The organism is Streptomyces sp. NPDC048484, from assembly GCF_040651415.1.
Lineage (GTDB): Bacteria > Actinomycetota > Actinomycetes > Streptomycetales > Streptomycetaceae > Streptomyces.
In genome coordinates this window covers 1-112275 of the sequence record NZ_JBEZJY010000017.1, presented here as the reverse complement: position 1 = coordinate 112275, position 112275 = coordinate 1, and the positions used below count along the sequence as shown (strand labels likewise).

General features: G+C 69.8%; 101 protein-coding genes, 1 tRNA gene and 6 pseudogenes (1 of these 108 only partly in view). 58 read left to right on the top strand and 50 right to left on the bottom strand.

Annotation, left to right across the window (positions count from 1 at the left end):
* The 3 genes from AB0D14_RS18980 to AB0D14_RS18970 all read right to left on the bottom strand — a co-directional run.
* On the bottom strand, positions 1-1233 hold the 5' portion of the coding sequence (locus AB0D14_RS18980) for an enolase C-terminal domain-like protein (RefSeq protein WP_362780298.1). Its footprint begins 96 nt before the window's first position; only the first 1233 of its 1329 coding nucleotides appear in the window; its start codon is at positions 1231-1233; the stop codon falls past the left edge of the window.
* Between the two features lie 169 nt (positions 1234-1402).
* Positions 1403-2740, bottom strand: coding sequence for a gluconate:H+ symporter (locus AB0D14_RS18975; RefSeq protein ID WP_362780296.1), 1338 nt, complete (start codon positions 2738-2740; stop codon positions 1403-1405).
* A gap of 79 nt (positions 2741-2819) precedes the next feature.
* A complete protein-coding gene (locus AB0D14_RS18970) occupies positions 2820-3842 on the bottom strand; it encodes a 5-dehydro-4-deoxyglucarate dehydratase (protein WP_362780295.1) in 1023 nt (340 codons plus the stop codon).
* A gap of 123 nt (positions 3843-3965) precedes the next feature.
* Between AB0D14_RS18970 and AB0D14_RS18965 the strand changes: the two genes are divergently transcribed.
* The 3 genes and pseudogenes from AB0D14_RS18965 to AB0D14_RS18955 all read left to right on the top strand — a co-directional run.
* Entirely contained in the window at positions 3966-4754 is a 789-nt protein-coding gene (locus AB0D14_RS18965; protein ID WP_362780294.1) for an IclR family transcriptional regulator, read from the top strand.
* 77 nt (positions 4755-4831) lie between these two features.
* Positions 4832-5305 (top strand): hypothetical protein, encoded by a 474-nt coding sequence (locus AB0D14_RS18960; protein WP_362780292.1) that lies wholly within the window; start codon positions 4832-4834, stop codon positions 5303-5305.
* Positions 5302-5655 (top strand): annotated as a pseudogene (locus AB0D14_RS18955) (AAA family ATPase); the annotation flags it as partial. The gene AB0D14_RS18960 and the pseudogene AB0D14_RS18955, both read left to right, overlap by 4 nt.
* A 78-nt stretch (positions 5656-5733) precedes the next feature.
* Here AB0D14_RS18955 and AB0D14_RS18950 read toward each other — a convergent pair.
* Complete coding sequence (locus AB0D14_RS18950) at positions 5734-8289, bottom strand: ABC transporter permease (protein ID WP_362780291.1); 2556 nt, start codon at positions 8287-8289, stop codon at positions 5734-5736.
* Positions 8283-9020, bottom strand: a complete 738-nt coding sequence (locus AB0D14_RS18945) for an ABC transporter ATP-binding protein (protein WP_362780288.1) — start codon at positions 9018-9020, stop codon at positions 8283-8285. The genes AB0D14_RS18950 and AB0D14_RS18945 overlap by 7 nt, the downstream gene beginning before the upstream one ends.
* 358 nt (positions 9021-9378) lie before the next feature.
* Here AB0D14_RS18945 and AB0D14_RS18940 point away from each other — a divergent pair, with 358 nt between their 5' ends.
* The 3 genes from AB0D14_RS18940 to AB0D14_RS18930 all read left to right on the top strand — a co-directional run bounded on the left by AB0D14_RS18940 (position 9379) and on the right by AB0D14_RS18930 (position 11752).
* Entirely contained in the window at positions 9379-10677 is a 1299-nt protein-coding gene (locus AB0D14_RS18940; RefSeq protein WP_362780285.1) for a sensor domain-containing protein, read from the top strand.
* Positions 10677-11309, top strand: a complete 633-nt coding sequence (locus AB0D14_RS18935; RefSeq protein ID WP_362780284.1) for a response regulator transcription factor — start codon at positions 10677-10679, stop codon at positions 11307-11309. The genes AB0D14_RS18940 and AB0D14_RS18935 overlap by 1 nt, the downstream gene beginning before the upstream one ends.
* Positions 11310-11676: 367 nt before the next feature.
* A tRNA-Arg gene (locus AB0D14_RS18930) sits at positions 11677-11752 on the top strand.
* Positions 11753-11802: 50 nt separating this feature from the next.
* On the opposite strand, the gene AB0D14_RS18925 is transcribed toward AB0D14_RS18930, so the two are convergent.
* On the bottom strand, positions 11803-12126 hold the full coding sequence (locus tag AB0D14_RS18925) for a helix-turn-helix transcriptional regulator (protein WP_362780282.1): 324 nt from the start codon (positions 12124-12126) through the stop codon (positions 11803-11805).
* A complete protein-coding gene (locus tag AB0D14_RS18920; RefSeq protein WP_362780438.1) occupies positions 12126-12500 on the bottom strand; it encodes a type II toxin-antitoxin system RelE/ParE family toxin in 375 nt (124 codons plus the stop codon). Before AB0D14_RS18920 ends, AB0D14_RS18925 begins: the two co-directional genes overlap by 1 nt.
* On the opposite strand from AB0D14_RS18920, the gene AB0D14_RS18915 reads away from it, so the two are divergent.
* The 7 genes and pseudogenes from AB0D14_RS18915 to AB0D14_RS18885 form a co-directional block, all read left to right on the top strand.
* Positions 12486-12830, top strand: coding sequence for a hypothetical protein (locus AB0D14_RS18915; protein ID WP_362780436.1), 345 nt, complete (start codon positions 12486-12488; stop codon positions 12828-12830). The genes AB0D14_RS18920 and AB0D14_RS18915 overlap by 15 nt on opposite strands.
* A 159-nt stretch (positions 12831-12989) precedes the next feature.
* A complete protein-coding gene (locus AB0D14_RS18910; protein WP_362780280.1) occupies positions 12990-13556 on the top strand; it encodes a Uma2 family endonuclease in 567 nt (188 codons plus the stop codon).
* Positions 13557-13936: 380 nt separating this feature from the next.
* A complete protein-coding gene (locus AB0D14_RS18905; protein WP_362780278.1) occupies positions 13937-14203 on the top strand; it encodes a hypothetical protein in 267 nt (88 codons plus the stop codon).
* Complete coding sequence (locus tag AB0D14_RS18900; RefSeq protein WP_362780277.1) at positions 14200-14646, top strand: hypothetical protein; 447 nt, start codon at positions 14200-14202, stop codon at positions 14644-14646. The genes AB0D14_RS18905 and AB0D14_RS18900 overlap by 4 nt, the downstream gene beginning before the upstream one ends.
* 423 nt (positions 14647-15069) lie before the next feature.
* Complete coding sequence (locus AB0D14_RS18895) at positions 15070-15318, top strand: type II toxin-antitoxin system CcdA family antitoxin (protein WP_362780275.1); 249 nt, start codon at positions 15070-15072, stop codon at positions 15316-15318.
* Positions 15315-15716: a PIN domain-containing protein gene (locus AB0D14_RS18890; protein WP_362780272.1), complete on the top strand. Its 402-nt coding sequence runs from the start codon at positions 15315-15317 to the stop codon at positions 15714-15716. The genes AB0D14_RS18895 and AB0D14_RS18890 overlap by 4 nt, the downstream gene beginning before the upstream one ends.
* A 46-nt stretch (positions 15717-15762) precedes the next feature.
* Positions 15763-15930: pseudogene (locus tag AB0D14_RS18885) on the top strand (transposase family protein); the annotation flags it as partial.
* Between the two features lie 75 nt (positions 15931-16005).
* On the opposite strand, the gene AB0D14_RS18880 reads toward AB0D14_RS18885, so the two are convergent.
* From AB0D14_RS18880 to AB0D14_RS18860, 5 genes are all read right to left on the bottom strand, one after another.
* The gene (locus AB0D14_RS18880; RefSeq protein WP_362780271.1) at positions 16006-16701 is read right to left on the bottom strand and encodes a toxin glutamine deamidase domain-containing protein; all 696 of its coding nucleotides are present in this window, start codon (positions 16699-16701) and stop codon (positions 16006-16008) included.
* The gene (locus AB0D14_RS18875; protein ID WP_362780434.1) at positions 16701-17774 is read right to left on the bottom strand and encodes an ADP-ribosylglycohydrolase family protein; all 1074 of its coding nucleotides are present in this window, start codon (positions 17772-17774) and stop codon (positions 16701-16703) included. Before AB0D14_RS18875 ends, AB0D14_RS18880 begins: the two co-directional genes overlap by 1 nt.
* A gap of 453 nt (positions 17775-18227) precedes the next feature.
* Entirely contained in the window at positions 18228-20210 is a 1983-nt protein-coding gene (locus tag AB0D14_RS18870; protein ID WP_362780269.1) for a putative T7SS-secreted protein, read from the bottom strand.
* The gene (locus AB0D14_RS18865) at positions 20210-20890 is read right to left on the bottom strand and encodes a hypothetical protein (protein ID WP_362780268.1); all 681 of its coding nucleotides are present in this window, start codon (positions 20888-20890) and stop codon (positions 20210-20212) included. The genes AB0D14_RS18870 and AB0D14_RS18865 overlap by 1 nt, the downstream gene beginning before the upstream one ends.
* Positions 20887-21312, bottom strand: a complete 426-nt coding sequence (locus tag AB0D14_RS18860) for a hypothetical protein (protein WP_362780265.1) — start codon at positions 21310-21312, stop codon at positions 20887-20889. The genes AB0D14_RS18865 and AB0D14_RS18860 overlap by 4 nt, the downstream gene beginning before the upstream one ends.
* 1030 nt (positions 21313-22342) lie before the next feature.
* Here AB0D14_RS18860 and AB0D14_RS18855 point away from each other — a divergent pair.
* Positions 22343-22711, top strand: a pseudogene (locus AB0D14_RS18855) (hypothetical protein); the annotation flags it as partial.
* Positions 22712-22926: 215 nt separating this feature from the next.
* Here the strand turns inward: AB0D14_RS18855 and AB0D14_RS18850 are convergent.
* Positions 22927-24222 carry a phosphatase PAP2 family protein gene (locus tag AB0D14_RS18850; RefSeq protein WP_362780262.1) on the bottom strand — a complete coding sequence of 432 codons (1296 nt, stop codon included), beginning with the start codon at positions 24220-24222 and terminating at the stop codon, positions 22927-22929.
* Positions 24223-24467: 245 nt separating this feature from the next.
* Between AB0D14_RS18850 and AB0D14_RS18845 the strand changes: the two are divergent.
* Positions 24468-24695, top strand: a pseudogene (locus AB0D14_RS18845) (Uma2 family endonuclease); the annotation flags it as partial.
* A gap of 92 nt (positions 24696-24787) precedes the next feature.
* Positions 24788-25123, top strand: coding sequence for a deoxyxylulose-5-phosphate synthase (locus AB0D14_RS18840; protein ID WP_362780260.1), 336 nt, complete (start codon positions 24788-24790; stop codon positions 25121-25123).
* A 202-nt stretch (positions 25124-25325) separates the two neighbouring features.
* On the opposite strand, the gene AB0D14_RS18835 is transcribed toward AB0D14_RS18840, so the two are convergent.
* Positions 25326-25682, bottom strand: a complete 357-nt coding sequence (locus AB0D14_RS18835) for a MerR family transcriptional regulator (protein ID WP_362780258.1) — start codon at positions 25680-25682, stop codon at positions 25326-25328.
* Positions 25683-25873: 191 nt separating this feature from the next.
* Between AB0D14_RS18835 and AB0D14_RS18830 the strand changes: the two genes are divergently transcribed.
* Entirely contained in the window at positions 25874-26779 is a 906-nt protein-coding gene (locus AB0D14_RS18830) for an NADP-dependent oxidoreductase (protein ID WP_362780255.1), read from the top strand.
* Positions 26780-26947: 168 nt separating this feature from the next.
* On the opposite strand, the gene AB0D14_RS18825 is transcribed toward AB0D14_RS18830, so the two are convergent.
* Entirely contained in the window at positions 26948-28708 is a 1761-nt protein-coding gene (locus AB0D14_RS18825; RefSeq protein WP_362780252.1) for an NlpC/P60 family protein, read from the bottom strand.
* A 6-nt stretch (positions 28709-28714) separates the two neighbouring features.
* Between AB0D14_RS18825 and AB0D14_RS18820 the strand changes: the two genes are divergently transcribed.
* Positions 28715-28876 carry a hypothetical protein gene (locus tag AB0D14_RS18820; protein WP_362780249.1) on the top strand — a complete coding sequence of 54 codons (162 nt, stop codon included), beginning with the start codon at positions 28715-28717 and terminating at the stop codon, positions 28874-28876.
* Positions 28877-28965: 89 nt separating this feature from the next.
* Here the strand turns inward: AB0D14_RS18820 and AB0D14_RS18815 are convergent, their stop codons facing one another.
* Positions 28966-30288 (bottom strand): phosphatase PAP2 family protein, encoded by a 1323-nt coding sequence (locus AB0D14_RS18815; protein ID WP_362780246.1) that lies wholly within the window; start codon positions 30286-30288, stop codon positions 28966-28968.
* Positions 30289-30812: 524 nt separating this feature from the next.
* Here AB0D14_RS18815 and AB0D14_RS18810 point away from each other — a divergent pair.
* On the top strand, positions 30813-31178 hold the full coding sequence (locus AB0D14_RS18810; protein ID WP_362780243.1) for a PH domain-containing protein: 366 nt from the start codon (positions 30813-30815) through the stop codon (positions 31176-31178).
* 70 nt (positions 31179-31248) lie between these two features.
* Here AB0D14_RS18810 and AB0D14_RS18805 read toward each other — a convergent pair whose 3' ends face one another.
* On the bottom strand, positions 31249-32526 hold the full coding sequence (locus tag AB0D14_RS18805; RefSeq protein WP_362780242.1) for an MFS transporter: 1278 nt from the start codon (positions 32524-32526) through the stop codon (positions 31249-31251).
* Between the two features lie 120 nt (positions 32527-32646).
* Between AB0D14_RS18805 and AB0D14_RS18800 the strand changes: the two genes are divergently transcribed.
* Both AB0D14_RS18800 and AB0D14_RS18795 read left to right on the top strand, forming a co-directional pair.
* On the top strand, positions 32647-33732 hold the full coding sequence (locus AB0D14_RS18800) for an ArsR family transcriptional regulator (protein WP_362780240.1): 1086 nt from the start codon (positions 32647-32649) through the stop codon (positions 33730-33732).
* 9 nt (positions 33733-33741) lie between these two features.
* Positions 33742-34257, top strand: coding sequence for a glutathione peroxidase (locus tag AB0D14_RS18795; RefSeq protein ID WP_362780238.1), 516 nt, complete (start codon positions 33742-33744; stop codon positions 34255-34257).
* A gap of 190 nt (positions 34258-34447) precedes the next feature.
* Here the strand turns inward: AB0D14_RS18795 and AB0D14_RS18790 are convergent, their stop codons facing one another.
* The gene (locus tag AB0D14_RS18790; protein WP_362780431.1) at positions 34448-36280 is read right to left on the bottom strand and encodes an MFS transporter; all 1833 of its coding nucleotides are present in this window, start codon (positions 36278-36280) and stop codon (positions 34448-34450) included.
* 480 nt (positions 36281-36760) lie between these two features.
* Positions 36761-39355 (bottom strand): D-alanyl-D-alanine carboxypeptidase, encoded by a 2595-nt coding sequence (locus tag AB0D14_RS18785; protein ID WP_362780236.1) that lies wholly within the window; start codon positions 39353-39355, stop codon positions 36761-36763.
* 589 nt (positions 39356-39944) lie between these two features.
* Here AB0D14_RS18785 and AB0D14_RS18780 point away from each other — a divergent pair.
* The 4 genes from AB0D14_RS18780 to AB0D14_RS18765 all read left to right on the top strand — a co-directional run bounded on the left by AB0D14_RS18780 (position 39945) and on the right by AB0D14_RS18765 (position 44197).
* A complete protein-coding gene (locus tag AB0D14_RS18780) occupies positions 39945-40709 on the top strand; it encodes a GPP34 family phosphoprotein (RefSeq protein ID WP_362780234.1) in 765 nt (254 codons plus the stop codon).
* 525 nt (positions 40710-41234) lie between these two features.
* A complete protein-coding gene (locus tag AB0D14_RS18775) occupies positions 41235-42092 on the top strand; it encodes a helix-turn-helix transcriptional regulator (RefSeq protein ID WP_362780232.1) in 858 nt (285 codons plus the stop codon).
* Between the two features lie 260 nt (positions 42093-42352).
* A complete protein-coding gene (locus AB0D14_RS18770; RefSeq protein ID WP_362780230.1) occupies positions 42353-42553 on the top strand; it encodes a DUF397 domain-containing protein in 201 nt (66 codons plus the stop codon).
* A gap of 474 nt (positions 42554-43027) precedes the next feature.
* A complete protein-coding gene (locus AB0D14_RS18765; RefSeq protein WP_362780228.1) occupies positions 43028-44197 on the top strand; it encodes an ADP-ribosylglycohydrolase family protein in 1170 nt (389 codons plus the stop codon).
* Between the two features lie 225 nt (positions 44198-44422).
* Here AB0D14_RS18765 and AB0D14_RS18760 read toward each other — a convergent pair whose 3' ends face one another.
* Together AB0D14_RS18760 and AB0D14_RS18755 are read right to left on the bottom strand one after the other, a co-directional pair.
* Entirely contained in the window at positions 44423-45991 is a 1569-nt protein-coding gene (locus tag AB0D14_RS18760) for a sodium:solute symporter family protein (protein ID WP_362780225.1), read from the bottom strand.
* A gap of 163 nt (positions 45992-46154) precedes the next feature.
* A complete protein-coding gene (locus AB0D14_RS18755) occupies positions 46155-46940 on the bottom strand; it encodes an SDR family oxidoreductase (RefSeq protein ID WP_362780222.1) in 786 nt (261 codons plus the stop codon).
* Positions 46941-47180: 240 nt separating this feature from the next.
* On the opposite strand from AB0D14_RS18755, the gene AB0D14_RS18750 reads away from it, so the two are divergent.
* The 6 genes from AB0D14_RS18750 (at position 47181) to AB0D14_RS18725 (ending at position 55232) form a co-directional block, all read left to right on the top strand.
* Complete coding sequence (locus AB0D14_RS18750; RefSeq protein WP_362780219.1) at positions 47181-47648, top strand: GntR family transcriptional regulator; 468 nt, start codon at positions 47181-47183, stop codon at positions 47646-47648.
* Positions 47649-47652: 4 nt separating this feature from the next.
* A complete protein-coding gene (locus tag AB0D14_RS18745) occupies positions 47653-48591 on the top strand; it encodes an ABC transporter ATP-binding protein (protein ID WP_362780429.1) in 939 nt (312 codons plus the stop codon).
* The gene (locus tag AB0D14_RS18740) at positions 48588-49655 is read left to right on the top strand and encodes an ABC transporter permease subunit (protein ID WP_362780217.1); all 1068 of its coding nucleotides are present in this window, start codon (positions 48588-48590) and stop codon (positions 49653-49655) included. Before AB0D14_RS18745 ends, AB0D14_RS18740 begins: the two co-directional genes overlap by 4 nt.
* A 196-nt stretch (positions 49656-49851) precedes the next feature.
* Positions 49852-53178 (top strand): S8 family serine peptidase, encoded by a 3327-nt coding sequence (locus AB0D14_RS18735; RefSeq protein ID WP_362780215.1) that lies wholly within the window; start codon positions 49852-49854, stop codon positions 53176-53178.
* A gap of 530 nt (positions 53179-53708) precedes the next feature.
* Complete coding sequence (locus AB0D14_RS18730; protein ID WP_362780213.1) at positions 53709-54560, top strand: hypothetical protein; 852 nt, start codon at positions 53709-53711, stop codon at positions 54558-54560.
* Positions 54561-54716: 156 nt separating this feature from the next.
* Positions 54717-55232, top strand: coding sequence for a DUF2165 domain-containing protein (locus AB0D14_RS18725; RefSeq protein ID WP_362780211.1), 516 nt, complete (start codon positions 54717-54719; stop codon positions 55230-55232).
* 49 nt (positions 55233-55281) lie between these two features.
* On the opposite strand, the gene AB0D14_RS18720 is transcribed toward AB0D14_RS18725, so the two are convergent.
* The 3 genes and pseudogenes from AB0D14_RS18720 to AB0D14_RS18710 all read right to left on the bottom strand — a co-directional run bounded on the left by AB0D14_RS18720 (position 55282) and on the right by AB0D14_RS18710 (position 59384).
* Positions 55282-57786 carry a tetratricopeptide repeat protein gene (locus AB0D14_RS18720; RefSeq protein WP_362780208.1) on the bottom strand — a complete coding sequence of 835 codons (2505 nt, stop codon included), beginning with the start codon at positions 57784-57786 and terminating at the stop codon, positions 55282-55284.
* Positions 57787-57926: 140 nt separating this feature from the next.
* Positions 57927-58857 (bottom strand): annotated as a pseudogene (locus tag AB0D14_RS18715) (helix-turn-helix domain-containing protein).
* A gap of 287 nt (positions 58858-59144) precedes the next feature.
* Positions 59145-59384: a hypothetical protein gene (locus AB0D14_RS18710; protein WP_362780428.1), complete on the bottom strand. Its 240-nt coding sequence runs from the start codon at positions 59382-59384 to the stop codon at positions 59145-59147.
* A 59-nt stretch (positions 59385-59443) separates the two neighbouring features.
* Here AB0D14_RS18710 and AB0D14_RS18705 point away from each other — a divergent pair, with 59 nt between their 5' ends.
* Positions 59444-59572 (top strand): DUF397 domain-containing protein, encoded by a 129-nt coding sequence (locus AB0D14_RS18705; RefSeq protein ID WP_362780427.1) that lies wholly within the window; start codon positions 59444-59446, stop codon positions 59570-59572.
* 45 nt (positions 59573-59617) lie between these two features.
* On the opposite strand, the gene AB0D14_RS18700 is transcribed toward AB0D14_RS18705, so the two are convergent.
* Entirely contained in the window at positions 59618-60346 is a 729-nt protein-coding gene (locus tag AB0D14_RS18700) for a thioredoxin domain-containing protein (RefSeq protein WP_362780205.1), read from the bottom strand.
* Between the two features lie 273 nt (positions 60347-60619).
* On the opposite strand from AB0D14_RS18700, the gene AB0D14_RS18695 reads away from it, so the two are divergent.
* Together AB0D14_RS18695 and AB0D14_RS18690 are read left to right on the top strand one after the other, a co-directional pair.
* On the top strand, positions 60620-61072 hold the full coding sequence (locus AB0D14_RS18695; RefSeq protein WP_362780203.1) for a peptidoglycan-binding domain-containing protein: 453 nt from the start codon (positions 60620-60622) through the stop codon (positions 61070-61072).
* A 512-nt stretch (positions 61073-61584) separates the two neighbouring features.
* The gene (locus AB0D14_RS18690; protein ID WP_362780201.1) at positions 61585-62412 is read left to right on the top strand and encodes a winged helix-turn-helix domain-containing protein; all 828 of its coding nucleotides are present in this window, start codon (positions 61585-61587) and stop codon (positions 62410-62412) included.
* Positions 62413-62482: 70 nt separating this feature from the next.
* Here the strand turns inward: AB0D14_RS18690 and AB0D14_RS18685 are convergent, their stop codons facing one another.
* The 3 genes from AB0D14_RS18685 to AB0D14_RS18675 all read right to left on the bottom strand — a co-directional run bounded on the left by AB0D14_RS18685 (position 62483) and on the right by AB0D14_RS18675 (position 66785).
* Complete coding sequence (locus tag AB0D14_RS18685; RefSeq protein ID WP_362780199.1) at positions 62483-63049, bottom strand: hypothetical protein; 567 nt, start codon at positions 63047-63049, stop codon at positions 62483-62485.
* A 144-nt stretch (positions 63050-63193) separates the two neighbouring features.
* Complete coding sequence (locus AB0D14_RS18680; RefSeq protein ID WP_362780196.1) at positions 63194-65779, bottom strand: bifunctional FO biosynthesis protein CofGH; 2586 nt, start codon at positions 65777-65779, stop codon at positions 63194-63196.
* A gap of 160 nt (positions 65780-65939) precedes the next feature.
* Complete coding sequence (locus AB0D14_RS18675; RefSeq protein WP_362780193.1) at positions 65940-66785, bottom strand: LLM class F420-dependent oxidoreductase; 846 nt, start codon at positions 66783-66785, stop codon at positions 65940-65942.
* Between the two features lie 314 nt (positions 66786-67099).
* On the opposite strand from AB0D14_RS18675, the gene AB0D14_RS18670 reads away from it, so the two are divergent.
* A complete protein-coding gene (locus AB0D14_RS18670; RefSeq protein ID WP_362780191.1) occupies positions 67100-68704 on the top strand; it encodes a CehA/McbA family metallohydrolase in 1605 nt (534 codons plus the stop codon).
* A 125-nt stretch (positions 68705-68829) separates the two neighbouring features.
* On the opposite strand, the gene AB0D14_RS18665 is transcribed toward AB0D14_RS18670, so the two are convergent.
* Together AB0D14_RS18665 and AB0D14_RS18660 are read right to left on the bottom strand one after the other, a co-directional pair.
* On the bottom strand, positions 68830-70734 hold the full coding sequence (locus AB0D14_RS18665) for a protein kinase (protein ID WP_362780188.1): 1905 nt from the start codon (positions 70732-70734) through the stop codon (positions 68830-68832).
* A gap of 90 nt (positions 70735-70824) precedes the next feature.
* On the bottom strand, positions 70825-72369 hold the full coding sequence (locus AB0D14_RS18660) for an alpha/beta hydrolase (RefSeq protein ID WP_362780186.1): 1545 nt from the start codon (positions 72367-72369) through the stop codon (positions 70825-70827).
* A gap of 214 nt (positions 72370-72583) precedes the next feature.
* On the opposite strand from AB0D14_RS18660, the gene AB0D14_RS18655 reads away from it, so the two are divergent.
* The 4 genes from AB0D14_RS18655 (at position 72584) to AB0D14_RS18640 (ending at position 74983) form a co-directional block, all read left to right on the top strand.
* Positions 72584-73924, top strand: a complete 1341-nt coding sequence (locus AB0D14_RS18655) for a VCBS repeat-containing protein (RefSeq protein ID WP_362780184.1) — start codon at positions 72584-72586, stop codon at positions 73922-73924.
* Between the two features lie 132 nt (positions 73925-74056).
* A complete protein-coding gene (locus tag AB0D14_RS18650; RefSeq protein ID WP_362780182.1) occupies positions 74057-74383 on the top strand; it encodes a Scr1 family TA system antitoxin-like transcriptional regulator in 327 nt (108 codons plus the stop codon).
* Between the two features lie 11 nt (positions 74384-74394).
* Positions 74395-74586 carry a DUF397 domain-containing protein gene (locus AB0D14_RS18645; protein WP_362780179.1) on the top strand — a complete coding sequence of 64 codons (192 nt, stop codon included), beginning with the start codon at positions 74395-74397 and terminating at the stop codon, positions 74584-74586.
* Position 74587: 1 nt separating this feature from the next.
* The gene (locus tag AB0D14_RS18640; protein WP_362780176.1) at positions 74588-74983 is read left to right on the top strand and encodes a nitroreductase/quinone reductase family protein; all 396 of its coding nucleotides are present in this window, start codon (positions 74588-74590) and stop codon (positions 74981-74983) included.
* 83 nt (positions 74984-75066) lie between these two features.
* Here AB0D14_RS18640 and AB0D14_RS18635 read toward each other — a convergent pair whose 3' ends face one another.
* A complete protein-coding gene (locus tag AB0D14_RS18635; RefSeq protein ID WP_362780425.1) occupies positions 75067-75582 on the bottom strand; it encodes a helix-turn-helix domain-containing protein in 516 nt (171 codons plus the stop codon).
* Positions 75583-75907: 325 nt separating this feature from the next.
* On the opposite strand from AB0D14_RS18635, the gene AB0D14_RS18630 reads away from it, so the two are divergent.
* A complete protein-coding gene (locus AB0D14_RS18630; RefSeq protein ID WP_362780173.1) occupies positions 75908-76927 on the top strand; it encodes an aldo/keto reductase in 1020 nt (339 codons plus the stop codon).
* Between the two features lie 261 nt (positions 76928-77188).
* Here AB0D14_RS18630 and AB0D14_RS18625 read toward each other — a convergent pair whose 3' ends face one another.
* Complete coding sequence (locus tag AB0D14_RS18625) at positions 77189-78382, bottom strand: MFS transporter (protein ID WP_362780171.1); 1194 nt, start codon at positions 78380-78382, stop codon at positions 77189-77191.
* Positions 78383-78499: 117 nt separating this feature from the next.
* On the opposite strand from AB0D14_RS18625, the gene AB0D14_RS18620 reads away from it, so the two are divergent.
* Positions 78500-79138, top strand: a complete 639-nt coding sequence (locus AB0D14_RS18620) for a TetR/AcrR family transcriptional regulator (protein WP_362780168.1) — start codon at positions 78500-78502, stop codon at positions 79136-79138.
* 207 nt (positions 79139-79345) lie between these two features.
* Complete coding sequence (locus AB0D14_RS18615; protein WP_362780166.1) at positions 79346-80191, top strand: hypothetical protein; 846 nt, start codon at positions 79346-79348, stop codon at positions 80189-80191.
* Positions 80192-80228: 37 nt separating this feature from the next.
* Here the strand turns inward: AB0D14_RS18615 and AB0D14_RS18610 are convergent, their stop codons facing one another.
* From AB0D14_RS18610 to AB0D14_RS18580, 7 genes are all read right to left on the bottom strand, one after another.
* On the bottom strand, positions 80229-81680 hold the full coding sequence (locus AB0D14_RS18610; RefSeq protein ID WP_362780165.1) for an aldehyde dehydrogenase family protein: 1452 nt from the start codon (positions 81678-81680) through the stop codon (positions 80229-80231).
* Positions 81681-81705: 25 nt separating this feature from the next.
* Positions 81706-83436: a D-aminoacylase gene (locus tag AB0D14_RS18605; protein ID WP_362780162.1), complete on the bottom strand. Its 1731-nt coding sequence runs from the start codon at positions 83434-83436 to the stop codon at positions 81706-81708.
* Positions 83437-83531: 95 nt separating this feature from the next.
* Positions 83532-84650, bottom strand: coding sequence for an LLM class flavin-dependent oxidoreductase (locus AB0D14_RS18600; RefSeq protein ID WP_362780160.1), 1119 nt, complete (start codon positions 84648-84650; stop codon positions 83532-83534).
* Positions 84651-84771: 121 nt separating this feature from the next.
* Entirely contained in the window at positions 84772-85599 is an 828-nt protein-coding gene (locus tag AB0D14_RS18595) for an SDR family oxidoreductase (RefSeq protein ID WP_362780158.1), read from the bottom strand.
* 200 nt (positions 85600-85799) lie between these two features.
* Positions 85800-86996, bottom strand: coding sequence for an ATP-grasp peptide maturase system methyltransferase (tgmC, locus tag AB0D14_RS18590; RefSeq protein ID WP_362780155.1), 1197 nt, complete (start codon positions 86994-86996; stop codon positions 85800-85802).
* Entirely contained in the window at positions 86993-87967 is a 975-nt protein-coding gene (tgmB, locus tag AB0D14_RS18585; protein WP_362780152.1) for an ATP-grasp ribosomal peptide maturase, read from the bottom strand. Before tgmB ends, tgmC begins: the two co-directional genes overlap by 4 nt.
* The gene (locus AB0D14_RS18580) at positions 87967-88629 is read right to left on the bottom strand and encodes a DUF6415 family natural product biosynthesis protein (RefSeq protein ID WP_362780149.1); all 663 of its coding nucleotides are present in this window, start codon (positions 88627-88629) and stop codon (positions 87967-87969) included. Before AB0D14_RS18580 ends, tgmB begins: the two co-directional genes overlap by 1 nt.
* 228 nt (positions 88630-88857) lie before the next feature.
* Between AB0D14_RS18580 and AB0D14_RS18575 the strand changes: the two genes are divergently transcribed.
* The 3 genes from AB0D14_RS18575 to AB0D14_RS18565 are packed head-to-tail and all read left to right on the top strand — an operon-like array spanning position 88858 to position 90492.
* Positions 88858-89118, top strand: coding sequence for a hypothetical protein (locus tag AB0D14_RS18575; protein ID WP_362780146.1), 261 nt, complete (start codon positions 88858-88860; stop codon positions 89116-89118).
* A complete protein-coding gene (locus tag AB0D14_RS18570; protein WP_362780144.1) occupies positions 89090-89617 on the top strand; it encodes a DUF6879 family protein in 528 nt (175 codons plus the stop codon). The genes AB0D14_RS18575 and AB0D14_RS18570 overlap by 29 nt, the downstream gene beginning before the upstream one ends.
* A gap of 23 nt (positions 89618-89640) precedes the next feature.
* The gene (locus AB0D14_RS18565) at positions 89641-90492 is read left to right on the top strand and encodes a helix-turn-helix transcriptional regulator (RefSeq protein ID WP_362780141.1); all 852 of its coding nucleotides are present in this window, start codon (positions 89641-89643) and stop codon (positions 90490-90492) included.
* A 48-nt stretch (positions 90493-90540) separates the two neighbouring features.
* Here the strand turns inward: AB0D14_RS18565 and AB0D14_RS18560 are convergent, their stop codons facing one another.
* Complete coding sequence (locus AB0D14_RS18560) at positions 90541-90774, bottom strand: winged helix-turn-helix domain-containing protein (protein ID WP_362780139.1); 234 nt, start codon at positions 90772-90774, stop codon at positions 90541-90543.
* Positions 90775-90902: 128 nt separating this feature from the next.
* Between AB0D14_RS18560 and AB0D14_RS18555 the strand changes: the two genes are divergently transcribed.
* Both AB0D14_RS18555 and AB0D14_RS18550 read left to right on the top strand, forming a co-directional pair.
* Positions 90903-91250, top strand: coding sequence for a hypothetical protein (locus AB0D14_RS18555; protein ID WP_362780423.1), 348 nt, complete (start codon positions 90903-90905; stop codon positions 91248-91250).
* A complete protein-coding gene (locus AB0D14_RS18550; RefSeq protein ID WP_362780136.1) occupies positions 91244-91438 on the top strand; it encodes a hypothetical protein in 195 nt (64 codons plus the stop codon). Before AB0D14_RS18555 ends, AB0D14_RS18550 begins: the two co-directional genes overlap by 7 nt.
* A gap of 271 nt (positions 91439-91709) precedes the next feature.
* On the opposite strand, the gene AB0D14_RS18545 is transcribed toward AB0D14_RS18550, so the two are convergent.
* Positions 91710-92648 carry an LLM class F420-dependent oxidoreductase gene (locus tag AB0D14_RS18545; protein ID WP_362780133.1) on the bottom strand — a complete coding sequence of 313 codons (939 nt, stop codon included), beginning with the start codon at positions 92646-92648 and terminating at the stop codon, positions 91710-91712.
* Positions 92649-92838: 190 nt separating this feature from the next.
* On the bottom strand, positions 92839-93459 hold the full coding sequence (locus tag AB0D14_RS18540; protein WP_362780130.1) for a TetR/AcrR family transcriptional regulator: 621 nt from the start codon (positions 93457-93459) through the stop codon (positions 92839-92841).
* A gap of 112 nt (positions 93460-93571) precedes the next feature.
* On the opposite strand from AB0D14_RS18540, the gene AB0D14_RS18535 reads away from it, so the two are divergent.
* Positions 93572-94378 (top strand): siderophore-interacting protein, encoded by an 807-nt coding sequence (locus AB0D14_RS18535; RefSeq protein WP_362780128.1) that lies wholly within the window; start codon positions 93572-93574, stop codon positions 94376-94378.
* Positions 94379-94542: 164 nt separating this feature from the next.
* On the top strand, positions 94543-95688 hold the full coding sequence (locus AB0D14_RS18530; protein WP_362780125.1) for a pyridoxamine 5'-phosphate oxidase family protein: 1146 nt from the start codon (positions 94543-94545) through the stop codon (positions 95686-95688).
* Between the two features lie 32 nt (positions 95689-95720).
* Here AB0D14_RS18530 and AB0D14_RS18525 read toward each other — a convergent pair whose 3' ends face one another.
* The gene (locus AB0D14_RS18525; protein ID WP_362780123.1) at positions 95721-96947 is read right to left on the bottom strand and encodes an amidohydrolase family protein; all 1227 of its coding nucleotides are present in this window, start codon (positions 96945-96947) and stop codon (positions 95721-95723) included.
* 223 nt (positions 96948-97170) lie between these two features.
* Here AB0D14_RS18525 and AB0D14_RS18520 point away from each other — a divergent pair, with 223 nt between their 5' ends.
* Positions 97171-100152, top strand: a complete 2982-nt coding sequence (locus AB0D14_RS18520) for a BTAD domain-containing putative transcriptional regulator (RefSeq protein WP_362780121.1) — start codon at positions 97171-97173, stop codon at positions 100150-100152.
* Between the two features lie 206 nt (positions 100153-100358).
* The gene (locus AB0D14_RS18515; protein WP_362780119.1) at positions 100359-100613 is read left to right on the top strand and encodes a sigma-like protein; all 255 of its coding nucleotides are present in this window, start codon (positions 100359-100361) and stop codon (positions 100611-100613) included.
* 157 nt (positions 100614-100770) lie between these two features.
* On the opposite strand, the pseudogene AB0D14_RS18510 reads toward AB0D14_RS18515, so the two are convergent.
* Positions 100771-101144, bottom strand: a pseudogene (locus AB0D14_RS18510) (ATP-binding protein).
* Between the two features lie 92 nt (positions 101145-101236).
* Positions 101237-101590, bottom strand: coding sequence for a DUF6281 family protein (locus tag AB0D14_RS18505; RefSeq protein WP_362780420.1), 354 nt, complete (start codon positions 101588-101590; stop codon positions 101237-101239).
* A gap of 117 nt (positions 101591-101707) precedes the next feature.
* Here AB0D14_RS18505 and AB0D14_RS18500 point away from each other — a divergent pair, with 117 nt between their 5' ends.
* Positions 101708-101914 (top strand): hypothetical protein, encoded by a 207-nt coding sequence (locus AB0D14_RS18500; RefSeq protein WP_362780457.1) that lies wholly within the window; start codon positions 101708-101710, stop codon positions 101912-101914.
* Positions 101915-101999: 85 nt separating this feature from the next.
* Here AB0D14_RS18500 and AB0D14_RS18495 read toward each other — a convergent pair whose 3' ends face one another.
* Both AB0D14_RS18495 and AB0D14_RS18490 read right to left on the bottom strand, forming a co-directional pair.
* Positions 102000-102362 carry a hypothetical protein gene (locus tag AB0D14_RS18495; protein WP_362780117.1) on the bottom strand — a complete coding sequence of 121 codons (363 nt, stop codon included), beginning with the start codon at positions 102360-102362 and terminating at the stop codon, positions 102000-102002.
* Positions 102362-102784 (bottom strand): ATP-binding protein, encoded by a 423-nt coding sequence (locus tag AB0D14_RS18490; RefSeq protein ID WP_362780115.1) that lies wholly within the window; start codon positions 102782-102784, stop codon positions 102362-102364. Before AB0D14_RS18490 ends, AB0D14_RS18495 begins: the two co-directional genes overlap by 1 nt.
* Positions 102785-102913: 129 nt before the next feature.
* On the opposite strand from AB0D14_RS18490, the gene AB0D14_RS18485 reads away from it, so the two are divergent.
* Positions 102914-103789 carry a helix-turn-helix transcriptional regulator gene (locus tag AB0D14_RS18485; RefSeq protein WP_362780112.1) on the top strand — a complete coding sequence of 292 codons (876 nt, stop codon included), beginning with the start codon at positions 102914-102916 and terminating at the stop codon, positions 103787-103789.
* Positions 103746-103952, top strand: coding sequence for a DUF397 domain-containing protein (locus AB0D14_RS18480; protein WP_362780111.1), 207 nt, complete (start codon positions 103746-103748; stop codon positions 103950-103952). The genes AB0D14_RS18485 and AB0D14_RS18480 overlap by 44 nt, the downstream gene beginning before the upstream one ends.
* A gap of 80 nt (positions 103953-104032) precedes the next feature.
* On the opposite strand, the gene AB0D14_RS18475 is transcribed toward AB0D14_RS18480, so the two are convergent.
* The 3 genes from AB0D14_RS18475 to AB0D14_RS18465 form a co-directional block, all read right to left on the bottom strand.
* A complete protein-coding gene (locus AB0D14_RS18475; RefSeq protein ID WP_362780109.1) occupies positions 104033-105250 on the bottom strand; it encodes a serine hydrolase domain-containing protein in 1218 nt (405 codons plus the stop codon).
* 207 nt (positions 105251-105457) lie between these two features.
* Positions 105458-106117, bottom strand: coding sequence for a response regulator transcription factor (locus AB0D14_RS18470; RefSeq protein ID WP_362780106.1), 660 nt, complete (start codon positions 106115-106117; stop codon positions 105458-105460).
* Positions 106105-107391, bottom strand: coding sequence for a sensor domain-containing protein (locus tag AB0D14_RS18465; RefSeq protein WP_362780103.1), 1287 nt, complete (start codon positions 107389-107391; stop codon positions 106105-106107). The genes AB0D14_RS18470 and AB0D14_RS18465 overlap by 13 nt, the downstream gene beginning before the upstream one ends.
* A 235-nt stretch (positions 107392-107626) precedes the next feature.
* Between AB0D14_RS18465 and AB0D14_RS18460 the strand changes: the two genes are divergently transcribed.
* From AB0D14_RS18460 to AB0D14_RS18445, 4 genes are read left to right on the top strand one after another with little or no spacing between them, the layout of a single operon-like run.
* Complete coding sequence (locus AB0D14_RS18460; protein WP_362780100.1) at positions 107627-107899, top strand: hypothetical protein; 273 nt, start codon at positions 107627-107629, stop codon at positions 107897-107899.
* On the top strand, positions 107896-108660 hold the full coding sequence (locus AB0D14_RS18455; RefSeq protein ID WP_362780097.1) for an ABC transporter ATP-binding protein: 765 nt from the start codon (positions 107896-107898) through the stop codon (positions 108658-108660). Before AB0D14_RS18460 ends, AB0D14_RS18455 begins: the two co-directional genes overlap by 4 nt.
* A 4-nt stretch (positions 108661-108664) precedes the next feature.
* Positions 108665-111298 (top strand): FtsX-like permease family protein, encoded by a 2634-nt coding sequence (locus tag AB0D14_RS18450; protein WP_362780095.1) that lies wholly within the window; start codon positions 108665-108667, stop codon positions 111296-111298.
* A 51-nt stretch (positions 111299-111349) separates the two neighbouring features.
* The gene (locus tag AB0D14_RS18445) at positions 111350-111928 is read left to right on the top strand and encodes a hypothetical protein (RefSeq protein WP_362780093.1); all 579 of its coding nucleotides are present in this window, start codon (positions 111350-111352) and stop codon (positions 111926-111928) included.
* The last annotated feature ends 347 nt before the right edge of the window (positions 111929-112275 follow it).

Below are 112275 nucleotides of genomic sequence, written 5' to 3'. Positions count from 1 at the left end.
CAGATACAACTCGTGTGCGGCGAGCAGCCGCTCCATGTCCAGCTCCACACCCAGCCCGGGCGCATCCGGAACAGCGATCTCACCGTCGACGATGCGAGGCGGCCGAACAGTGAGCCGCTCCAGCCCCTCCTGCCAGATCCAGTGCGTGTCCAGGGCGTTGTACTCCCCCGGGGCCGCCGCACCGCAGTGCGTGACCATGGCAAGCGAGATGTCGAAGTGGTTGTTGGAGTGACATCCCCAGGTCAGCCCCATCGCGTTGCAGAGCTGCGCCACGCGCACCGAACCCTGCATCGTCCAGAAGTGCGGGTCGGCCAGTGGGATGGAGACCGACTGGAGCGCCAGGGCATGGGTCATCTGCCGCCAGTCGGTGGCGATCATGTTGGTGGCCGTCGGAAGACCGGTCGCGCGGCGGAACTCCGCCAGGATCTCGCGCCCGGAGTAACCGCCCTCCGCCCCGCAGGGGTCCTCGGCGTAGGCGAGCGTGCCGACCAGGGGCTTGCACAGCTCGACGGCCTCGCGCAGCGACCACGCCCCGTTCGGGTCCAGGGTGATCCGCGCCTCCGGGAAACGGTCCTTGATCGCCCGTACGGCCTCGACCTCCTCCTGGCCCGTCAGCACACCGCCCTTGAGCTTGAAGTCCCGGAAGCCGTACAGGTCGTACGCGGTCTCGGCCTGTCGGACGATCGCCTCGGGCGTCAACGCCTCCTCGTGCCGGACGCGGTACCAGTCGACGTCCGAGTCGAGCTCACGGACGTACTCCAGATCGGTGCGGCCGGTATCGCCGACGTAGAAGAGGTAGCCCAACACCCGTACAGAGTCCCGCTGTTGACCGTCGCCGAGGAGCGCCGCGACCGGTACGTCGAGGTGCTGGCCCAGGAGGTCGAGCAGCGCCGACTCGACGGCCGTGACGGCGTGCACGGTGGTGCGCAGATCGAAGGTCTGGGCCCCGCGGCCGCCCGAGTCACGGTCGGCGAAGCGATCCCCTATCGCGCGCAGGACACGCTTGTAGTCGCCCACCTTCGAGCCGACGACCAGGGATTCGGCGTCCCGGAGTGTTCCGGTGATCTTCTCGCCGCCGGGCACCTCCCCCAGTCCCGTACGTCCCTCGGAGTCCTTGAGGACCACGATGTTGCGGGTGAAGTAGGGGCCGTGGGCGCCGGAGAGGTTCAGCTCCATACAGTCGCGGCCGGCGACGGGATAGACGGCGAACTCGGTGACGGTCGGCTGGCTCATGCGTATCGAAGTCCTTGGCTGAGGAGATGTCGGAGTCGGGGGCCGGCGTGCACAGGCAGTACGGGCAGTACGGGCAGTACGTGCAACACAGGCACGGGCGCAAGCACGGGCATCGGCACGGGCGCGGGTGTAGGTGCAGGCGCAGGCGCAGGCGCAGGCAGCACGGACGTCACAGGCTGAGGATGTCGAGGACCCACTCCAGTGCCAGGACGCCGCCCAGGCCGAGGATCGCGAGCACCGTCGTATAGGTGGTACGGACCTTGATCGCTTCGATGACCGAGAGGTTGAAGTACTCCTTGAACAGCCAGAATCCGGGGTCGTTGACGTGGGAGAAGGCGATCGACCCGCAGGACACGGCGAGCACCATGATCTCGGGGTGGATCCCGCTGCCCGCGAGGAGCGGCAGCACCACGCCGGAGGCGGTGACGACGGCGACGGTCGCCGAGCCGAGCGCGACCCGCAGGATGACCGCGATGAGCCACGCCAGGATGATCGGCGAGATGGACCAGCTGTCGGTGGCGTCCGCGATGTAGTCGGAGATGCCGCCCTCGACGAGGACGTTCTTGAAGGCACCGCCCGCGCCGATCACCAGGAGGATCATCGCCATCGACTGGGCCGCGGAGGTGCAGGACGCGTTGACGTCCGCCAGGCTGCGGCCGATGCGCGGACCGAAGGCCCAGATCGCCAGGAGCAGCGTCAGCATGAGCGCGATCGGCGCCGAGCCGATGAAGGCGACGAAGTGCAGGAACGGGCTGTCGCCCGAGGCCGCCATGTCGATCACCGCGGCGCCCGCGATCAGTACGACCGGGAAGAGCGCCACGGACAGCGACCAGCCGAGGCCGGGCATCTCCTCGTCCTCGAATACGCGCTCGCTGACCAGGCCCTTGGGGATGGACGGGTTCATGGCCTTGATGAACGGCAGCCGCGGCCACAGCAGGGCGATGAACGCGCCCACCGGGACGGCGATGAACAGGCCGTAGAACAGGGTGTGTCCGACGGAGGCGTGGAAGGTCGCGGCCACCGCGGTGGGGCCGGGGTGCGGCGGCAGGAAGCTGTGCATCGTGGACAGCGCGATCGACATCGGCAGGCCGACCCAGAGCAGCTTCGCCCCGGTGACCCTGACGAGGGTGAACGCGATGGGCACGATGATGATGAACGCGACCTCGTAAAACATGGTCACGCCGATCAGCATGGACGTGACCACCATGGCGACCTGGACCCAGCGCGGTCCGAAGGCGTCCAGCAGCTTGTTCGCTATCCGCTGGGCGGCGCCGGAGTCCCCCATCACCCTGCCGACCATGGCGCCGAGCCCGATGGTGAGCATCGTGTCGCCGATCTGACCCCCGATGCCCTCCGCGAGGATGTCCGGGATGTCGGCCACCGGTATGCCCCGTACGAGGGCGACACCCACCGCCACGAGCAGGAGCGCGGCGAAGCCGTTGAGCTTCATCCGGGTCATCAGGAACAGCAGCACCAGAACGCTGATCCCGACTACGAGCAGAGGCATGCAGTTCCCCTTTGAACTGGCCGTGTGTCAGGCGGTGGGTCAGGCAGTACGTACGTCGGTCGGTGGGTCAGGCGGTACGTCAGGCGGTGGCGCGTCGGCGGGGCGCTCCGACCAGGGCGAGGCCGGCGTCGAGGATCGCCTCCAGTTCCGCGAGGTCGGCGGCGTCGGGGTCGGTGAGCGGGGCCCGTACGAGGCCGACCGGGAGACCGCGCAACCGGGCGGCGGCCTTGACGAGCGAGACGGCGTATCCCGGCACGCGATCACGCAACTCGACCAGCGGGACGTAGAAGTCGCGCAGCAGCCTGGTGAGCGTGGCCTCGTCGTTCGCGTGCAGGGCCGTGAAGAAGGCGCCGGCGATCTCGGGGGCGAAGGCGTGGACGGCCGACGAGTAGGCGGGGGCGCCGACGGTGGCGTACGCGCGAGCCTGGATCTCGGCGGTGGAGGCGCCGTTGAAGAAGAGGAAGCCGTCGGGGGCGGCGAGCGTGAGCCGTTGCAGCCGGTCGAGATCGCTGTGCCCGTCCTTGAGGCCGATGACCGTGGGGATCTCCGCGATGCGTCGCACACTGTCGGCGGTGAAGGCGACCTGCCCGCGCTGGTACGCGATGAGCGGCAGCCGGGTGCCGCCGGCGATCCGGCGCAGCTGCTCGACCAGGCCGTCCTGCGGGGCGCCGACCAGGTAGTGGGGCAGTACGAGCAGGGCGTCCGCGCCGGCCTCCTCCGCGATCCGGGCGAAGCGCAGCGCCTGCGCCCAGCCGTAGCCGATGCCCGCGACCACGGGCAGCCGGCCGTCGGCGATCTCGACCGTGGCCTCGACGACCGCGCGGTACTCGTCCTCGTCCAGCGAGAAGAACTCGCCGGTACCGCAGGCGGGGAAGACGGCGCCGGGGAGGGCGTCGCTGGGAACGACGGCGCCGGGGAGGGCGTCGCCAGGGGCGGGCGCGTCCGGCCCGGTGGCCAACTGAGCAGTCAGGTAAACCCGGTAGGACTCCAGGTCGAGACCGCCGTCCTCGCGGAAGCTGGTGAGGGGGAAGGACAACACTCCGCCCGCCATGCCGTCGCGCAGCCGCTGGGCCACTGCTTCGGTGTCCGCACTGAGCCGCATTTCTGATCTCATCTCTATATGCAGATGGCGTACATGTATGGGAACGGAGGTTAGGTCGATGAACCGGACGTGGTCAATGGGCACGACACCGTGGATTGCGGATTGCGGATCTACGATGGGGCCATGCCGGAGAGCAGCGGGGTCCGCGGAGTGAAGTCGGCGGCCCGCACGGTCGCACTGCTGGAACTGCTCGCCGCTCGCGGCGACCGCCCCGCCCGCCTGGACGAACTGGCCGAGGAACTGGGCGTACCGCGCAGCAGCATGTACCAGCTGCTGCAGACCCTCATCGACTGCGGCTGGGTGCGCTCCGACACGACGGGGTCCCTCTACGGCATCGGAATCCGCGCCCTGCACACGGGCACGAGCTACCTCGACAGCGACCCGCACGTCCAGGTGGTACGCCCCTACCTCGACGAGGCTTCGGACGCGCTCGGCGAGACGATCCACCTGGCGCGACTGGACGGCCCGAACGTGGTCTACCTCGCGACCCGCGAGTCCCACGAATACCTGCGGACCATCAGCAGGGTCGGCCGCCGGGTCCCTGCCCACGCGGGCGCGCTCGGCAAGGCACTGCTCGCCGAACGCCCGGACGACGAACTCCCGCTTCCCGACGACTCGTTGCCCGCCCTCACCGAGAACACGCACACCGCCCGCACGACCCTGCTCGCCGACCTGGCGGAAGTGCGCGCTCGCGGCTACTCGATCGACCGCGAGGAAACGGTGATCGGCATCACGGGCTTCGGCTTCGCCCTGCGCTACGACTCCCCCGCCACGGACGCCATTAGCTGCTCGGTCCCGGTGGCCCGGCTCAGCGAGCCGCACGAGGCCCGGGTGATCGCGGTCATGCGAGAGATGCGGGCAAAGATCGAGAGTGTGCTTCCGTCGGCGTCGAGAGCACCGGACTGGCGTTGAGGGCATGCATCGACCGCCACCCCCTACCACCGTAAGGATGCCTTGACGTCAAGGTGGCTTGATGGCACGGTGAAGGCATGGGTGAAGGCATGGGTACTCCTGATGAGCTTGAACGTCGGTACACGCTGATGTCCGCCGCAGCGCGTTTCGATGCGCTGCGCACACGCGACGCCCTCGCGCCATCCGCGGACGACGAGGACGAGGACGAGGACAACAAGGGCGGCACGGACGGCACGGACGAACCCTCCACGGTCGACGACGACGCGGCCCCTTTGCGACGCGACGAGGCCCTGGAACTCCTGGCCCTGGGCGAGGTACTCGCCCGCAAGGCCGCCTACGGCCGTCAGCTCTCCGTACGGTCCGCCCGCCGGGCCGGAGCATCCTGGTCGCAGATCGGCGCCGCCCTCGGCACCAGCAAGCAGGCAGCGTGGGAGGCCCACAACCGCTGGATCGACGAGCAGGCCAAACAGGACCGGGACGCCGGGCACTGGGGGTTGGACGACAAGGAAATCGACGCGGCCCGCACACTCGCCGGTGAACCCGACAACTAGCGCTGGACATGTCGGAGTTCAGTGAGAAGCACACGGTCTCGCGGCTGTTCGGCTCGCCTCCCGGCTATGTGGGCTACGAGGAGGGCGGGCAGCTGACCGAGAAGGTCCGCCGCAAGCCGTTCTCCGTCGTCCTGTTCGACGAGGTCGAGGACACCCTCTCGGAGAAGATCCTCTTCGGCGAACTGCGCCCCGGCCACATCGTGGTCGTCGATACCGAGGTCGAGGGTGAGGGCGAAAGCGAGACCAAGACCTTCACCTTCCGCGGCGAGGAGAAGTCCCCGCTCCCGGACGTTCCGCCGATCGAACAAGCCGCCGACGGAGACCGGCCAGGCTCGGGCCAGGGCTTCTGACCGAATACCGGGGCCGGGACCGGCCCCGGCCCCGGTCCCGCTCTCGATCCCAGTCCCAGTCCCAGTCCCGGTCTCGGGTCACTCCGGTACGCCCGCCAACTCCACCGCTCTACGGCGCAGGGACAGGCCTGCCGAGGCGACCGCCGAGACCACGGCGAGCACCACACAGGCGCCCACGGTCGCACCGAGCGTTGCCCACGGGAGCTCGACCGGCGTCCACACCGAGAGCAGGCCCAGCGCGACCCACATGCCCATCAGGTTGAGCCCGGCGACCAGTGTTCCCAGCACTCCACCGACCATGACCACCATCAGCGCCTCGGCGCCCACCAGCCGCAGCACCTGCCCTCTGGTGGCCCCGGCCAGCCGCAGCACAGCCAGGTCACGAGCCCGGTCGGAGGTCGCCATGACCATGGTGTTGGCCAGCGAGATGCCGGCATACAGCAGGGCGATGCCGAGGACCAGCAGGAAGCCCGTCCGGGTCGTCCGGTTGGTCTCGGGATACGTCGCCCGCACCCACTGCTTGTTGGTGCGCACCTCCCCGCCCGTCGCCCGCACCGCGTCCCGCAGTCCATCGGCCACGACGGCCAGGTCCGCCGCATCGGCCGTGTCGGCGCCGCGCACGAGACGTATGTCGACCCGGTCGACGGGCTCGTTCGGAGCGTTACGTGGCGTGACGTAAACACCGTTGCTGCCGGTGCCGATCGACATGACCACGGCGATCTTCAGGGACTTCTTCCTGCCGTCGCCGAGCCACACGTCCACGCTCTGCCCGACGGAGTGCCGCTCCCACTCCTCGTTGACGATGATCGAGTCGTCGTCCAGGTCGCTCACCTTCCCGGCGGCGAGCGGCAGACGGGCGGTGTCGGCCAACAGGCGGGGATCAGCAGCTCGGGCCTGCGACTTGATGAGCGCAACGCCCTCCTCCAGGGCGTACACGGCGCTCGACGAGGTCGCCGAGACCTCGGCGCCGGGCACGGCGCGCAGCTTCTCCAGCGTCGCGTCGTCGAAGCCGGCGTCGCCCGTGTCGCCCGCGTCACCCACGCCACCCGCGTCACCCGCAGGGGTGACCACGAAGTCGGCAGCCGTCTGCTCGCGGACCTCGGTGGCCTTCGCCTCGTTGATGATGGCGGTGGCGCCCAGCAGCGATCCCGCCAGCGCCACAGTGACCAGGACGGGCGCCGCGACGGCGGCCGTGCGCCGGACGCCGGCCGCGGCGTTCTCCCGCACCAACATGCCGGTGGCGCCGGGCAGTTGAGCAGGCAGCCAGGCGATCAGCCGGACCAGCGGACCCACCAGCACCGGCGCGAGCAGCGCCGTCGCGGTGATCAACAGCATCGGCCGGCTCACATAGGTCTTGCGATGGAGCAGGTCGCCCGGGTCGGAGGCCAGAGCCAGGACCAGCGTCACGACGGCGGTCAACAGCAGGGCCGCGCCGGACAGCGAGCGGCCCCACGTCATCGCCCGGGCGTCCACGGCCGCTTCGCGCAGCGCCTCGGTGGGGCTGGTGCGCCCTGCCCGCCAGGACGCGGCCAGCGCTCCGGACAACGCCACGAGCAGGCCCGTCCAGAAGGCCATGTGGTACGGCCAGGTGTAGTCGCCGATGGTGAACCACTGGGGCGCGAGGCTCTCGTCGGCCGCCCACCCGGCGAGCTTCGGCGCTCCGTGGGAGCCGAGCACGCAGCCGGTCGCCGAGGCGAGCACGCCGACCAGGAGGGCCTCGGAGACGACCATGCGGCGGATCTGCCCCGGGGTCGCCCCGGCCGTGCGCAGCAGCCCGAACTCGCGGCGGCGCTGTGCGACCGCGAACGCGAAGGTCGACGCCACCACGAACACCGACACGAACCCGGTGACACCGCCGGCCGTGCCGAACATGGCGTTCATCGCGGTGAGGGCCTTGCTGTCCCGGTCGGGATCAGCGTCGGCGTACCGGCGCGCGTCGCCGGTCAGGACCTGGACACCGTCGCTGCCGCGCACCGCCTCGCGTACGGCCGCCGCGTCCGCGTCGACGACGAGCTGGACGCTGCGCGGCGCCAGCTGGGCGGCGCGGGCGCCGGTGTGGAACACGGCGTTCTCGAAGCCGAGTCCGGCCACGGTGCCGACGACCCGTACGGTGCCGGTGTCGGTCCGCATCCGTGTGCCCGGCCGGGCCCAGTCGCCGCTGACGACGACCTCGTCCGCGGCTTTCGGCGCGCGTCCGGCATCGAGCCGGTACGGCGCGAAAGCGGCGGTGGACCATGGATGCCCCACCAGATCGCCGGGTCCACCCTGAGCCCGTACGCCGTCCAGGGCCCGTACGCCGTCCAGGACCCGTACGGGGAACGACCGGTCCTCGACGACGGTCCCGAGGTCCTCCAGCTTCGCGACGACGTCGGCGGGTACGGTGCGCGGTTGCGCGAGCTTCTGGGTCCGGTCGCCGTTCGGGGTGGGCACCCGCAGCGTGTCCATGCCCTTGACGACCACCGGGGCCGCAGCGAACCGCTCGGGCCCGCGGTCGGGTGCGTCCAGCGAGGACGCCAGGGCCAGCCCCATCACGGCGATCAGCGCCACGCCCAGCGAGAGAGCGACGAAACTGCCGACGAAGGTGACCCAGCGGGTGCGCAGGGCGTACAGGGCGTACAGGACGGTGCTCAGCACGGCACGGCCTCCAGCTTGGTCATGCGCGCGGCGATGTCCTCGGCACCGGCGCCGATCAGCTCGCCGTTGACACGGCCGTCGACGAGGAGGACGACGCGGTCGGCGTAGGAGGCGGCGACCGGGTCATGGGTGACCATGATGATCGTCTGGCCCTCGCGGTCGACCATGCCGCGCAGCAGGACGAGTACGTCGCGGCTGGTCTGCGAGTCGAGCGCGCCGGTCGGCTCATCGCCGAAGACCACCTCGGGGCGGGTGATCAGCGCGCGGGCCAGGGCGACGCGCTGCTGCTGGCCGCCGGACATCTCCGTCGGCCGGCGCCGGGCCCGCTCGCCGAGTCCGACCTGCTCCAGCGCCTCGCGGACCCGGGCCTTCGGGGGACGGCGGCCGGCCAGCCGCAGAGGCAGGGCCACGTTCTGCTCGGCGGTCAGCGAGGGCAGCAGGTTGAACGCCTGGAACACGAAGCCGATGCGTTTGCGGCGCAACAGGGTCAGCCTGGTGTCGCTCAGCTCGGTCAGCTCGGTCCCGCCGACGGTGACCGAGCCGGAGGTGGGCCGGTCGAGGCCCGCGGCGCACTGCAGCAGGGTCGACTTGCCTGAGCCGGAAGGCCCCATCACGGCGGTGAACGTCCCCTTCGGAAAGCCGAGCGATACCTGGTCGAGGGCGGTGACGGACGAGCCGCTTGAGCCGTACCGCCGGGTTACGGAGCGCAGTTGGATCGCATCATCGGTCATGTGTTCCCACTCATGTCGGTGTCGGTACTCCCCCGCACCTGGGCGGGACGGAACTTCGGGAAGCGGCGCCCTACACGTCGGGCACCGGCCGTTCCCGAGGCGACCGAGGCGGCCAGGGTCCCCGAGACGGTGTGGCAGATGACAGGCCGCAGGTCACAACCTGCAACCCTCGTCTCGGCCTCGGTCTCGGCCTCGGTTTCCGTCTCCGTCTCCGTCTCCGAGATGCCTCCACCAAACCGCGAGAGCCCCTCACGACGCAGTGCGGCAGGGACGAGACCTGAGGTAGGGCCAGGCCTACCCCGAGTCCACGCCCTGGACCGATGGCACCGAGCGGGTCCGCCCTCCTACGGTGATCCCCATGCACCCTCGGAACGTGTGGCAGGCCATGTCCCGGCCGGGCTTCCTGCTCTCGGCCTGGCCCTGGCGCTCTGTCGCGTACCTGTTCACCGGCGCGGTGACCGGCGTCGCCGCCCTGGTGGCGATCGTGACGGTCGCGGCGGTCTGCGGGGCGCTCGCCATCGTCGTGGTGGGGCTTCCCCTGCTCGTCGTGATCGCCCTCAGCGGGATTCCGGTGGCCTGGGTGGAACGGCGCAGGCTGCGCCTGATCGACCACGATCCGACGTCCGGCCAGCATCAGGAGCCGGCCGCGACGGGTCTGTGGGCCTGGTTGACCACCCGCCTGCGCGAGCAGGCGACCTGGCGGGAGCTCGGGTACACGCTGTTGTTCGCCGGGCTGCTGTGGCCGGTCGACGCTCTGGCGATCACGGTTGCCCTGCTCTTCCCGCTGTCCATGGTCGCCACCCCGTTGCTGATGGCCACGGTGGGCGGCGACGACGAGACGAAGGTGCTCAAGCAGTGGACGGTCACCACGTGGCCGGCCGCGTTCGGCGTCGCCGTGCTGGGCCTGCTCCTCATGGGCCTGTGCTGTTACGTGCTCGGTGTCGCGGCCGGCGCCCGCGCCCAGCTGACCCGGCTGCTGATCGCCTCCCGCGAGGGCGAACTCGACGCCAGGGTGGTCGAACTGGCCAGCTCCCGCTTCCGGTTGGTGGACGCCTTCGAGGCGGAGCGGCGCCGCATCGAGCGTGATCTGCACGACGGCGCCCAACAGCGGCTGGTGGCCCTGGCGATGATCCTCGGCCTGGCCCGGCTGGACGCACCGCCCGGCCCACTCGCCGACCAGCTCGCCAAGGCCCACGGGGAGGCAGGCAAGGCACTCGCGGAGCTGCGCGAACTCATCCAGGGCATCCACCCCAAGGTCCTCGAGGACTACGGCCTGCAGGCCGCGGTCGCCGACGCCGCGGACCGCTCCGTGGTGCCCGTCGACGTCGACCTCGAACTGCCGGGCCGGCTGCCCCGGGCGGTGGAGTCGGCGGCGTACTTCGTGGTCTGCGAAGCACTCGCCAACGTCGCCAAGCACAGCGGGGCCGGTCGCGCGGAGGTGAGCGGCGATCACCGTGACGGCCGCCTGCTCCTCCAGGTGCGCGACGACGGCCGCGGAGGTGCGGACACTTCGGCGGGCAGCGGGCTCACCGGCCTCGCGGACCGGGTGTCGGTTCTCGATGGCAGACTTGCCCTGTCCAGTCCGCCGGGCGGCCCGACCCTTCTGCTTGTGGAGTTTCCTTGCGAGTTGACCGAGGCAGCCGATCACTCCGCGTAGTGCTGGCCGAGGACAGCGTGCTGCTGCGGGAAGGACTCATCGGCCTGCTCAGCCGCTGCGGTCACGAGGTGGTGGCGGCCGTCGGGGATGCGGAGGCTCTGGTCGCCGCGGTCGAGGAGCACGCCCCCGACATCGTGGTGACGGACGTGCGCATGCCACCCGGCTTCCAGGACGAGGGGCTGCACGCCGCGGTGCGGCTGCGCGAGAAGCGGCCCACGCTGCCGGTCCTGGTCCTCAGCCAGTACGTGCAACGGACGTACGCCTCCGAACTCCTGGACTCCGGCGACGGATCCGGCGTCGGCTACCTGCTGAAGGACCGGGTCGGCCAGGTCGAGGAGTTCGTCGACGCACTGCGCGAGGTCGCGGACGGCGGGACGGTGATCGACCCCGAGGTGGTGCGCCAGTTGCTGCGCAGGCGCCGCGATCCGCTGCAGCGGCTCACGCCGCGCGAGCGCGAGGTGCTGACGCTGATCGCGGAGGGCAAGTCCAACGGGGCGATCGCAGACGAGCTGGTGGTCTCCGAGGCCGCGATCGGCAAGCACATCAGCAGCATCCTCACCAAGCTGGACCTGCCTCCGGCACACGAGACCCACCGCAGAGTGCTGGCCGTCCTCGCATACCTGCGAGCCTGACCGGCCGGGCGCCTCGGCCGCCGTGCAGCACGTGAGACGCCCTGGCCCCCCGGGCCCTGCCCCCCGCTCCGGCTTCGCGCAGAACTCGCCCAGCCACGCACCGTACGCCGTACGCCGTACGCCGAAGGAGGCTCATTGCTCAAGCCCACGACCTGACGCCTCCGCCCGGCCGCCAGGCACCGGCGCCCGTCTGAGCCCCGATCCGGTAGTCTGTGGGCCGAGCGCTCTTGGCGGGCGCTGCGGCGTGTCGCGCGGTATACCGCGTGCCTCGTCACCGCAGCGGCTCGATCCAGATCGCTCAGGGCTTGCCCGGGAGACCTGGCCACGACTCGCCATCGAGTCCCACGCAAGGTTTCACACAAGCCCCGCCTTCGTAGCTCAGGGGATAGAGCACCGCTCTCCTAAAGCGGGTGTCGCAGGTTCGAATCCTGCCGGGGGCACCAGGCAAAAGGACCCGGACCGATCATGGTCCGGGTCCTTCGGTGGTTCGGCTTCAGGCGGCATGCGGGGTGAAGGTGACGCGGGAGTCGCCCTCGTCGATGGCCAGGTTCAGGGTGCCGTCCAGCGCCTTGGCCAGGCGTCGCAGCAGCGGGAGCGTCGGCACGGTGTCGCCGCCCTCCATCCGGGACACCTGAGGCTGTGTCATCCCTGCCCGCTCGGCCAGCTCGGCCTGGGACAGGCCGAGTTCGATCCGACGGTCGTAGACCGCCTGCCCGAGATCGCCGGCCAGCCGCGCATCGACGTACTCCTGGTCGCACTCCACCGCCTCACCCGCAAGCTGCCGGGCCCGGCGCGTCCTCCACGTACTGTGACTCATCAACTCTCCTTGCGCCGATCGTAGGTGTGCTCGGCCCGGTCGTGCTCGGCCTCGCAGACCTTCAGGGCCTGAAGCGCCCGCTCGACTTCCGCCGCCTCACGCATCCTCGTCTTACGGAACACCGTCAACAGAACGATCCGCTGCCCGGGAGCAAGCCAGTACGGGATGCGCACGGCCTCGCCGTCTAGCTCGAAGCGCAGCTCACGCAGCTTGCCGCCCAGGTGACGCGAGTACGGCTCACCGAGCGTCGTCGGCCTGCCCAAGAGACGGTCCGTCTTGTCCTCCACCCGCCGGTAGAGGCGGAACGGAAGCAGCTCCAGCCAATCCCGCGCCTCGGGTTCGATCTCGAGCTGTGCAGGATGCCCGTGAAGGATGAGCTGGCCCGGCGCCGGTACGAGAAGTTGATCGATCGCCTTGAGTCGCTGATGCGGGCCGCCCTCAAGCCCGAGTACCAGGGCTACTACGGGCAGCTGATCCTGAGCGGCGACGATCTTGCCGAGATGGGCAAGCTCAGGGATGTCCGGGGTGCCGCTCGGGAGGCGGGGCGCCGTCTTGGCTGGAAGACGGCCACTCGTCTCGTCGGTGGCCGACTCTTCGTGCTCGACAAGCGGGAGGTACCCGAGGAGATCGAGCGGCTGGCCTGGGATGCGGCCGCTGCTGCGATTCACCGGGCCTGGCAGGAAGGCCGCCGACCGCGCGGCTGATCCGGAGCCGGGGAGACGCAAGGAGCCGCCCCACCGCGACAGTGCGATGGGGCGGCCCTCTCGTACGGCTCTCCGGCACCAAGCGTGCCGGACGGATGGCAGACACTACGCTGAGCCCAGCGGGATCTGGCCCGCAGCACAGTGTCCGGGAGGTGCTTCATGACGGCCGAGATGATGGCCCCGGCGTGGATGCATGAGCAGATCACGGCGGAGGAGTACGAGTCCTGGTCCGATGAGCAGTGCGCCGGTATCGAGATCGTGGACGGGATGGTCGTCGTGAGTCCGAGTGCGTCCAAACGGCACAACCGGCTGGCCCGGATTGTGGCGAACGCCCTGGATGCCGCCGCGGGCGCGGAGTGGAACGCCGACACGGACTTCGACGTCCGGCTTCAGGACGTCCCGCTCACCAATCGGCGACCGGACGTCGTCGTGTACCGCGCAGACACGATCGACATCACCCCCACCCGCCCTGAGCACGTGCTGCTGGTCGCGGAGGTGGTGTCGCCAGGCTCGGAGACCACCGACCGGATCGTGAAGGTCGACCAGTACGCCAAGGCAGGCATCGGCTTCTACTGGCGTATCGAGCAGGCCGCGACAGGCGTTCCTCTCGTGTACACCTACGTTCTCGACCCCGCGACGAAGACCTACCGGGACGGAGACGTATTCACCGGAGCCCTCAAGGTAGCGGCCCCCTTCCCCGTGGAGATCGGCCTCGGCCAGATCTGACCACGCGCTGCGCAGGAGCCAGCAGCGCGTGAGCGATGCGTGAGAGGACTGCCCGATACAGGGCGGCATGAGCCGGATCAAGTGGCTCGCCGTTGCGTTCTGACCAGGGGAAACAGGACCGCGCGGCAGCGCCAGGCACCACCCGGCAAGGAGTCGATCCCGCTCCTAAAGCGGGTGTCGCAGGTTCGAATCCTGCCGGGGGCACAACCTGCGTAACAGGTCAGAGGATTACAGGCCCCCTATTCCGTCTGGACGGGGGCCTGTTTCATGATCGAATGCCGCATAGATGCCAGACCTCCACGCGCACCCGAGACGCGTCTCTCGCAGACCTGCACGGTGTCCGCTGGGCCGCATCGGACAAAACCTGGCATACTTCAAGTATGGCAACTCGGAAGATCACTATCACCGTGCCGGAAGAGCTGGTGGAATCGATCAAGGAGCGCGTTGACGCGCGCGGGGTATCCGGCTACATCGCCGCAGCCGCAGCTCATCAGGACGCCATGGACCGACTGCGCGAGTTGGCCGAGCGTCTCGAAGAAGAGCACGGAACCGTGACGGACGACGAGCAGCAAGCAGCGCTGGACCGCATCGCCGCCATCGACGGCTGGCATGACGAGCAGCGATCGAGTTCGGACGAGGCCGCGTGAGCCGCACCGCACGAGCGAAGCTGCACCGCCCGCGACAGCGCGTCTTCGTGTTCGACTCCGAGGCTCTCTCCAAGGCGGTCCAGGGCGACCGGGAGGTGGTCGCCCTGATCAAGACGGCTCCGCGGCTCGACGTCCCGATCGTCACCTCGGCACTCACGACCCTGGAGGCATGGGACCCCCGCGAAACGTCGAGGCAGGCACTGTGGAACTGGACGCTGTCCCGGATCCGCATCGTGCACACTGACGACCAGGTGATCGCCATGGCGCGAGACATGCTGAAAACAGCCGGCCTGCATGGGCACAAGTACGCCATCGACGCCATTCTGGCGGCTGTGGCCGGGCGGGAAGCCGCGCAGGGAGCTCAGGCAACCGTCTTCACCTCGGACACCGACGACATGAATCAACTCCTCGCGGGACACTCCGTGCGAGTAGAGAAGGTGTGACGAGTCGCCCGCACCTCACTGCGGCCACTCGCCAGCTCCCCGAGCAACCCGTGCCTTCTTCGGACAACCTCCACCGGCACGCATGCAGCACACACGGGGACGGGAAGCACCGTGAACGCGTTAGAACCGCGGAGGAGCGTTTCCCAGGCCAGACACCCTGCGACCCACGTTTCCGCAAGTCAAAGCATCGCCCAGAGGAAACCCCTAAAGCGGGTGTCGCAGGTTCGAATCCTGCCGGGGCACAACGTCGATCAGGGGCTGGGCCCCCGGAACTGCCTGGTCAGGGCAGGCTCGGGGGCCCTTCTCTTGCCTCCCACTCCCGCGCTGCCTCCCTCGCTCCGGGAACGCGGACCGCCCTGACGCTCACCCGGGAGCGGCAATCACACGCAAGCCACTGTGCGCATACTCCAGCATGCTTCCCGCATGTCCTCAACGACTCGTATCACTGTCACCCTGCCCAGCGACCAGGTGGCAGAGCTTCGCAAGCTCACTGACAACGTCTCCGGCTACGTAGCGGAAGCAGTAGCCCGCCAGATCCGGCACCAGCTGCTGGGCGACGACCTACGACGCCATGAAGAGGACCACGGGAAGTTCAGCGACGAGGAGCGGGCGGAGGCCCGGTCGAAGATCCTTGGTGCCCTTGCCCCCTCCAAGAACGCGGACGCCGCATGAGCGAGCGCATCGAGACCGTTGTCCTGGACTCCGAGGGACTCTCGGCCTGGATCACGCAGGGCCGAAAGTTCCTCGCACTGGTGCCGGTGTTCCACAAGATGGGTGCCGACCTCGTCATCGGGGCGAATACCATCGTGGAGGTCAGCCACTCGCGTACCGACGTTCCGCGTCTCAGCTGGGCTCTGTCACGAATCAAGGTGGAACCGGTCACCGAGCAGGCGGCGAAGGCCGCTGCGGAGCTCCTCAAGGAAGCCGGACTGCACGGCCGCAAGTACGCCATCGACGCGACCGTGGCCGAAGTGGCACTGCGCCAGCCAAGGCCGGTCGCGCTGCTGACGTCCGACAGCGACGACATGACAAAACTCTGCGGCAAACACGTGCGGATCATCCCCCTCTGAATCGTCCGATGCTCCGCGGAGTGCACCTCGGCGCCTCTTCATCGAAATGGTCGTCGGCGTACAACAGTTGACGCAGCAACAGCACAGGCACGAGACCGGCCGCCTGCGCGCCCACCTCCAGCGCGTACCCGACCCGCGTTCGCGTCGCGGGCGGTGGTATCCCCTGGTCGGCCTGCTGCTGATCTACGCCTGCGCAGTCGTCTCCGGCGCCCGGACCGTCACCGAGAGACCTCGGGTACCGGGATTGCGGACAAGGCGCTTGTTCCGTCGTCTTCCGGGGATTCCGCGATCAGAGGGCAGCAAGATCCGTAGGCAGTGCCCGGATCAGAACCACGTCGTGTACCCACTGCTCATCAAGCCGGGCGACGGACGCGGTGAGTGGGTCGGCGAAGACCGTCCGGCCTTGGCCGTTATGGGCGTAGAGCAGGTTGCCGGTGGCCTCGCGGCCGCCGATCGCGCGGCGGATCCAGAGCACGCCGCGGGTGTCGGGACCCGGGGTCTGGATGGCTTCGAGTACGTCGTCCCAGCTGTGTACGGATACGTGTGCGAAGTGCGGGAAGTGGCGGCGGCGCAGCCTGGCCCACCAGCCTGGGGCTTCGTGGGCGGGCTGCCAGGGGGCGGCGGCCGACGGGTGACCGTCGATACCGGAGTGCACGGCGGCTACGCAGCCGCGGGCGTTGATCCTGCGGTTCTGCGCGGTGATCCGGCGGGCGGCCTCCTCCGGCGGCACCGATTCCATATCCGCAAGTGGTGCGCTCGATGTCGGATGGAACGGATAGCCGCCGATCTTGGGGACCACGACGGAGGCCGCCAGCATCGGGGTGCGTGGGAAGCCGGGCTGGGCCAGGGTGCGGCACGCCATCAGCCAGGCCGTGTCCGTCTCGTGCACGGGGTGCGGCACGGCGAGTTCGACGAGTCCGCCGTAGATCCCGTCGAGCCATGCCGCTGCCCTCTGGGCCGGGTCCTGTACGACGGGAGCCGTCATCAGGAAGCGTCGTCCCAGAGGGCGGCCAGTGAGACGATGCGGTCCTTGTACTCCAGGGGTTCGCGCCACTCCGGCACCCAGTACAGGATTCCGTGCTTGGCCCCGGCGAAGGCGCCCGCGAGGGCAGCGATCGAGTCCGAGTCGCCGGAGGAGTGGGCGGCGCGTGCCACGGCTCCTCGCGCGTCGCCGTCGACGACAAGGAAGCTGTACAGGGCCGTGGCCAGGGCCTCCTCAGCGACCCAGCCGGCACCGACGGCCTCGGACGGGTCGCGCTCCTGATCCTTGCTACGCAGTGCCGTGGCCGCGGTATCCAGGGCGCGTAGGCACTCGTCCCAGCCGAAGGCGATGAACGACTTCGGGTCCGGGGCGCCCGCCTTGTTCCACAGGTCACCGAGCCACTCGGCGTGGTAGGTGTGCCGGGACTCCTGCGCGTACGCGCGGAGCCGGGGAAGCAGGTCGTCGAGCTTGCAGCCGTACGCGAGCAGCCAGGTGGCGTGGGCTGTCAGGTCGCTGGCCGCGAGCGCGGTGGGGTGCCCGTGGGTGAGGGCCGCCTGCAACTGGGCGATGCCTGCTCGCTGTTCAGGACTCAGGCCGGGGATGAGGGCGACGGGGGTGACGCGCATGTTGGCACCGCAGCCCTTGGAACCGATGACGGTGGCGTCCTGCCAGCGGATGCCGCGTTCGAGGGCGACGCAGGCATTGAGGCAGGTCTGACCAGGCGCGCGGTTGTTGTCGGGGTCGTGCAGCCAGGCCACGAAGTGCTTGCGCAGGGCAGCCTCGACCGTGGCCGGAGTGAGCGCGGCGGCGGTCGGGCCCGCGCCGCGCGTCCTGCCGCGGGTGCCGGGTTCGCCCGCACCGGCCTCGACCAACGCTTCCCCGACCGCCAGCGCCATCTGGGTATCGTCGGTGACCCGGACGATGTCACCCTCGGAGAGCGGAAGACCCATCTCCCGCCACGAGCCGAACTTGGCCGCGATCTGGGCCATGTTGAGGAACTCAGTGGGGTAGCCCATGGCGTCACCGATGGCCAGACCGAAGAGGGAACCGGCGGCGGCGAACCGGACACGTTTCAGCGTGGAATGGCCGGCGAGCTCGCGCAGTGCATCCAGGCTGGGCGCTTCGGCGGGGGATCCTTGAACGATGTGCATGGATGCCACGGAGGCCCCCTGCTGGATCAGCTCGGTCACCGTCTGGGACGGTGCGAGGCCGCGAGCCTTGCCCGCGATCAACTGTTCCTTCCATGCAGTGCCCAGATTGACGGCCTCGCTGCCCCTCGAATGCACGGGGACCCAACTCGCGGCGTCGTCCGCATCGTTGAACCACAGGTAGCCGACCAGATCGTGCCCGGCGTCGGTCACGGCCACGTACCGCACGGGCCCACTGGTCCTGAACCTGTAGCGGGGCGGGCCTCCAGAGACGGTGATGCCTGCCCCATCGTCCTCCCAGATACGGGGGTTCGTCGTGCGCTTGACGAAGCGGGGTGCGGAGTCACGATCGCGGGTCATGGGAGCTTTCCTCTTCTATTTCTATTGCTTCGGCAGGACGTCGCCGTAGATGTGCCACTGGCCACCGTCCTCGAAAGCCCGTGTCACTTGGTATTCGGTGCCGCGCCCGAGGAGAAGCTCCCGCTCCCCCATACCGAATTTGCCGACATTCTCGATCCACATTGCCGGATGACCTTCAGGAACCCGAAGGTGCAGGATGGCCTTGCTGTCCTTGAAGGCAGCAACGGCCCCGTTGTCACCGAGCGAGGTCGACATGAAGCCTCTGTCGCCGAGCACCTGTCCGATCAGGTCGTCGGGTGCGTCAACCTTGAGGTGGTTGATGCCCTGGCCCCGGACCACCGTGATGTCCTCCGGCACCGGGCGGCCGGCCAGCGCCTTGTCAGCGTCCTCGATGTGCTGGAGAACGTCGGGAGTGCCCAGGTCGGCGTCGCCGCGAAGGTAGCCGTTCATCTCCTTGTACGTGGCGTAGTTCGAGTTCGCGGCTCCGCTGTGTTCGTCCGAGTAGTCCCAGAGCGCCTTCTTGCCCGATTCGGGCAGGTTGTCCGCGTAGTCGTTCCAAACTTCGCGTCCATAGGAGACCGCCTCACCCTCGTCCGCGAACTGCCGAGCCCCGCCACTGATTTCGCTGGACGCGAGGGCATGCTTCTCCTCGACGCCGAGCTGGGCGAACTCCTTCTGTGAGAGCTGCGAGGGCTGCGAGGGCTGCGAGGAGGACGAGAGACCGTCATCCGCATGCTTCGCCACCCCCGCATCGACGTCATCCAGCTTCCACGAATCCGGCAGATGCGGCCCCTTGCCGACCGCGGTCTCCGCCGACCGCACACCCCTGGCCGCCACATTCGTCGCCGCGGCCTCCGTGCCCTCTTTCACGGCCAGCCGCAGCCCTCCCTTGGCCAGGCCCGCGCCCTTGGTTCCGATGAGTTCGGGGATGAGGCGGCCGATGAACTCGGAGGGGTCCTTCTTGAAGCCGTCGACGGCGGCCTGGACCACGCGTTCGGGGTGGGTGGCGGTGGAGACCAGGCCGGACAGCGTCATATTGACGTTCTGGTAGTACGCGGCCGGGTGGGTGAGGTTGTAGGGGTCGGTGGGGTTGAGCCCGCGGGCGAAGTTGAGCAGGCCCGCGGTGCCCTTGAGCGCGCCACCGGCGACGTGGGTGAGCTCGGTGTAGTACGCCTGGTAGCCGTCGACGATGTCGTTGCCGATGCGGTCGAGGGGCGGCGGTTCGGCAGGTGCGTGGGCGAGGGCGGCTCTGATGGCGGCGGCCGCCTTGGCCGACGCCTCGTTACGTCCACGGCGGGCGTCCGCGAGGATGTCGGCGGCCTTGTCCATGTCGGCCTTGCCCGCGCCGTCGTCGAAGGGCTCGGGCTTCGGTCCTGGATCCTCACCTGACAGAGCCTTGACGTTGTACGCGTCGGCCTTCTTGTTGTACGCCTCGGCAGCCGCCTTGTAGGTCCGCTCGCCCTTCTTGTAGAGGTCGATGGCGTCCTGCGCCTTGTCCTGCGCCCACTTGACCGTGTCGGCGTACGAGTCCAGGACCCTGGCTGCGTCCTCGCAGGCGTCGGCGGCCTGCATCCACTTGGTGGGGTGCATCTCGAACTTCCGCCGGAAGGCGTCCCCGCCCTCGCCGGTCCAGCCCGACGAGCGCACCTTCTTCATGCCCTGCCCGACATGGTCGAAGGCGGTGTAGAAGTCCTTCAGATGCTTGGCGCTCTCCCGGACCTTGCCCGGGTTGCCGTGGACCAGCTCGGTCGGGTCCTCGGTGTGGCCAAGGCCCTGCTCGCTGGGGGTGGCTCCGAGCCCGGCCGCGACACGGTCACCCGCCTCGTGGACCCAGTCGCCGGCCTTGTCCAGGCCGACCTCGTCGAGCGCGTCGCCGGTCTTGTCGCTGACGTAGTCGACGCCCTCACCGAGCTTCTCCTTGCCCGCGTCGATCAGGTTCTCGCCGGCCTTCAGGCCGGTGTTGATGCCGCCCGTGATGCCGTCGACGACATCACCGAAGCCCATCAGCCCCCGCCCTGCTGCTCGGCGGCCTTGGCACGGGCCTCCGGCGAGGGACCGAACGTCTCGTCCAGCCACTGGTCGTACTCGGCGTCGGGCACACCGGCCGCGCCGTGCAGGTTCTCCGGGTTGAGGCCCAGCGGGCCCACCGTGCGCGAGGTCATGACGTCGCGGCCGGCGTCCTTCCAGCCCTGCTCCACATTGGCGTTGGCCTTGTCCCAGGACTCCTTGCTGTAGTCCACGCCGCCGAAGGCACCCGAGGTGGCGATGTCGCCCCACCCCTGCCTGGTGACCTCGTCCTCGGTCGCGTACGGATTGCCGATCGCCGCGTTCGTGACGACCTTGAAGGTCCCCTCGACGTACTGTTCGACCTCGTAGTACGTGCCCGCCGACAGGCCCACGTTCTGCGCGAACTCGTTCCCCTCGTTCACCAGCGTGCGTACGCCCCACTCCCAGCGCGTGCAGAACGAGTCGAACGCCTCGGTCACGTCGTCGGTTCCCAGCTCCAGGCCGGACAGAGCGAGGTCGCTGAAGCCACGCCCGGCCCCTGCCACGCCGGCCATGCCCAGCTCCTTGAGCTCACCGAGCGCCTCGGTAAGGCCCTTTGTGATCAGCTCCAGGCCCTGAGCCCTGAGATCCTTACCGCCCTCGGTGCCGCCGCCCCCGCCGCCCGCATCCGCCCTCATACCTTGTACTCCGTGAAGTGGTCATCACCATCGAGCGCGGCCTCGTCCGGCACGATCCCCCGCACCGGCGGGAACACCATCCCGTCCGGGCCGTCCGCGCAGTCCAGGGCCACCCCGCAGGGCACCCCCGCCGCGGGAACCGCCACGTCGAGCAAGCGGGCGCCGAGGATCGACTGGTACGCCCACTCGCGGGCGTACGCGCCACGCGCCTTGGCATAACGGGCCAGGGCCTGCTCGTCGGAGAAGGCGAGAATGAAGCGCATGCCGTTGAGATCAGCGGTCAGCAAGCCGCGTTCCTCTTCCGGGTCGTCCGGGGCGTCCCCGTCGCCGAGCGGCACCAGAACCGCCGTGCGGCGGAACTCTCCCAGCAGTTCCGCGAACGCCTGCTTGCGGGACGCTGCTTCGGGGTCCGCGTAGCTCATGGGCGCAGGCGCCTCAGGCGATGGATCGCTCTGCGGCGGCGTCGAGGTCTCGGCCGGCGCCCGCGTCTCATGCCACCTGGCCGGCTGGGCGGGCTGGGCGGAAGCGCCCGACGTCAGCCAGTCCGGCGCAGACGTTTTTGTGTCACTTGGTGCCGGTCCAGCCATGTCGGCGTAGTCCGTGAACGGCGACCGTCGCCCCTGCTCGGGCAGCGAGGCACTCCCGTTGTTGTCAGCCACGCCCAGCATCCTCACACCCCGACGTTCTCGATCGCAACGCAAGGTGCCCTTGGCCACATCCCGCACATGATCTCCACCGGCAGCTCGCCGGGAAGAACACCGTCGAACCCGATGGGCTGTCGGCGTCGCTTGAACCGTGGCTCTTCCAAGATTTCCGTGAAGCCGGTCATGCTTCCGTGCGCCAGTGACGTTCCGTCATGGATGGCGGGATGCTCGGTCAGTGTGCAGAGTTGCTGAAGACGGTGTTTCCGCACCTCGGCGGGGCGCTAGTGGAGCAAGTGGTGGCAGAGGGCGGTCTGTTACGGATCGTGGCGGTACAAGCCGGCCTGCGGCCTCGGTGATCGCCAAGTCCGCCTGGGCACAGGCTCACATACGTGTCGGCTGTGATGGTGATCGAGGAATGGCGGACACCCGGCCGCATAGGCCAGCGTTGCCGCGCCGTGGCGCAGTTCGTGAAGCAGGACCGGCGGGAGGCAATGCCCTCGCACACCTCGATGAACCGCCTGGTGACGCTGGCGAGGTGGATCAGTTCTCCGTTCCAGCGGGTGAAGAGCCCGCCATGACGTTCGGCAGCACGACCTCAGCAGGGCGACACAAGAGCGGCCCACCACGTGTATCAGGTGGGCCGCTCTCGCTCCCTCAGGCGGGACCGGGATCGAAGATCTCGCGTCCACCAATCCGGCGCCAGATAACGTGCGGCTCACCTTCGCGGAGTTCGTCTCCGTACTGCCAGGTGGCGCGCCCGTCAGGCGCCCAAGTCATTTCCATGATGGGACGCTCACCGTCAGGGAGCCTGAACGGGATCGATCCGTTCGACCTGGGCGCGCTGCTCACCGACCCGGCCCTGTACGCCATTCTCGTCGCCGGAATCGGAGGTATGTACCTGCACACCGTCGCGCTGCAGATCGGCTCCGTGAACGGGGCGACGGCGGCGCTGGTGGTCGGCGAGACCGTGCTGCCCGGCATGATCGGCGTCTGGTGGCTGGGGGACGCCTCACGCCCCGGCTTCGCCTGGCTGGCGGTGACCGGCTTCGTCCTGACGGTCTCGGGCGCGGTCGCGGTGGCCTGGTTCGGCGCGCCGGAGACCGCCGGGAAGGACGTCCCGGCCCCGACCGACACCCCTACCCAGAACCCTGCGCTTGCCCAAAACCGAGCCCGGTAGCGTCGGGGACCGGCACGGGGACTGCCGCTCCCCGGATGACACCACCGGCGGCAACCTTCGCGTAAGAGCATCTCCGCCTGCTCGACCTCGGCCGCCGTCCCTTCCTGGAAGACCACGACAGGGAAGAGGCCGGCGTGGTTCAGATCGGTGGCCGCTCTGGCCACACCCCTGGAGCTCACGACAACACGCTTTCAACCTCGGTGATGCAACGCGGCTCAGACTGGTTCGGGTTGCGGTTCCAGTTGCCGCAGTGGTGCGACCGTCGGTTCCCATAGTTTGACGGTCCGCCTGTAGGCGTAGACCACTGAAGTCATCGCCAGAACGAGAAGTGGCCCGAAAACCTCCGGATGTCTGGCCATCTCCATCGGCAGATAGCGGTACGACACCAAGAGCGCGGCAAAGACCGTAGCGCCGTAGATGACCAGCTGGATTCCTGGCCGCTCCCAGCCACGGTCGAGCGAGCGCAGCGCTGCCTCGATCGTGAGCGCGAACACCACGCCGACGACGAGATCCACGCCGTAGTGGTAGCCGAATCCCAGCGTCGCAGCGAGCGTGGCAATCAGCCAGAACGTGCCCGCGAACCGCAGCATCCGTGGGGCTCTGCGGGAGTGAATGAAGATCGCCGTAGCCCACGCTGTGTGCAGGCTGGGCATGCAGTTGCGGGGGGTGATCCCGTCGTACGACATCGGGTGCGGGGTGTTGATCGGCGGCGGCGTGTCCGGCCACAGGTCGGCCACCGCCCATTGCACGCCGCCTGTGCCGGAGGCACCCGGGCCGTAGGCGAAGACCGGTCCGACCACCGGGAAGATCATGTAGACGGCCGGCCCGAGAAGGCCGATCACCAGGAATGTGCGTATCAGATGATGGCCCGGGAAGCCGCGCTCGACCGCCACGTTGCGCAGCTGGTACAGCGCGACGACAAGCGCAGCCACCGCAAGCTGCGCGTAGACCAATTGGAGAACATGGGTGCTGATCGGGCCGGTGGCCTTGACGATCCGGCCCGCCAGCCACGACGGGTTGCCCAGCGCCTGATCGGCGGTTGCCACGTACTGGTCGAGCACCACCGAGCGGGTCTTCGCCGTGATCAGGAGCCAGGTATCGCCAATCTTGCGGCCGGCCACCAGCAGCAGGCCCAGCCCGACACCCTTCAGCAGCAGGACACGTTCCCGGCCGGTACGGCGCGTGACAGCGATGACCGCACAGCCCAACATCACCCACAACGCACCGTTTCCGAAGGAATGGCCGTCGGCCATCTTGGCGTCTGCTGCCCACCGCACCAGCAGGAAGACGATGTCGATACCGATCGCGGCACCAGCCGCGATGAACCGTTGCCGCCAGGTGAGCACCACCATCATCAACGCCATACCGCCGTACAGCGGCCCCGGTTTCGGGGCAAAGATCAGGGCCTCCACCTGGCTGGTGATCGGCCCCGGTTGACCGTAGCGGCGTGCAGCGATCTCCAGTGCGATGAGGAAGCCAAGAGCCACCACACCCGTCGTGACCCACAGCATCGCGCGCCAACGGTGCGACGCGACCAATGCAACTATGCCGCTTATCTGAAACAACGCCCGTGATGCTATGGATTTCAATCTTTTGGCCGATTTATTCGAATAGTTCGACAGATGAAACGCGATGGGCAGCCATCGCGAGTTCGAACATGCTATCGGGGTCAGGTTGCGGCTTCGCCGCATCGTGGGATGGCAGTACGCCGAATCCAGCGGGATCAGGCCCCAGGACAGTGTCCGGGAGGTGCTTCATGACGGCCGAGATGATGGCCCCGGCGTGGATGCATGAGCAGATCACGGCGGAGGAGTACGAGTCCTGGTCCGAGGAACAGTGCGACGGCATTGAGATCGTGGACGGGATGGTCGTCGTAAGTCCGAGTGCGTCCAAGCGGCACAACCGGCCGGCCCGGATTCCGGCGAACGCCCTGGATGCCGCCGCGGGCCCGGAGCGGAACGCCGACACTGCCTACCAAGTACGGTCGGCCGTCGACGCCCCACCTCGGCTGAAGAGCCCGTACAGCATGCCGGAAATCTGTCGAGCCCGACCCTGCGTCAGCTCTACCCTTGCCGCATGACCCATGGAAAGACCTCGTACGTTTGCCTGCCCTGCCGGGCCTCGTACAAGCAGCCCTACCCCGGCTACTACGACCACGACCGGGTCTGTCCACGCTGCGCCGAACCACTGATCCACGTCGGCTCCGCTTTCGCGGCCCCCAAGAGGCGGGACACCGCCGCCTGGCGCACCCTCTCCGTGCTGCTGCACGCCGGTGTGCGCTTCCACAAGAGCTGTTGCGGCGGCCCCGGTTACCGCCCGCACACCCTCAGCGAGGTGCGCGAGCGGATGGCCCACGCCCGGACCACCGGAGAACCGTTCGCTCAGGCGTTGGTCCGCCGCGACCTGCCCTAGCAGCCCGAAAACAGAGGTCTCTCCGCCGCGGCCTGCCCTGCCCACCGCTGCCCGGCGTGTGTCCGGGGTAGCGAGAGCGACGAAGGCTGTTTCGACGGCCTCCGGATACGCCTGGGGCTTCCCGTGGCCGGCCAGTGCCCGGTAGATGCCGGACAGGGTAGATGCCGGACAGGTCGGGGCCTCACCCCTCGCGACGGGTTGATCAGTCCTGCGCCACGTTCGCCGCGGTCACATTCTCGATCACGCGGCCGAGTTTGGTCTTGGCCCGGGTCAGGTCCTGGATGCGTGCGGCGATGCGGTCGCGTTCGATGACGAGCTGGTCGAGCATGGCGGGGGTCGCGACGCCGGTGCTCACGCACGGCAGGAGTTCGACGACGGTACGGCTGGAGAGGCCGGCCGCGAAGAGGTCCTGGATGAGCTGGACCCGCTCCATGGCTTCGTCGGGATAGTCACGCTGCCCACCGGACGTCCGCGTCGATTCCAGGAGCCGCTGTTCCTCGTAGTAGCGCAGGGCCCGCACACTGACCCCTGACCGCCTGGCGAGCTGTCCGATGCGCATGGCGCAGGTCACTCCCTTCCCGCTCGTACCTCACGTTGACGTCAAGTTCAGGTTAGCGATACCGGCTACGGGGCAACCCTTCTTCGGCCGGGCGGCAGTTGCGACTTGCACCTCACGTCAACGTCAGGTTTTAGAGTGACGGGCGTCGGATGAACACGTCATTCCGGCCCGTCAAAGTAAGGCAGACCATTATGCGCGCAGCCCGGTTCCACGAATACGGCGGAGCGGAGAGCCTGGTGATCGAGCAGGCCCCCGACCCTCACCCCGGCCCCGGTGAGATCCGTGTCCGCGTCGCGGCGGCCAGCGTCAATCCCATCGACTGGAAGCTGCGCGCCGGCGACCTGCACCAGCTGATTCCCGTGGAGCTGCCCGCCATTCCCGGGCGCGACGGCGCCGGTGTGGTCGACGAGATCGGCGACGGGGTGCAGGGGGTGAGCATCGGCGACCGTGTCTTCGGACTGGGCGGTGTCACCGGGGCGACCGCAGAGCTGTTCATCCTCTCGGCCTGGGCGCACACCCCCGCCACGTGGAACGACGAGCAGGCCGCTGGTGCCGGTCTCGCGTCAGTGACCGCGATGCGTGGGCTCGACGCGCTCGGCTCCCTCGCGGGGCGCACCCTTCTCGTCGAGGGCGCCGCCGGAGGCGTGGGCAGCGCGGCGGTCGAGATCGCGGTAGCGCAAGGTGCCACTGTGATCGGGACAGCCAGTGAACGCAACCACGAGTTCCTCACCGCACTCGGCGCCGTTCCCACCACCTACGGCCCCGGCCTCGCGCAGCGTCTGTCCGCCCTCGCCCCGCGCGGAGTCGACATCGTGCTCGACACCGCGGCCTCCGGATCGCTGGACGACCTCGTCGCGATCACAGGTGACCCGAAGCGCGTCGCGACGGTCGCCGACCATGCGGGCGGGCAGCGCCTGGGCACGCATGTGGTCAACGCGGAGAACGATTCCGCTCTCCTGTCCGCGGCGGCGGAACTGGGCGGGCAAGGCCGCTACACACCCCGTATCGAACAGGCCTACCCCCTGGAGCGGATCGCCGACGCCCACGCGCACGCCGCGGGTGGGCGCACCCGAGGAAAGATCGTGATCTGCATCTGAACAGGCCGGTCTGTGCCTGAACAGGCCGGTCTGTGTCTCAACAGGCCGATCTGTGTCTGAACAGGCCCACGAGGCAGGTAACTCGCGACGTGCGGGCCTGCGTGACCGTCGACGCGGTTCCCGTCACCCCACAACAGGGCAAACGGGCAAACGTTGCCTGCCGCGGCACTAAATGCGGTGCACCGTGTGCAGTCTCTGCGCGTAGGTTCCGGTGCCGTCCAGGAGTGAGGCACCGCCCAGGTCGGACATCGTGGGTCCGTTGACGGTCTTACGGCTGGAGAGGAACCGGCGTTTGCCCGCCGCGTCCTTGCCCAGGTAGATGCCCACGTGGTCGATTGTGACGGTCGGGTTGTCGTCGCCCGAGTCGGCGTTGAAGAGCACCAGGTCACCGGGCTGCAGCAGAACCGCGGCAGGCGGGGTCGTGCCGTCGGTCGTCTGGTCGATGCGCACGCCCGGCGCCTGCCCGACCATGTCCCGGGACTTGCGCGGGATACGGGTCTTGGACGTGTCCGCGCCTGCGGCCAGGGGGACGCCCATGTGGTAGCCGTAGACCATCCGCGTGTAGCCGGAGCAGTCGAGGTTGCCGACCTGCTTGCTGGACGGTCCGGTGTAGGCGCCGTCGGGGAAGGTCCAGCCCGCGTTCATGTACTCGTGGAAGTCGGCTCCCTCGTAGCGGTAGCCCTGCGGGTCCAGGTAGCCGTATCCCGACTCGCCCAGGACCTGCTTGTCCTTGGCCGGTCCAGCGCCACTGGTCACCGCCGGGGCGCCGGGGAGGAACATCGCCGCGTGGGCGAGGGCGTCCGGAGCTGTGGAGCCGGCCCAGCTGCGGATGGTCTGTTCCAGCGCCTGAGTCCAAGTACCGTCGAAGGGCTCCGGAAGCACGCGTACCCATTCGCCGTGTGTGACGCTCGGAGGCGAGGCCCAGTTGGCGGCGTCCACCTCGAAGCGACTGACGAGGAGCTTGACCGGGAGGTTGGTGCAGCCGTCGTTGGCGAGTGCGCGCAGACCGACGCGGCCCTTGCCGAAGGTGGAGTCGGTGACCTCCACCGTCCAGACGGACGGTTCTGTGGAGTCGGTGCGCCAGGCCCTGACCTGGATACGGGTGCCTTCGCGGCGTACCCGGATGGTCCAGTCGGTGCCTGCGGGAACTCCCGTGGCGAGGGTTGCGACTGTGGTCAGTTGGGTGATCGTATCTGCGACTTCCTTCTCGACCCTCAGCTCGACCGCGCCGGAGGTGAGGAAGGACAGGCGGGCGCGGTAGCTGTTGTGGGTGTCCTGGTAACCGAAGGACAGGGCGTATGAGCAGGCCTGGCCAGTGGGCACCTTGTCGAACCGGGCTACGGAGCGTACGTCGACGTCGGCGAGCTCGTCGTCGCGCAAGGTGGCGTGGCGGCTGGCGAAGTCGGTGGTGAGGGTGATGATGCCGGTGCCCGGCACGACCGAGTAGTCGGTCTCTGCGGGGCCGAGGGCGGACCAGCTGCCGCCGGCCGGCGAGGTGCCCCAGTACTGGCGGTCGGCGGTCGGCAGCGAGGTGTCCGGCAGGGTGCGCTGGAAGTCGTCGACGAAGGGCTTCTTGTTCTCGGTGAACGTACGCGTCGGGCCGGACAGGACAACCGTCCGGGCGCCCTGGGTCAGCAGGGCTATGCGCTTGCCGCCGGAGGTGACCTCGGTACGGGGCGGGCTCCCGGAGAGAACGGTGGTGGTGAGTGAGGTGTTGAGCGTGACCGGAGTGAAGTAGGACGCGTTCAGCGCAGGCAGCGTCACGGAGGAACGGGCCGCGGTCATGCCCACCGGGCCGGGGAAGGGATCGACAGGGGCCGGCGCCGGCCCGGCGGCCTGGGCCGGGGTAGCGACGAGACCGCTTAACGGAACGGTGGCAGCGGAGGCCGCGAAGAGGGCGAACAGGCTGCGCCGTGAAGTGTGAGACATGAGGTCATGATCCGTGCGGGTTCGGTAAAGAACATCATCCCCCCGGACGAACCCGCCCGGGGCGCGCCGGGGAACGGCTGGGACGGCACGCTGGTGTGGCACCGGCTCGCCACGGACGTCATCCAACGGCTGGGCCATGATGTTCTTCTCGTAACCGTGGCGCGGTGAACCGCCGGATGAGTCGCCTGTAGGAGTCACCTGCAGGAGTCGTCTGTAGGAGTCGTCTGGGCTGGTCAGAGACGTAGTACAGACACGGGTCACGCCAGTTCGGGTTGCGGTTCCGGTTGTCGCGCTGCTGCGGTCCGCGGTTCCCACAGTGCGATGGTCCTCGCGTAGCCGTAGATCACTGAGACCATCGCCAGTATGAGGAGGGGTCCGAACACCCACGGATGCCTGGCCATCTCCAACGGCAGATAGCGGTAGGAGACCAGGAGCGCAGCGAAGACGGTCACGCCGTAAGCGACCAGTTGGATCCCTGATCGATCCCAGCCGCGGTCGAACGAGCGCAGAGCCGCCTCGATCGTGAGCGTGAACACGACGCCGGCGATGAGATCGACGCCGTAGTGGTAGCCGAATCCCAGCGTTGCGGTGAGCGTGGCCAGCAGCCAGAACGTGCCTGCGAATCGCAGAATCCGTGGACCCTTCCGGGAATGAATGAAGATCGCGACAGCCCACGCCGTGTGCAGGCTGGGCATGCAGTTCCGTGGGGTGACCCCGTCGAATGGCATGTGCTGCGGGGCGCTGATCGGCGTCGGCGTCTCAGGCCACAGGTTGGCCACCGCCCAGGGCTCGCTGGGCGGCAGTTCCGACCACAGGCTGACCTCCGCCCAGTGTTCGACGCCGGCGCCGTAGGCGAAGACCGGTCCGACCACCGGGAAGATCATGTAGATGGCGGGCCCGAGGAGGCCGATCGTCAGAAACGTGCGCACCAGATGATGGACCGGGAAGCGGCGCTCGACCGCCACGTGACGCAGTTGATACAGCGCGACGACGACCGCGGCCACCGCGAGCTGACCGTAGACGATGTCGAGAAAATTGAAACCGATCGAGCCGGTGGCGGTGACTATCCGGCCCGCCAGCCACGACGGGTTGCCCAGCGCGTGATCGGCGGTTGCCACGTACTGGTCGAGCACCACCGGGCGGGTCTTGGAAGTGATGAGTAGCCAGGTGTCGCCGGTCTTGCGGCCGGCCACCAACAGCAGGCCCAGCCCGATGCCCTTCAGCAGCAGGACCCGTTCCTGACCGGTACGGCGAGTGACCGCTATGACCGCATAGCCCAGAATCACCCACAATGCACCATTGCCGAAGGGGTGCCCTTCGGTCACCTTGACGCCGGCCGCCCACCGGACCACCAAGAAGACGACGTCGATACCGATCGCGACACCAGCCGCGATGAACCGTTGCCGCCAGGTGAGCACCGTCGCCATCAAGGCCATACCGGCGTACAACAAGTAACCTGATTTAGGCGGAAATATCACCTCTCGCGCCTGCTCGGTAATCGGCCCGGGCAGGCCGTAGCGACGTGCGGCGATCTCCAACGCGATGAGGAATCCGAGGGCCGCGACCGCGACACCCGCCATGACCCAGAGTCTCGCCCGTGGTTGACGCCCCGTGGAGAACGTGATTCTGGGTTTTATTCGCGAAAAATCAAGTGCCGGTATATGTCTCAATTTTTAGCCTAGTTTATAGATTTGCTTACAAAGGTCAGAGTGGGTGTTGCTCGCCACCTCCCGTCGGGGCCACTTCCTCCCTCACGCTCCCTGACGCCTCACGGCCCCTCACGCTCCCTGACGCCTCACACTTCACGGCCCCTCACGGCTCACGCCCTCTCACGGCCCCCACCCCTCACCCCCCTCACGAAGAGCAGCCCGCCCGACGAGTGAAGACGGAAGTATCCCGGCCCGGGTTCCGGCCTCGGCCATGATAAGGACGGATCGACTCGGCGAACATACAGGTCATCGCGGTCGCAGACACTCGCCTCGTGGGGGTGCGTCACCGGTCGGTTGCACCCTCACGACGGTCGTGGAACAAGCGTTGCTCCCACCCGGGTGTGGTGCGAGGATCTTGGGACTTCACATACAACGGACCCAGTGGGGGGTTTGTCATGGCGCTGTTCGGAAACGCCCACACGGTCGACCCGGCGAAAGCCCAGCACGACTACGCGCGACTGCTCGGACAGAACGAGCAGGTGCACGCCGCTTTCCAGTTGATCCGCGACACCATCCTCTTCACCGACCGCCGTCTCATCCTGGTCGACAAGCAGGGCATCACCGGTAAGAAGACGGAGTACCACTCCGTTCCGTACCGCAGCATCACGCACTTCGCCGTCGAGACCGCCGGGACCTTCGATCTCGACGCCGAGCTGAAGATCTGGATCTCCGGCACGCCCACGCCCATCGAGAAGACCTTCACCAAGGGGGTCGACATCTACGAGGTCCAGGCGATTCTCACCCAGTTCGTGGCGCGATAAGTCGTACCTCAGGGGGAGAGCGGGGTGGACAGCTGTACGACTACGGCACGACACGGTCGCCGTACGGCTGTCACACCGTGTCCGGTGCCGCGCCTGATGCCGTCGAGCCTGATGCCATCGTGCCCGGTGCCGCGTCCGGTACCGAGGAGGACTGCCGTACTGGCCTGAGCCCCCGTGCCAGCGTCAGCGTGACGATGATCGATGCGGCCGCCGTCGCCGCCATCGCCGTTGCCGGTGAGGACAGTTGGGCCACCGCCCCCGCCAGCGCCGCGCCCACCCCTTGAGCCGTCAGCATTCCGGACGAGTGCAACCCCAGTGCGTGGCCCGCCAGTTCGGGCGGGGTGACGGCCATGAGGCGTTCCTGCTGAAGGAGGCTCGCGCCGAAGCCGACCGAGGCGAGGGCGGCGAGCGCCGCGGCAAGGGACGGGCCCGGGTGGAGAGCGAAGAGCAGGTACGGGGCCGCCAGGAGCAGGAGCAGGGGTACTCCGAGCCGGGGGCGCAGGGTGGGGCCGGCGAAGCGCGCCACTGCCACGTCGCCGGTCAGCATGCCCAGCGCCGCGCAGGCGAAGAGCAGGCCCGCGTGCTCGGGAGCGTACGAGACGTAGAGGGACTCGCAGCCGACGATCAGGCCGTTGGGGAGCCAGAGGGCCAGGTAGAGGTGGCGGCGCGGGCCCGAGGAGAGAAGGGTTCTGTTCGTGCTCCAGGTCGCGCGGATCGACGGGCGGCCCGTCGCTCTCGGCGGGCGGGAGGTCAGGCCGCATCGGGCGACCAGCGCGGCCGTCGCGTACAGGGCCGCCGCCGCCAGCAGGGTGCCGCGTGGGGACAGCAGCGCGATCAGGACGCCTCCGGTGGCGTACCCCGTGATCTGCGTGACGCCGTTCGCCATGTTGAAGACCGAACGGCCCAGGATGTAGCCGTCCTTGGGCAGGATCTCGTTCAGTAGGCCCCAGCGGACTCCCCCGCCCAGGGAGGCCACCAGGCCGAGGGTGAGGATGAGGGCGAAGACCGCCCAGAGGGGGGCGGGGAGCGCCAGGAGCGCCGTACCCGCCGCGAACGCCAGTGCGGTGCCCGTCATCGTGGCGCGGGGTGGCAGCCGGTCGGCCGCCGACAGGAGCGTGGTCGCGCCCAGAACCTGGGCGAGCGACGGGCCGAACATGCTCAGGGCCGCCAGGAGAGGCGAGTCCGTGGCCCGGTAGACCAGCGTGCCGAGCGCGAGGCCGCTCATCGTCTGGGCCGCCACGTGTGCCGAGGAGGCCAGGAAGAGGGGCGTGAACTCCGGTGTGCGGAAGAGGGATCGATACGTTGATGAGTTCGTCGATGGGTATGTCGATCGGAATGTCGTTCGCATGTCCTGGAGTCTTGGACCGGTGCCGGAGCGACCGTTAGTGTTTCGCGGCTGCGCGAAACGATCACGTTCTAGGTTCTAGGTTCTAGGTTCTAGGTTCTAGGTTCCGGGGAGGCTGCGCAGATGGGCTGGTGGCAGGTCAGTGCCGACACTCTCGCCGCCAGCCGCTTCGTGGTCTCGCCGCTCGCCGAGACCTTCGCCTGTCTGAAGATGCTGCACGCCGGGACAGCCGCGCATCCCGGCGAACGGGCCTGGCTGAACGCCCATCTGCCGGGCCACGTACGGCGATTGGCCGCCGACCCCTTCACTGCCACCCTCGTCCGGGCCGGGCTCGGCCCCGAGTGGATCGCCGACTTCCTCACGCCCACCCCACGCGGCGAGGAGGACTTCACCACGGAGATAGCCCGAGTGCGCGAGGCCTCCCCCGAAGCCGCCCGCGCCGATCTCGCCGTCGCCCTGCGCGGTCCGCTCCCCGCCATCCTCCGGGACCGCGACGACCTTCCCGAGCGCGCCGCCGACCTGCTCACCCACGTCTGGACCGAGGCCGTACGCCCCGACTGGCCCCGTCGCCGCCGCGTGCTCGAAGCGGATGTCGTCGCCCGTACCGCCCGGCTGAGCCAGGAGGGCTGGGCGTCCGCTCTCAGCGCCATGCGGCCGGGTATGCGCTGGCTCGGCGAGAACCGGCTGCAGGTCAATCTGCACGAGTACCCGCCCCGCGAGATCTCGGGCGCCCAGATCGTCTTCGTACCGGTGACTCCGCAGCGGCACGGGTGGGTGTCGTGGGACGAGCCCCACCGGTACGCGGTCGTGTACCCCTGCTCGGGCGTCCTGGCGCATGCCGAACCGCCGCCCACGCTCGCATCCGCATCCGCATCCGCATCTGCATCCGCATCGCTGTCTCTGTCCCTGCCTCTGTCCGCATCGGCATCGGCGTCCGCGTCCGCCGCTCCCGCGAGTCTCGCCCGGCTGCTCGGCAGCGCACGGGCCGGCGTGCTCGCCCTCCTCGACTCCCCCATGAGTACGAGCCAGTTGGTCGCCGTCACCGGCCAGGGGCTCGGCTCGGTCGGCCGCCATCTGAAGGTCCTGCTCGACGCCCGGCTGGTGCGACGGCGGCGCTCCGGACGGTCGGTGCTGTACTACCGGACGGCCGCGGGCCAGGTTCTCGTCGAGGCCCAGGGTGCCGCCACCACGACGGCGGACCGGAGTTAGCATCCGTTCATGACTACTGACAACGCCGGTACCCCTGGCGCCTCCGCTCTCGACGTCGACATCGATGCGCTGCAGGGCGGTTCCGCGGACCTCGGCCAGTACAAGGGCCAGGCCGTGCTCATCGTCAATGTGGCGTCCAAGTGCGGGCTCACCCCCCAGTACGCGGGCCTGGAGCGACTGCAGGAGCAGTACGCGGCCAAGGGCTTCACCGTGCTCGGGGCGCCCTGCAACCAGTTCATGGGCCAGGAGCCCGGCTCGTCCGAGGAGATCGCGGAGTTCTGCTCGGCGACGTACGGCGTGACCTTCCCGATGACCGAGAAGGTCGACGTGAACGGCGACGGGCGGCACGCCCTCTACGAGCGGCTCACCGGCTTCGCGGACGGCGAGGGGCACAGCGGCGACGTCCGCTGGAACTTCGAGAAGTTCCTGATCGGCCGGGACGGCGCGGTGGTGGCACGATTCGCGCCGAAGACCGACCCGGAGTCGGCCGAGGTCGTGTCGGCGATCGAGGCCCAGCTCGGCTGACCCCGACACGCTGACCGCCGGCACGCTGACCACCGACACGGTGTGCGTCCGGGGCCAGCCGGCCGGGAGAGCGGGTCGGGACAGCGGGTCGGGTCCTCTGGACAGGGGCGCCCAGGGGCGGGCCCTACGGCCCCACCCCTGGCTCCCGGCCCCACCCCTGGCTTGCCGGTCCTACCGATGGCTCCCGGTCCTACCCCTGGCTCCCGCGGACCTCTTCGCGCAGTTCCTCGGGGCATCCGGTGCCCCGGGGCAGCTGGTAGGGCGCCGCCAGGCGGTACGTGCCGGCGCGGGGCGCGAGCAGTTCCGTCCACTCGTCGCCCTGGGCGTCCTTCTCCGTCTCCATCAGGCAGCCGTTGACGTTGTCGTACGTCTTCGGCGCCTCGTCATCCCGCTTCTTAGACTCCTCGGTCTCCTGGGGAGGCTTCAAGCTCTTGCCCTCCGCGTCGACGAGGCCGAGCCACGGCGAGTACGGGATCCGGATGAGCACCCGCCCCGCCCGCTTCACCTCAAGCGTCAGCTCTCCCTGCTCGGCACGGTCGACGACGGCGGGCGGGTCGGCCATCGGCTTGGGGTCGGTGACCTCGAAGAGCTGCCAGTTGGCGTCGCCCCAGACCTGCTTCAGATACGGCATCCCGCGCCGCACCAGCTCCTGCTCGCGCGCGCCCCCGTCGCCGTCGGGCTCCCCCTTGGGGACGACGACGTAGTGGACGGCCCAGCGCTGGAGCCACTCGTGGTAGTTCGCGGAGTTGAGGGTGTCGTCGTAGAAGAGGGGGTTGCGCTCCATGTCCGCCTGGCGGTTCCAGCCGCGGGCGAGGTTGACGTACGGGGCGAGGGCGGACGCCTCCCGGTGGGAGCGGGCCGGTACGACCTCGACGCGGCCCTTCTCGGCGCCGGCCACCTGGAGCTGGTTGACGAGGGGGGCCAGTTCGCGGGCCCAGGACGCCGCGGGCGTCGTGTGCACGATGTCGTCCACGGCCTTGAAGGCGATCCAGCCGTTCACGGTCACGAAGGCCAGGACGATCGCGTACCACTTGCGTGAGCGCGGCACCGTGAAGGGCAGCGCGGCGATCAGCGCGACCCCACCGAGCAGCATCGGCAGACGACTGATGTTGGAGCCGATCTGCGAGCTGATCAGCCAGACGAGGACGACGGCCAGGCCGTACACCGCCGACGTGATCCGGACCGTCTTCCACTCCTTGGGGACGAGGAGGAAGACGCAGGCCGCGGACATGAACGGCAGCACGACCGACCCGAATATCATCGGCTGCGTACCGGAGAAGGGGAACATCCAGGCCGAGACGCCCACGACGGCGGCGGGCGCGAGGCCCAGCGCCCACGCGCCCGGGCGGCGCTTCTGCAGGAACAGCGCCACGGCGACGAAGCCCACGAAAAGCCCGGCCACGGGGGACGCGGCGGTCGCGAGCGCGGCGAGCGGGGCGGCGCACAGGGCCTTCGCCCAGCGCTTGTAGCGCCAGCGGTACGGCCAGCAGAAGACGACGGCGGCCGCTCCGAGCGCGAAGACCATGCCGAGGCCGAAGGTCACCCGGCCCGAGATCGCGTTGCACAGCAGCGCGAACACTCCGGCGAAGGCCGGCCCCGCGGGGTTCCGTACGGCCCGGCTGCGCATCAGTACCAGCATGAGCAGCCCGGCGGAGACCGTCCCCGCGATCATCATCGTCGTCCGCACGCCGAGCACGGCCATCAGATACGGCGACACAACGCTGTACGACACCGGGTGCATGCCGCCATACCAGGCCAGGTTGTACGCCGAACCGGGGTTGCGCCCCACGAACTCGGCCCACGCGTCCTGCGCCGCGAGGTCGCCCCCACTGTTTGCGAACGTGAAGAACCAGATGATGTGGAGCACACCGGCGAGGGCCGTGGCGAGGATCGCGGGGTGGTGCACGAAGCGGTGGAAGCGGGTGCCTTCACGACCACCGGCTGCGGTGCCGCCGCCTTCCGGGCTGCCCCCCGGGCTGCCTTCCGGGCTGCCTTCCGGACCGTCGTCCGAGCCACGGTCCAGCCCGCTCTCCGGTCCGCTCTCCGGTCCGCCGTGGCCCTCGTCCGCTCCGGTGTGTTCGTCGGCTCCGGTGTGTTCGGCAGCCGTGCCACGTTCGGGGGCCGTGCCGCGTTCGGGGTCCTCGGGACCCTCGTCGGCGTCACGGGATTCGGAGGTCTCGGGTGGCCCGGCTGTATCGGGTGGCCCAGCCGTATCAGGTGGCCCGGCTGTGGTGCCGGGGCTGTCGACCTGCCGTGTACTCACGCGTATTCGCGGGCCGGTCCCTCGGCCCCGCCCGGCGTCGTCGGCGTGCGTCGGCTCCACTGTCGCCACGTGCTGGCACTCCCGTGTCCCGTTGGTTCCGTTCTCGGCCGGGCCCCGCGGCGGACGGCCTGCCCCATCCTCGCGACGCTAACACGCACCCCGCCGGAGAGCTCCCGGATGGAGCTCCGTCGGCGGGGTGCGGTTGGTTGTTCAGCTGCACTTTGGGGGTGTACGCCCCCGTCAGCTCACCCGGGTCAGCTTGGCACCGTATCCCGGTTCGGTGAGATCCGACTGGAGCGCGACCGGAACCTCGACCGCGTCGCCCGCCGTACCGTCACCGACGCTCAGCGAGCCGACCTCGGTTCCCGCCTTCGCCTCGTGCGGGATGGCCGTGCCGTCCTCGCTCAGCTTCAGTTTGACGGTCTGTCCGGCCCAGCCCACCGCGGAGACGTTCTTGGTGGCGACGACCGGTGCCTGACCGCCCAGCCCGTCGTCCACGTACCCCACGACGTCACCCTTCTTCAGGATCTTCCGCGAGGTCAGCGCCTCCTGGGCGGCGACCATCGCGGTCTTGCTGACCGCGTTGACCGTGTCGATGATCGGCGGCGTGTGCTGGCCGAGGACCGCGCCGACGACGATGACGCTCTCGCCGCCGACCTCCTGGGTGGCGGCGAACAGCAGGTTGCCGCCGGCCTTGGTGGTGGAGCCGGTCTTGATGCCGATGGCGTTGTTGTACGGCACGAGGCGGTTGTAGTTGGCCCACTTCTTGCCGGACGGGTCCACCCAGGTCGGCAGCTTGGTGATGTCCACGAGCGCCTGCATCCGCACCAGTTCGTTGCCGAGCTTCACCTGGTCCTCGGCGGTGGAGACCGTGCTCTCCTTCAGACCCGAGGGGTCGGTGTACGTCGTGTCGCTCATCCCCAGGTCCTTGGCGGCGGCGTTCATCTTGTCGACGAACTTCGCCTCGGAACCGTTCGCGCCCCAACGGGCCAGCAACCGCGCGACGTTGTTCGCGGAAGGGATCATGATGGCCGCGATGGCGTCCTTCTCGGTGAGAATGTCGCCCTTCTTGATGGTGTTGAGCGTGGACTCGCCCTTGGCGTCGTAGCCGCCCTCCTTCTGCGCCTTCGCGTCGACGGGGATCTTCGCGCCGTCCGCGCCGGCCTTCAGCGGGTGCTCCTTGAGGATCACGTACGCCGTCATGGCCTTGGCGACCGAGCCGATCGCGACGGGCTTCTGTTCCCCGAACGAGTCGACCGTGCCGATGCCGTTGACGTCCATCCAGCCCTGGCCCTCCGCGGGCCACGGCAGGGAGACCTTCTTCCCGTCGAAGGCGTACGAAGGGTCGGCAGTCAGCGCGAGGGTGGGGGTCGGCAGCGGACGTACGGCCTGTACGACTGCAAACACCACGACCAGCAGGAGTACCAGCGGCGTCCAGATCTTGACCCGGCGCACGATCGTCCGCACCGGGGTCTCCCGGGGCGGCGGCGTGTTGGTCAGCTCCGCCAGCAGGTCCAGCGGGGGCCTCGGCGGGAGGGGCTGCTGAGTCGTCTGCTCGGGACCGACCTGCGGGATCGCGGTGGTCTCGGAAGCCACCGGCGCCGAGGGCGATCCGGACGGCATCGCCGGCGGGGCGGACGGCATCCCCGGCGGGGCGGACGGCGCTCCCGGCGGGGCGGCGGGCTTCGCCTTCGGCGGCGCGGGCTCGTCGAGCGGCTTAAGAGCCACGAACGTGCTGGTGCGCTCGGCCTCGGCTTCGGCCTTGACTTCGGCCTTGGGCTCGGCAGCCGACTTGCCACCGGACTTCGGCCCGGCAGCCTCGTCCGATTCGGCGGCCTTGTCCGATCCGGCGGCCGGCTCTGCCTCGGGCTCCCCAGCGGCCTTGTCGTCCCCGGGAGCCGACTTGGCGCCGCCGCCCAGCTTGAGCATGGTCGTGGGCTGATCCACGGTGGGCGGCCGCTTGAAGATGGCGGTGGCCTGGTCGACGGCAGGCTTGGGCTTGTCCTCGTCGGCGGGGCTCGGCTTCGCGGCGGGATCCGCGGCGGCGGAAGCTTGCGCCGCGGGCGCTGCTGCCTCTGTGTCGTCCGCCGTGCGATCGTCCGCCGTGCGGTCGTTCGCCTTGCGATCGTCCGCCGTGCGCTTGGTTTCCGCCTTCGCGGCGGCGCCGCTCTCGTCGCGCTCGTCGGCCGGGGTTTCGCCCTTGGGCAGTGCCTCGGCCTCGGCCTCCGAGGGGGCGTCGACCTCCGGGACGGCGTCCTCGGCTGGTGCGTCCGCCGGGGCAGTGTCCCGGCTAACGGCGGCGTCCTGCGGCTCGCTCTCCACCACGTCCGCGGGCTCGTCCCCAGCCTCGGCCTCGACGTCGACGTCGGCGTCGGCTCCGGCCTTCGCCGCGTCCGTCGGCTCGCCCTCGGGCTTCCGCTCGGCACTGGCCCCGGCATCGGCGTCGGGCTCCGCGGCCGTGTCGTTCTCGGCGTCCGGCGTGGCGCTGTCGGGCGCGGCGCCCTCCGGTTCGGAGTCCAGGTCCCCACTCGCGTCCGCGTCGGGGTCGGCCTCGGCCCCTCCGTCCAAGTCCGCGTCCGCGTCGGAGCCGTCGGCCTCGGCGTCGGTCTCGGAGCCAGCGCCGGAACCGGCGTCGGAGTCGGCCTCAGCCCCTCCGTCGAGGTCGGTCCCGGTCGAGCCCGAGCCCGCACCCGAAGTCTCCGGCTTCATACCTTCGCCGCCACTCTCGTCGCCCCTGCCCTTGCCTTCATCCTGATCCGTGTCCGTGTCCGTGTCCGCGTCCGCAGAAGCGTCCTCAGGCGCCTCCTCGTCCGCGGTGGCGACCCAGGCCGCCACCGCGCTCCGCAGGCGGGCGTCACCGCCCCCAGCGCCCTTCCCGGCACCGTCGGCGGCACTCTCCGGCTCCGCAGAACCGTCACTTCCCTGGGAACTCCCGGAAGCCGGCCCCTCCGCCCCCGCGGAATCCGCGGAACTCGGGGAACCGGCGGAACCCGCAGTACCCGAACCCGCGGTACCCGCGAAACGCTTCGTCGAGAACACCGCGGTAGCCGTGTCCACCCGGGCAGCCGAGGTCACGGCCTCCCGCGCGACGGCCAGGCGCGGATCCGGAACCGGAGCCCTGCTCCCCGACGTCGGTTCTGCCGACGACTCATGCTGCTTCGACCTGTCGGGGGACTCGCCCGCCACCGATGCCTCCTCCGTGCGCCACACACCGTGCGCCCAACCGAACCATGACCCGAAAAACACTGCACACGCGGCCCGGACACCGTGTCCGAACCATGTACCAGTGTCCTGTGTGGGGGCTTAACCCCTGCGGTAGACGAGAACGACATATCTACTGGTTCCATTACGAACCAGTCACGTGCTCTCGACAGACCAATGTGAGAGGGGTCACCCTGTCATTCATCCACGCGGGGAGGCATGGATGGGCAGGAGCCGCAGAACAATTCCGGAGGAGCTTTTGCTGCTGGCGCTGGACCCGACCACGGGTACCACCGCACAGCCGCAGTCGCTCGACCTCGGTCTGGCCGGAGCACAGCTAGTAGAGCTGGCGCTGGCCGGACGGATAGCCCCAGACGGGGATCGTATAGCCGTGGTGGCACCACGGCCGACCGGAGATCCGACCTTGGACTGTGCGCTGGAACTACTCCGCAGGCGGGGTGCTCCAGTACGCGCTGTGAACTGGATCGGCGGACCCCGACTGGGGTTGCGCCAGACATATCTCTCGCATCTGGAGCGATGCGGCATGGTCCATGCCGTGGCGGGTCAGATGTGCGGGGTGCTTCCGACGACTCGCTATCAAGCGACGGACACGGAAATCAGCCGGGAGATCAGGGCCCGACTGGACAGCGCGATCCGCACCGGCGTCCCGCCGGACCCGCGGACCGCCGCACTGGCCGCATTGGCGCACGCCGTCGGTCTGGGCAAGCACCTCTACCCAGGGAACGAAGGGCGTTCATCGCGCTCCCGCCTCCGGGACCTGATCAGGCACGATCCCATGGGCGGCCTCGTGGCACACGCCGTGATGGACGTCCAGAACGGTGTGGCCGCACAGCCACGCCGCAGCCCGGCACCACCGGTCGGCCGTCAGGCCGCACCCGGCCCCGGAGCCAGGCCCGCACCGGAGCCCGCCAGGGGCATTCCGATGCAACCGCGCCGCGGTTCGATGGCGCGCGCCGTGGCTCACTGAGTCACTGGATCCACGGCACTCACCGGCACGACCGCAGCACTGAGCACAGCAGCACTCGAAGTACTCGCAGCAACTTCGCATTACCCGCAGTAACCTCGCAGCACCCACCGTGCACACGCCTCGCGCGTCACGCACGTCAGCGCCGCACCGCAGTCTCCAAGACCCGGTTCGGGAGCCGCTGGGCCGCGCGGGGCGGCGGGCCGTACGTCCGGACGACGACACGGCCCGCCGCCCCGCGCGGCCGCATGTCCACCACCCCCACAATCACCCCCCACAGTCCCCCAGTCCCCCCACAGTCACCACCGCTATCACCCACCGTCATCTCCATGGTCACCCGTCGTAGCGAGGCCCCGCCAGGTGGCGAGGGGTGGCGACGGGTAGCGACAGTGGGCGACAGTTGGCGACAAGTGGCGTGTACGCACTGCATATCCGCTGTTTCCCAGCGGTAGTGAGCACCTTGGTGGCAATCTGCTCAACAGCAGATACGCAAAGTACAGGCAGCCCGCAGCCGGAGGTGCACGTCCCGTGGCGTCCAACGTCAATCCCACCGTCAGGCGTCGCCGGTTGGGCCAGGAGCTACGACGGCTCCGGGAGCTCAAGGGCATGACGGCCGAAGAGGTTGCCGAGCGGCTGCTCGTCTCTCAGTCGAAGATCAGCCGCCTGGAGAACGGGCGGCGCAGCATCAGCCAGCGCGACGTGCGCGATCTGTGCGGGGTGTACGAGGTCGAGGACGTCCGGATCGTCGACTCGCTGATGCAGATGGCCAAGGACTCGCGTCAGCAGGGCTGGTGGCACTCCTTCGGCGACATCCCGTACAGCGTTTACATCGGTCTGGAGACGGACGCCGCGAGCCTGCGCGTGTACGACCCCCTGGTCGTGCCGGGACTGCTGCAGACCCGTCCGTACGCCGAGTCGCTGATCCAGGGCGCGCTCCCGGAGGCGGCCGCCGGCGACATCGACAAACGCGTGCAGGTACGGCTGCGGCGACAGGAACGTATCTCCGACGTGGAGAACCCCCTGCGGCTGTGGGCCGTCCTCGACGAGGCCGCGCTGCGCAGAACCGTCGGCAACAAGCAGGTGATGATCGAGCAGTTGGAGCATCTCGTGGAGATGTCGCACGTGCCGCACATGACGGTTCAGGTCATCCCCTTCACGATGGGCGCCCATCCGGGGGTGAGCGGTCAGTACGCGATCCTCGAGTTCCCCGACGCGGCCGACTCCAGCGTGGTCTACATCGAGGGCGTCACCAGCGACCTGTACCTGGAGAAGGCGAACGACGTCCAGAAATACAGCGTCATGTACGAGCATCTGCGGGCGCAGGCACTCAACGCCGACCAGTCCCGTGCGTTCATCGCGGACGTCGCGAAGGACTATGCGCACTGAGGCGGTTCGGGGCTGATTTTGACCGCTCCGACGAGAGCGGTGGCGGATCCTACACCCTAGCCCGGTCGCGACGGAAGACTCAGCTGGCATATGTCATCCAGACGAGTGAATAGTCGCTTCGTACGCCGATGTTGGCGAGTAGCGTCGATCACGCCAAGGGGCAACAACCAGTAACAACCTTGGCGCAATCCGAACAGCGAGTTCCGGAAGGAACCCTCAACTCGGTGACAGCAACTCAAAAACCGGCTACCGGAGAGAACATGGCAATCAAGCAAGGTGTCACGGACACGTGGACAAAGTCTTCGTACTCCCAGGGAAACGGCGCGTGCGTCGAGGTCAAGTCCCCTGCCCTGGCGGCGCTGGCCGTCCGCGACTCCAAGGTCGTGGAAGGCCCCACTCTGGCCTTCCCCGCGCAGTCCTGGAACGCGTTCGTGGCAGAAGTGAGCCGGGGCACCGTCTGACAACGACGGGCGCCTCGCACAGCACGTACAACACGTACAACAGCGTCATCGATGATTTCGTCGAAAATCTCATCCACAAGTTCATACGCACCGCGAAAGAGCCCTCTCGACTGGCCCGCCGTCCCGGCCGAGGGGGCTCGGCCCTTTCCGCGCACAGGCACCGACCTCCCCGCAGAGCGCCCAGCGCCGGGCACCCCCACCGTCATCTCCGCGCCGTCATCTCCGCGCCGTCATCTCCGGCGCCATCTTCGCGATCTCCACTCCCTTCAAGATCCTCCCGCAACTGTGCCCATCTTGCGCAGGTATTGCGCATGAAAGTCACCTAAGTCGTCGTCGTTCGGGTGCATCAGCCTTTCCCACGCGGCGCCTCTGTTCGCATACCGTTCCTGCCCTCAACCGACCGTTCCCGTTCGATTACAGTGCTGACTTGTCGGCCGTACGTTCGGAATCGGATCGGGATCTCAGGAGGCCTCGGTGGGTGCGACAGCCGGCGCTGTCTGGGGCCGCGCCGAACAGCAGGATTTCCGCAGCCGGGTGCGCGGCACGCTCCTCGGCGCGGCCGTGGGCGACACACTCGGTTCGCCCCTCGGCGGCCTCACGCTGGAGCAGATCCGCGCGGCTCACGGCACCGAGGGGCTCACTGATCTGACCCACGGATACGGCAGACGCGGGGCCGTCTCGCATCTCACCCAGCTGACCCTGTTCTCGCTCGACGGGCTGATTCGGGCCCAGGTGCGCCGGGACACCGGTGCGTGGCACCCGCCGACGGATCTGCATCGGGCGTATCTGCGGTGGGCCGCCACGCAGCGCGACTGGGGCCCGGACGAGCGGCGCAAGGAGGACGGGTGGCTGGCCCGCGAGGAGTGGCTGTACGCACGCCGTGAGCCCGCGCGCGCCTGTCTGCTCGGGCTCGGCGACGAGGTGATGGGCACACTGGACGCGCCCAAGAACCCCGACGAGCGGGGCGTCGAGGCCGCGGCCCGCTCCGCGCCGTTCGGGCTGCTCGTCGGCTGGGAGCCGCAGCTCGTCATGCAGCTCGCGGTGGAGTGCGCGGCGCAGACGCACGGCCACCCCCTTGCCTACCTGTCGGCGGGGGCGTACGCCGTCATCGTGCACGGTCTCGCGCGCGGGGAGAGCCTCGACGCCGCCGTCCAGCGGGCGTTGCAGCTACTGGCCCCACGCCGGGGGCAGCAGCCCGTCGCCGAGGCACTGCAGCGGGCTCTGGGGGCCGTACGGCAGGGTATGCCGACGCCGGCCCGGGTCGAGGACCTGGCCGGGGACGGCACGGCCGAGGGGCTGCTCTCGGTGGCGGTGTACTGCGCGCTGGTCGGCGAGGACACGCGGCACGGGCTGTGCCTGTCGGTGAACCACGACGGCGCGTCGGGTGCCGCCGGCGCTCTCACCGGCGCGCTCCTCGGTGCCCTGCACGGCGAGACGGCTCTTCCACCGTCCTGGCTGGCCGAGCTGGAGGGCCGCCCCACGATGCTCGTCCTCGCGGACGACTTCGCGATGGAGATGACCCAGGGCCCGGCACTGCACGGTCCTGCGGGCTCCTCACCGGGCTGGCTGGCCCGCTACCCGCGGGGGTATGTGGCCCTGTCGGGTGCCTTGCCGGTACCGGCGGGCCTGGTCGCCCGAGGCTGACCACCCGACCGTCCAACCCCCGGTACCAAGGATGGCCACCGACCGGTACCAGGATGGCCGACCGGCACTGAGGGCGGCCGCTCGTAGAGGAGCGGCCGCCCTCACGCCTCACGGGCGTATGACGGGTGCGCGTATGACGGGTGCGCGGGCATCGGGTGCCCGAGCGTCAGGTGCGCGGGCATCGGACGCGCGGGCGTCGAGTGCCTGGCTCAGTCCTTGCCCGGCTCAGTCCTTGCCCGGCGCTCCCAGCACGCCGTCCGCTCCGGCCGGTGCCGGTGCCGGCACCGCCGCGGCGCCGGCACCGCCGTCGTCCGAGTTGATCTTCGCGATGAGCGCGTCCCGTTCCGGGGTGTCCTCCGGCTTCACGTATCCGATGAGGACGTAGAGGACGAGCGACACCGCGAGCGGGATCGACACCTGGTACTGGAGCGGGACCCCGCCGTCGACGTTCCAGCTGATCGGGTAGTTGACCAGCCAGAAGGTCAACAGGCCGACACCCCAGCTGATCAGCGCGGCCGTCGGACCGCTCTTGCGGAACCACGGGAGCAGACCCAGCATCAGCGGGATCGCGATCGGACCCATCAGGCCGGCGACCCACTTGATGACGACGGTGATGATGTCGCCGAAGAAGGCGGAGTTGACCTGGGTCGCGATGGCCATCGACAGACCGAGGAAGAGCAGCGTGGACCAGCGCGCGGCCAGCAGCCCCATCCGGGTGTCCCACTCGCGCGCCTTGCGCGAGACCGCGGGCATGATGTCGCGGGTGACGACGGCCGCGATGGCGTTGGCGTCCGACGAGCACATCGCCATGGTGTGGGAGAAGAACCCGACGATGACCAGGCCCAACAGCCCGTGTGGCAGCAGGTGTTCGGCCATCAGTGCGTAGGAATCCGCCGGCACGTCGGTCTTGATGATCAGCGGCGCGATCCACATGGGGAAGAACAGCACCAGCGGCCAGACCAGCCAGAGCACGGCGGACAGGGTGGCCGAGCGCGTGGCGGACTTCGCGGAGTCCGTGGCCATGTACCGCTGGGCCTGGTTCCACATGCCGCCGTTGTACTCGAAGGTCTTGATGAAGAGGTAGGCGATCAGGAAGACCATCATGTACGGGCCGGCCAGCGGCTTGGTGTGCCCGTCGAGCGCGGGCTCGTCCCAGACGGTCCACAGGGTGCTGAAGCCGTTCAGCTCGGCCATGACGGCGACGAGCATCGCGATGCCGGCGATGAACTGGATGATGAACTGGCCGAGTTCGGTCAGCGCGTCCGCCCAGAGGCCGCCGACCGTGCAGTAGATGGCGGTCACGAAGCCGGTGATGAGGATGCCCATGTTGAGCGAGACACCGGTGAAGACGGACAACAGGGTCGCGATGGCGGCCCACTTGGCGCCCACGTCCACGATCTTCAGCAGGACGCCGGACCAGGCGAGCGCCTGCTGGGTGGGCAGGTTGTAGCGGTTCTTCAGGTACTCCAGCGGCGAGGCCACGTGCAGCCGTGAGCGCACCCGGTTGAGCCGGGGCGCGAACAGCTTCGCACCGATCGCGACGCCGATGGCTATGGGGAAGGACCAGGTGACATAGGAAGTGACGCCGTACGTGTAGGCGATAGCCGCGTAACCCGTGAACATGACCGCGCTGTAGCCGGACATGTGGTGCGAGATGCCCGACAGCCACCACGGCATTTTGCCGCCGGCAGTGAAGAAGTCGCTGACGTTGTCGACCCGTTTGTGGGACCAGACACCGATCGCGACCATCACACCGAAGTAGCCGATGAGCACGGCCCAGTCGAGACCGTTCATATGCCTTCTCCCAGGATCGTCAGGATCGTGAAGCGCCCGCTCATCGTGGGTTCGATGGCATGACTGCGACAACAGCCTGTGCGGTCAAGGGGAGGTAAAATAGTTCTGCTTACTGACCTCTATTCATGTTTCTGAACATTTTCATGACCAGGAAACGTGGCGGCTATCGCATCAACTCCCCCGCGTTGACCAGCAAAGACTGTCCTGTGATCGCTCGCGCCCGGTCCGACGCCAGGAACACGGCGGCGTCCGCCACGTCTCCGTCCGTGGCCAGCTCGGGCAGCGCCATCCGAGACGTCAGCCGTTCGAGCACCTCGGCCTCCGGCACTCCCTCGGTGTACGCGGTGAACTGCACGTACGCCTCCACCGGCGGGCCCCACATCCAGCCGGGCAGCACGGTGTTCACCCGGATCCGGTGCGGCCCGAGTTCCCGCGCCATGGAGTACATCGCGCTGGTCAGCGCACCTTTCGAGGCCGCGTACGCCGCCTGTCGCACCTGGGAAGGTGCGGCCACGGACGACTGCGTCCCGATGACCACAACGGATCCGCCTCGCTCCTTCAGTGCGGGCAGGCAGGCGCGGGTCATCCGCAGCGTGCCGAGCAGGTTCACGTCGAGCACGGCCTGCCAAGTGGCGAAGTCCGCGTCCTCCAGGCCGCCGAAGTAGCTGTCCCAGGCGGCCACATGGACGACCGCGTCGAGTCGCCCGAACCGTTCGTGGGCCAGCGCCGCGAGCGCCTCGCACTGCCCCTCGTCGGTGATGTCCGTGGCCCGGTACGCCGTGTGCGCGCCGCCCGGGTCGAGTTCGGCGGCGGCCTTGGCGAGGTTCGCCTCGGTGCGGGCCCCGAGCACGGCGTTCCCGCCGTCCCGCACGACGGCCGCCGCGACCTGATGGCCGAGCCCGGCCCCGACCCCCGACACGACGACGGTCTTGCCCCGGAGCAGTGACATTGCGGGCCTCCCGGCTGTGGCGCTTGATCTGACGGTCCGTCAGGGTAGGTCCGCGAGGGAGAGAAGGCCAGCGGCGTACCCGCACGAGGCGTCTCTTGCTGGACGCACCTTGCCCCCTGTCCGCTGATGTCCCAAAAAAAGACGGTCAGTGTGCCTCCCGCCCGCTTCCCCTCGCCCCCGGTCGGCATTGACAACCGCCCTCACACCCCTCCATCATCGCTCCACTAATCAAGTAGTGGAATGGTGGTGGTGATCATGGAGTACCGCATCGACAGGCGGAGTGGGGTCCCCCCCTTCCAGCAGATCGTGCAGCAGACCAAGCAGGCCCTCCGGCTGGGCGTACTCGTGCCGGGTGACCGGCTGCCCACCGCCAAAGAGGTCGCCGCGACCAGCACGGTCAACCCGAACACCACCCTCAAGGCGTACCGCGAGCTGGAACGCGAGGGCCTGGTCGAACCGCGGCCGGGCCAGGGCACGTTCGTACGCCGCACGCTGGGCCGCCCCGAGACGGGCACCGACTCGACGCTGTACGCGGAGCTGGTGGCGTGGATGTCGAAGGCGGACGGGGCCGGTCTGGAGCAGGAGGACGTGGCCGCGCTGGTCGCGTCGGCGATGGAGAAGCAGTACGCCGCCGGGAACGTGGCGGCAACTGGGTCCACGACAACGGGGCCCACGGGGTCCACGACAACCAGGAGCACAGGTGAGTGAAGGTATGTACGTGGGGGAGCCGGCGATCGAGGCGTACGGGCTGGGGATGCGCTACCGGCGGGGCTGGGCGTTGCGGGACTGCTCCTTCCGGCTCCCGGCGGGACGGATCTGCGGCCTGGTGGGACCCAACGGGGCGGGCAAGACCACGCTGCTGAGTATCGCGGCGCATGTCCTGCAGCCGACGGACGGTTCGATCAGCTTGTTCGGTGAGGTTCCGGGCTCGGTGGAGTCCGGTCGGCGCACAGCGTTCCTCGCCCAGGAGAAGCCCCTGTTCCGCGGCTTCACCGTGGCGGAGACCCTGCGTCTGGGCCGGGAGCTGAACCCCGGCTGGGACCAGCGCGCCGCCGAGGACATCATCCGCGCGGGCAACGTGCCCTTCGACGCGAAGATCAGCACCCTCTCCGGAGGCCAGCGCACCCGCGTCGCCATCGCCCTCGCCTTCGGAAAGCGCCCCGACCTGCTGATGCTCGACGAGCCGATGTCGGACCTCGACCCGGTCGTGCGCCACGAGATCATGGGCACCCTCCTCGCCGAGGCCGCCGAGCGCGGAACGACCGTGCTGATGTCCACCCACGTCGTCGCCGAGCTGGAGAACGTGTGCGACTACCTCGTCGTCGTCTCCGGCGGCGGAGTGCGCCTCGCCGGTGACGTGGACGAGCTGATGTCCGTGCACACCCTGGTCACGGGCGCCAAGGAGGGTGACGGCATGCCTCCCGCCGCCGGCCTCGGCCACCACACCCTCGTCGAGTCCCGGACCAGCGGACGGCAGTTCACCGCGCTCATCCGCCCCGAGGGCCCGGTCACCGGCCCCTGGGACATAAACGCCCCGAGCATGGAGGAACTCCTGCTCGCCTATCTCCGCTCACCCGACGCACCACCGCTGATCACCCCCACCGCTCAGGTCCACGGCCAGGGGTTCGGCACGGGGACGGTGGCGGCATGAGCGTCTTCACCCGCAGCTCGACCAGCACCTCGACCGGCTCCACGAGCGACGGCAAGAACGGGACCACCGGCGGGACCTTGAACGCGACCACCACGCAGGCCGGCCGGCGCCCCCGGCTCAGCGGTATGACCTGGCTGGTCTGGCGCCAGCACCGGGCCGGGTTCTGGACGATCCTCGCCGCCACCGCGCTCTGCGTGGCCTGGATCGTCTACCAGCGCGGCCAGCTGGTCGACTTCCTCGACGGCTACGGCTATCCCGGCAAGAGCCTCGACGAGGCGGGCGGCAAGTTCCAGCCGTACAACAACGCGTTCTCCTTCGTCTCCATAGGTCTCCAGGCGATACCCACCCTGCTCGGTGTCTTCCTCGGCGCCCCGCTCATCGCGGGCGACCTGGAGAACGGCACCGCCAAGCTGGTCGCCGCCCAGTCCATGAGCCGGACCCGCTGGCTCGCCACGAAGCTGGCGCTGGCCGGACTGGTGGCCGTGGTGAGCACGGTCGTATTGTCGGCGGTGTTCGGCTGGTGGTGGCACCCCGTCAAGTCCGAGTCCATGATCATGGACTGGACCTCGGGCGCCGCGTTCAACACGACGGGCCCGGTGCCTGTCGCCCTCACCCTCCTCTCCGTCTTCGGCGGGGTGGCGATCGGTGTGGTGCTGCGGCGCACGCTGACGGCCATGGCGGTCACCTTCGGTTTCACCGTCGTCCTCCAGCTCGTCTGGGGCTACTTCCTGCTGTCGCTCGGCAACGCCGTCACGGTCACGACGAACAAGGGTGTCGCGGACGAGAACGGGTTCCCGTCGCTCCCCCACGCCGCCTACGAGATCGACCAGTCGTATGTCACCGGCAGCGGGGATCTGGTGGGCTGGGGCATCTGTTCGGGTTCGACGACCGACGCGGCACGGCAGGTGTGCCTGGACAAGGCCGATGTCGTGGGCTGGTCGTTGGAGTACCTCCCGATGTCGCAGATGAACGCCATGCAGTGGTTCGGGGCGTCGATTCTGTTCGCCCTGACCGCCGGTGTCGTGGCGTTCCTCTTCGTCTGGGGCCGTAAGCGGCTCGTCTGAGTCCGTTTCGTCTGGGGCCGTAAGCGGCTCGTCTGAGTCCGTACGCCCCGCGCCCCTTTGCGAAAGGGGCGCCTCTTCCCACCCTTTGATTCCTTGTCCCGTCGGACGGGCTGCTTTGCCGTGCCCGGAAAACCGGAGAGAAAGGCATGTCTTGAATCACCGAAAGAGGCGAGCGGGTGAGGCTTCCGCTCTCGCCGTGCTCACCGCCGCCGCCCTTACCGCAGCCCTGTTCGCTGCCCCGGAATCCGGGGCCGCACAGTCAGACAGCGGTACGGCAGGTACGGCAGGTACGGCCGGCGTCACCGGCAAGGCCAGGACAGTCACCCTCGTCACCGGCGACCGGGTCACCCTGGACGCCACCGGACAGGTCACCGGTGTGCGGCCCGGCAAGGGCAGGGAAGGTACGGCCTTCCGAATAGCGCGGGACGCCGACCGCACCTACGTCGTGCCGCGTGACGCCGAGCGGCTCCTCGCGAACGGCACCGCCGACCGGCGGCTGTTCGACGTGACGCAGCTGGTCAAGTGGGGTTACGACGACGCGGCCCGCCCCGACCTCCCGCTGATCGTGACCTACGCCAAGGGCCGCACCCTCGCGCCGAGCGCTCTGTCCGCCGCCGGTGCCCGGGTCAGCCGGGACCTGCCCAGCGTCAACGGGGACGCGCTGAAGGCCCGTAAGTCGGCGGGCGCCGAGCTGTGGGAGACGCTCACCGGGAGCGGGGGGACGGCGCGGGAGAGGTCGGCCGCCGCCGACCGGGTCGAGAAGATCTGGCTCGACGGCAAGGTCGAGGCGGCCCTCGACCGGAGCACCGCGCAGATCGGCGCCCCCGAGGCATGGGCGGCCGGATATGACGGCAAGGGCGTCAAGGTCGCCGTGCTGGACACCGGGGTGGACGACACGCACCCGGATCTGAAGGGCCGTATCGACGCGGCGAAGAACTTCTCCGAGTCGGCGGACACCGTCGACCGGGTGGGCCACGGCACGCATGTGGCGTCGACGGTCGCGGGCTCGGGCGCGCACTCCGGGGGGAAGTACAAGGGGGTCGCGCCGGGCGCCCGGCTGATCAGCGGCAAGGTGCTCGACGACGAAGGCTTCGGCCAGGAGTCCGGCCTCATCGCCGGCGCGCAGTGGGCCGTCGCGCAGGGTGCCGAGGTGATCAACCTCAGCCTGGGCGGCCCCGACAGCCCCGGTGACGACCCCCTCGAACAGGCGGTGGACGAGCTGTCCGCCTCCTCCGGCGCCCTCTTCGTGATCGCCGCCGGTAACGAAGGCCCGGCCGCCGGCACCGTCGGTTCGCCGGGCAGCGCCGCCGCCGCGCTCACCGTGGGCGCGGTGGACCGCACCGACGCGATGGCCGATTTCTCCAGCCGCGGCCCGACGGCGGACGGTTCCCTCAAGCCCGACCTCACCGCCCCCGGCGTCGACATCGTCGCCGCGAAGGCAGCCGAGGGCACGGAGGGCGACCCGGCCGCCGACGGCTATGTCTCGATGAGCGGTACGTCGATGGCGACCCCGCATGTCGCGGGCGCCGCCGCGATCCTCGCCCAGCGCCACCCCGACTGGACCGGCGAGCGCCTCAAGGCCGCGCTCACCGCATCCGCCAAGCCGACCGCCGGTGTCTCGGCGTTCGCGCAGGGCACGGGCCGTACGGACCTCACCCGCGCCCTCGACCAGCAGCTCACCACCACCCCCGCCACCCTCGGTTTCCCCGCCCAGAAGTGGCCGCACACTGACGACCAGCCGGCCACGAAGACGGTCACCTACCGCAACGACGGCGACCGGCCCTTCACCCTCGACCTGAGCACCGAGGCGTACGGCGAGGACGGGAAGCCCGCCGCCGAGGGCATGTTCGAGGTCTCGCCGAAGCAGCTCACCGTCCCGGCGGGCGCCACCGCGACCGCCCAGGTCACCGCCGACAGCGGCGCGGGCACGGCCGACGGCTCCTTCGGCGGCGCGCTCACCGCGACGGACGGCGCGGGTACGACCGTACGGACCGGCATCGGCGTACACCGCGAGGTCGAGTCCTACGATCTGACCGTCCGGCACCTCGACCTGAAGGGCAAGCCCGCCGCCCGCTCCCAGACGGGTGTGCAGGGCCTGGACAACGAGATCTGGCAGGACTACTCCGACGACAGGGACGGCGAGTTCACCGTACGGCTGCCCAAGGGGCGCTACAGCCTCGAAGGCCGTATCGACACGGGCGCGACCCCCGACGCGGAATCCGGGGAGCTGGCCCTCCTCCTCAACCCGAAGTTCTCGCTCACCCGTGACACCACCCTCGTCATGGACGCCCGCAAGGCCAAGCCGATCCGGATCACCGTGCCGGACAGGAGAGCCAAGCACACCGACGCCACCCTCAACTACGGGTTCCACATCGGCCGGAACGGGAGCACTTCCACGTACGACGTGGGCAGCTTCGGCAGGCTGCGCGTCGGTCAGTTCGGCGCCCGGCTGCCGGCGGGCGAGGCGTTCGCGCAGTACAACGGCACCTGGACGCACGGCAGTACGAGCTACCGGCCGGTCTGGAACCGCACCGGCGACCTGTCGGGCTTCACCGCGAACCCGAAGCGCGCGCAATTCGCCAAGGTAACGCTCGCGGCCGGTGCACCCGCCAGGGGCAAGACGGCGTCGCTCGTCGCCGCGCCGATGACTCCGGGCGGCTCGTCGTTCGACTTCCACCTCGACACGCGCTCGCTGCCGGGCGCTTTCACCGAGTACGTCCTGCCGGGCGTGCGGTGGCGGTACGCCGTCTCGCAGGACGGCGGCAAGGACGCGGACGGCGAACCGGTGTGGGACGCCGGCCAGTGGATCGCGAAGCCCCGCTCCTACAGCGCGGGCAAGCAGTACACCGAGCGCTTCAACACCGGCGTCTTCGGCCCGCACCTCACCGGCCCGCTGACGGACGGCGAGGACCGCCCCGGCGCGGTCCGTACCGGTGACACCTTCCTGGCCTACCTCCCCCTGTTCTCCGACGGCGCCGGCCATATCGGCGACTCCCGCTACAGCAAGGCCAGAAGCACCCTGTACGCGGACGGCACGCGGGCCTTCGCCATTGACGAGCCCTTGAACCGCGTCTCGTACGAACTCCCCGCTGCCAAGCGCTCGTTCCGTCTCACCACGGACGTCTCCCGCCCCACCACGCTGTCCTCGGTCAGCACCCGGGTCACCGCCGAGTGGACCTTCACCTCCGCGCACGTCACCGGTGCCGAACAGCGGCTGCCGCTGTCGGTGGTCCGCTTCACGCCCCGGCTGTCCACGGAGAGCACGGCCAAGGCGGGTACGCGTTTCTCTGTCCCGTTCACGGTCGAGGGCGATGCCACCGCGCGCACCGCCCGCAAGTTGGCCTTCTCCGTCTCGTACGACGACGGCCGGACCTGGCACCCGGCGAAGGCGGTCGCCGGCAAGCGCCTCGACCTGCGCCACCCGGCGAAGGCGGGCACGGTCTCTCTGCGCGTGACGCTCACGGACGCGGCCGGCAACACCCTGAAGCAAACGATCCACCGGGCCTACCGGACCATCAAGTAGGCCTCTGTACAAGCGTGTTGCCTGGGCGCCCGGGTCGGCTTCGGCCGGCTCGGGCGCTCTTGCCGTGTACGGGACGGCTATCTGAGTCTTTGGGTCGCATAGATGGCCAGGCCCATCAGTGCCAACAAGCCGCCCTCGGCGACCAGGCAGAAGCCGACACTCAGGCTGGTCACGGACCCAAGGACGACACCCAGAGCTATCAGCGCCAGGAGCCCTGCGGCGGCGGCGATCTGTTTCCGGCGGCTAGGTGACATCAGAACGCACTCGGGAAGAACTCATAGGCAGCACCAGCCGCTCCAATCGATGCACCTGCTTCAACAAGCGTAGGCACGCAACCCGCCACGCTAACGCAAGCGGGAGCCGACGCGACGGCCCCGGCCCCGACCCCGGTCCCGGTCCCGGCGCCGATCGCCACGAGCGGGCCCCCGACTCGACCTGGGCGGCTCGTCAGCCCCCATTCCCGGCCCTCCACATCTGACGTATCGTCAGGAACGGCTCGGAGGAGCCTTCGGGACAGGTTGGGAGCGCGCATGCGAGACACCGAACGCGAAGAGACTTATCCGGATCTGTACAGCAAACTGGCATCGGTCGGGCCCTACGGAGTGGCGGTCGGGCACGCGCTGATCACGATGGTCGAACCTCACCCGGGGCACGAACGCGCCTATCACAGATGGTACGAGGACGATCACTTCATCGCGGGAGCGATGGCCATGCCCTGGATGTATGCGGGGCGCCGCTGGGTGGCGACCCGCGATCTCCAACTCCTGCGGTATCCCGCGAAGTCGGCCATTGCCCAGCCGGTCACGGACGGCTGCTACATCACTGTCTACTGGGTGACCTCCGGCCGCTACGACGAACACATGCGGTGGACCGTCGGAATCAACAAGCGGCTCAACCGCGACGGACGCGTCTTCCAGCAGCGCACGCACGTCTTCACCGCGTTCCAGGACCACGAGGTCACGGTGTACCGGGACGGCGTGTCAGGCCCGCGGGACTTCCATGCTCTTGATCACCCCTACTCAGGTCTCGTGCTGGAGGTCATCGACGCCGAGTCACCCGAGCAGCGGGCCGAGTTGCTGGAGTGGCTGCGCTCCCGCCATCTCCCCAAGCTCCTCGCGGGCTCCCCCGCCTCCATGGTCACGGTCTTCCGCCCTACGCCGCTCCCCGGCGACCGCATGACGTACGTGAAGCAGGTCGAGGGGGTCGATACGCGGCTGACGTTGCTGTGGTTCCTGGAGGCGGATCCGCGGGAGTGCTGGGAGGAGCACTTCACGGGGCTGGAGGCTGCGGTGGCTGAAACTGGCCTGGGACGGGTCGAGTTGGTGGCCCCCTTCATCCCGACGGTGCCGGGGACGGACCGGTACGTCGACCAGCTCCGCTGACCGGTACATCGACCGGCTCCGCTGATTCGTGGCCCGTGATTCGCGGCCCCGCGCACGGCATGGATGCGGCGCAGATGCGGCATAGATGCGGCATAGGCGGCATAGATAGCAACGGTCTCATGTTGACCATCACAACTGTCAGCGAAGGGACTGAGGATGGCCGCAGCACGCGCGCTTCCGATCACCGCGACCCTGCTCACCGGCACGGTCGCGCTCTACATCACTCTCGTGGCATTCGGGAACATCACCGACTTCGGCACCAACCAGCAGTTCGTCCAGCACGTCCTGGCCATGGACACCACCTTCAAGGATGACGACCTGATGTGGCGGGCCGTCGAGTCCAAGGGGCTCCAGGATGCCGCGTACATCGCGATCATCGTGTGGGAGACGGTCGCCGCGCTCGTCCTGATCCTGGGCACGTTCCAATGGTCCCGCCACGACCATCTCCGGGCCCGGCGGACCTCCACCATCGGGCTGCTGATGCTGATGCTGCTCTTCGGCGCGGGGTTCCTCGCGATCGGCGGTGAGTGGTTCGCGATGTGGCAGTCGGAGGACTGGAACGGGCTCGACGCGGCGATGCGGGTCTTTCTGCTGAGCGGGGTTGTGCTGGTCGTTATTCACCTTCCGGTGGATCGGGCGGGGGCCCCGTCGGGATCGGGTGGTGGGGGCTAGTGTCGCGACGGGGCGAACGTTGCCTGTAGCGGCACTAGGTGCCGCGGCCCTAGGTGGCGTCCGAGTCTGTTTGTGCGGCTTGGCGTAGGTCCCGCTCTCTGCCTGCCTCGTCGCCCAGTGCGCCCTTGACCCGGGCCCGCATCAGTAGGGCCCAGGGGTAGTCGGGGCGGAGTTCGAGTGCGCGGTCGAGGTCGGTCAGGGCTTCCTCGTTGCGGGCGAGTTCGTGGAGGGACGCTCCGCGGCTCGCCAGCGCCGAGGCGTAGTCGGGGAGAAGGGTGAGGGCCCGGCCCAGCTCGGCGACGGCTTCCTCGTAGCGGAACGCGAGCCGGTAGGCGTCACCCCGCTCCGACGCGATCCAGGCCAGGTCGGGGCCGAGGGCGGCCGCCCGGTCGAAGTCCGCGAACGCCCCCTGAGGGTCCCCCATGACCCGGCGCAGGCGAGCCCTGCGTACCAGCGTCCACAGGTGGTCGTTCTGGATGGTCAGGGCGCGGTTGTACTCGGTGAGCGCTTCCTCGTATCGGCCGAGCGCGTGCAGGCACACGGCTCGTCCGGCCACGGCTTGACCGTGGGTCGGGTCGAGTGCGACGACCCGGCCGAAGTCGGCGGCGGCGTCGTCGTAACGGCCCGCCAACTGGTAGGTCTCCGCGCGCCCGGCGATGATCGCGACGGTGTCGGGGGCCAGTTCGTCCGCCCGGTCGAGTGCGGCCAGCGCCGCCGGGAACTCACCCATCAGCCGGAGGGTGACACCCCGTCCGCAGTGGCCCCGGCTCAGCTCCGGAGCGAGCTCGATCGCCCGGTCGAACTCCTCCAGGGCTCGACCGTACTCCCGGCCCTGGCGCAGCTCCCTGCCCCGTAGCGCGTGCGCCCTCGCCCGCGCGGCCGGGTCCAGGCCGGGACGGGCCAGCAGCAGGTCCGTCGCCCTGACGACCCCGGCCTCATCGTCCGTGAGGACCTCGCACAGGTCCCGGCCCCACTCCTTGAGCACCGGGTGGTCCGTCACGTCGCCCGATTCCTGCAGCATTCGCGCCCAGCGGCGACCGACGGCCTGGTCACTACCACGACAGGCCTCGACCAGGGATGCCAGCGCCTCGGCGAGGGCCGCGGGCGGCCGGGCGCACAGCCGGTGGTACGTCTCCTCCAGGAACAGATCGCGCCACTCCCCGTCCTCCCACAGTTCCTCGGCCCCCCGGCCCGCCCCGACGTCGGCGCGCCATTCGGCGAACGACTCCGCCAGCCGCCGGTGCCGCCTGCTCCACTCGCGCGGGGACCTGCGGCGTTCCAGGCGCAGCATCGGCGCCCGTACGACGTCGTGGTAGCGCACCCGCTCCCCGCGCTCGCCGACGAACGGAAGCCCGGTCAACCAGTCGTACAGCGCGTCCAGTTCGTCGTCCGGGCGGTCGACCACCAGTACCCGGAACACGTCGGCGTCCAGCCACCGGGGCAGCGAGCAGATTCCGGCGACCTTGCGGCGGACAGCCGGTTCGGACTTCAGGAAGCGCTCCACGGCGGTGGCACTCGGGTCCTCCACGGCGCCCGGGGCGCCGGGGCGTTCCTTGGCAAGCGTCGACACAAGGACGGGCAGGCCACCTGTGAGGCGCAGCACCTCCTCGACGACCGGCTCGGCCACGACGCCTTTCCCCGCGAGCAGTTGACGCGACTCGGCCTCGGTGAACGGCTCCAGCGGTACGTCCGTCACGGAGTCCAGGCCACTCCAGCGGGCGCGGTCCAGGGGCCGCTGTCCGGCGGTGACCACGACGACGGTGGCGGGCAGTCCGCCCCCGGCCGCGTCACGCGTGACCATCTCGTGCAGCCACGGGTCGAGATACGCCCCGGTCCTCTCGTACGTGTCGAAGAACAGGACGATCCACTCGGAGACGGCGGAGGAGGCGGAGGAGGAGGCAGAGGAGGCGGCGGCCGCGCGCAGTTCGCGGAGCAGGACCGGGGTGAGCACCTTCTCCGGTGACGTCACCAGCTCGATGTCGTCGGAGTTGCGGAAGCGTGCGCCGAGGCCGGCCCGCAACCGGTCCGCGCCCTGGGCGAGCTGCTCCGCGGGCAGGGCCCTGCCGATGAGGCTGCCGCCGGGCACCGTGGCCTCCGCCACGGCGATGCCCAGCTCGACCGCGGCCCTGCTGCCGCCCGAGGGGCCCGGCGGCGCCCCCTGCTCCGTCGCGAGGGCGGCGAGCGCGGCGGCCTCCGCCTCGCGGTGCCGGTCCCGGTACGCGGCCAGCCGTCGCTCCAGGTCCTTGAACCGCCGTCCCTGGTCCGCGAACTGGCCGCAGATCTCCGCCAGCGCCTCCGGCACGCTGCCGGCGCTCTCGTCGACGTACGCCGTCAGCGCCCCGCGTTCGCGTGCGAGATGCCGCAACTCCTGGACGAGGAAGGTCTTCCCGACGCCCGCGGTGCCGTGCACATGGAGACGGAAGCGCTGGCGGGCATCCCCGAGCGGGATCTCGAAGTTCGCCAGGAACGCGGCCCGTTCGGCGTCCCGCCCCACGAATCCGGCACGGTTGCCCTGCTGGATCAGCTCCTGCCGCGACCGCCCTGCCTGCGCCACCCGCCTGCCTCCTTGCCACTCCGGGTCAAGTCCGGCTCCCAGTGTGGATCAATACGCCGCACATGGCCCAGGAGTTGGCCACTGGACCTGGACCTGGACCTGTTGTCCCAGTCGGTCACAGAGCTGACTTCCTGCATGTTCTACGCCGCCGCTCGGGCCGGGCAAGCCGTGCGGCAGTCGCGGCAGCGGCCCGGGGACGGGGCGCGGAACGCGCGGTCACAGCCGTCGCAGTTCTGGAGTGGGGCGCGGCGGACCGCCTCCGGCCGAGCGGGGGCAGCGGGAAGCACGGGAAGCGGTGGAGGCAGGAGTGCGGTGAGGCGGCGGGTCAGGAATCCCGCTGGGTGGTGTACGCCCTCCGGTGGGATGTCTGCCAGAAGAGTTCGGCGTACGTCCTCCGGGGCGACGCCTCGTTCCAGCCAGGCGGCCACCGCGGGGGCGAGGCGGCGTACGTCGTGCTCGCCGAGGAGGAAGCGTGCGTCGTGGGCGCGGAGGCCTGCCAGGACGTCGCGGGCGATGCGAGCGGTGCGGTGCGCGGGGAGGTCGTGGAGCTCCTGCGGTGGCGTGGCTGATGCCGCCACGGGCGAAGCGGCGGCCGGACCCTGCGCCTGGGTCGGGACCTGCGCCGGAACCGCAGCCGGAGTCAGAGCCGCAGCCGCAGCCGGGGGGGTGCGTCGGTTCGCTGGGAGGTTCCGGTGCGGGCGGGGCCGCCCCCGTGCATCCCTGCGGCTTGTTGTACGAGATCGTGCGCGTCACCAAGTGGCCTGACGGAAGACGCTCCTTGATGCGGGCCAGGTACCCGTGCGTCTCCAACTCCCGCAGAGCCGAGGCGATCCTCGTCTCCCCTTCAAGAAACTTCGCCGCCAGCGCCTTGATGCCGACGAGCGTGCCGCTGCGGAGCGAGTGGATGTGGACCGCCAGACCGATGGCCGTCAGGGACAGCTCGGGGTGCTGGGCGAGATGGTTTCCGACCACGGTGAACCGCTCGTCGTGGTGCTCGTCGACGTGGCTCACTCCTTGGTGGGAACGGCCGGTACGGGCGCGGGAGGGCGCGCTAAAATTCTGATCAGTCATCGGGAAGTCGGTTTCCTAGGTGGTGAGGCCCTCGTCCGGGATGCCTGTCCCGGCGGGGGCCGTTTCACGTGTGTGGGTGTCCGTCGGGGCTGACGCTGCCGGACCGACTCTCCTTTTCGCCACCGAATCGCCCCTGATCACCCGACCGAGTGACCAGGGGCGGCGAGGTGACAGGCAGGCAGGGCGGCGGCGGCCTGGCGCGAGGGGTTTCGGTGGATGACGGGCTGGGTGGGGCGGGTTTGGTTCTTTACCTGGTTCTTTCTTCTTTTGCGTCGGCGGTTACCGGGTCACCGATCCACTCGACCCGGTTCCAGTTCGGCCCAGACCGTCTTGCAGTCGGCCGGTGCCTCGTCGACGCCCCAGCGGTCCACGTACGCCGCCACGATCCGAAGCCCTCGACCCGATTCCGCGTACTCCGGGACCGGGACCGGGACACACGGGACCCGGTCGCCCCGGGCATCGGTCACCTCTACGGCAAGACACTGGGGCACTCCGAGGCCCAGCTCCACAGCCGTCTTATCAGCGATCACAGGGACGTCCAGATCCTGGAGATGCGCTATGGAATGACCCGTGCGTCGAGGTCGCGATAGCCACCCCCGTCGCCCCCGTCACCACCATCCACGTACGCGACTCCAAGAACACCCAGGGCAACCGGCTCACGTTCACCGACTCCGCGTGGAGCGAGTTCGTCGCCCACGCCGCGTACCGGGACTGAATCGCGTCGCGGGCAGCGACAGGGCGTACCGCGCGGCAGGTGGGTTCACGACATGAAGTCTTCCCAGTTCTCGGGGTCGTCCAAGATCTGCTTCAGCAGCATGTCGAAGATCTTGTTGTCGAAGAGCATGCCGTAGAACTCCGGGGAAAGCTTCTTGCCGTTGATCACAGCGGTGGGTGTTCCCGGTCCGCCGGGCTCCTCGGCTCCCCCTGCCCGCTCGTACGCCTTCTCGGAGGCGGTCACGAAGGAGCGGTACTTCATGGTCTTCACGGCCGTGTCGAACGCCGGGCCGCGCAGGCCTTCCACTTCACCGGCCAGTTCCAGCAAGTTGGCGTCGGTGTAGCCGTCGACGCTCTCCTCGGGCTGGTTGGCGTAGAGCACCTCGTGGTACTCCACGAACTTGCCCTCCCCGAGCGCGGCGCGCAGTGCGTTGGCCGCCTTCTTCGACCCGCTGCCGCCGAGCCGGTCGTCCAGGAAAGAGGCCAGGGTGTACTCGGTCTTCGCCCGATGGTCGAGCATCTCCGCCCGCAACGCCCGGCTTCCGCCGGTGACCTCGAACTCCTCGCACACCGGACAGCGCAGATCCTCGTACAGCCGCACCGTCAGCTTCGCGTCCGGATCGCCCACCAGAATGGTGGTGCCGTCCTCGGCGAGCTTCTCCGGCAGGTCCTCGGCGCTCTCGAATACGGGCTTGCCCTCAGCCGCCCGCTGCCCGCACCCCGCCAGCATCAGCATCGCGACACACAAAACAGCCCATTTCCCCCCACGCACCATGCGTCATCCCCTCCCCAGAGAACATCGCGATCCTAGATCATCGGACACCCGTCCCATTCCATGATCGTCACCGGGCCGCGCGCCGGATCAGGGACGCGAACGGGGCGGACCCATGTGCCCGTCGGCCTTCCGCCTTCCGTCTCTGCGCAGTCGTACGCCGCCGCACCGCCTGACCAACGTCTTTTCAGCTCGGTCGAAAGACCTGGTCCGTCGTGCGCGGCGTTGACATCGTGGCCTCGCCCGGACATAACCGGTTCGAAGAAGGAAGCGTTCATGACCAGGAACACGACCGACAGCAGGACCAGGAAGACCGCGGTGAGGCTGGCGACGTTCGCGACGGCCGGAGTCGTCGGCACGGCGCTCGTTGCCCTCGCTCCCACCGCCTCGGCGTCACCGGCGCCCGCGGCGGCCCCCGCCTCCGCCTCCGCCTACACCTGTCACTACTCCTGGCAGGGCTCGTACCTGTACGCCGGCTACAGCAGCACCAACACGACCAACACCAAGTACGGCCAGACCGGCAACCGGGTGATCGAAGTCCAGTGCCTGATGACCTACTGGGCCAACCGCGTCGGCGACAGCAAGTTCGATCCCAAGGGGGTCGACGGCGAGTTCGGCGCCAACACCAAGGCGGCAGTGATCAACGCGCAGAAGGTCTGCTTCTCCGACTCCAGCGAGTGGGACGGCGAGGTGGGCCCGAATACCTGGCCCTGTCTGCGGGTCTGGTAGCGCCTGCCGGCCCACAGGGCCGGCCGCTGGACCGGCGTGAGGTCGGCCGGCACATCAGGACCGGGGTACGCGGGCAGGTCGCCCGCGCCCCGGTCCGCTCTGTTGTTAAGACATTCCGGCTCTTGAGAAGACATTCCGGTTCTTGACCGGAACGCGTGGACCTGCCCGCCCCTGTCCGCGGAACCCGCCCACCACCACGGTTTTGTGTCTTCCTCCGCCCTGGAGGAATTCGGCGCGATGTCACGCTCATTCCCCTGCGGCATTCTGCGATCGTCAAGGCGTCAAGGGAGGCGTCAAGGCCTACCGTGAAAACGGCGAAACGGTGGAACGGGATGCTCCGATTTCATTTCTCGGCCGAAGATCTTGCGCGCGTACGCGTGGCTGCCACGCCCCACCCTCTCTGGGAAATCGCCTGCAGTCTGCACAGATTCCAGACCGCTGAGGGGCGTTGGGCCTACGCGCGATGGCACCGCACCGCCTGTGAGAACATCCGAGACGCACAAGCCGGCTCCATGGTCAAGAAGTTCCTGTTGCCGCTCTTTCCCCGGGCCAGCTATTTTCCCGACTTCCTCACCCCGGCCGAGGGAATCGGCGGCCTGGAAGCGGGCCTCGACGCAATATTGGCGACACCTGCCCAGCAGGTGAAACAAGAGGCGGGGAAGCTCGCCGGGACCATAAGATCTCCCAGGTGGGTGGCCCGAATCGACGAAAGGGACATGCGTGATCGCCTCGTCGAGGCACTGCGCGACTATCACCGGACCGTGATAGCGCCCCACGACCATCACATCGGAGAATGTCTGCGCGCCGAACGGACCCGGCATGCCCGCTCACTCCTCGACTTCGGCACCGAGGGCCTGCTCGGGAGTCTCGCGCCCACACTTCGCTGGCGCCACCCGGTCCTGGAGATCGAGTCCTATCCGGAGAACCGTGACGTCAGGCTCAACGGCAGGGGTGTCCTTCTGATCCCGTCCTACTTCTGCTGGCACTCGCCGATCACGTTGGCCGACCCCGATCTGCCGCCCGTGATCATCTACCCGTTCCAGCACGCGGCCCGCCCGGAGCCCCAGCACGAGGGACGGCCGTTGCGGGCACTCCTCGGGCCCACCCGCGCCGAGATCCTGCTGGCCACTGTCACCGGGGCCACCACGACCGAGGCGGCCCTGCGTGCCGGTGTGTCCGTCGGCACCGCCTCCCATCACACCAACGCCCTGCGCAATGGCGGCCTGATCAACAGCGACCGGTACGCCAACACCGTTCTGCACACACTCACTTCCCTCGGCGCCGCTCTCCTTCACGGTGCGCAGGCCGGGGCAAGCCGCTCGTCTCCTACGCCGGGCTGACCGGGCGCACGATCCCGGCAGGCAGGCAGTGCGGTGCGACGGGCGTGTCCGGCCCAGCGCGGGCCGCGGACTACTTCACGACCGTGACCCTCGTCCCCGCCGTGGCGAACTTCCAGACCGCGTCCCCGTCGTCCGCCCGCATACGGACCCCGCCCGTCTGCGCGCCCGATGCGGGTGGCGGCGGGGAGGAGCCGTCGACGGCGTTGGAGAAGGCGACGTTGACGCCGGACGCGACGGCGAAGTAGACGATGTGCTCGATCTCCACGCCATCGCTGCCGGTGGCGGCCTCACGCCGGCTGCCGATCGTGTACGTGGCCGGCGCCGGGCTCACCGTCCCCGGCCACACGGCGAAGGTACGCCGGGACGCGTCGCTCGCGTCGACCAGCCACACCCGGCGCTGCCCGAGGGAGTAGACGATGCGCCGCCCCGTGCCGGAGCCGTCCGGTACGGCGACCGGCTTGGACTCGTCGGCTGAGCCGGAGGGCTTGGCGCTCGCCGAGGCGGACGGCTTCGGGCTCGCCGAAGCGGTCGGCTGGGGCCCCTTGTCGGCCTTGACTGCCAGCATGGCCACCAGCACCAGAGCAGTCGCGGTCAGACCGGTGACCCAGGCCCACGAGGGAAGCCGTCGGGCAGGCACGGGCACGCATCTCCTCAGCTCTGACTCACCCATCGGAGGGTCCGATCATCCTACTCCGACGGGGCGCTCACCCCAGAACCGGCAGCAGCTCCGGCAGCAGCCACGACAGCAACCCGTAGCCGCCTACTCCAGGACGGCAACCGCCTACTCCAGGACCGGCAGCAGCTCCGGCAGATGCCCGTCCGACAGCGCCGCGGCCCGCTGCCGCTCCTCCGGCACCGGCCCGTACAGCGTGTTCCGCGGCTTCGCCGGGCGTCCCGCCGCATCCGCCACCGCGATCAGGTCCTTGACGGACTTGTACGAGCCGTAACTCGACCCCGCCATACGGGAGATGGTCTCCTCCATCAGCGTTCCGCCGAGGTCGTTGGCTCCGGAGCGGAGCATCTCCGCGGCACCCTCCGTGCCCAGTTTCACCCAGCTCGTCTGGATGTTCGGGATGTGCGGGTGCAGCAGGAGGCGGGCCATCGCGATCACCGCGCGGTTGTCGCGGGTCGTCGGTCCTGGACGGGCGATCCCCGCCAGGTACACCGGCGCGTTGGTGTGGATGAAGGGGAGGGTCACGAACTCCGTGAAACCGCCCGTCTGCTGCTGGATGCGGGAGAGCGTACGGAAGTGGCCGAGCCAGTGGCGGGGCTGATCCACGTGCCCGTACATCATCGTGGACGAGGACCGGATACCCAGCTCGTGCGCGGTCGTCACCACCTCGATCCACGTCGCCGTCGGGAGCTTGCCCTTCGTGAGGATCCAGCGGACCTCGTCGTCGAGGATCTCCGCTGCCGTGCCGGGGATGGAGTCCAGGCCCGCCTCCTTGGCCGCCGTCAGCCACTCGCGGATGGACATGCCCGTCCGGGTGGCGCCGTTCACCACCTCCATCGGCGAGAAGGCGTGGACGTGCATCCCGGGCACCCGCTCCTTCACCGCGCGTGCGATGTCGAAGTAGGCGGTGCCCGGCAGGTCGGGGTGGATCCCGCCCTGCATGCAGACCTCGACGGCCCCGACGTCCCAGGCCTGGGCGGCGCGGTCCGCCACCTGGTCGAGCGAGAGCGTGTACGCGTCGGCGTCCGTGCGCCGTTGCGCGAAGGCGCAGAAGCGGCAGCCCGTGTAGCAGACGTTAGTGAAGTTGATGTTCCGCGTGACGATGTACGTGACGTCGTCGCCGACCATCGACTTGCGGACGTCGTCGGCGATCCGGCAGAGCGCGTCGAGCGCAGGACCGTCCGCGTGGAGCAGGGCGAGTGCCTCGTCGTCGGTCAGGCGGGTCGGGTCGTCGGCCGCCGTCACCAGGGCCCCGCGTACGTCTGTGTCGATGCGGGACGGGACCATGCCGGGCGCCGCCGCCTCCCGCAGCGCCTCCCAGTCCCCGTACACGTGGTCGTAGTCCTCGCGGCGGTCGCCGGTGCGCCCCTCGGTGTCGATGGACGCGTGCAGGTCCGTACGCCCCGACGACGTGAACGCCTCCTCGGGCTCCTGCCACGGGTGGCCCTCCACGACCGCGTCCGGCACGGCGAGGCCGGTCTCCGGGTCCGCGAGCGCCCGTACGTGCGGAAGCAGCCGCGGGTCCAGCCACGGCTCGCCGCGCTGCACGAACTCCGGGTAGACGCAGAGCCGTTCGCGGAGTGTGAAGCCCGCCTCGGCGGACTGCTCGCTCAGCAGGTCGATCTGCGGCCAGGGGCGTTCGGGGTTGACGTGGTCGATGGTCAGCGGCGAGACCCCGCCCCAGTCGTCGATCCCGGCGCCGATCAGCCGCGCGTACTCGGAGTCGACCAGGTTGGGCGGCGCCTGGAGGCAGGCGGCGGGGCCCATGATGTGGCGGGCGACAGCGATCGTGGCGACCAGTTCGTCGAGTTCCGCGTCCGGCATGCCGCGCATCGCCGTGTCCGGCTTGGCGCGGAAGTTCTGGATGATCAGCTCCTGGATGCCGTGGTACGCCCGCGCCACCCGCCGGAGCGCGAAGAGGGACTCCGCGCGCTCCTCGTACGTCTCGCCGATCCCGATCAGCAGCCCGCTGGTGAACGGGACGGAGGACCGGCCCGCGTCCTCAAGGACCCGCAGCCGGACCGCCGGTTCCTTGTCGGGCGACCCGTGGTGCGGGCCGCCCGGCTCGCTCCACAGCCGGACGGCGGTCGTCTCCAGCATCATGCCCATGCTCGGCGCGACGGGCTTGAGCCGCTGGAAGTCGGTCCACGACATGACACCCGGGTTGAGGTGGGGCAGCAGGCCCGTCTCCTCCAGGATGCGGATGGAGATGGCCCGTACGTACGCGATCGTGTCGTCGTAGCCGTGCGCGTCGAGCCATTCGCGGGCCTCGGGCCAGCGGTCCTCAGGCTTGTCGCCGAGGGTGATCAGGGCTTCCTTGCAGCCCAGTTCGGCACCCTTGCGGGCGATGTCGAGCACCTCGTCCGGGGACATGAACATGCCGTGGCCGGCCCGGCGCAGCTTGCCGGGGACGGTCACGAACGTGCAGTAGTGGCACTTGTCCCGGCACAGCCGGGTGAGCGGGATGAAGACGCTCTTCGAGTACGTGATCACGCCGGGGCGGCCCGCCGCCGCCAGGCCCGCGTCACGTACCCGGGCGGCGGACTCGGTCAGGTCGTCCAGGTCGGCGGCGCGCGCCTGGAGCAGCACGGCGGCCTCGGTGACGTCGAGGGCGACGCCGTCGCGGGCGCGTTTGAGGGCGCGACGCATGGCGTTCGCGGTGGGCCCGGTTCCGGAGGTCGCGGAAGTCGTCATCCTTCGAGCATACGATCGCTGTGATCAGGCACGACCGGTGTGCCGCGTCACAAACGACACACCGGCAGCACACCAGCAGCAGTCCGGCAGCCCACCTGCGACACACCGGCAGCAGTCCGGCAGCCCACCTGCGACACACCGGCAGCACATCTGCGGCCTCCTACAGGTACGTCGCGTATTCGTCCAGCACGCGCAGTACGTCTCCCTCGCCGGCCGGCGGCAGCTGCAGCACGACCTCCTCGATGCCGAGGTCCGCGTAGTGCGCGAGTTTGCCTGCGCCGGGCAGTACGGCGTAGGGCACGACCTGAAGGGCGCCCGGGTCGCGGCCCGCCTCGGCCCAGGCGGTCCGCAGCACGGGCAGCGACTCCGTCAGGCCCCGGCCGCCGATCGGCAGCCAGCCGTCCGCGTAGTCGGAGATGTGTGAGAAGAGCTTGGGACCGGCCGCTCCCCCGATGAGCGTGCGCGGCCCGACGAGCGGGCCGCGCGGCTTCTGCACGGGCTTGGGGTGGGCGTGGCTGGCCCGTACGGAGTCGAACCGGCCCTCGTACGCCGTCGGTTCGGGCGACCACAGTGCCCGCATCAACGCCATCCGGTCGCGGCCGAGTTCCCGGCGCGTAGCCCACTCGACGCCGTGGTCGGCGGCTTCCTCGACGTTCCAGCCGAAGCCGATGCCGAGGGTGAAGCGGCCCCCGGAGAGGTGGTCGAGGGTCGCGACCTGCTTGGCGAGGTCGATGGGGTCGTGCTGGGCGACCAGGGTGATGCCGGTGCCGAGCGCGAGCGCCTCGGTGACGGCTGCCGCCTGGCCGAGGGCGACGAAGGGGTCGAGCGTGCGGCCGTACTCGGGCGGCAGCTCGCCGCCCACCGGGTACGGAGTGGCCCGCTCCACGGGGATGTGCGTGTGTTCGGGCAGATAGAGCCCGGCGAAACCGCGTTGCTCCAGCTCACGGGCGAGCCGGGTCGGAGTGATCGTCTCGTCGGTGAGGAAGATCGTCACGGAGATGCGCATGCCCTCATCAATACCGGCCCGGGATACAGGTGTCCATACCGACCAGTCGGCATATTTATTGCTTCGTACGCGTACGTCGACTGCTTCAGACGCGTACGTCTGCGTACGTCGGCTGCTTCGTACACGTACGGCGGCTGCGTCGTCCGCGTACGGCGGCTGCGTCGCACGAGGGCTCCGTCCCCGAAAGCTGCCGACCCCCTTCCCTTGCCCCGCAGTTCACGGCTGAATACCAGAGTTGCCGGTACCACCCATGCACCACCCCTGCACCGCCCCTGCACCACCCATGCCCCTCACGAGACCCGGGAGCAGCAGACATGTGCGAGGACGACCACCACGGCGATCACAGCGATCACGGCCATCACAACGATGAACTCGGCAGCGGATCCGGCAGTGACCACGGCGTCGGCAGACGCGCCCTGTTCGCGACGGGAGCCGCCGCCGCGCTTACCTTGGGAAGCGTGAGCTTCGCGAGCGGCGCCGACGCCACCTCCAGGCCCGGGGACCCCGAGACCCGGACCGTACGCGGCACCCTGCCCATCGGCGCGCCCGACTTCGCGTACCTGCCGGTCGACGTCCCGTCCGGCGTACGGGAGATCAAGGTCGCGTACACCTACGAGCGGCCCTCCGTCCCGGCGGGCACCGCGGGCAACGCGCTCGACATCGGCATCTTCGACCAGCGCGGCACCGAGCTGGGCGGCAAGGGCTTCCGCGGCTGGTCGGGCGGGGCGCGCACGGAGTTCTTCATCCGCGCGGACGACGCGACCCCCGGTTACCTCCCCGGCCCGGTCCGCGAGGGCACCTGGCACATCGCGCTGGGCCCGTACACGGTGGCTCCGCAGGGGCTCCCGTACGAGGTCACCATCACGCTGACGTACGGCGAGCCGGGCGAGGCGGCGCAGCCGGTGTACCCGCCGTCGCGGGCCAAGGGCCGTGGCCGGGCCTGGTACCGGGGTGACTGCCATCTGCACTCCTGGTACTCGGACGGCCGCCGCACCCCGGCCGAGATCGCGGCCCTCGCGCGGGCGGCGGGCCTGGACTTCATCAACTCGTCCGACCACAACACGCACTCCGCGCACGCCCACTGGGCCGACCAGGCCGGCCCCCACCCGGACGGCGAACTGCTGATCCTGCTGGGCGAGGAGGTGACGACGAGGAACGGTCACGTCGTCGCGCTCGGCACCGACCCGGGCACGTTCGTCGACTGGCGCTACCGGGCCCGCGACAACCGCTTCGGCAAGTACGCGCGCCGTATCCGCCAGGCCGGCGGTCTGGTCGTCCCCGCCCACCCGCACGCCACCTGCGTCGGCTGCAACTGGAAGTTCGGCTTCGGCGAGGCGGACGCGGTCGAGGTGTGGAACGGCGCGTACGGGCCCGACGACGAGGTGTCGCTGGCCGACTGGGACAGCATGCTCGTCTCCTCCGTGCGGGAGGGCCGGGGCGGCCGGGACTGGATTCCGGCTATGGGCAACAGTGACGCCCACCGCGACCCCGACCCCGTCGGCACCCCGCAGACGGTCGTGCTCGCCGACGACCTGACCCGCGAGGCGATCCAGGAGGGCATCCGCGCCGGCCGCAGTTACGTGGCGGAGTCGAAGGCGGTGTCGCTGTCGTTCTCGGCGACCGGCCCGAAGGGTGAACACGCGGGTATCGGCGGGCGGTTGAGGGTGGACGGCGACGACCCGGTCACGGTCCGCCTGGAGGTCTCGGGCACTCCGCGCTGCACGGTCCGCTTCGTCACGGACCAGGGCGTACTGCACACGAGCCCGGTCCTGCCGGTGTCGGGCTCCGGCACGGTGGAGTGGCGTACGACGGCCCAGTACGCGGCGTACGTACGCGCGGAGGTACGGCACGAGGTCGCGGCGGGCCCGTCGCCGGGCGCGCTGGCCGCGTTCACCAACCCGGTCTTCCTTGGGCGGTAGGCGGTAAGCGGCAGGCGGCAGCTGGACTGCCCGGCCCGGCGAGCTCCCCTTTCAGGTCGCGCACCGGGCTGCCCGCTGGGTCGGTGGGTCGGTCGGTCGGTCGGTGCGTCGCCCGGCCGGTGGCTTCAGGAGAGCCCCGCGTCGCGGGTCTCCTCGATGCGGTTCTGCTGCATGGAGGTGAGCCGCCTGACGAAGAAGACGGCCACCACGGCGCTCACGACGCCGGTGACGACGGCGACCTGCGCGTCGATGATGTCGATCATGGCGCCGCCGGCGGTGTCGTTCTGATACCAGCTGCCGAACGAGTCCTGAACGTACGCCACCATGTAGACGACCCAGCACCACCACCAGACGTGCAGCAGCCACCGCCTGGCGCCCCGGGCCTGGCCGGCTGTCGCCGTCCAGATGTCGTTGCTCATCTGCTTGGGCATGAAGAAGTTGACGCCCGGGATGAACCAGGCCCCGGCCGCCATCCCGGGCGCGAAGCGCAGGCGAACCGGCGCGAAGGCGTCGGCGTTGTTCCGCATGCGCTGGAACCAGAGCGGCCACACGATCATCAGTGCCAGGGCCACCGGCAGTGCGAGGAATTCGGACGCGTCCGTCGCGAGCTGCAGCATCTCGTAGTTCGGGATACGGCTGGGGTCGGCCTCACTGTCCTGCCCGTCGAGCCGGAGGTAGGTCCACCCCAGGACGGCGCCGCGGACGAGCAGGGGCAGCGTGTAGAGGCCGAGCAGGAGCGACAGCCCCGTCCCGAGCCCCCGGGCCGAGCGGGCCGGCGGGCGCGGGGAGAAGTAGTGGGGCGAGGGCGGAAGACTCCCCGGCTGTGGACTGCCCGCGTGCGGGCTGCCCGGCGGGGGGCTGTGCCACAGGGGTGCGGACGGGTTGTACGCGACGGGCGGGCCGAAGCCCTGTGGTGCGGGGTCCGCCAGTCCTGGTACCGGCGTCTGAACGGCTCCCGACCCCGGCCCCGGCCCCGCCCCAGGCCAAGATCCCGATCCCGAATCCGGCCCCGCTCCTGGCCCTGATCCCGGCCCCGCTCCTGGCCCCGTTCCCGTTCCTGACCCCGAACTCCGGCCGCCCGGGCCGAAGGCCACCGCCTGCTCGGAGAGCGCTTGGCTCTGCGGGTTCTCGATGTCCAGGAGTTGCACGGCGTGTCTGCCGAGCTCCGCCAGCACCTCGCCCGGCAGCCACGCGCCGCCCGTGTCCTCCAGGGCCTCGATACGCGTCAACAGGTCGTCCAGCGAGGGCCGTTGCGCAGGATCCTTCGTGAGGCACCACGCGATCAGCCGGTCCCACGGCTCGGGGACCCCCGTGAGGTCCGGCTCCTCGGTCGCGATACGGAAGAGCAGCGAGTGGACCCCGCCCTCACCGGTGCCGAACGGCAGCCGCCCCGCCGCGGTGTACGCCAGCACGGCACCGAGGCAGAAGATGTCACTCGCGTACGTCACCCGCTCCCCGCGTACCTGCTCGGGTGACATGAAGCCCGGCGAGCCCACGACGACCCCCGTCATGGTGAGCCCGTCGGCGGACTGCGTGGTCGCGTCGAGGGCGCGTGCGATGCCGAAGTCGATGACGCGGGGGCCGTCGATCGTCACCAGGACGTTGGACGGCTTCAGGTCACGGTGTACGAGCCCGGCGCCATGGATGGCCCGCAATGCGTGGACGAGCCCGATCGCCAGCGCTCGTACGGAGCGCGGAGGCAGTGGACCGTACTGCTTGTCCACCACCTCGGTGAGGGAGGGCCCGGCGACATAGCCGGTGGCGACCCACGGTGTCGGCGCGTCCGTGTCGGCGTCCAGGACGGGTGCCGTCCACTCGCCGCCGACCCGCTGGGCCGCCTTCACCTCCTGAGCGAAACGCCGCCTGAAGTCGGGCTTGCGGGCCAGCTGTTCCTGTACGACCTTGACCGCGACCGTACGGCCGCGGTCGGAGCGGGCCAGGTACACCCGCCCCATGCCGCCCTCACCGAGTCTGCCGAGCAGTCGGTAGTTGCCTATCCAGCCCGGATCGTCCGGGGTCAGCCCATCCATGTTTATTTCCTTTGTCCCCGGCGATGCCCTCGCAGCGAGGATAGGAGATGGGGAGGGGGAGACGTGTGCGAACCCTGTGTCTATCGGGCTCTATCGGCAGTACGTGTCCCGAACGGGCCGTTCCCCCGTGGCCAGGTAGCGGGAGACGACCCGGTCTCCGCAGGCGTTGCCGTTGCCGAGATAGGCGTCGTGTCCGGTGGAGTTGACGGTCACCATGACGGCCCTGTGGCCCAGGGCGGCACGGACCGCGCGGGCGCCGGCGAGCGGGGTGGCCGGGTCGCGCTCGTTCTGGACGAGCAAAACGGTGGCGGACGGACCGCCGTCGGTGATCCGCACCGGGTCCTGTTTCGGGTACCGGGGCCAGGCCGCGCAGGCCGTCGCGTTCCGCGGCATCCCCGCGGTCAGCGGGTACGCGGCTCGACTCCGCGCAACTTCCCCCTGATACACGGCACTTGACCTCGGCCAGTCCCCGTCGTTGCAGAAGGTGGCCTCGGCGACGGCGATGCCGTTCTGCAGCAGCGGCTCCGGCGGCTGCTCGGGCGCGGGCGGGGCGTCACCTTTCCGCGCGGCCAGTATCAGCTGGGCGAGTGCCGGGAAGTCGTCGGGTTCGTACAGCGCGTACACCATGGACTGGCGCAGGACATTGCCGTTCAACTCCGCCGGGTTGGCGCCCGGCCACGGGGGCGGGTCACGGTCGAGCCGCTCGGCGAGCCGCAGGAAGAGCGGCCGTACCTCGGCCTGCGTATCGGCGAGGCGATACGGATTCCCGGGCGCCGAAGCCCACTTGGCGAACTCGGGGAAGACGTCCTCGACCCCGGCCTCGAATCCCGCCCACACACCGCGGGGGAACTGGCCGTGGCTGAGGGCACCGGTCCCGTCCGGGTTGCTGTCCAGCACGAACCGGTCGGTGCGGTGCGGGAACAACTCGCGGTAGACGGCACCGACATGGGCCCCGTAGGAGACGGCCCACGCGGACAGTTTCCGCTCGCCGAGGGCCGCGCGGACGCGGTCGATGTCGCGGGCGTTGTTCGCACTGCTGATGTGCCGGATCAGCTCGCCGCCGTTGCGCTCGCAGGCGGCGGCCGTCCGCCGGGCGGTGGCCATGTTCGCGGCGACGGACCCGTCCGCGGCGGGCCAGGGCCAGAACCTGGTCAGGGCGAGGTCCCCCCGGTCGAGCCCACAGCTGACGGGCGCGGACCGACCGACCCCCCGCGGATCGAACCCGACCAGGTCGTACGCGTCCCGCACCTCCTGTGGCAGCGTCTGTCCCTTCCCGGAGATCTCGTCGAGACTGCCGCCGCCGGGTCCTCCGGCGATCATCAGCAGGGCCCCGCGACGCGCGGCCGGCTTCTCCGCGGGAATCCGGGACACGGCGATACCGATCCGCTGCCCCCCGGGGTCGGAGTAGTCCATCGGCACGTCGACGGTCGCGCACTCCTGCCGGGGGTCGAGCCCGCTCCCTTCGCACGTGCCCCAGACGAGGGGCTCGGCGTGCCCGGCGGCCCCTTGGCCCGAAGCGGTTGAGGCGGCCGCGGCGGCAGCGACCGGTGCCGCCGCCCCGGCGAGAGGCAGAGTGAGCCCGAGAACCACGCCGGACGCGGCGATGCGGGCGAGCTTTCGCTTGGTCTTCGTCATACGACCGAGCCTCGCGGACGCGGCCCGGCGCCCCCATCCGGCCAACCGGCCTGTGCGGTGGGCGGTTTCCCGAACCGGAGCGCTACGCCGGAGAGGAGGGTCCCCGGCCGACTCGGGGCCGGAACGGGGAGGGGCAGGACCGTCGTGCATCATCCCCGTAACAAAGTGATCCACTTCCTTGTGCGGGCCGCGCCCACGCCCGTGAAGTGGGCTGATGCACTTTCCGACAGCAGGCGGTCCGTTCTTCCGCCACCTGCGCATGTGGCACGCCGTGCCGGCCTCCCTCGTAGCGGTGGCGGTGGTGGCGTTCCTCGTCCTTCTCCCGTCCGACGGCGCGCGCTCGGTGCCCAGCAGCCCCTGCCGGCCGGCCGATTCGGCGCGCGAGGACACGCCCGCGACCCCCGACCTCGACGGGGACGGCTCCGTCGATCTGGTGCACGAGATCTCCCAGACGGAGAACTTCGACCTGTTCGTCGTGCCCGGCTCCGAGCACGGTCCTGACCCCGACCGCACGACCGTCTTCGCCCACGACGACCTCGGTGTACCGCCCGACGTCCAGACGGGCGACGAGCCGTTGCAGCCCACGGTCGCCGACCTGGATGAGGACGGTCACGCCGACCTCGTCGTGAGCGGCGCCGCCCAGGTCCTGTGGGGAGGCCCCAAGGGCCCGCGGGTCGGCGGAGCGCACGGGCGTGTGCCGCTGCCGGGCAGCGGCTACTACACCGCGCCGATCGCCGGCGACTTCGACGGGGACGGCCACACCGACCTCGCGGTGTTCAGGGACTCGAACGAGGCTCGGAAACTGGTCGTCCTCAAAGGACCATTCAAGCGCTCCGGCGCCCCGACCGGGACCGTGGAAATCCCCAGCCCGGTCCACGAGGGCGCGTCACCCGTGCTGGTCGCCGGGGACGCGAACGACGACCGCGCTACCGATCTCGCGCTCTACGACTCTCCGTGGGATCCGCCCCTGCTGTTCACCGGCGGCGCCCGTACCGCCGGCGGCCTGAGCAAGGAGCCCGAGCGGCTGCCGGAGGGCGAGAACGTCGTCTTCGGCGACTTCGACGGCGACGGGCGGCAGGACGTCGCCATCGGCCGGAGCTTCGTAGACAGCTACGACGAGGTCGACACACCCCACCGGCGCGGCCAGGTCAGCGTCCGCTACGGGAAGGAGCCGGGGAAGTGGGTCACCATGGACGGCGGCGACTTCAAGGAGGGCTTCGGCGCCGGGCTCGCCGTCGGGGACTTCAACGGCGATGGCTGCGACGATCTGGCCGTACAGCTCACCAAGAAGAAGGAGGCGGGGGACGCGCGGATCGAGGTGCTGCGGGGCGGCTCCGAGTACGGGCTCGGGTCGAAGCCCTGGCGCGCCACCAAGCGGTCCGTGCCGAGTGCCGACGGCCCCGACGGCGGCATGCTCTTCGCCGTCCACGACTGGGACGGCGACGGCCGCGCGGAACTGACCCTTCTCGGCGGGGACAGATGGTGGATCACCGACGGCAAGGGCCGCGACGAGGCATCCTTCCCGGTCACCCCCAGCAAGGACCAGGATTCGTAGGCACATGCGCGCGCTCAGTCCACCACCTGTGGATCCCGGAAGTAGTACACGACAGTCACTCCGAGGCCGGGTGTGTGCGTGTACACGACGGTGATCGCTTCGGCGGAGTCTCGGGCGAGGGGCATCGTATAGGTGTACTCCACGGACGGAGGGCGCCAGCCGGGGATCTCACGGCCGGCCGCCGGATCGCGCCCGATAGCCGAGTACGACCACGTATCGATCCGGGTGATCCCTTTCGACGCGGGCTCCTACCCCGGCTCGGGCCAGTCGGTCTACTTCGTATGCGGCTCTGTGCCGGCACTCGACACAGCACAACTGGACCAGTCTCACGGCCCGGTGTTCATCGACTCCGAGGCCCAGCTGGGGCAATATCGACAGCTCTTGGACCGACTGGAAGGCGCAGCCCTCGACCAGGCGAAGTCGCGGGATCTCGTCCACGACATCGCCCGACACGCCTGAAAGGATTCGCGATGCCCTCAATCACTTGGCAGAAGTCGTCCTACTGCGCCCAGGGAGAAGCCTGCCTCCACGTCGCCACCACCACCGTCGCAAAAACGACGATCCGTCTCACCGAAAGCGGCGACCCCAGCGGAGCGATACTCGGGGCCTCCCCCGGCGCCTTCGGGTCTCTTCTTCTCATGCTCAAGAAGGGCCGGGACTGACATGCCCAGTAACCGAGACCTCAAGTTCCGCGTCGTCACGGCGCTTCAGCGGTGGGTGGCCAACCCGATCTCCAGGCGGCTGCCGTTCCAGACGCTGCTGGAGACCACCGGGCGGAAGTCCGGGCTGCCCCGGCGGACCCCGGTCGGGGGTTGCCTGCTCGGGCAGGAGTTCTGGATCGTCTCCGAGTACGGCGAGAAGTCGCAGTACGTGCGGAACATCCAGGCGGACCCGAAGGTCCGGGTCCGCGTCGGCAGGCGGTGGCACCACGGCACCGCCCACCTGCTGCGCGAGGACGACCCTCGGGTCAGGCTGGAGTCCCTGCCCCGGATGAACAGCGCCGCGGTCCGCGCCGTCGGGACGAATCTGCTGACCGTGCGGATCGACCTGACCGACTGAGCGCGTCCCGGCCGCCGTGAAGGAGACGCGGGGCGCGAGGCCCCGTTGTCACGGGTGCGCGGCGGTCAGCGCGGTCACTGCGGTCAGCGCGGTTGGCGCAGGCCCGCGACGAGGAGCTCGACCAGTCGGCGTGCGTCGTAGCGCGGATCACTGCCGGCGCCCACACAGAGGTTTCCGACGCCGCGCATGAACTGGTAGGCGTCGAGGTCGGAGTGGATCTCACCGGAGGCGGCGGCAGCGTCGAGCAGCTGGGTGCACACCGGCAGCAGGCGGTCGAGGAAGTAGGCGTGCAGCGTTTCGAAGCCGGCGTTGTCCGTCTGCAGCGCCGCCGCGAGTCCGTGCTTGGTGACCAGGAAATCGACGAACAGGTCGATCCACCGTCCGAGGGCGGCGTGAGGTGTCGGGGCGGCCGCCAGCAGAGCCGGGCCGGCCTCGGCGCAGGCATCGACCTGGTGCTGGTAGACGGCGATGACGAGATCCGCCCGAGTCGGGAAGTGGCGGTAGATCGTGCCCAGCCCGACACCGGCCTCGGCCGCGATGTCACGTACCGGCGCCTCCACACCCGACGTGACGAAAACCGCGGCGGCGGCGTCGAGCAGAGTCTCCCTGTTGCGCCGGGCGTCCTTCCGTTTGGACTGGTTGGACTGGTTGGACTGGTTGGACTGGTTGGACTGGGCCGCACACCCCGCACCCTCGTCGCTTTCGTTCACCGAGCCATTCCCTCCGCCATCGGGGCCTTGCAAAACGGAACATCGCTCCGTATTGTTCATTCCGGAACGAGGTTCCGTTTGCTCATGATGGCAGAGCAGGGGCCCCACAACCAAGCCGTACGTGTCCTCGCGTCACGTGGGCTTCACATCGCGTGGGCCTCGCATCGCCACCACGTTTACGTTTCCGCTTCATCCGCACTGGAGGAACACAGTCATGCAGTACCGCACCTTGGGCCGCACCGGTGTGCAGGTCAGCTCCCTCGCGCTCGGCGCGATGAACTTCGGCAGGATCGGGCGTACCACCCAGGACGAGGCCACCGCTGTCGTCGACGCCGCCCTTGAGGGCGGGATCAACCTCATCGACACCGCCGACGCGTACAGCGACGGCGAGTCCGAAGAAATGGTCGGCAAGGCCATCGCCGGCCGCCGCGACGACATCGTGCTGGCCACGAAGGCGTACCTGCCGATGGGCGACGAGCGCAACCACCGGGGCAGCTCGCGCCGCTGGCTGGTCACCGAGCTGGACAACAGCCTGCGCCGCCTCGGTGTCGACCACGTAGACCTCTACCAGATCCACCGGTGGGACCCGACCACCAGCGACGAGGAGACCCTGTCGGCCCTGACCGACCTGCAACGCGCGGGAAAGATCCGCTACTTCGGCTCCTCGACCTTCCCGGCGTACCGCATCGTGCAGGCCCAGTGGGCCGCCCGCGAGCACCACCTGGGCCGTTACGTCACCGAACAGCCCAGCTATTCGATCCTGCAGCGCGGGATCGAGACGCACGTCCTGCCCGTGACCGAGGAGTACGGGCTCGGTGTACTGGCGTGGAGCCCGTTGGCGTCGGGCTGGCTGTCGGGGGCGATCCGTGAGGGCCGGGACGTCACCACCAGCCGCTCGGCGTTCATGCCGCAGCGCTTCGACACCGCCATCCCCGCCAACCGGGCCCGGCTGGACGCCGTCGAGCAGCTGGCCGGGGTCGCCGACGAGGCCGGCCTGACCATGATCCAGCTCGCGCTCGGCTTCGTCACCGCGCATCCCGCCGTGACCAGCGCACTCATCGGCCCCCGCACGCTGGACCATCTGCACTCGCAGCTCGCCGCCGCCGACACCGTGCTCTCCGCCGACGTGCTCGACGCCATCGACAGCATCGTCGCCCCCGGCACCGACCTGGCCGCGCACGAGAAGAACGACACCCCGCCCGCCCTGCTCGACCCGGCACTGCGGCGCCGCTGACCACCGGGGACGGGCAGGCTGTGGCCGTCGGCGCCGAACGAGGTCAGCCCTGCCACACCAGCGACCGCAGTCCCGAGTGCGCCCGCGGCGCGTACGAGTCCGCCCGCGGCGCGTACGAGTCCACGTCCCGGCCCACCCCGCTCTGTTTTCGGTGGGCTTCCAGGACGCGTAGCGCCGGGGGCCGGGCCCCGGGCACGGTTGCCCGGGGCCATGGCTGCCCGGGGCCATGGCTGCTGTCGAGGCAACGGTCATCTCTGTCGGTCAACGCCCTGCGGGGAATGCCGCGCGCCGGCCGAAGCCGACCGTGACGAGCGCCATGAGGGTGAGAGCGATCATCCCGGCGGGAAGAACCGATGCGCCCACGCCATCGACGACCACAGCCCCCATGGCACCACCCGCGAAGATCGCCATGTTGAAGGATGTCGTCAGCATCGCGTTCGCCGCGTCGGCGTTCTCGCCCGCGGCCTCCCCCATGGCCGTCTGCAACTGCGTCGCCGAGCCACCGAACGCGACGCCCCACAGGACGACCGCGAGCAGCACGAGCACAGTGGACTGCTGCGCGGCGGCAAGAAGCGCGCCGGCGACGATGAACAGGGCCACGCTCGCCAGGGTGAGCCTGCGAAGCGCGCGGTCGACGAAGACGCCGGTGATCCAGATCCCGCCGAGCGCGGCGATGCCGAAGACGAGAAGCGTGATGTCGGGCCGCAGCGCGAGACGCATCTGCTGCAGATAGGAAGCGATGTAGGTGTAGAGCAGGTTGTGCGCGAGCATCCAGACGAAGACGACGGCGAGGATGGTCGCCACGCCGGGAATGCCCAGCACTCGGCCGAGCGGAGCGCGTGTCCGCTCCGACTGCCCCGGGGCGTCGGGTACGAGGAACTTCGCAACGACCATGACGATGACGCTGAGCAGTGACATCGCGGCGAAGGACCAGCGCCACCCGACCATCGATCCCAGCCAGGCACCGAGGGGTGTTCCGACGGCGAGCGCGACCGGGGTTCCGGTCATGGCAAGGGCCAGGGCACGCCCGGCGTGCTGGGGTGCGACGATACGCCGGGCGTAGCCGGCGAGCATGCCCCACAGCAGACCGGAGAAGGCTCCCCCGACGAACCGGGCGACAAGAGCGAGGGTGAACGACGGCGATACCGCGGTGACGGCGTTCGCGACGAGGAACCCGAGCAGGCCCGCGAGGAGGAGCGGCTTCCGCCGTGTCCCGCGCGTCAGCGCGATCGCGGGTATCGCCGCGAGGACCGTTCCGATCGCGTAGGCGCTCACGAGCTGGCCGGCGCCGCCTTCAGAGACGTCGAGTCCGGCAGCGAGCTGCGGAAGCAGCCCCGCCGGCAGCGTCTCGGTCATGATCACGATGAATCCGGTGCACGCCATCACCAGGAGCGCCGCAACAGGGAACGGCTCCTGCGCTTGCTCACGGATCGGCGTAGGGGACGTTGTGGCCATCGGGTCGGACTCCTCCGCTAGTCATGGCTTACTTATGGATTGATCGATCCGATATTGACAGGGCGTACCCCCGGGCGTCAAACTGGATCAGTCAGTCCGTAATAGAGGAGGTTCGTCATGCCCCCCGTCGGCCGTCCCCGCATCTTCGACATGGAGGCCGTCCTGGAGGCCGCGATGCTGCTGTTCTGGGAACAGGGCTACGAAGCAACATCGCTGGCCGAGCTCCGCGAGACCACAGGGCTGTCCTCCGCGAGCCTGTACGGCGCCTTCGGCTCGAAGGAGGGACTGTTCGAGAAGGCCGTCGAGCACTACATCGCCGGACCGGGCAGCGTCACCGATGTCGTGGCCGATGACGCAGTGGGCCCCCGCGAGGCCATCGCCCGGCTCCTCCACGGATCGATCACCATGCAGACCGACACATCCCACCCTCGCGGATGCCTCGTCGCCCTCTCGGGGACGGTCCGGGCACCGGGAGCGGGAGAGGCCGGGGCGCGAAAGGTCGTAGCGGCGCGTCGCGCAGCGGACCGAGCACACATCAGGGCCTGCGTCGTACGCGGTATCGCCTCAGGAGAACTCGCCGAGGACACCGACGTGGACGGTGTCACGTCAATGATTCACAGCTTCTTGCTCGGCATCTCGACACAGGTGTGTGACGGCACATCGGCACGGCATCTGCACGCGGCGGCCGAGGCCGTGCTCGCGAACTGGGACACCGGTCCTCGTCCACGAGCAGCAGAACGCGGGGTAGCGGGGTAGTGGGGTAGCGGGCTCGCTCCCGTAGGATCCCTGCGGCCCACGGTTCCGGAGGACAGAGGACAGAGGACAGAGAACAGAGGACAGTTGAAGTACGTACGTCTCATGGGCGTCCTTGCCGCACTCGCCGTTGTGACGGCGTGCGGCGGCAGCGGGAACGCGCCTGACCCGAAGCCGAGTGCGTCGCCCTCATCACCGGTGCGGCTCTCCATGGACAGCGTCAGCACCCGCAGCGGGGACACCCAACTCGGGATGTCGCTCGATCTCTCCAACCAGGGGCGCCCCCGTCCCGACGTCGCCGTACGGGTCCACGTCGGGCTCGCCCACCCCGGCGATCCCCTGCCGGGCCTGGAGCACAAACTCGACGAGGACTGGAAGAAGGTCGAACTCACCCCGGACAAAGGGGGCGCGACCGGCACCTTCCGCATGGACCTGCCGCAGGGCGACTATCTCGCCTTCCTCCGGGTCACTCCGCATGTCAGCGCCAAGGTCGAAGGTGACGGCCTTCCGGTGGACGTCGCGATGACGGACGGCTCACGCACACTCGCGCGAAACCACGAGACCGCACGACTGACCACCCTGTCGCTCCGCACCATGTCCCCCGAGGAACCTGTGGTCCTGCGCAAAGGGCGGTGGACCGAGGTGGTGTACGCGGTCACCAATCTCTCGCGCAGCGCCTACCCGAAGGCCCAGATCCAGGCGGAGATCGAGGCCTGCGCGGCGGACTCGGACGACGTGTACGACCCGGACGCCTGCCCCGCCCCGGGGGCCCAGTCGGTGACCACAGCCCTGCACACCCAGTGGCACGACGGCACCGGCTGGAAGGAGGTCACCGCACCGGACGACGGCTCACTCCTCGCCGGGACGTTGACCATGCCGTTCGGGACACTGCCCGCCGATTCCACGCGAAAGGTCAGGTTCAGGTTCGCCGGGGGCGAGCAGCTCGACAGCGACGTCCGCCGTCTCACCATCACGGCCCGCACCAACGGAGAAGCCGTCGGCGCCTCCAAGCGCTCAGTCGGCTTCGCGTCCCCCTTCACCTTCGACATCCGCTGAACACGGGCAAGGTGGGAGGATCGGCGGCGAACGACGCTCAGCCCGACCACACCAGCGACTGCAGTTCCGAGTACGCCCGCAGCGCGTACGAGCCCACGTCGCGGCCCACTCCGCTCTGCTTGAAGCCGCCGAACGGGGCCTCCATGTTGCGGCCCACCGTGTTGATGCCGACGCCGCCGGAGCGCAGTTGCCCGGCCACGCGGAAGGCGCGGGCCACGTCGCCGGACCAGACGTAGTCGATCAGGCCGTAGTCGCTGTCGTCGGCCAGGGCGACGGCTTCTTCCTCGTCGTCGAAGGGGACGACCACGACGACCGGGCCGAAGATCTCCTCGCGGACCACCCGCATGTCGGGCGTACAGTCCGCGAGGAGGGTCGGGGCGACGTAGAAGCCCCGGTCGAGAGACGGGCGTTCGCCGCCCGCGACCACCCGTGCGCCCTCCTTGCGGCCCAGTTCGACGTACGACTCGACGCGGTCCCGGTGGGCCGCGGAGATCACCGGGCCGACGACCGTGCCCGGCGCCCGTGGATCGCCGACCCGCAAACGGCCGGTGTACGCCTTCAGTTGGGACACCAGGCGGTCGTACACCGGCCGCTGCGCGAGCACCCGCGTCGGGGCCGTGCAGATCTGGCCGCTGTAGAAGGAGAAGGTGGTCCCGATGCCCCGGACCGCCGAATCCAGGTCCGCGTCCTCGAAGACGATCGCCGCGCCCTTGCCGCCCAGCTCCATCAGCTGCCGTTTCATGCCGCGCCCGCACACCTCGGCGATACGCCGGCCGACGGCGGTCGAGCCGGTGAAGCTCACCATGTCGACGTCGTCCGAGTCGACGGCCGCCTCCCCGACCTCCGCCCTTGAGCCGCTGACGACGTTCACGACCCCCGGCGGCACGCCCGCCGCCGCCAGCGCCTCTGCCATCCGGTACACGGAGAGCGGGTCCTGCGGGGCGGGCTTCACGACGACCGTGTTGCCCATCGCGAGAGCCGGCGCGATCTTGCCGGCCGGGTTCGCCCAGGGGTTGTTGTACGAGGTGACACAGGTGACCACGCCCACCGGCCGGCGCACGGCGAGGGCGCCGAGGACGGCGGCCCCGCCGAAGGGGCCCGCCTCGTTGATCTGCGGGGGCAGCGGCTCCTCGACGGGCTCCACGCGCGCGTACCGCTGGAAACGGGCCGCCCCGACCCCCACCTGCATCGCCCGCGCGGTACCGGTGGTGGCTCCGGTCTCCGCCTGGGCCAGTTCGGCGTACGGGATCAGGTGGCGCCGGATCTCCTCGGCCGCCCGGTGGAGGATGGCGGCCCGCTCCTCCGGTGTCGTGCGCGACCAGCTCCGGAAGGCCTCTCGGGCCGCGCCCGCCGCCGCGTGCGCCTGGTCCCGCGAGGCCTCCGGAGCCAGCCCGACGATTTCCTCGGTCGCCGGGTCGATCACCTCGTAGTGGCCGCCGTCCGGCTCCACCCACGAGCCGCCGATGAACAGCCGCTGCTCCTGGCTCACTTGGCCCCCAGGATCTGGTGCCGTGTCACCGCGTACTCACCGTGCGCGTGTCACGGCCCGACCGGAGCACCTTGCCGGGTACGGCCCCGGTCACCACGTCGTTCCGTATCGACTCGACGCCGTTGACCCATACGGCCGTGATGCCGATCGCCTTCGAGTCGAGGCGTGGGCTGTCTCCCGGCAGGTCGTGCACCAGGGTGGCCTTGCCCGCGTCGATCCGGTCCGGGTCGAAGAGCACGAGGTCCGCATGGAAGCCCTCCGCGATCCGGCCGCGCTCACGAAGCCCGAAGAGCTGGGCCGGGTCGTCCGTGAGCATCTTCACCGCCTGCTCCAGCGTCACCAGCTTCCGGCCCCGCAGACAGTCCCCGATGAACCGGGTCGTGTACGGCGCCCCGCACATCCGGTCCAGGTGGGCGCCCGCGTCCGAACCGCCGAGCATCACGTCCTCGTGCCGCCAGGTCTCCTGCCGCAGGGTCCACGAGTCGGGGTCGTTGTCGGTCGGCATGGGCCAAAGGACCGTACGCATACCGTCGTTGGCGCAGATCTCGATGATGCACTCGAAGGGTTCCTGGCCCCGCTCGGCCGCGATGTCCCGTACGACGCGCCCGGTGAGCCCGTCGTTCTCCGTGCTGTACGTGTCGCCGATGACGTACCGCCCGAAGTCGGCGAGGCGCCGGAAGACACCGGCCTCCTTCGAGTCGGCCCGCCGCAGCATCTCGGCCCGGATCCCGGCGTCCCGGAGTTTCGCGATCCGCTCGGGCACGGGGAGGCCGAGTACCTCGCCCCACCCGGGGATGAGGTTCAGGGCGCAGAAGGTGCCCAGCGACATGTTCATCGGCGTGAGGATCGGCATGGTGAGGGCAACGACGCGGCCCCCCGCCTTGCGCGCCTGCTCGCTCGCGGACAGCTGCCGGGGCACGCGTTCGGGGACGGCGGCATCTATTGTCAGGACATTCCAGTTCAGGGGCCGTCCGGCCGCCGCGCTCATCTCCACGAACAGCTCGATCTCGGCGTCGCTGAACTGGTCCAGGCAGCCGGCCACGATCGCCTCGATCTGCGTGCCCTCGTGCTCGCCGACCGCCCGCGACAGCGCCAGCAGCTCGGCGGGCTCCGCGTGCCGGGAGGCGACCGGCTTCCCGTCACCGTCGGAGTGGGTCGAGGACTGGGTGGTGGAGAACCCCCAGGCGCCGGCGTCCATCGCCTCGTGCAACAGCTGGACGATCGCTGCCAGTTGCTCCTCGCTCGGCTGTCCGCCGACCGCGTCGGGCCCCATGACGTGCCGCCGGAGCGCGCAGTGCCCGACCATGAACCCGGCGTTGACCGCGATACGTCCTTCGAGGGCGTCCAGATACTCCCCGAAGCCGCTCCAGTTCCACGGCGCCCCCTCCTCAAGCGCGACCAGCGACATCCCCTCGACCTTGGACATCATCCGCCGTGTGTAGTCGGCGTCCTCGGGCCGCGACGGGTTCAGCGGGGCGAGGGTGAAACCGCAGTTGCCGCCCGCGACCGTCGTCACCCCGTGGTTGAGAGAGGGCGTGGCGTACGGATCCCAGAAGAGCTGCGCGTCGTAGTGGGTGTGGGGGTCCACGAAACCGGGCGCGAGTACGAGCCCGCTCGCGTCCTCACTCGTACGGGCGCCCTCACCGATGTCTCCGATCGCGGCGATCCGCCCGTCCCGGATCCCCACGTCGGCGACGTAGGCGGGCCCACCCGACCCGTCGACAACGGTCGCACCCCTGATCAGATGGTCAAGCACGACAAGTCCTTCCCTTTCTTTCCGAGGTTTCTCTCCGGGGTTTCTCTCCGGGGGTTTCTTTCCGGGCGCAGGGCCGCACCCTCCGAGGACGGCCCTCAGCCCGCCGCCCGGAACCGAGTGGTCCGGTGGACGGGATCCGTGTCGATCTTCGGAATGACGTGCTCCCCGATCAGCCGGATCGTCTGGAGCGTCTCCTCCTTGGGCACCCCGACCGGCAGGCCGAACGACAGCTGGTCGGCGCCGGCCTGCTCCCACCGCTTGCACTGCGCACGCACCTCGTCCGGGTCCCCGCAGATCAACAGCTCCTCGGCGATGAGCAGTTCGATGAGCTCCTCGGTGTACTCGGGCAGCGTCTCCGGCCACACGGGGAAACCCTCAGGCCGCGGGAAGGTGTCGTGGTAGCGGAAGACGAGCGAGGGCAGATAGTGCAGCCCGCCCCCGACGGCGACCCGGATCGCCTCGTCGTGCGTGGGCGCGCAGATCGCCGTCGTCGTCACCATCACGTTGTCGTTGACGAAGTCCCCGACCGGCTCCGCCTCGACGACGGCCGTCTTGTACTGCTCAAGGACCCACTCCATGTCGGAGACCTTCTGCACGCTGAAGCCGAGGACTCCGAGCCCCTTGCGGGCGGCCATGGCGTACGAGGGCGGCGACCCGGCGGCGTACCACATGGCGGGGTGCGACTTCCCGTACGGCTTCGGCAGGATCTTCCTCGGAGGCAGCTGCCAGTGCTTGCCCTGGAACCCGACGTACTCGTCCTGGAGCCACATCTTCGGGAACTCGGCGATGGTCTCTTCCCAGATCTCCTTGGTGTAGTTCATGTCCGTGATGCCGGGAAGGAAGCCGAGGATCTCGTGCGAGCCGGCCCCGCGTCCGCTGCCGAACTCGAAGCGTCCCTCGGTGAGATGGTCGAGCATGGCGACCTTCTCGGCGACCTTCACGGGGTGGTTGACCTGGGCGAGCGGGTTGAAGATGCCCGATCCCAGGTGGATCCGCTCGGTCGCGTGCGCCAGATAGCCGAGGAAGACGTCGTTCGCGGAGAGGTGCGAGTACTCCTCCAGGAAGTGGTGCTCGGACGCCCAGGCGTACTTGAAGCCGGACTTGTCCGCCTGGATGACGTACTCGGTCTCCTCCATCAGCGCCTTGTGCTCCGCGAGCGGATCGGTCTCGGCCCGCTTGCCCACGTACCCCTGTACAAAGAGCCCGAATTCCACGGAGGTTCACCGTCCCATGTCCGTCGTCCCGCCGAACCTGACGCACCGTCAGATTCACCTGCCGCCGACTGTTGCACCGCGCCCGCGAGGCGTCAATACCTGATGGTCCGTCACATCCGGCTCACATCGCGCTCACGCCCGCCAGCCACCCCCCGTCGATCACGAACGGCTGGCCGGTGATGTAGGAGGAGTCCTCGCAGGACAGGAAGAGCGCGAGCCTGGCCACCTCTTCGGCCCGGCCGATTCGACCCAGCGGGACGAGCTTGCGGTACAGCCCGGCGACGGCGTCCGAAGCCGCCTCCGACGCCGACGCCGGCCCCGCTGCCGACCCCGTTGCCGGCCCGGCGTCCGTGGCGGCCGGGTCGAGCAGGGCCGGATTGCTCATGGCGGTGTCTATCGCGCCGGGACAGACCGCGTTGACCCGGATCCCCTTGGCGGCCAGCTCCAACGCGGCCACGCGCGTCAGGCCGACGATGGCGTGCTTGGTCGCGCTGTACGCGCCGACGTACGCCATGCCGGTGACCCCGGTGTACGAGGCGGTGTTGACCACGGTCCCGCCGCCGGCCGCCTCGATTTCGGGGGCCACAGCCTTGATGCCGAGGAAGACACCGACCTGGTTGACCTGCACGACCTGCATGAACTCATCCAGAGGCGTGTCGACGAGGGCGTTGAAGCGCAGGATGCCGGCGTTGTTGACGAGCCCGTCGACCTTTCCGTACGCCTCCTTCGCCGCCTCCACCGCCGCCGCCCAGTCGCCCTCCCGGCTCACGTCCAGGTGGACGTACCTGGCACGGGGGCCCAGCTCCTTGACAAGGGTCTCCCCCTGCTCGTCGAGCACGTCCGCCACGACGACCTCGGCACCCTCCTCGACGAAGAGCCGCGCCTCCTGCTCGCCCTGACCTCGTGCGGCGCCGGTGACGAGTACGACTCGCCCGTCGAGCTTGCCCATGGGTTCCCCTTCAGAGACGCGGACGCGCGGATCCTCTCTGGCGCACCGCCACACGAGTGACGGGCACACCCATGGTCGTATCTGACGAACCGTCAGGCAAGGGCCCGATCAGTCCCAAGAGGAATCATCCGGCCGTCAGACAGCCATCCCGGACGCCAGGAAACCTGGCAACCTGCCAGCAACTGAGCGTCATCTCCTTGTCAGGCGGGCAGGTCCCAGCCCGACCCTTCAGGGGAGCCGAGCCAGACCCGCTGACGGTTCGGAGTGACGGTCAGCCCGAACTCGGTCTGCGGCGGCGATCCGGCTTTCCGCCACGTGCTGATCGCCTCTTCGGCGGCGTCCCACAGCCGCAGAGGGCCGCCCTGCCGCACCAGGCACCCGCCCCTGCCGTCCGGCACGAGCGTGGCGAACGACCTTGTGGCCAGGTCGACCACATGGTCCAGCATCGGGCCGCCACCCGCGCTCATCCCGATGTACTGGGCGCCCGGCACCGCAAGCTGGGTGACGAACTGAGTTGTCCAGTCGGCCAGTACCTCGGGGCCGACCCGTGCCGGGCGCTCGTCCGCGTCCTGGGTCAGCAGGTCCGCAACGCCGGACACAGCGGGTGCGGCATGCGGGCGGGCGATCATGAAGGACACCGTGCCGGGCAGGAACCGGCCCCCGGCTGCTCCGCCCTCACCGACGGTGAGCTTCACCAGGCCCGACCCGTACAGCCATCCGGAGACGGTGGTGATGATGGTGCCGCCGGGCCTCACCTGTTCGAGCCACGCCCTGGGAACGGTGCGCACGGAACACGTGGCGATCAGTCCGTCGTACGGAGCGCCTTCGGGGTGGCCGAGCAGGCCGTCGCCGCTGACGAGCGTCGGCTCGTATCCGGCCGCCGTGATCGCTGCTCGGGCACGTTCGGCGGCGGCTGGGTCGATCTCGACGGAGGTCACGTGTTCGCTGCCGAGACGCTCGCACATGAGGGCGGTCGAGTAACCGGTGCCGGTGCCGACCTCCAACACCCGGTCCCCGTCCTGGGGGTTGAGGTCCTGGAGCATCCGCACGACCAGGCTCGGCAAGGTGGACGACGAGGTCGGATCGCCCTGGACGGGCCCGTCCAGGGCTGCCGGATGCATGTGACCGTCCAGCTGGGTCACCAGCGTGTCATCGGTGTACACCTCCTCCAGCCACGCCTCCGCGTCGTCGCGGCCCGGGACGACCGGCGTCCACATGGTGGCCTGCGGGCTGCGGGACCGGCGGAAGTAGGCGCGCACGAACTCATGCCGGGGTACGGCCTCGACAGCGAACCTCCAGGCGGCCGACCACAGGTACCCGTCCCGTTCGAGCCGGTCGGCCAGGGCGTGGCGCAGCTCGGCGGCACGGTGCTCGTCCAGGGGCGGGGTCTCGGTCATGCGGGGTGTCCCTTTTCCAGCAAGTCGGCCAGGGCGCAGGTGATGGCCCCGGTCGTATCACGGTCCACGAACGCCCACTGGCCGTTCGGATTGCACTCCAGGAAGCGCCATGCTCCGTCGGCTTCCAGGGCGAAGTCGAACGCGCCGAAGACCAGGCCGAACGCCTTCAGGTAGCTGCGGATGCCCTGACGGACCGGGGCAGGTACGTCGATGGGGTCGATGGGGGTGCAGCTGATCAGGTTGTGGTCGAGCCGCCAGTCGAGGTGATCACCTTCGGTGGTGATGCGGGTGACGAACAGCCGCTCGCCCACGGCCGCCACCCTCATATCGGCGGTCTTAATCACTGCTTGCTGGAACAGGTGCGGGCATGCGGCGACACCGTCGCCGATCTCGTCGGCTTCGACCGTGCGGACCCAGACCGTGCGCAATTCGCCGCCTTCGCGGTATGCGGTCGATCTGAGTGGCTTGTAGACCACCGGCCCGAACTCCTTGGTGAAGGACCGGGCGGCTGCGGGGTCGTTGGTGACCAGCGTCGGGGGCACGTCCAGCCCGGCCAGCACGGCTTCCGTGATCTGCCGGGGCTTGAACTCGGCCCCCGAGTTCAGGTGCGGGTGGTTGACGTACAGACATCCCGGAAGGGCCGCCAGAAGGCCGGCCAGGCCATGCCGGAACTGAGCTGCGGCGAAGTCCTGCTCCTGCGCTTCCAGACCGACGGGCGGGAGGTAGTAGCCGGTCGGGCGCCGGTAGTACACGGCGCGGGCATCCTCCAGGCCGAGGGTACGAGTAGGGGTGGAGAGCGGGCCGTGCCACGACCAGCCGCTGCCCGCTTGAGCGGAGAACGTCACCCCGTCCGGAGAACCGGGGTCGAGTCGCACAACCGGGACGCCTCGGCCGTTCAACTCGGTGATGACGTGGTCAGCCGTCAAGTCGTCCAGGGCGGTCAGCACGACAACCGGACGTGGAGAGATCATCAGTCCTGGTCCGAGTCCTGGTCGTGGCCCTCATCGGAATTGGAGGAGCCGGAGCCGTCACCCTGGCTGGTCCGGGTCTTGGTCTCCGTGCCGGTGCCGGTGCCGTGCTTGCCCATCTCGACGGGACGGCCCTGGTGGTCGTGGAAGACGGCCGTCTGCGACGCGGGGTCCAAGACCACGGCGGTGGCGACGGCGTGCAGAGTCGGATATGGCTCCATGCGGGTCAGGCCCCACGGGCGGAGGGTGCGGACGGTCGGTTCCACCGAGGCTTCCTCGCTTCCGGGTTCGCGCTTCGCCAGGTTCTCGTGGTGGTCGCACAAGGCGTTCACCGAGCGGGCGAGACGCCGGGTATGTGCGATGCCGGCGGGGAGCGTGTGACCGGGTGCGAGGCCGAGGCGCATGCGGGCCTCGCGGACGCAGGCAAACGCGCAGGCACGGGGCACGTCGTCCCCGGGAAGCCGTCCGGCCGCGGCTTCCACCTCGGGAATGGCGACCATCATGTGCCCGCGCAGCTGAAGGGTGAGCGTCTCCAACTCGTCGGGCGTGGGCAGTTCGGCGTCCTCTGCGAGTAGGCGGCGGGCGGTGACTCGCATCGTCTCGATGTCGAGCGGGATGCGATCCAGTTCTCCGGCGGCAGGGGGAGGGACGGTACATGTCGTCATGGCGGCGCTCCTCAGCAGCGTCGGCTACGCCCGGGGGCCGTCACCTCGCCGGGGTCTTGTCATACCTGTCGAGGCTAGAAGCGTGATGTGTGAGTTTTCCAGTGATGTTCATGAATGTTCACATCAATCAACTGGGCCAGTTCACAACCCTCTCGCCCTCTTGCCTCAGCGCCTCCGGCAATTGAAGATTGTGTACATCAGTGCACATCAAGAGTGCCGGAGGCGGCGATGACACTACGGTTCATCGGCATCGACCCGAATACGGGAACGGGCGAGAGCCCCACAGTCTGGGTCGACGAGAGCAGCAACGATCTGGTCATTCAGGGGTGGAAGCCGACGCTCGAACTCGAAGCCGAATGCGCTGCGTTCGAGGCACCGGGACACACGGCAGGCATCCCCGGTCACGAGGCAGTCGTCCGTATCCCAGCCCGCATGGTGCCGATTCTGAGGAAGGCCTGCGATGCCGCAGAACGTAGCCAGCTTCGATGAACTGTTGAACAGTGCTCAGCGGTCAGCCGTCCACCTGGAGATGCGCGACGCATACGGAGTCACCGGTGAGGCCGATGACTTCGCCCGTTGGGGAACCACTGGGGAACGCGACGCTGACCCCGGATCGCCGTACTGGGCGCCATGGGTGCGGCTGATCCGGACCACGGTGGCGCGTGGGGTGATTGTGCGCCGGGCCCGCATCGTGTCTGAGCCGGTCAGCGACTACATTCGGTACGAACACGCGGGCACCGTCGTCAACGTGGAGGCGGGTGAGCGTGTGCGGTGGCTGCCCCGTCGGCGTGCCTCCGACATCGCGCTGCCCGGCAACGACTTCTGGCTGATCGACGGCCGGGTCATCCGGTGGAACCACTTCACCGGCGACGGCTCCTCCGGCGGCGGGGAGATCAGCGAGGATCCAGCCTCGGTCAGGCTGTGCGCAGACGCCTTCGAAGCGGTGTGGGCACGCGCAACACCGCACGAGGACTACAAGATCCGCTAGCACGGAAGGTGCCCGGTCAGCTCATGCCCAGCTCCCCGTCCTCCTCGGCCCAGGCCGCGCGCGAACGGGTCGCACAGCGCCTGCGAGAACTGCGTGCCGACGCAGGCATCACCGGGACCGAGCTGGCCGTGCGCTGCGGCTGGACGCATCCGAAGACATCCCGCATCGAGAACGCGCGCACCCCTCCCACACCGAACGACATCCGCCGCTGGTGCCAGGCCTGCGGCGCCGAGGACCAAGCAGCGGACATCGTCGCTCAGTCGCGCGACGCCGAGTCGCTGTACGTCGAATGGCGACGCAGGGTTCGTACAGGCCTGAAGCGGCTCCAAGACAGCTACGTGGAGCTCTATCAGTCCACAGAGCTGTTCCGGATCTACTCCCCCACGCTGGTGCCCGGCCTGCTCCAGACCGAGGGCTACGCGCGCGCCTTGCTGTCCGCCAACGCCCGTCTGCTCGATGTCCCCGACGATGCCGAAGAGGCCGCCGCGGCCCGCCTTGCGCGCTCGCAGGTCATCCACCAGCCCGGGCACCGTTTTGTCCTGCTGGTCGAAGAGAGCGTTCTCTCCTACCAGTTGGGCGATGAGGATGCGATGGCCGCACAGCTCGGCTACCTGCTCGCCGCCGGCGCCCTCCCGGCGGTGTCGTTGGGCGTCATCCCCAGGGCGACGCGGGAACGCGCGCTGTGGCCGCAGGAGTTGTTCCACGCCTACGACGACACGCTCGTGTCTGTTGAGCTGCTGTCAGCCCGCGTGAGAATCACCCAGCCCGACGAGATCGCCCTCTACCTGAAGGCGTTCGAGCAGCTGCGCAGCATGGCCGTGTACGGGGCCAAGGCACGCGCCCTGATCCTGAGGGCCATCGAGACCCTGCGCTGACCCAGTTCGATGCGTGCCGGGCGCCGCCCAAGTCTCGAAAGACGCGGGTCAGTTCCCCTGATCGGCGACGAACGAGCCTTGCCCCAGCACGGTACGGAGCCCGCCCTCCGCGCGAAGGGCAGCCACAGCCTTCTGCACCGTCGACGCGGCAACGTCGAACTCGGTGGCGAGATCCACCACGGCGGGGAACCTACTGCCGGGCGCGTACGTGCCGACATCGATTCGGCGGCGCAGTTCTTCCGCGATCTGGGGCCAGACGGGCTTGGCACGGTCAAGATCCATGCTTCGAACGTATGCGTCTTCGCGTAATCGAGCGACCGCGAATGCGCGAATACGCGTATGCTCAGTTGTCGAAAGACCCCGGCGGCCTGGCACGGCCCCGGGGCATGGCCACCAACTGCATGGAGTTGATGACGGTGAGCATTATCCACACGTTGCTGCGATGGGTTCTGGGCGTACTCGCTCCCGGCACCGGGAGGCGGCGGGCTGTTCGCCACCACTGCGCACCGGCCGCAGCGCTCCGAGCGGCGGCACCCCGCGCCACCGCGGTCTGGCCCCCGGAGCCCCGCTCCCCGTACGGCCGGGCCGAAGCACCACTCGACGGGGGCGCTTCCCCCTTGGTCCGCCCCTACCTCGTCGCCGTCGAGCAGGAGCGAGCCCGGCAGTCGCGGCGCCGGACCGCGCTCGTTCTCGCCGCCGACTTCGGTATCGACCTCGACCGGCATGTCGTCGGTGTCGAAGGAGTGGTGGCGTGTTGAGGACGCCGGAGGCGGACGCAGCGCTGTCCGCCGAGTGCGCGCTCGCCGGGCGGCCCGGTGACGAGGACCTGCATCGGCGCTGTCGCCAGACGTCCAACGTGCCGCTGCCTGGCGCCATGGGGCTGCTGTTGATGTCCCCCTGCCCGTGCTCCTGCCACGTTCCGGGCATGGGCGGTGGGGCGCGGTGAAGGCCGGGCGGTACCCGGAAGGAGGGGTGTCCCGGCTGACGATCCGAACCTACCGGGTCAGCCCCGACAGCGACGAACCCGACGGCCAGGTCGAGGAGCGCACGGTGACGAGCAGGCATGGCTGCGAGCGGCCGGCGGATGCTCGCGAGTGGCCCCCATGCCGCTGCGCCCGCTGCCGGACCGGCCTGAGCGGCTGGGACCCGGCTCTCCGGTAGCGGTCGTACGAGGGGCGCCCCGTCCCCGGTCGTGTGGACCGGGGACGGGGCGACCCCTACAGCAGGGGTGCCACCTCGGCCCCGAACGCGGCCATCTGGTCGGTGAGTTCACTGCGGCTACGGCTGCGGAACCGCACCTGAATCTGATGCACGCCCATCGCCCCGTACTCCCGCAACGACTCGGCGATCACCTCCGGCGTGCCGGAAACCGTGCGCCGCCCCACATCCCACGAGGCCTGGCCCACATACAGCGGCTCGGTAATCGCACCGACGGTGAGAGGGGCGCCAACCCCCGCCTCCTCCCGCAACCGCCCGAGCCGGGCGATCTGCTCGGGCAACCGCTCCCGCGGATCGCCCTGCGGCAGCCACCCGTCCCCCTTGACCGCGGCCCGCCGGACGGCGGCGGGCGAGGACCCGCCGACCCATACGGGCACCCGTTCCTGCGCGGGCCGGGGCCGCTGGCCGAGCCCCTCGAAGTCGTACAGCTTCCCGTGGTGGGAGGGGAACTCGTCAGGGCCCAGCGCGGCCCGCAGCGCGTCGATGGACTCGTCCAGCACGGCCCCGCGCCGCTCGAAGTCGGCCCCCAGCGCCTCGAACTCCTCCTGTACGTGCCCGGCGCCGACCCCGAGGATCAGCCGCCCGCCGCTCAGGTGGTCGAGAGTCGCGTACTGCTTGGCGGTGGCGAGGGGGTGCCGCAGTCCGACGACCGCGACATGGCTGAGCAGCCGCACCCGTTCGGTGACCCCGGCCAGGAAGGCGAGGGTGGCGACGGGGTCGTACCAGACGGTACTCATCGCGGCGGCGAGCCTTCGCGGGATGGCGACGTGGTCACAGCTCGCGAGGTACGCGAAGCCGGAGCCGTCGGCAGTCCGGGCGATCTTCACGAGATCGTCCGGGCCGGCGTCGGCCTCCCACGCCTCGGCGTAGAGGGTGCTCTGCGACTGGACCGGGAGCTGCATCCCGTACGCCAGTCGCCCTTCGGGCGGGATCTGCATGAGCGGCACCCCTCAAGTGACGGCCTGTCACCTCACTCGGACGACACCCATCGTCATAGCTGACGGCCCGTCAGACAAGCCCCGTGCGCTTGTCCGTAGAGCCGCCTCGCTCGTTCGTGGACCGGCCTCGCGCGCTTGTGCTCCGACCCCCCGGGTCGGTCACGACGCGGGGCGCCGTACCGGTGAGCGGCTACCGGTCGCCGCGCAGGTAGCGGGTGACCATGTCGACCAGTTCGCTCTCGAACGTCTCCACCGGGATGGCCCGCGGGTCGGCCATGAGCTTGTGCGTGTTCAACTCCACGGTGAACACGATCAGTTCGGCCGCGGTGTCGAGGTCCCTCACGTGGACGTCCGGGTGCCGGGCCAGGAGATCACGCACCTGACCGACGCGAGCCCTGCCGTGCCGGTCGATCGTGTCGAGCAGTTCCTGCGAGAGCGTCGCCTCCTCGATCATGATCCGCAGCAACTGCGGATCGTCGCGGTGGTTGTCGATCGCGTCGCGGACCAGCGCCCGCACCGTTGCCTCCAAGGTCCCTGCGGACAGGTCGAGTTGGTCGGTCTGCGTCCACGCGCCACGGTCGATGTGCCGCACCAGCAGCTCGGCGAGGATGGCGTCCTTGTTCGGGAAGTACTGGTAGAGCGAGCCGATGGAGATACGGGCGCGTTCGGCGATGCGGTTGGTCGTGCCCGCGGCGTACCCGAACTCGACGAAAACGTGAGCAGCGGCGGCGAGTATGCGCTCGCGGGTGAGTTCGGCACGCACCTGGCGAGGCTTGCGACGTGGCTGAAGACGGCGGTCGGCCGACGGCATCCGGAGACCTCCTGGGGGGCATGAAAAGCGAGTAGCCAGAGAGCTGAGCTATTGTTCACAATAGTGGCATGACCTGCGAAAACAAGGCCATGCCCGATGCGGGCAGACCTCGGTGATCCCCAAGGTGTACCTGCCCGAGTCGCGCACGATGCTCACGCTGGAGGTGCGCCGTCGCGAGTTCCTCACCCCGGGCTTCGCGAGCGTCACCCTCGGCGGGCCGGCCGTACGGAACCTCACCGTCGCCGGCAACGACCAGGCCGCTCGCCTGTTCTTCCCACGCGAGGGACAGACCGCGTTACGGATGCCGACCCTCTCGAACGAGGCCTGGATCGCCCAGCTCCTGGTGTTGCCGAAGTCGGTCCGCCCATGGGTCCGCAACCTGACGATCCGGCGCGCGCGGCCCGCGGACGACGAGATCGACATCGAGTTCGCGCTGCACGGTGGCTCCGACTCACCCATGTCGTCCTGGGTGCGTCGCGCCGAACCGGGCGACCCGGCCGGGATCTTCGACGTCGGCACCATGTACCGGCTGCCGGAGCACGCGGAAGGACAACTGCTGGTCGGCGACGAGACCGCGCTGCCCGCCATCCTGTCGATCCTCGACGGCACACCGCCCTCCCTCGCCACGGAGGTCTACCTGGAGGTGGCGACCGCGGCCGACATCCGGCCCGTCGAGCCGCCCGCCGGCGCCCGCGTCCACTGGTTCAGCCGCGACGACGAGGATCTGCGGCCCGGCTCCCTGGCACTGGACGCGGTGCGCCGCGCGTCGCTCCCGCCCGGCCGCTTCTACACGTGGGCCGCGGGCGAGTCCCGGCTGGCCACAGCTGTGCGGCGGCATCTGGTCAACGACCGTGGCGTGCCCAAGCGGGACATCTCGTTCGTCGGCTACTGGCGCCTGGGCCGGTCCGCCCCCGGCTGAGCCGGCCCGTCCACGGCTGAGCCGGTCCATCCACAGCTGAGCCGGTCCATCCACAGCGGAGAGGAACCCTTGTGCAGCGAGCAAAGCAGTTCGGACCAGAGCGGTCGGGATCAGAGCAGTCGGGGCCAGAGCAGTCGGGGCCAGAGCAGTCGGGGCCGGAGCAGTTGAGCACCCCGCGGCGACTGACGACGGTGGACGAGGTCGAGACGACCATCGGCCGCCCGGCGCAGGTCATCATGCTCAAGCAGATCAGCGCCCTCGACGAGGGCTGCCGGACCGTCCTCGCCCGGTGCCCCGTCGCGGCCTTCGGCTACCGGGACGCCGACGGCACCAGCAGGACGACCTTCATCGGCGGGACGCCGGGCTTCGCACGCGTCCACTCGCCCACGCGGATCTCGTTCCCCCTGCCCGGGCCCGGCGACCCGCACGGTCCGGTCTCGCTCTTCTTCCTACTGCCGGGAGTCGGGGAGATCCTGCGCGTCAACGGTTCGGTGGCCGCCCGGAAGGGCCGGAAGGGCCGGAAGGGCGCGGAGACGACCGTAGATGTCGACGTGGACGTCTGCGTCGACGTCGAGGAGGCGTACGTGCACTGCGCGCAGGCCGTCCTCCGGTCCCGGCTGTGGCAGCCGCCCGCCCCCCTCGCCGAGCCGGCCGCCGGGATCACGGGTGACGGGCCCCTGGGCCGGCCGGGCGTCGCCGACTTCCTGGCCGCGTCGCCGTTCCTCGCGCTGTCCACGTGGGACTCGTCCGGTGGGAGCGACACGAGTCCGCGCGGGGACCGGCAGACGGTGGCGCGGATCCTGGACAGCCGCACACTCGTCATCCCGGACCGCAAGGGCAACAAACGCGCCGACACGCTCCACAACCTGCTGCGGGACGACCGGCTCTCGTTCGCCGCGCTCGTTCCGGGGCGCAGCGGTGTGCTGCATGTCCGCGGCCGCGGCGCGATCACCGACGATCCCGCCCTCCTGGAGACGATGGCGCTGCGGGGAATGCCCCCGCACCTGGCGCTTCTCATCGACGTCGAGCACGCCGAGGTGACCGGCAACGACGCCGTGGCGCGCGCACGGCTGTGGACCCCGGGCGCGCACCTCGACCGTGGCACCGTGCCGGACATGATGGCCATGGCGGGAGAACACCTCGCCGCCGGTTCGGCCGAGGCCGACGGCGGACCACCCGCGTTCCTGCTCAAGGCCTTCGGGGCGATCCCGGGGATCAACCGGTTGCTGAGGCTGGTGGTGGACCGTGCCTACCGTTACGGGCTGCGGAAGGAGGGCTACGAGGACGTCGACCCCGGCGCGGGCGGGTAGCCCGGCGCGGGCAGGCACGTCGACGCGGGCGGTCAGGCAGGCGCGGACGCCCAGAGCCCGTCCGCCGTCAGCCCCAGCAGCTCGATCGCGTTCCGCCGGACGATCCGGTCCACGACGTCCGCGTCCAGGTGACCCATCTGGGCCTCGCCGACCTCGCGCGACTTGGGCCAGGTGGAGTCCGAGTGGGGATAGTCGGTCTCGTAGAGGACGTTGCCGACGCCGATGGCGTCCAGGTTCTTCAGGCCGAAGGCGTCGTCGAAGAAGCAGCCGTAGACGTGCTCGGTGAAGAGTTCGGAGGGCGGCCGGTGGACCTTGTCCGCGACGCCGCCCCAGCCGCGGTTCTCCTCCCACACCACGTCCGCGCGTTCGAGAATGTAGGGGATCCAGCCGATCTGGCCCTCCGCGTACATGACCTTGAGGTTGGGGAAGCGTTCGAACTTGCCGCTCATCAACCAGTCGACCATCGAGAAACAGCAGTTGGCGAAGGTGATGGTGGAGCCGACTGCGGGCGGGGCGTCGGCGGAGGTGGAGGGCATGCGGCTGCTCGACCCGATGTGCATGGCGATCACCGTGCCGGTCTCGTCGCAGGCGGCGAGGAACGGATCCCATTCGTCCGTATGAACGGAGGGGAGTCCGAGGTGCGGAGGTATCTCGGAGAAGGCGACGGCCCGCACTCCGCGGGAGGCGTTGCGCCGTACCTCCGCCGCAGCCAGTTCCGCGTCCCACAGAGGGATGAGCGTGAGCGGTATCAGCCGGCCCCGGGCCGCCGGCCCGCACCACTCCTCGACCATCCAGTCGTTGTAGGCGCGCACGGAGAGGAGCCCCAGCTCGCGGTCCTTGGCCTCGGTGAAGGTCTGTCCGCAGAAACGCGGGAAGGTGGGGAAGCAGAGGGCGGACTGGACGTGGTTGACGTCCATGTCGGCGAGGCGCTGCGGGACGTCGTACGAGCCCGGGCGCATCTGCTCGTACGTGATGACCTCCAGCTTGATCTCGTCCCTGTCGTACCCGACGGCGGTGTCGAGACGGGTGAGCGGACGGTGCAGGTCCTCGTAGACCCACCAGTCGCCGATCGGCCCTTCGTCGCCGGGAGCGCCCATGACCGGGGCGAACCGGCCGCCCAGGAAGGTCATTTCCTTCAGTGGGGCGCGTACGATGCGTGGCCCCCTGTCCTGGTACCTGGACGGGAGCCGGTCCCGCCAGACGTTGGGGGGCTCCACCGTGTGGTCGTCCACCGAGATGATCTTCGGGAAGGTCTCCATACTTTATACGGTAGCGCTGATCTGACGGGGCGTCAGCTACTGGGAGGCCGTCTCTGGAATGCCGGGGTCCCGTCCCGGGTTGCGAGGACGGGGTGTGGGCCCGGTGAGGAGTTGGGTGAACTTGGCACGGCGGTCTGTGATCGGTGTCTCCCACGGCTGACGCATCCGCCATGAACAAGGCAAACTGGCCTGGTTGTCATGACGGTTCGGCAGGGGGACAGCGATGGACGGTGTACCGCGAGTACCGGAGCAGTGGCGTCCCGAGGAATCGGCGGCTATCCGCTTCAGTGTGCTCGGCCCGGTGCGCGCCTGGCGCGGGGCGGAGGCGCTGCCTACGGGGTCCCCACAGCAACGCGCCCTGCTGGCCGCCCTGCTGCTCCGCGAGGGCCGCACGGCCACCGCGGGTGAGCTGATCGACGCCCTGTGGGGTGACGAGCCGCCGTCGCAGGCCCTGGCGGCCGTCCGTACGTATGCCTCGCGGCTGCGGAAGATCCTCTCCCCCGGTGTACTGGTCAGCGAGTCGGGCGGTTACGCGATCCGGCTCTCCGACCCGTCCGGTCCCGGCCACTCGGGCGGCCTGGGCGGCCCGGGCGGAAGCCTGGACGTGGCCCTGGCGCAGGAACTGGCGGCCGACGCGGACAAGGCGAAGGCCGTGGGCGACCTGTGCCATGCCCGCGCCCTGCTGAACAAGGCGCTGAGCCTGTGGGACGGGGAGGTGCTGGCGAGTGTTCCGGGCCCGTACGCGGACACCCAGCGCACCCGCCTGGAGGAGTGGCACCTCCAGCTCACCGAGACGCGCCTGGACATGGACCTCGAACAGGGCTGCCACGCGGAGGCGGTCTCGGAACTCACGGCGCTCACCGCGGCCCACCCCCTGCGGGAGCGGCTGCGTGAGCTGCTGATGCTGGCGCTGTACCGCTCGGGCCGGCAGGCGGAGGCCCTGGCCGCGTACGCGGACACCCGGCGGCTGCTGGCGGACGAGCTGGGCGTGGATCCGCGGCCGGGCCTCCAGGAACTGCAGCAGCGCATCCTGCAGGCCGACCCGGGCCTCGCGGAACCCTCGGCGCCGCTGGTGCCGGAGGTCGCGGCCGCCCCGGTGCGTCCCGCCCAACTCCCGGCGACAGTGCCGGACTTCACCGGCCGGGCATCCTTCGTGTCCGAACTGAGCGAGGTGCTGGCGAGCGCCGAGGGCCGGGTGATGGCGGTGTCCGCGCTGGCCGGCATCGGCGGCGTGGGCAAGACCACGCTGGCCGTCCACGTCGCCCACCAGTCGCGAGGCTCCTTCCCGGACGGGCAGCTGTACGTGGACCTGCAGGGCGCGGGCGCGCGGGCGGCCGAACCGGAAGCGGTACTGGGCGCCTTCCTGCGCGCCCTGGGCACCGCGGACTCGGCCATTCCGGACTCCCTGGAGGAGCGGGCGGCCCTGTACCGCTCGGTGCTGGACGGCCGCCGGGTGATGGTGCTGCTTGACAACGCCCGGGACGCGGCGCAGGTGCGCCCGCTGCTGCCGGGCACGGAAGGCTGCGCCGCCCTGGTGACCTCCCGGGTACGGATGGTGGACCTGGTCGGCGCCCACCTGGTCGACCTCGACGTGATGTCCCCTGAGGAGGCCCTCCAGCTCTTCACCAAGATCGTGGGCGTGGAACGGGTCGCGTCGGAGCGTCAGTCGGCGCTCGACGTGGTGGCGGCCTGCGGGTTCCTGCCGCTGGCGATCAGGATCGCCGCCTCCCGTCTCGCGGCCCGGCGCACCTGGACGGTCTCGGTGCTGGCGGCGAAGCTCGCGGACGAGCGGCGGCGCCTGGACGAGCTGCAGGCCGGCGACCTGGCCGTGAAGGCCACCTTCGAGCTGGGATACGGGCAGCTGGAGTCGGCCCAGGCCCGCGCCTTCCGGCTGCTGGGTCTCGCGGACGGCCCGGACATCTCGCTGGCGGCGGCGGCCGCGGTGCTGGAACTGCCGGCCGAGGAGACGGAGGACCTGCTGGAGTCGCTCGTCGACACCTCACTCCTGGAATCGGCGGCGCCGGGCCGCTACCGCTACCACGACCTGGTCCGCCTCTACGCGCGTGCATGCGCGGAGAGGGACGAACAGCCACCGGGCGAGCGGGCTGCCGCGATGTCGCGGATGCTGGACTTCTACCTGGCCACGGCGGCCCGCGTGTACGCGACAGAGCGGCCCGGCGACCGCACCGTGGACCACCTTGAGGTGACCCATCAGGCGGGTCTGGAGTTCAGCGACGACGGGAAGGCACTGGACTGGCTGCATTCGGAGGCGGCTTCCATTTTGGCCTGCGTGCGGCAGTCGCTGGGGGCGGACACGTTGCGGCGGGGCGTCGACCTGCTCCTGGCTTCGAAGGACCTGGCGGAGTCCGGTGCCAGTTCGCTGACCTATGAGATCGCGACGAGGGCCGCGCGGGACGCCGCAGACGTGCTGGCGGACGCCTACGCCGCGGGCCGTGCGCGGGTCACGCTCACCCAGGTCCTCAGCACTGCGGGCCGTTTCGACGAGGCGGCCGAGGAGGCGGCGCGGGCCACCGTACTCGGCCAGGCCGCCAACGACCCCTGGACCAGCGGCAACGCCCCGAACGAGCTGGGCATCATCGCCATCTGCAGGAACGAGCACGCGGCCGGCGAAGCCCATCTCCTCAAGGCGATCGACGCTTTCCGTGCCGACGGCAACCGCCCAGGTGAGGCAAGCGCCCTGTGCAACCTCTCACGTGTGCTCGTCTCGATGGACCGTACGGCCGCGGGCATAGAACTCGTCCAGCAAGGCATCGCCATCTACGACGAGTTGGGGCTGACCGTCCGGCTCGCCAATGCGAGGTACGCCCTTGGGATCGCCTTCGGCCATGCCGGCCGCAGGGCCGAGGCGTTGGACCAGTTGCACGAGGCGCTCAAGATCTTCGTCGAGAACCGGCAGCGCCTGTGGGAAGGGACCACCCACTTCCGCATCGCCCAGGTGCACCTCGCGGCCCGCAGGCCGGCCCAGGCCGCCCAGCACGCCGAGCAGGCGCTCAGCACGGGTTGTATCGGTGGCGACTGGATGCGTGCGAACGTACTGACACTCCTCGGCAGGTCGCTCGACGGCGTCGGACAGGCGGACCGTGCACGGGCCTGCTGGAACGAGGCGCTCACCATCCACGAGGAGGCGGGAGCACCCGAGGCCGCGGAACTGCGTGGCCTACTTACGCCCGTCGCAGCGGCCTGACCTGGTATTGGGCGGCGTTCATCGAACGTTTATGAGCGGGTGTCACTCTTCACTTCATCGACCCGTCGCGTCGGGGGGCAGACGGATCGGCACAGGCCTCACAGATATCGTGTGCGGCCCCGGAACGCCCGTTCGGCGACCCTCGGGGGAGTTGCCGAACGGGCGTTCTCTACCGAAGACCTTCAATTCCATGGGAGTTCTCACTCATGAGCGATGCAGAAAAGAACGAGGACATCACCACCCAGGACAGTCACGCTCCGGCTCCGCCGAGCAAGGACACCGTCGCCACGCCGAACGACAGCCACGCGCCCGCACCCGGCCAGGGCACCGCCACCACCCAGGACAGCCACGCGCCGGTGCCGCCGGTACCAGCGGTGCCGCCGGTTCCGCCCACGGACCCGATCACCACGCTGGACAGCCACGCTCCCGCGCCGCCCGCGCTGGACCTGGAAGGCAAGTAGAGACCAACTCCCGACGGGGATCGGCCGCGGTGGCGCGGAGGGGGAGCCACCGCGGCCGAGGTCTGTCCGGGTACCGGTTCTGGCCGGGTACCGGTTCCGGCCGGCCCCGGCCCCCGTCGGCATGCCCGGCCGCACCCACCGACAGGCCTCGGCCGCCTCAGACCGCCCAGGTCTTCAACACAGCCGCAACACTCCGCGCCGTACAGCCGTCCTTCTTCAGCTCGGCCACCAGCGCGGTGAGTGCCACCGCGTCCAGCAGCGCCAGCCCCCGCCCCGACTCGTCGTCCCCCGCCGCACGCAGGAGGACGGGCAGGGCGCGCGGGTCGGGGTCCGTCACCTCGACCCGGATCCGACCGCTGCCCCCGTCCACGCGAGCCACCCGTACGCGGACGGGGCCCCCTCCCCCACGTGCCGGACCACGTTCCCGACCAGCTCCGTGACGCGGCTTTGGACTGCGGCTGGCTGGAGCCGAAGCGATTGCGCCGCGACGCTGGCCGGCCTGCCGCTGCCGAAGGCGGCCGACGGGCGGATCGTGCTGGCCAACACCGGGCCAAGCGCCACGACGTCGGCAAGACCGTCAAACGCGCCGAGGCGCTCGGACGGTGGCGTGGACGCGGCCGACATCAGGACCCGTCGATCAGTTCCTGTATCTCCCGGGGGAGCTTGTTGCCCAAGTAGGCAGCCACGAGGGTGGTGTCGTCGGGGCTGTCACCGACGGCGACGGCCACTTCGGGAGAGACGCCGTCCACCGCGTAGGCGGTGGTTGCCTCTGCCGACTCCTCGTCCTTGTCCTGGCCACCGGTGTCCTCACACGGCGGGATGGTGGCGGAACCGAGCTTCTCTCCCGCCGCGAACTCCACGTTCGCGACATCCCGGTACATGCGGTCCTGGTAGAGGACACGGTAGGCGCAGGATGCCGCCTCCTCGCCTCCGTCACTGCTGCTCACCGATGTGCAGGCCACAGCCAGCATCATCATGGCTGCCACGAGAGGTAGTCGTGTGGTTCGCCCCGGCCGACTCATTGTTTCTCCTAGTAGATGCCACGGAGGGCCAGAACTTCTCCCTTGCCGAGGGTCCTGGCGATCGTCTTGCACGTGAACGAGTTCGTATATTCGTATATCGGTGTCGGTGGTCTTGGCGAGATCGCCCGCGGGGTTGAGGTCGAAGACGGCGGTGCGGCCCGTGTGGTCCTTGGCCTGCCAATGAGAAGCATCCGTCTTGACCAGGTCAACCCAGCGCCCGGAGCGGGTCTCGGTCAGCTTGAAGCCCTTGCGCTCGGCGCCGACAGCCACGCACCCTGACCCGGCAGCTCACCGACGTCACCGATGGGGCCGAGCCCGAGCTCGGCCCCATCGGCATGTCCGCACCGCCCGAATCAGGCAGCAGCTACCGGCACGCCGTGAATGCTGACCACAGGGGCCCGTAGTCCACGCCGTCCAAGGCCAAAGCCAAGGCCAACCGGCGCTCGGACTGGAGCCGGCGCTTCTCCGCCGCGCGGTAGTAGGGGCGTGTGAGCGGAACGTCGGTGACGTCGACGCGGTGGTCCGTGGCGGCTTCGCGGGCGTACGGGCTGCGCGGCCGGGGCGGTGGCTCCACGCGCGGCCCCACCCGAGTCCATCGGGACGCGGGCACCCCCGCCCCGATGGACTCGGCCCGGTGTCTGCCACCACCCGGTAGAAGCCACTCGAGCAGACGCCCCACCAGCATCAGCACCAGCGGCAGCACCAGAGGCAGAGGTCGCGGCAGCACTACGCCTCCCCCACTTCACACCACACCGTCTTCGACGCGTGCCCCTGTTCCACGCCCCACCGCAACGCCACCGCGTCGAGCACCGCCAGGCCCCGCCCGAACTCGTCGTCATCCCTCGCGTGAAGCAGCACAGGAAGCACGCGCGGATCGGGGTCCGTGACCTCGACCCGTGTCCGGCTCCCGCCCGTCCGCGCCACTCTCGCCACCCGTACGCGGACGGGGGTGCCCTCCCCCACGTGCCGGATCACGTTGCCCAGCAACTCACTCACACAGAGCTGCTCTTCGGCGCAGGGGCCGCCGAGATGGCTCCGTACGGCATGCCGCACCTCGGACACGGCCTTCGCGACGGCCAGCAGCTCGACCTCCAGGTCAGGCGGATCCTCTGCCGCCGGGACGCCGGCGGGGGTGGGGCGGTGGTGCATGGGTACGCCTCCCTGTTCATGCGCACCGCGTGCGCTGCGTGACGATTCAGTCACACAGTGACGCGGATCGACGTACCGTAGAAGGGGTTTGGGTTTCACAAAGCAACTAGCAAACGGTGGTGGTGGGTTGTGTCCTCCCGCAAGGATCCGGACGCGTCGGCGAACGTCCCCTCCTTCTACGGCGCCGAGTTGCGCTTCAAGAGAGAACTCGCGGGGCTCACCCTCGAACAGCTGGCCGAGGGAAGTTTCCGTGGCGTCCCGTTCCTCAGCCAGATCGAGCGCGGGGAGCGGCGCATGCCGACGGATCTGGCCCGGCATGTGGACGAGAAGCTGGGCACGGACGGCTTTTTCCAACGGCGCTGTGAAGATGCCCGCAAAGCACGGCAGTCGGGGCATGCGGAGTACTTCGCCGACGTGGCGGAGATGGAGCAGCACGCGGAGACGATCGAGGACTGGGCACCGATGATCGTGCCCGGGCTCCTCCAGACGGCAACGTACACACGCGCCATCGTGCAGGCTGCCATGCCCCGGGCCCAGGACGACGAGGTCGAGAAGAAGGTGGCGGCACGCATGGCGCGGGCAGATCTCTTCAATTCTGAGAAACCTCCTGCGTTCTGGGCGATCCTCGACGAGTCGCTCATCCGCCGCCGGACCCTCCCGGACGAGGAAATGGCCGAGTTGCTGGAGCACATCGTGGAGGTGGCCAAGACCACCCGGTCTATTTTGCAGATCGTTCCGGAAACCGCCGTGGCCCATCCATTCATGATGGGCATGACTCGGACCATGACCTTCACGGACGCCCCTCCGGTGGTGTACGCGGAGAGCCTGCACAGCGGCCAACTCATCGACTACCCAGCGCTCGTGAAGCAATACCGGGAGTCGTACGATCTGCTCAGGGCCGCCGCACTGTCCCCCGAGGCGTCCCTGACCATGATCCAGGCAGCGGCAGAGGACTATCGAAATGGCAAACATCGAGATCGACTTGAGCGCCGCCCGCTGGCGTAAAAGCAGCTACAGCAACGGCACCGGCGGTGAATGCGTAGAGGTATCCGACGGCCTCCCCGCCCACGTACCCGTCCGCGACTCGAAGACCGCCCAGGACGGCGGACCCGTACTCCTCTTCCCGTCCCCGGCGTGGTCGGCCTTCGTGGCAGACCTCAAGCGCTGAGCCGACCGCCGAAGCCCCGGCCGCGACGGCCCCCGGAGGGGGGCCGTCGCGGCCGGGGGCAACCGGGCCTCAGACCGACCTCACGCGCAGAGTTCGTCGTCGATCAGGTCGTTCGTGGCCTGCTGGGTGGACATGTCGGGCGAGCCGTCGCCGGTCGCGTTCAGGACGACGGTCCGGCGGCCGTCGGCGCTGACGCCGTTGCGGGTGGTGTAGCCGGGGAGGTCGCCCCCGTGGCTGTAGTAGGAGCCGCCGCAGGTCAGCGGAACCTCCATCAGGCCGAGGCCGTACCGCGCGCCGTCCCACGCGGGGTCCAGCTCCGGGGCCCGTACGGTCGTCTTCATCGCCGCCAGCTCCGCCGGACGCAGCAGCCGGCCGCCGAGGAGCGCCTCGTAGAAGGTGGTCAGGTCGGCCGTCGTGCTGATCATGGCGCCTGCCGCGCCCCCCGCTGAGGGGTTGAACGCGGTGACATCGATCCCCGGACCCGTTTCCCCGAAGCTGGAGTAGCCGTGCAGGTGGCGGCCGCGTATCCGGGAGTCCGTCGTCGGGGCGACGGTGTGGTCCAGGTCCAGCGGGCGGATGATGCGCTTGGTGACCTCCTTGTCCCAGCTGTGCCCGGTGGCCTTCTGGATGATCATTCCGGCGAGGATGTAGTTGGTGTTGGAGTACGACCACTTGGTGCCGGGCTCGAAGTCCGGGGCGTGCCGCATCGAGATGGCGACCAGCTGCTCCGGAGTCCAGGTGGTGTAGCGGCCGGCCTGGTAAGCGGCCGCGCTGGTGAGCATGGGGAAGTCCGCCGTGTAGTTGAACAGTCCGCTGGTGTGCTGGAGCAGCTGTCGTACGGTGATCGCGCTGCCGTCGTTGCCGTTGCCGGACACGACTCCGGGCAGCCAGTCCTCCACGGTGTCGTCCAGCGACACACTCCCCTCGCCGACGAGCTGCAGCATCACCGTGGCGACGAACGTCTTGCTGGCGCTGGCGATACGGAACCGGTCACCGGGACGTGCGGCCGCGTCCGTGGCCTTGTCGGCCACCCCGCCGGTGGCGTACCGGGAGCCTCGCGGCCCCGTGGACCGGGCCACCACACCGACGGTGCCGGTCTTCATGATCGCGTCCACCTCCGCCTGCAGCGCCTTGCTGTGCGACGTGCCGTACGCCGACCGGGCCGCAGACCCGGACGTCGTGTCGGACGCCGTACCGGACGGGCCGGTCGCCCCGGACGCGGGCAGGGTCAGGCCGATACCGGCCAGCGCGGTCACCAGTGTCGTGGCCACCACTCGGGAGGTGAGCTTGGTCTTCATGAGTCGCGGGCTCCTCGGGTGTCGGTCGTGCCGCCGTTGCGGTGTGACCACCACGCTAGGAACTCCGGCCGCGCGTCACGATCATGCAGGCGGGCCAACCGGTAGGGGTGCTCACCCCCGTGTGCGGGTAGTGCCTGCTGTACCGACCCCGGACCCTCACCCGGCCAACGGCCGCCTCAGCAGCACCTTACGTACCGTGACGCCCCGTCAGGTGCGGCGACGTGCGTCGTCGAGGTATCTCAGGACCGCCGCGACCCGCCGGTCCACCTGATCGGCGGGTGACAGGTCGAGCTTGGCGAAGATGCTGCGGATGTGTTTGTGGACGGCGCCCTCGGTGACCACGAGCCGTTCGGCGACGGCTCCGTTGCCCAGCCCTTCGGCCATCAGCCCGAGCACGTCGCGCTCGCGCGGACTGAGCCGCTCCAGGCGGGTGTCCTGGCGGCTGCGGGTGAAGAGCTGCGCGACGACCTCCGGGTCTATGGCCGTCCCCCCGTCCGCCACCCGGTGGAGCGCGTCCAGGAACTCCTCGACCCGGCCGACCCGCTCCTTGAGCAGATAGCCGAGCCCGGTGACCCCGCCGCCGAGCAGCTCCGTGGCGAACGACTGCTCGACGTACGCCGAGAGGACGAGGACAGCGAGGTCGGGCATGCGCCGCCGGGCCTCGACAGCCGCGACGATCCCCTCGTCGGTGTGCGTCGGCGGCATCCGTACGTCGAGAATGGCGACGTCGGGCTTGTGGGTGTCGATGGCGTCGAGGATGCCGTCGGCGGTGCCGGCCGTGGCCACCACGTCGAGGCCCTCGGCGCGCAGCAGCAGCGCGAGCCCCTCCCGCAGCAGCGGGTCGTCCTCGGCGATCACAATCCGCATGGCAGTTCCACCTTGAGAGTTGTCGGGCCGCCGGGCGGGCTGGCCAGTTCGAGGGTTCCGTCGTGGGCGGCGATCCGGTTGCGGATACCGGTGAGCCCGGAGCCGCCGGCCTCGTCGGCGCCGCCCCGGCCGTCGTCGGTGATGTCCAGGAACAGCCGGCCGCCCCGGCTGCGGACCGTGACTCCGGCCTGCCGCGCCCCGCTGTGCTTGGCGATGTTCGTCAGCGTCTCGGCCACCACGAAGTAGGCGGTGGCCTCCACGGACGCGGCGCACCGCTCGGGCGCCTCGACGTCGATCCGGCAGGGCACCGGACAGCTCGCGGCGAGTCCGGTGAGCGCGCCTGCGAGCCCCCGGTCGGCCAGTACGGGCGGCAGGATGCCCCGGGCTACCGAGCGCAGCTCGGACAGGGCCTGCTCGGCGGCGCTCTGGGCCCGTTCGAGGAGTTCGTCGGCGCCCGACGGGTCACGGGCCACCATGCGGCGCGCGGCGCCGAGCAGCACGGCGACGGTGACGAGCCGGTTCTGGGTGCCGTCGTGCAACGAGCGCTCGATGCGCCGCAGTTCGATGGCGTGGGCGTCCAGGGCGGCCGCCCTGGTGGCGGTGAGTTCCGCGACGCGCAGGGACAGGTCCGTGTCCGGCCCGGCCGCGAGCAGGATGCGCCCCGGCCGCGCCTGGAGCCGCGCCATGGCGGGGGTGAGGCCCAGGATGATGGCGGTCCAGCCGAGTCCGAGCAGGGCGGCGGCGAGCGCGTCGGCCCAGGTCTGAGCGACCCCGATCCCCAGGGACGTACTGGTCGCGTCCTCCGGCAGCAGGCGCCAGTACAGCGGGAAGGTGACGTCGCGCGCGGCCAGCACCGGGAGCAGCACGCCGCTGAGGCCGAGCAGCAGGCCCAGCGAGGCGTGCCGGGCCAGCCAGCGCAGTTCCCGTCGCGTGGTCGGGTCGACGAGGGCGAGCCTGAGCCGGGTCGGCGCCGGGTCCGGGGCGAAGACCTCGGGGCCCCGTCGGCCGAGCCGGTGGCGTTCGCGTCCCGCGAGCGCGTGCAAGGCACGCAGCAGGGCCGGTGCCATCAGCAGTCCGACACCCACCAGGGACGTCACGGCGGTCACGGCCGACCAGATCAGGACGACCAGCGCCAGCAGCGCCGTACCGAGTCCGCCGACCAGCTCTCCGAGCGCGGCGACGGCCTCGTTGGCCGCCCGGACCACGGTGGCCCGGATCCCGGGCCTGCCTTCGGGTCTGCTCCCGGACCCGCCCTCGCCGGTAGAGCTCGGCATCAACCCACTCCCCCTCTTCATCCGCAACAGCCCCGGCCGGGCGACCGGTTCGCTGTCGATGAGGAGAGTAGAGGTACAGCCTGCTGTACCCCCACTCGGGCTGCTGGCGGGCTCGGCCGCCCGGGGTCCTGATCCGTAAATTCGGTGGCACGACAGAGGGACCCGACCCGCTCAGGGCCCGAAGCGATGCGAGACCCCGACACCCTGCGCTCCCGAGACTCCGAAGAGGACAGCCATGACGACCACGGACCCCTACCGCCTCGACGGCTTTGCCGACAACGCCAACCCGGCCGGGCCGGGCGTCGACCGAGGGGACACCACCCGGGACGGCATCACCTGGAACCGCTTCGTGCGTACGGCGCTGTGGCTGGTGCTGGTCATCAGCACCGTCGGCAACATGGCGGCCTCGTACGGCGCCGCCTCCACCCAGGTCCACCTCCTCTGCGGCGTGGTCACCGCGCTGTGCGTGTCCGCGCTCGTCGTCCTGCGCCTGCGGGGCCGACGATGAGCGAGGCCCTCGCGGAAGCCGGCCGCCCGGTGGCGGCGCCCTCCGCTCCCGCCATCACGCTGGCCAACGTCAGCAAGACGTACGCGGGAGACGTCCGCGCCCTCGACGACGTGTCGCTGACCGTGGCGCACGGCACGTTCCTCGCCGTGATGGGACCCTCGGGGTCCGGCAAGAGCACGCTGATGCACTGCGCCGCCGGTCTTGACTCCCCCACCTCGGGAAGCATCCGCATCGGCGACCGCGAGATCAGCGGACTGAACGAGACCCGCCGCACCGAACTGCGCCGCGAGCACATCGGTTTCGTCTTCCAGTCCTACAACCTGGTCCCGGCCCTCAGCATCGCCGACAACATCACCCTGCCGCTGCGCCTGGCCGGCCGAGCCCCCGACCAGGAGTGGGTACGGACGCTCGTCGAGCGGGTCGGTCTCACCGACCGACTGTCGCACCGGCCCGCCGAGCTCTCCGGCGGTCAGCAGCAACGAGCCGCGATCGTACGGGCACTGGTGGCCAAGCCCGCCGTCGTGTTCGCCGACGAACCGACCGGCGCCCTGGATCTGCGCAGCGCCCACGAGGTGCTCGGTCTGCTGCGCGAACTCGTCGACGAACTGCGCCAGACGGTGGTGATGGTCACCCACGACCCGGCCGCCGCCGCCCAGGCGCACCACGCGCTGGTGATGGCCGACGGCCGGGTGGTCGAGCGCCTGTACCGGCCCACCGCCCCCGAACTCGCCGACCGCCTCGTCAAGCTGGGAGAGGTCTAGAACCATGCTGCATCTCGCGGTCCGTATGGCCGGACACCGCATCAGCGCCCTCCTCGCGGTGGCGTGCGCGGTGCTCGGCGGAGCGTCACTGATCACCGGTACCGGCATCCTCGCCGAGTCGGGCCTCCGCTCCCAGCTGCCGGCCGGGCGGCTCGCCGATGTCGACGTCGTGGTCTCCACCGACCAGAACCTCCGCATACCCGGTAACCCTTCGATCGCCCTCCCGGAGCGCGGCACGGTCCCGGCCCGGCTGGTCGACCGGCTGGCCGGGCTGCCCGGCGTCACCGCCGCGGTCGGCGACGTCAGCTTCCCGGCCGCCGTGGTCGACGCCGACGGCCGGGTCGTACCGGTCGAGGAGCCGCAGACCGCCGGTCACGGCTGGTCCTCGACGAAGCTGCTCACGGCGCCGAAGGTCGACGGCTCCAAGCCGTCCGGCACCGACGAGGTGGCTCTCGACAGCGCGACGGCCGAGGCCGCGGGTGTCCGGGCGAGCGACCGGGTCGAGGTCGTCGCGGCCGGCCGGTCCGCCGCCGCGTACCGCGTCACGGCCGTGGTCGACGCCCCGGGCGCCGGCATCCTCTTCGCCGACCCGACGGCCCTGCGGCTGTCCGGCCGCGCCGACGGAGCGCGGGCCGGGACCGTGGACCTCGTCGGGCTGCGCACCGAGCCCGGCGCCGAGGGCTCGGTGGCCGCCGCGGCCCGCGAGGAGATCGACAAGGACGCGAGCACCAGGGGCAAAAGCACCGCCAAAGGCTCCGACAGCGGCTCCGGAAGTGGCTCTAGCAGCGGCTCCGGCAAAGCCACCAACACCGACCTGATCGCGTCCACCGGCTCCGACCGCGGTGACATCGCCTCCCCGGGGTCGGGCGCGGCCCGATCGCTGCTGATCCTGCTCGCCGGTTCGCTCTCCGGGATCATCGTGCTGATCATCGGGTTCGTCCTGGCGAGCGCGCTGGCCGTGTCGGTCGGCGGCCAGCGCCGCGACCTGGCCCTGATGCGGGCCGTCGGCGCGACTCCCCGGCAGATCAGGCGGCTCGCGGCCACGCAGGCCTCGCTCATCGCCGCCGTGGCGGCCGTACCCGGGGTGGCCCTCGGCTACCTGCTGGCCGGGCAGTTCCGGCAGATGCTGGTCGACCGCGAGGTCATCCCGGAGAGCCTGCCGCTCACCTACAGCCCGCTGCCCGCGCTCGCCACCGTGCTGCTCCTTGGCCTCGCCGTCCAGGTGTCGGCCCGGAGCGCCGCGTGGCGCACCTCGCGCATGCCGGCCACCGAGGCGGTCGCCGAGTCGCGCAGCGAGCCCCGTACCCCCTCGAAGGTCCGCGCCCGTGCCGGTCTGCTGCTGATCGTCGCCGCCATGACGCTCTCGGTGGTGCCTCTGCTGAGCCGTACGGTCCTCGGCGCGGCGGCCACCTCCATGGCCGGCATCATCGGGGCGATCGGCCTGGCCCTGGCGGGACCCGCCCTGGTCCGCGCCATCGGTGACACGGCAGTACGGCGTCTGCGGCCCGGCGTCTCGGCCCCGACCTGGCTCGCGGTGGCGAACATCCGCGCGTACGCCCTGCGCATCTCGGGGGTCGTCAGCGCCCTCGCCATGGCGGTGGTGTTCGTCCTGACCTACACGCTGGCCCAGACGACCGTCATGAGCGCCACCTCGCAGGACACCCGCACCGGCACCCTCGCCCAGCAGCGCCTGAGCGCGCCGGGACTCGGCGGCGTGCCCGCCGACACCCTGGCCGCCGTCACGAAATCCGACGGCGTTCGGGCGGCGGCCCCGGTCAGTGACACCGCGGTCGTGTGGGCCTACGAGATGTTCGGCGAACCGGAGGCCGAATCCAGCTCGGCGATGATCCTGACACCGGACGCGCCGGACGTCCTCGACCTCGGCGTACAGGACGGCAGCCTGAGCCGGCTCAGCGGCGACACGGTCGCCGTCAGCAGCGACGTCGCCCGCTCCCGCTCCGCCGGTGTCGGCGAGCGGATCACCCTGGTCCTCGGGGACGGCAGCCGGGTCAGCCCCAAGGTCGTCGCCGTCTACGACCGCGGCCTCGGCTTCGGCCCGGTCGTCCTCTCCCACGACCTCGCCGAGGGACACACCACCGCGGGCCTCGACCAGCGCGTCCTCGTACGCACCGACGGCACCGCCGCAGCAGAGCGCGCCCTCACGACGCTCGCCGGGTCCCGCCCCGGTCTGGTCCTGGAGCCCACCGACACCGGAGCGGGCGAGAGCCTGAGCGACGCACCGGCGGAGGTCTGGATCAACCTGGCCACCGTCGTCGTACTCCTCGGCTACCTGCTCCTCAGCATCGCCAACAAGCTCGTCGCCACGACTGCCCAGCGGCGGAACGAGATCGCCACGCTCCGGCTGACCGGCACCACGCCGCGCCAGATCCTCGCGATGATGCGCCGCGAGGCCGCGGTCATCGGGGTCGCCGCACTCACCACCGGTGTGCTGCTGTCCGCGGTCCCCCTGGCGCTTCTCGGCATCGGATTCCTGGACCGGCCCTGGCCCGCGGGCCCGGTGTGGCTGCTCCCCGCCGTCGCCCTGACCGTGATCTGCACGGCCTTCGTCACGGTCGAACTCCCCACCCGCCAGGCCCTGCGCACGGCACCCGCCCACGCGCTGTCCGCCCGCGAGTAGGGCCTGGCGGGTGGGCCCGCCTTTGTCAGTGGCCACCTGTTTACTTGGCACATGAGCGACCACATGAGCGACCACATGAGTCACAGCGATGCCCACCGAGCCGCGGCCCTCACGCCCGACGCCGAGATGGTGGAGCCGTTACGGTTCAGGATCCGCAACGTGAGGATCGATGGCCAGGGTGACGTGGTGAAGGTCCAAGGAGGCGGTTCGCACCAGCTCGGTTTCGACGTGCTGCACGACTGTTCGATGTGCGGCAACGCCGTCAACCAGGTGATCGTTGGGCTGGCGGGCCAGGATCGGGCCCAGGCGTCGGTATGGAACGGCAAGCAGCGCAGCGGGGGCGACTTGAAGGTGGTCAACGCCGGCACGGACGTCGAGGCGCTGGCGGAGGACAACCCGGGTCCGGCCGAGTGGGCAAGTGTGTTGTGCGACCTCGTTGTTCCCGACGAACCCGGCGTCTACTCGGTTCGAGCACGTTACGCCCAGGCGTATCAGGGACGCCTGATGACGGCCGAAGGACGTGCGATCCCCCAGCCGGAGTACGAGGACGTACTGGGCTGGTGGAAGGTCGACCGCCCGGAGGGACCCGGCCCGGAATCGACCATAGGCACCATCGTCGTCGAGTCGTGAAGCATCAAAACGACCTCTGGCTCAGGTCGCCAGTGCGTTGTCCGTGATGGTGGGCCGGGTCGGATTGACGATCTCGGTTCCCGAAGCAGGCGCAGAGCGAGATCGGCAACAACGACCCTCCCAACCACCCAGCACTCGCCCGGCAGATGCAGGACTGCCTGCGCTGGCGCGACGACCACCGCCGCCACCCGACCGTGCTGCAAGCCCAGCGCCGCGAACGCGCCCGCATCCGCATCCGCAGTGAGAAAGGCGTCCGCGTGCGACACGAAGTCGCTCCTCACAAGTGGACGACCTACGAGAGGAAGGAAGTCATCATGTAGATCGTCCCGGACAAGTGTCCAAGGTCC

Bases quoted from the DNA above. Each gene is read 5' to 3' on its own strand.
- AB0D14_RS18840 (WP_362780260.1), top strand. From the start codon at position 24,788: ATGACCCATGGAAAGACCTCGTACGTTTGCCTGCCCTGCCGGGCCTCG.
- AB0D14_RS18615 (WP_362780166.1), top strand. From the start codon at position 79,346: ATGGACAGCGTCAGCACCCGCAGCGGGGACACCCAACTCGGGATGTCG.
- AB0D14_RS18490 (WP_362780115.1), bottom strand. From the start codon at position 102,784: ATGCACCACCGCCCCACCCCCGCCGGCGTCCCGGCGGCAGAGGATCCG.
- AB0D14_RS18675 (WP_362780193.1), bottom strand. From the start codon at position 66,785: ATGCGCATCTCCGTGACGATCTTCCTCACCGACGAGACGATCACTCCG.
- AB0D14_RS18660 (WP_362780186.1), bottom strand. From the start codon at position 72,369: ATGACGAAGACCAAGCGAAAGCTCGCCCGCATCGCCGCGTCCGGCGTG.
- AB0D14_RS18645 (WP_362780179.1), top strand. From the start codon at position 74,395: ATGCCCTCAATCACTTGGCAGAAGTCGTCCTACTGCGCCCAGGGAGAA.
- AB0D14_RS18640 (WP_362780176.1), top strand. From the start codon at position 74,588: ATGCCCAGTAACCGAGACCTCAAGTTCCGCGTCGTCACGGCGCTTCAG.
- tgmB (WP_362780152.1), bottom strand. From the start codon at position 87,967: ATGATCTCTCCACGTCCGGTTGTCGTGCTGACCGCCCTGGACGACTTG.
- AB0D14_RS18445 (WP_362780093.1), top strand. From the start codon at position 111,350: ATGAGCGACCACATGAGCGACCACATGAGTCACAGCGATGCCCACCGA.
- AB0D14_RS18475 (WP_362780109.1), bottom strand. From the start codon at position 105,250: ATGAAGACCAAGCTCACCTCCCGAGTGGTGGCCACGACACTGGTGACC.
- AB0D14_RS18565 (WP_362780141.1), top strand. From the start codon at position 89,641: ATGCCCAGCTCCCCGTCCTCCTCGGCCCAGGCCGCGCGCGAACGGGTC.
- AB0D14_RS18860 (WP_362780265.1), bottom strand. From the start codon at position 21,312: ATGAGCTACGCGGACCCCGAAGCAGCGTCCCGCAAGCAGGCGTTCGCG.
- AB0D14_RS18940 (WP_362780285.1), top strand. From the start codon at position 9,379: ATGCACCCTCGGAACGTGTGGCAGGCCATGTCCCGGCCGGGCTTCCTG.
- AB0D14_RS18965 (WP_362780294.1), top strand. From the start codon at position 3,966: ATGCCGGAGAGCAGCGGGGTCCGCGGAGTGAAGTCGGCGGCCCGCACG.
- AB0D14_RS18830 (WP_362780255.1), top strand. From the start codon at position 25,874: ATGCGCGCAGCCCGGTTCCACGAATACGGCGGAGCGGAGAGCCTGGTG.
- AB0D14_RS18780 (WP_362780234.1), top strand. From the start codon at position 39,945: ATGGGCAGGAGCCGCAGAACAATTCCGGAGGAGCTTTTGCTGCTGGCG.
- AB0D14_RS18665 (WP_362780188.1), bottom strand. From the start codon at position 70,734: ATGGATGGGCTGACCCCGGACGATCCGGGCTGGATAGGCAACTACCGA.
- AB0D14_RS18515 (WP_362780119.1), top strand. From the start codon at position 100,359: ATGAGCGATGCAGAAAAGAACGAGGACATCACCACCCAGGACAGTCAC.
- AB0D14_RS18835 (WP_362780258.1), bottom strand. From the start codon at position 25,682: ATGCGCATCGGACAGCTCGCCAGGCGGTCAGGGGTCAGTGTGCGGGCC.
- AB0D14_RS18975 (WP_362780296.1), bottom strand. From the start codon at position 2,740: ATGCCTCTGCTCGTAGTCGGGATCAGCGTTCTGGTGCTGCTGTTCCTG.
- AB0D14_RS18795 (WP_362780238.1), top strand. From the start codon at position 33,742: ATGACTACTGACAACGCCGGTACCCCTGGCGCCTCCGCTCTCGACGTC.
- AB0D14_RS18745 (WP_362780429.1), top strand. From the start codon at position 47,653: ATGTACGTGGGGGAGCCGGCGATCGAGGCGTACGGGCTGGGGATGCGC.
- AB0D14_RS18805 (WP_362780242.1), bottom strand. From the start codon at position 32,526: ATGCGAACGACATTCCGATCGACATACCCATCGACGAACTCATCAACG.
- AB0D14_RS18460 (WP_362780100.1), top strand. From the start codon at position 107,627: ATGACGACCACGGACCCCTACCGCCTCGACGGCTTTGCCGACAACGCC.
- AB0D14_RS18575 (WP_362780146.1), top strand. From the start codon at position 88,858: ATGACACTACGGTTCATCGGCATCGACCCGAATACGGGAACGGGCGAG.
- AB0D14_RS18540 (WP_362780130.1), bottom strand. From the start codon at position 93,459: ATGCCGTCGGCCGACCGCCGTCTTCAGCCACGTCGCAAGCCTCGCCAG.
- AB0D14_RS18905 (WP_362780278.1), top strand. From the start codon at position 13,937: ATGGCAACTCGGAAGATCACTATCACCGTGCCGGAAGAGCTGGTGGAA.
- AB0D14_RS18865 (WP_362780268.1), bottom strand. From the start codon at position 20,890: ATGAGGGCGGATGCGGGCGGCGGGGGCGGCGGCACCGAGGGCGGTAAG.
- AB0D14_RS18750 (WP_362780219.1), top strand. From the start codon at position 47,181: ATGGTGGTGGTGATCATGGAGTACCGCATCGACAGGCGGAGTGGGGTC.
- AB0D14_RS18680 (WP_362780196.1), bottom strand. From the start codon at position 65,779: ATGACGACTTCCGCGACCTCCGGAACCGGGCCCACCGCGAACGCCATG.
- AB0D14_RS18870 (WP_362780269.1), bottom strand. From the start codon at position 20,210: ATGGGCTTCGGTGATGTCGTCGACGGCATCACGGGCGGCATCAACACC.
- AB0D14_RS18895 (WP_362780275.1), top strand. From the start codon at position 15,070: ATGTCCTCAACGACTCGTATCACTGTCACCCTGCCCAGCGACCAGGTG.
- AB0D14_RS18815 (WP_362780246.1), bottom strand. From the start codon at position 30,288: ATGGCGGGTGTCGCGGTCGCGGCCCTCGGATTCCTCATCGCGTTGGAG.
- AB0D14_RS18690 (WP_362780201.1), top strand. From the start codon at position 61,585: ATGGTCAAGAAGTTCCTGTTGCCGCTCTTTCCCCGGGCCAGCTATTTT.
- AB0D14_RS18740 (WP_362780217.1), top strand. From the start codon at position 48,588: ATGAGCGTCTTCACCCGCAGCTCGACCAGCACCTCGACCGGCTCCACG.
- AB0D14_RS18730 (WP_362780213.1), top strand. From the start codon at position 53,709: ATGCGAGACACCGAACGCGAAGAGACTTATCCGGATCTGTACAGCAAA.
- AB0D14_RS18480 (WP_362780111.1), top strand. From the start codon at position 103,746: ATGGCAAACATCGAGATCGACTTGAGCGCCGCCCGCTGGCGTAAAAGC.
- AB0D14_RS18945 (WP_362780288.1), bottom strand. From the start codon at position 9,020: ATGACCGATGATGCGATCCAACTGCGCTCCGTAACCCGGCGGTACGGC.
- AB0D14_RS18560 (WP_362780139.1), bottom strand. From the start codon at position 90,774: ATGGATCTTGACCGTGCCAAGCCCGTCTGGCCCCAGATCGCGGAAGAA.
- AB0D14_RS18595 (WP_362780158.1), bottom strand. From the start codon at position 85,599: ATGGGCAAGCTCGACGGGCGAGTCGTACTCGTCACCGGCGCCGCACGA.
- AB0D14_RS18770 (WP_362780230.1), top strand. From the start codon at position 42,353: ATGGCAATCAAGCAAGGTGTCACGGACACGTGGACAAAGTCTTCGTAC.
- AB0D14_RS18555 (WP_362780423.1), top strand. From the start codon at position 90,903: ATGACGGTGAGCATTATCCACACGTTGCTGCGATGGGTTCTGGGCGTA.
- AB0D14_RS18850 (WP_362780262.1), bottom strand. From the start codon at position 24,222: ATGCTGTGGGTCACGACGGGTGTGGTGGCTCTTGGCTTCCTCATCGCA.
- AB0D14_RS18470 (WP_362780106.1), bottom strand. From the start codon at position 106,117: ATGCGGATTGTGATCGCCGAGGACGACCCGCTGCTGCGGGAGGGGCTC.
- AB0D14_RS18700 (WP_362780205.1), bottom strand. From the start codon at position 60,346: ATGGTGCGTGGGGGGAAATGGGCTGTTTTGTGTGTCGCGATGCTGATG.
- AB0D14_RS18695 (WP_362780203.1), top strand. From the start codon at position 60,620: ATGACCAGGAACACGACCGACAGCAGGACCAGGAAGACCGCGGTGAGG.
- AB0D14_RS18630 (WP_362780173.1), top strand. From the start codon at position 75,908: ATGCAGTACCGCACCTTGGGCCGCACCGGTGTGCAGGTCAGCTCCCTC.
- AB0D14_RS18755 (WP_362780222.1), bottom strand. From the start codon at position 46,940: ATGTCACTGCTCCGGGGCAAGACCGTCGTCGTGTCGGGGGTCGGGGCC.
- AB0D14_RS18970 (WP_362780295.1), bottom strand. From the start codon at position 3,842: ATGCGGCTCAGTGCGGACACCGAAGCAGTGGCCCAGCGGCTGCGCGAC.
- AB0D14_RS18910 (WP_362780280.1), top strand. From the start codon at position 12,990: ATGACGGCCGAGATGATGGCCCCGGCGTGGATGCATGAGCAGATCACG.
- AB0D14_RS18505 (WP_362780420.1), bottom strand. From the start codon at position 101,590: ATGATGATGCTGGCTGTGGCCTGCACATCGGTGAGCAGCAGTGACGGA.
- AB0D14_RS18880 (WP_362780271.1), bottom strand. From the start codon at position 16,701: ATGACGGCTCCCGTCGTACAGGACCCGGCCCAGAGGGCAGCGGCATGG.
- AB0D14_RS18670 (WP_362780191.1), top strand. From the start codon at position 67,100: ATGTGCGAGGACGACCACCACGGCGATCACAGCGATCACGGCCATCAC.
- AB0D14_RS18525 (WP_362780123.1), bottom strand. From the start codon at position 96,947: ATGGAGACCTTCCCGAAGATCATCTCGGTGGACGACCACACGGTGGAG.
- AB0D14_RS18450 (WP_362780095.1), top strand. From the start codon at position 108,665: ATGCTGCATCTCGCGGTCCGTATGGCCGGACACCGCATCAGCGCCCTC.
- AB0D14_RS18960 (WP_362780292.1), top strand. From the start codon at position 4,832: ATGGGTGAAGGCATGGGTACTCCTGATGAGCTTGAACGTCGGTACACG.
- AB0D14_RS18810 (WP_362780243.1), top strand. From the start codon at position 30,813: ATGGCGCTGTTCGGAAACGCCCACACGGTCGACCCGGCGAAAGCCCAG.
- AB0D14_RS18465 (WP_362780103.1), bottom strand. From the start codon at position 107,391: ATGCCGAGCTCTACCGGCGAGGGCGGGTCCGGGAGCAGACCCGAAGGC.
- AB0D14_RS18455 (WP_362780097.1), top strand. From the start codon at position 107,896: ATGAGCGAGGCCCTCGCGGAAGCCGGCCGCCCGGTGGCGGCGCCCTCC.
- AB0D14_RS18620 (WP_362780168.1), top strand. From the start codon at position 78,500: ATGCCCCCCGTCGGCCGTCCCCGCATCTTCGACATGGAGGCCGTCCTG.
- AB0D14_RS18890 (WP_362780272.1), top strand. From the start codon at position 15,315: ATGAGCGAGCGCATCGAGACCGTTGTCCTGGACTCCGAGGGACTCTCG.
- AB0D14_RS18570 (WP_362780144.1), top strand. From the start codon at position 89,090: ATGCCGCAGAACGTAGCCAGCTTCGATGAACTGTTGAACAGTGCTCAG.
- AB0D14_RS18825 (WP_362780252.1), bottom strand. From the start codon at position 28,708: ATGTCTCACACTTCACGGCGCAGCCTGTTCGCCCTCTTCGCGGCCTCC.
- AB0D14_RS18925 (WP_362780282.1), bottom strand. From the start codon at position 12,126: ATGAGTCACAGTACGTGGAGGACGCGCCGGGCCCGGCAGCTTGCGGGT.
- tgmC (WP_362780155.1), bottom strand. From the start codon at position 86,996: ATGACCGAGACCCCGCCCCTGGACGAGCACCGTGCCGCCGAGCTGCGC.
- AB0D14_RS18725 (WP_362780211.1), top strand. From the start codon at position 54,717: ATGGCCGCAGCACGCGCGCTTCCGATCACCGCGACCCTGCTCACCGGC.
- AB0D14_RS18545 (WP_362780133.1), bottom strand. From the start codon at position 92,648: ATGCAGATCCCGCCCGAAGGGCGACTGGCGTACGGGATGCAGCTCCCG.
- AB0D14_RS18520 (WP_362780121.1), top strand. From the start codon at position 97,171: ATGGACGGTGTACCGCGAGTACCGGAGCAGTGGCGTCCCGAGGAATCG.
- AB0D14_RS18625 (WP_362780171.1), bottom strand. From the start codon at position 78,382: ATGGCCACAACGTCCCCTACGCCGATCCGTGAGCAAGCGCAGGAGCCG.
- AB0D14_RS18655 (WP_362780184.1), top strand. From the start codon at position 72,584: ATGCACTTTCCGACAGCAGGCGGTCCGTTCTTCCGCCACCTGCGCATG.
- AB0D14_RS18820 (WP_362780249.1), top strand. From the start codon at position 28,715: ATGATCCGTGCGGGTTCGGTAAAGAACATCATCCCCCCGGACGAACCC.
- AB0D14_RS18580 (WP_362780149.1), bottom strand. From the start codon at position 88,629: ATGACGACATGTACCGTCCCTCCCCCTGCCGCCGGAGAACTGGATCGC.
- AB0D14_RS18760 (WP_362780225.1), bottom strand. From the start codon at position 45,991: ATGAACGGTCTCGACTGGGCCGTGCTCATCGGCTACTTCGGTGTGATG.
- AB0D14_RS18800 (WP_362780240.1), top strand. From the start codon at position 32,647: ATGGGCTGGTGGCAGGTCAGTGCCGACACTCTCGCCGCCAGCCGCTTC.
- AB0D14_RS18915 (WP_362780436.1), top strand. From the start codon at position 12,486: ATGCCCGTGAAGGATGAGCTGGCCCGGCGCCGGTACGAGAAGTTGATC.